The organism is Ruegeria sp. YTSA226 (assembly GCF_059609905.1).
Genome location: NZ_JBXWMQ010000003.1, coordinates 113,672 through 227,151 on the forward strand (window position 1 = coordinate 113,672; position 113,480 = coordinate 227,151).

General features: G+C 57.8%; 109 protein-coding genes and 1 tRNA gene (2 of these 110 running past the window's edge). 56 read left to right on the plus strand and 54 right to left on the minus strand.

Translation table 11 applies throughout. The features are described 5' to 3' along the window. A protein-coding gene (cpaB, locus tag AC2FFF_RS05530; protein ID WP_142635731.1) for a Flp pilus assembly protein CpaB crosses the window boundary here: on the minus strand, positions 1-98 show its start. 730 nt of this gene lie to the left of the window's left edge; only the first 98 of its 828 coding nucleotides appear in the window; the start codon lies at positions 96-98; its stop codon lies off the left edge, out of view. 163 nt (positions 99-261) lie between these two features. Then, entirely contained in the window at positions 262-450 is a 189-nt protein-coding gene (locus AC2FFF_RS05535) for a Flp family type IVb pilin (protein WP_281972471.1), read from the minus strand. Positions 451-831: 381 nt separating this feature from the next. Here AC2FFF_RS05535 and AC2FFF_RS05540 point away from each other — a divergent pair, with 381 nt between their 5' ends. Beyond that, positions 832-1,830 (plus strand): LacI family DNA-binding transcriptional regulator, encoded by a 999-nt coding sequence (locus AC2FFF_RS05540; protein WP_281972472.1) that lies wholly within the window; start codon positions 832-834, stop codon positions 1,828-1,830. Here AC2FFF_RS05540 and AC2FFF_RS05545 read toward each other — a convergent pair whose 3' ends face one another. After that, positions 1,831-2,964, minus strand: a complete 1,134-nt coding sequence (locus tag AC2FFF_RS05545) for a Gfo/Idh/MocA family protein (protein WP_271948257.1) — start codon at positions 2,962-2,964, stop codon at positions 1,831-1,833. Positions 2,965-3,001: 37 nt separating this feature from the next. Then, complete coding sequence (locus AC2FFF_RS05550; RefSeq protein WP_496710383.1) at positions 3,002-4,105, minus strand: Gfo/Idh/MocA family protein; 1,104 nt, start codon at positions 4,103-4,105, stop codon at positions 3,002-3,004. A 126-nt stretch (positions 4,106-4,231) separates the two neighbouring features. On the opposite strand from AC2FFF_RS05550, the gene iolC reads away from it, so the two are divergent. From iolC to AC2FFF_RS05565, 3 genes are read left to right on the plus strand one after another with little or no spacing between them, the layout of a single operon-like run. Then, positions 4,232-5,200, plus strand: a complete 969-nt coding sequence (gene iolC, locus AC2FFF_RS05555) for a 5-dehydro-2-deoxygluconokinase (protein WP_142635968.1) — start codon at positions 4,232-4,234, stop codon at positions 5,198-5,200. Between the two features lie 9 nt (positions 5,201-5,209). After that, positions 5,210-6,046, plus strand: a complete 837-nt coding sequence (locus AC2FFF_RS05560; protein WP_142635722.1) for a 5-deoxy-glucuronate isomerase — start codon at positions 5,210-5,212, stop codon at positions 6,044-6,046. Beyond that, positions 6,043-6,882, plus strand: a complete 840-nt coding sequence (locus tag AC2FFF_RS05565; protein WP_281995348.1) for a class II fructose-bisphosphate aldolase — start codon at positions 6,043-6,045, stop codon at positions 6,880-6,882. Before AC2FFF_RS05560 ends, AC2FFF_RS05565 begins: the two co-directional genes overlap by 4 nt. A gap of 49 nt (positions 6,883-6,931) precedes the next feature. Here AC2FFF_RS05565 and AC2FFF_RS05570 read toward each other — a convergent pair whose 3' ends face one another. The 9 genes from AC2FFF_RS05570 to iolG all read right to left on the minus strand — a co-directional run bounded on the left by AC2FFF_RS05570 (position 6,932) and on the right by iolG (position 16,624). Further along, a complete protein-coding gene (locus AC2FFF_RS05570) occupies positions 6,932-7,690 on the minus strand; it encodes an SDR family NAD(P)-dependent oxidoreductase (protein WP_142635718.1) in 759 nt (252 codons plus the stop codon). After that, complete coding sequence (iolB, locus tag AC2FFF_RS05575) at positions 7,687-8,493, minus strand: 5-deoxy-glucuronate isomerase (protein WP_281972475.1); 807 nt, start codon at positions 8,491-8,493, stop codon at positions 7,687-7,689. Before iolB ends, AC2FFF_RS05570 begins: the two co-directional genes overlap by 4 nt. Before the next feature lie 39 nt (positions 8,494-8,532). After that, positions 8,533-9,714 (minus strand): phytanoyl-CoA dioxygenase family protein, encoded by a 1,182-nt coding sequence (locus AC2FFF_RS05580; RefSeq protein ID WP_281972476.1) that lies wholly within the window; start codon positions 9,712-9,714, stop codon positions 8,533-8,535. A 48-nt stretch (positions 9,715-9,762) separates the two neighbouring features. Continuing rightward, complete coding sequence (iolE, locus tag AC2FFF_RS05585; protein WP_142635712.1) at positions 9,763-10,662, minus strand: myo-inosose-2 dehydratase; 900 nt, start codon at positions 10,660-10,662, stop codon at positions 9,763-9,765. After that, on the minus strand, positions 10,659-12,491 hold the full coding sequence (gene iolD, locus AC2FFF_RS05590) for a 3D-(3,5/4)-trihydroxycyclohexane-1,2-dione acylhydrolase (decyclizing) (protein ID WP_496882900.1): 1,833 nt from the start codon (positions 12,489-12,491) through the stop codon (positions 10,659-10,661). Before iolD ends, iolE begins: the two co-directional genes overlap by 4 nt. Positions 12,492-12,574: 83 nt before the next feature. After that, positions 12,575-13,396 carry an ATP-binding cassette domain-containing protein gene (locus AC2FFF_RS05595; protein WP_142635708.1) on the minus strand — a complete coding sequence of 274 codons (822 nt, stop codon included), beginning with the start codon at positions 13,394-13,396 and terminating at the stop codon, positions 12,575-12,577. A gap of 1 nt (position 13,397) precedes the next feature. After that, entirely contained in the window at positions 13,398-14,504 is a 1,107-nt protein-coding gene (locus tag AC2FFF_RS05600) for an ABC transporter permease (protein ID WP_142635706.1), read from the minus strand. Between the two features lie 68 nt (positions 14,505-14,572). Further along, entirely contained in the window at positions 14,573-15,493 is a 921-nt protein-coding gene (locus AC2FFF_RS05605; RefSeq protein WP_142635704.1) for a sugar ABC transporter substrate-binding protein, read from the minus strand. 117 nt (positions 15,494-15,610) lie between these two features. Beyond that, entirely contained in the window at positions 15,611-16,624 is a 1,014-nt protein-coding gene (iolG, locus tag AC2FFF_RS05610) for an inositol 2-dehydrogenase (RefSeq protein ID WP_281972478.1), read from the minus strand. Positions 16,625-16,989: 365 nt separating this feature from the next. Between iolG and AC2FFF_RS05615 the strand changes: the two genes are divergently transcribed. Genes AC2FFF_RS05615 through AC2FFF_RS05640 form a run of 6 tightly spaced genes read left to right on the plus strand, consistent with a single transcriptional unit; the run spans position 16,990 to position 27,688 of the window. Beyond that, a complete protein-coding gene (locus AC2FFF_RS05615; RefSeq protein ID WP_281972479.1) occupies positions 16,990-18,417 on the plus strand; it encodes a tyrosinase family protein in 1,428 nt (475 codons plus the stop codon). A gap of 6 nt (positions 18,418-18,423) precedes the next feature. Next, entirely contained in the window at positions 18,424-19,125 is a 702-nt protein-coding gene (locus AC2FFF_RS05620; RefSeq protein WP_281972480.1) for a copper chaperone, read from the plus strand. Further along, positions 19,112-20,719, plus strand: coding sequence for a S8 family peptidase (locus tag AC2FFF_RS05625; protein WP_281972481.1), 1,608 nt, complete (start codon positions 19,112-19,114; stop codon positions 20,717-20,719). Before AC2FFF_RS05620 ends, AC2FFF_RS05625 begins: the two co-directional genes overlap by 14 nt. A 7-nt stretch (positions 20,720-20,726) precedes the next feature. Continuing rightward, on the plus strand, positions 20,727-22,535 hold the full coding sequence (locus AC2FFF_RS05630) for a S1 family peptidase (protein WP_281972482.1): 1,809 nt from the start codon (positions 20,727-20,729) through the stop codon (positions 22,533-22,535). After that, a complete protein-coding gene (locus AC2FFF_RS05635; protein WP_281972483.1) occupies positions 22,532-25,654 on the plus strand; it encodes an ATP-binding protein in 3,123 nt (1,040 codons plus the stop codon). Before AC2FFF_RS05630 ends, AC2FFF_RS05635 begins: the two co-directional genes overlap by 4 nt. 51 nt (positions 25,655-25,705) lie before the next feature. Continuing rightward, entirely contained in the window at positions 25,706-27,688 is a 1,983-nt protein-coding gene (locus AC2FFF_RS05640) for a DNA/RNA non-specific endonuclease (protein ID WP_281995356.1), read from the plus strand. A 37-nt stretch (positions 27,689-27,725) separates the two neighbouring features. On the opposite strand, the gene AC2FFF_RS05645 is transcribed toward AC2FFF_RS05640, so the two are convergent. From AC2FFF_RS05645 to hutC, 5 genes are all read right to left on the minus strand, one after another. Next, positions 27,726-27,803 (minus strand) — tRNA-Arg (locus AC2FFF_RS05645). 188 nt (positions 27,804-27,991) lie between these two features. Then, positions 27,992-28,240, minus strand: coding sequence for a hypothetical protein (locus AC2FFF_RS05650; RefSeq protein WP_496750580.1), 249 nt, complete (start codon positions 28,238-28,240; stop codon positions 27,992-27,994). Between the two features lie 187 nt (positions 28,241-28,427). Beyond that, positions 28,428-29,804, minus strand: coding sequence for a formimidoylglutamate deiminase (locus tag AC2FFF_RS05655; protein ID WP_281972486.1), 1,377 nt, complete (start codon positions 29,802-29,804; stop codon positions 28,428-28,430). A gap of 44 nt (positions 29,805-29,848) precedes the next feature. After that, on the minus strand, positions 29,849-30,652 hold the full coding sequence (hutG, locus tag AC2FFF_RS05660; RefSeq protein WP_142635683.1) for an N-formylglutamate deformylase: 804 nt from the start codon (positions 30,650-30,652) through the stop codon (positions 29,849-29,851). A gap of 96 nt (positions 30,653-30,748) precedes the next feature. Next, entirely contained in the window at positions 30,749-31,453 is a 705-nt protein-coding gene (gene hutC / locus AC2FFF_RS05665) for a histidine utilization transcriptional repressor HutC (protein ID WP_281972487.1), read from the minus strand. 216 nt (positions 31,454-31,669) lie between these two features. Between hutC and hutI the strand changes: the two genes are divergently transcribed. The 3 genes from hutI to hutU all read left to right on the plus strand — a co-directional run bounded on the left by hutI (position 31,670) and on the right by hutU (position 36,189). Continuing rightward, the gene (hutI, locus tag AC2FFF_RS05670) at positions 31,670-32,878 is read left to right on the plus strand and encodes an imidazolonepropionase (protein ID WP_281972488.1); all 1,209 of its coding nucleotides are present in this window, start codon (positions 31,670-31,672) and stop codon (positions 32,876-32,878) included. Further along, complete coding sequence (gene hutH, locus AC2FFF_RS05675; RefSeq protein ID WP_271948295.1) at positions 32,875-34,410, plus strand: histidine ammonia-lyase; 1,536 nt, start codon at positions 32,875-32,877, stop codon at positions 34,408-34,410. The genes hutI and hutH overlap by 4 nt, the downstream gene beginning before the upstream one ends. Positions 34,411-34,515: 105 nt before the next feature. After that, complete coding sequence (hutU, locus tag AC2FFF_RS05680; protein WP_281972489.1) at positions 34,516-36,189, plus strand: urocanate hydratase; 1,674 nt, start codon at positions 34,516-34,518, stop codon at positions 36,187-36,189. A 101-nt stretch (positions 36,190-36,290) separates the two neighbouring features. Here hutU and glyA read toward each other — a convergent pair whose 3' ends face one another. After that, positions 36,291-37,598, minus strand: coding sequence for a serine hydroxymethyltransferase (gene glyA / locus AC2FFF_RS05685; protein WP_281972490.1), 1,308 nt, complete (start codon positions 37,596-37,598; stop codon positions 36,291-36,293). A 103-nt stretch (positions 37,599-37,701) separates the two neighbouring features. On the opposite strand from glyA, the gene AC2FFF_RS05690 reads away from it, so the two are divergent. Next, the gene (locus AC2FFF_RS05690; RefSeq protein ID WP_281972491.1) at positions 37,702-38,610 is read left to right on the plus strand and encodes a LysR family transcriptional regulator; all 909 of its coding nucleotides are present in this window, start codon (positions 37,702-37,704) and stop codon (positions 38,608-38,610) included. Here AC2FFF_RS05690 and AC2FFF_RS05695 read toward each other — a convergent pair. Then, positions 38,579-39,055: a GNAT family N-acetyltransferase gene (locus tag AC2FFF_RS05695; protein ID WP_142635670.1), complete on the minus strand. Its 477-nt coding sequence runs from the start codon at positions 39,053-39,055 to the stop codon at positions 38,579-38,581. The two genes, AC2FFF_RS05690 and AC2FFF_RS05695, sit on opposite strands and share 32 nt — an antisense overlap. Then, the gene (locus AC2FFF_RS05700) at positions 39,056-39,367 is read right to left on the minus strand and encodes an ETC complex I subunit (RefSeq protein WP_142635668.1); all 312 of its coding nucleotides are present in this window, start codon (positions 39,365-39,367) and stop codon (positions 39,056-39,058) included. A 158-nt stretch (positions 39,368-39,525) separates the two neighbouring features. Here AC2FFF_RS05700 and AC2FFF_RS05705 point away from each other — a divergent pair, with 158 nt between their 5' ends. From AC2FFF_RS05705 to AC2FFF_RS05715, 3 genes are all read left to right on the plus strand, one after another. Next, positions 39,526-40,005, plus strand: a complete 480-nt coding sequence (locus AC2FFF_RS05705) for an SRPBCC family protein (protein ID WP_281972492.1) — start codon at positions 39,526-39,528, stop codon at positions 40,003-40,005. Positions 40,006-40,086: 81 nt separating this feature from the next. Continuing rightward, positions 40,087-42,273 (plus strand): excinuclease ABC subunit UvrB, encoded by a 2,187-nt coding sequence (uvrB, locus tag AC2FFF_RS05710; protein ID WP_281972493.1) that lies wholly within the window; start codon positions 40,087-40,089, stop codon positions 42,271-42,273. 80 nt (positions 42,274-42,353) lie between these two features. Next, on the plus strand, positions 42,354-42,872 hold the full coding sequence (locus AC2FFF_RS05715; protein ID WP_271948309.1) for a hypothetical protein: 519 nt from the start codon (positions 42,354-42,356) through the stop codon (positions 42,870-42,872). A 528-nt stretch (positions 42,873-43,400) separates the two neighbouring features. On the opposite strand, the gene AC2FFF_RS05720 is transcribed toward AC2FFF_RS05715, so the two are convergent. Beyond that, positions 43,401-43,691 (minus strand): antibiotic biosynthesis monooxygenase family protein, encoded by a 291-nt coding sequence (locus AC2FFF_RS05720; protein WP_281972494.1) that lies wholly within the window; start codon positions 43,689-43,691, stop codon positions 43,401-43,403. A gap of 275 nt (positions 43,692-43,966) precedes the next feature. Further along, the gene (locus tag AC2FFF_RS05725; RefSeq protein ID WP_281972495.1) at positions 43,967-44,413 is read right to left on the minus strand and encodes a MarR family winged helix-turn-helix transcriptional regulator; all 447 of its coding nucleotides are present in this window, start codon (positions 44,411-44,413) and stop codon (positions 43,967-43,969) included. A gap of 110 nt (positions 44,414-44,523) precedes the next feature. Here AC2FFF_RS05725 and AC2FFF_RS05730 point away from each other — a divergent pair, with 110 nt between their 5' ends. Next, positions 44,524-44,748 (plus strand): hexameric tyrosine-coordinated heme protein, encoded by a 225-nt coding sequence (locus tag AC2FFF_RS05730; RefSeq protein ID WP_142635660.1) that lies wholly within the window; start codon positions 44,524-44,526, stop codon positions 44,746-44,748. Between the two features lie 43 nt (positions 44,749-44,791). Here the strand turns inward: AC2FFF_RS05730 and AC2FFF_RS05735 are convergent, their stop codons facing one another. The 4 genes from AC2FFF_RS05735 to AC2FFF_RS05750 all read right to left on the minus strand — a co-directional run bounded on the left by AC2FFF_RS05735 (position 44,792) and on the right by AC2FFF_RS05750 (position 46,543). Next, positions 44,792-45,145, minus strand: coding sequence for an MmcQ/YjbR family DNA-binding protein (locus tag AC2FFF_RS05735; protein WP_142635658.1), 354 nt, complete (start codon positions 45,143-45,145; stop codon positions 44,792-44,794). A 38-nt stretch (positions 45,146-45,183) separates the two neighbouring features. Then, positions 45,184-45,585: an excalibur calcium-binding domain-containing protein gene (locus AC2FFF_RS05740; protein ID WP_246097187.1), complete on the minus strand. Its 402-nt coding sequence runs from the start codon at positions 45,583-45,585 to the stop codon at positions 45,184-45,186. 158 nt (positions 45,586-45,743) lie between these two features. Further along, positions 45,744-46,151 (minus strand): universal stress protein, encoded by a 408-nt coding sequence (locus AC2FFF_RS05745; RefSeq protein WP_281972496.1) that lies wholly within the window; start codon positions 46,149-46,151, stop codon positions 45,744-45,746. Between the two features lie 71 nt (positions 46,152-46,222). Further along, a complete protein-coding gene (locus AC2FFF_RS05750) occupies positions 46,223-46,543 on the minus strand; it encodes an antibiotic biosynthesis monooxygenase family protein (RefSeq protein WP_142635654.1) in 321 nt (106 codons plus the stop codon). Between the two features lie 123 nt (positions 46,544-46,666). Between AC2FFF_RS05750 and AC2FFF_RS05755 the strand changes: the two genes are divergently transcribed. Next, positions 46,667-47,350 (plus strand): hypothetical protein, encoded by a 684-nt coding sequence (locus AC2FFF_RS05755; protein ID WP_246097186.1) that lies wholly within the window; start codon positions 46,667-46,669, stop codon positions 47,348-47,350. A 43-nt stretch (positions 47,351-47,393) separates the two neighbouring features. Here AC2FFF_RS05755 and AC2FFF_RS05760 read toward each other — a convergent pair whose 3' ends face one another. From AC2FFF_RS05760 to phhA, 5 genes are all read right to left on the minus strand, one after another. Then, the gene (locus AC2FFF_RS05760; RefSeq protein ID WP_281972497.1) at positions 47,394-49,682 is read right to left on the minus strand and encodes a glycosyl hydrolase family 28-related protein; all 2,289 of its coding nucleotides are present in this window, start codon (positions 49,680-49,682) and stop codon (positions 47,394-47,396) included. Positions 49,683-49,823: 141 nt separating this feature from the next. Continuing rightward, positions 49,824-50,225, minus strand: a complete 402-nt coding sequence (locus tag AC2FFF_RS05765; RefSeq protein ID WP_271948323.1) for a DUF4864 domain-containing protein — start codon at positions 50,223-50,225, stop codon at positions 49,824-49,826. A gap of 48 nt (positions 50,226-50,273) precedes the next feature. Next, positions 50,274-51,848 carry a lysine--tRNA ligase gene (locus tag AC2FFF_RS05770; RefSeq protein WP_281972498.1) on the minus strand — a complete coding sequence of 525 codons (1,575 nt, stop codon included), beginning with the start codon at positions 51,846-51,848 and terminating at the stop codon, positions 50,274-50,276. Between the two features lie 122 nt (positions 51,849-51,970). Continuing rightward, positions 51,971-52,324, minus strand: coding sequence for a 4a-hydroxytetrahydrobiopterin dehydratase (locus AC2FFF_RS05775; RefSeq protein WP_271948327.1), 354 nt, complete (start codon positions 52,322-52,324; stop codon positions 51,971-51,973). Between the two features lie 7 nt (positions 52,325-52,331). Next, positions 52,332-53,132 carry a phenylalanine 4-monooxygenase gene (gene phhA, locus AC2FFF_RS05780; RefSeq protein ID WP_271948329.1) on the minus strand — a complete coding sequence of 267 codons (801 nt, stop codon included), beginning with the start codon at positions 53,130-53,132 and terminating at the stop codon, positions 52,332-52,334. 115 nt (positions 53,133-53,247) lie between these two features. Between phhA and AC2FFF_RS05785 the strand changes: the two genes are divergently transcribed. Together AC2FFF_RS05785 and AC2FFF_RS05790 are read left to right on the plus strand one after the other, a co-directional pair. Continuing rightward, positions 53,248-53,706: an Lrp/AsnC family transcriptional regulator gene (locus AC2FFF_RS05785; RefSeq protein WP_142635958.1), complete on the plus strand. Its 459-nt coding sequence runs from the start codon at positions 53,248-53,250 to the stop codon at positions 53,704-53,706. 81 nt (positions 53,707-53,787) lie between these two features. Continuing rightward, positions 53,788-54,210: a tellurite resistance TerB family protein gene (locus tag AC2FFF_RS05790; RefSeq protein ID WP_142635642.1), complete on the plus strand. Its 423-nt coding sequence runs from the start codon at positions 53,788-53,790 to the stop codon at positions 54,208-54,210. Between the two features lie 2 nt (positions 54,211-54,212). Here AC2FFF_RS05790 and dacB read toward each other — a convergent pair whose 3' ends face one another. The 4 genes from dacB to AC2FFF_RS05810 all read right to left on the minus strand — a co-directional run bounded on the left by dacB (position 54,213) and on the right by AC2FFF_RS05810 (position 57,874). Further along, positions 54,213-55,694, minus strand: coding sequence for a D-alanyl-D-alanine carboxypeptidase/D-alanyl-D-alanine endopeptidase (gene dacB / locus AC2FFF_RS05795; protein ID WP_281972499.1), 1,482 nt, complete (start codon positions 55,692-55,694; stop codon positions 54,213-54,215). 66 nt (positions 55,695-55,760) lie between these two features. After that, the gene (locus AC2FFF_RS05800; protein ID WP_281972500.1) at positions 55,761-56,381 is read right to left on the minus strand and encodes a nicotinate-nucleotide adenylyltransferase; all 621 of its coding nucleotides are present in this window, start codon (positions 56,379-56,381) and stop codon (positions 55,761-55,763) included. Positions 56,382-56,413: 32 nt separating this feature from the next. Beyond that, positions 56,414-56,881, minus strand: a complete 468-nt coding sequence (locus AC2FFF_RS05805) for an MOSC domain-containing protein (protein ID WP_281972501.1) — start codon at positions 56,879-56,881, stop codon at positions 56,414-56,416. A 75-nt stretch (positions 56,882-56,956) separates the two neighbouring features. Further along, on the minus strand, positions 56,957-57,874 hold the full coding sequence (locus AC2FFF_RS05810) for a hypothetical protein (protein ID WP_281972502.1): 918 nt from the start codon (positions 57,872-57,874) through the stop codon (positions 56,957-56,959). A 174-nt stretch (positions 57,875-58,048) separates the two neighbouring features. On the opposite strand from AC2FFF_RS05810, the gene ettA reads away from it, so the two are divergent. The 4 genes from ettA to AC2FFF_RS05830 all read left to right on the plus strand — a co-directional run bounded on the left by ettA (position 58,049) and on the right by AC2FFF_RS05830 (position 61,702). Then, a complete protein-coding gene (gene ettA, locus AC2FFF_RS05815; protein ID WP_281972503.1) occupies positions 58,049-59,704 on the plus strand; it encodes an energy-dependent translational throttle protein EttA in 1,656 nt (551 codons plus the stop codon). After that, on the plus strand, positions 59,701-60,447 hold the full coding sequence (locus tag AC2FFF_RS05820; protein WP_142635632.1) for a hypothetical protein: 747 nt from the start codon (positions 59,701-59,703) through the stop codon (positions 60,445-60,447). Before ettA ends, AC2FFF_RS05820 begins: the two co-directional genes overlap by 4 nt. A 311-nt stretch (positions 60,448-60,758) precedes the next feature. Next, positions 60,759-60,965, plus strand: a complete 207-nt coding sequence (locus AC2FFF_RS05825) for a cold-shock protein (protein ID WP_142635630.1) — start codon at positions 60,759-60,761, stop codon at positions 60,963-60,965. Between the two features lie 179 nt (positions 60,966-61,144). Then, positions 61,145-61,702: a L,D-transpeptidase gene (locus AC2FFF_RS05830; RefSeq protein WP_142635628.1), complete on the plus strand. Its 558-nt coding sequence runs from the start codon at positions 61,145-61,147 to the stop codon at positions 61,700-61,702. On the opposite strand, the gene AC2FFF_RS05835 is transcribed toward AC2FFF_RS05830, so the two are convergent. Further along, the gene (locus tag AC2FFF_RS05835) at positions 61,703-62,362 is read right to left on the minus strand and encodes an arylesterase (RefSeq protein ID WP_425595584.1); all 660 of its coding nucleotides are present in this window, start codon (positions 62,360-62,362) and stop codon (positions 61,703-61,705) included. Positions 62,363-62,388: 26 nt separating this feature from the next. Here AC2FFF_RS05835 and AC2FFF_RS05840 point away from each other — a divergent pair, with 26 nt between their 5' ends. Both AC2FFF_RS05840 and AC2FFF_RS05845 read left to right on the plus strand, forming a co-directional pair. Beyond that, positions 62,389-63,084: an ABC transporter ATP-binding protein gene (locus AC2FFF_RS05840; RefSeq protein ID WP_281972504.1), complete on the plus strand. Its 696-nt coding sequence runs from the start codon at positions 62,389-62,391 to the stop codon at positions 63,082-63,084. Next, a complete protein-coding gene (locus tag AC2FFF_RS05845; RefSeq protein WP_281972505.1) occupies positions 63,081-65,609 on the plus strand; it encodes an ABC transporter permease in 2,529 nt (842 codons plus the stop codon). Before AC2FFF_RS05840 ends, AC2FFF_RS05845 begins: the two co-directional genes overlap by 4 nt. A gap of 2 nt (positions 65,610-65,611) precedes the next feature. On the opposite strand, the gene AC2FFF_RS05850 is transcribed toward AC2FFF_RS05845, so the two are convergent. After that, positions 65,612-66,058: an RrF2 family transcriptional regulator gene (locus tag AC2FFF_RS05850; protein ID WP_142635622.1), complete on the minus strand. Its 447-nt coding sequence runs from the start codon at positions 66,056-66,058 to the stop codon at positions 65,612-65,614. A gap of 93 nt (positions 66,059-66,151) precedes the next feature. Here AC2FFF_RS05850 and AC2FFF_RS05855 point away from each other — a divergent pair, with 93 nt between their 5' ends. Then, a complete protein-coding gene (locus AC2FFF_RS05855; protein WP_282021614.1) occupies positions 66,152-66,721 on the plus strand; it encodes a gamma-glutamylcyclotransferase family protein in 570 nt (189 codons plus the stop codon). 51 nt (positions 66,722-66,772) lie between these two features. Here AC2FFF_RS05855 and gltX read toward each other — a convergent pair whose 3' ends face one another. After that, complete coding sequence (gene gltX, locus AC2FFF_RS05860; protein WP_281972507.1) at positions 66,773-68,098, minus strand: glutamate--tRNA ligase; 1,326 nt, start codon at positions 68,096-68,098, stop codon at positions 66,773-66,775. Positions 68,099-68,238: 140 nt separating this feature from the next. Here gltX and AC2FFF_RS05865 point away from each other — a divergent pair, with 140 nt between their 5' ends. Continuing rightward, a complete protein-coding gene (locus AC2FFF_RS05865) occupies positions 68,239-69,171 on the plus strand; it encodes an MBL fold metallo-hydrolase (protein WP_281972508.1) in 933 nt (310 codons plus the stop codon). 3 nt (positions 69,172-69,174) lie between these two features. On the opposite strand, the gene AC2FFF_RS05870 is transcribed toward AC2FFF_RS05865, so the two are convergent. The 3 genes from AC2FFF_RS05870 to AC2FFF_RS05880 all read right to left on the minus strand — a co-directional run bounded on the left by AC2FFF_RS05870 (position 69,175) and on the right by AC2FFF_RS05880 (position 72,856). Continuing rightward, positions 69,175-70,503, minus strand: coding sequence for an NAD(P)/FAD-dependent oxidoreductase (locus AC2FFF_RS05870; protein ID WP_281972509.1), 1,329 nt, complete (start codon positions 70,501-70,503; stop codon positions 69,175-69,177). 154 nt (positions 70,504-70,657) lie between these two features. Beyond that, positions 70,658-70,909, minus strand: a complete 252-nt coding sequence (locus AC2FFF_RS05875) for a hypothetical protein (RefSeq protein WP_281972510.1) — start codon at positions 70,907-70,909, stop codon at positions 70,658-70,660. 288 nt (positions 70,910-71,197) lie between these two features. After that, on the minus strand, positions 71,198-72,856 hold the full coding sequence (locus tag AC2FFF_RS05880; RefSeq protein WP_281972511.1) for an NAD+ synthase: 1,659 nt from the start codon (positions 72,854-72,856) through the stop codon (positions 71,198-71,200). A gap of 146 nt (positions 72,857-73,002) precedes the next feature. Between AC2FFF_RS05880 and AC2FFF_RS05885 the strand changes: the two genes are divergently transcribed. Further along, positions 73,003-74,472, plus strand: coding sequence for an MORN repeat-containing protein (locus AC2FFF_RS05885; protein WP_142635608.1), 1,470 nt, complete (start codon positions 73,003-73,005; stop codon positions 74,470-74,472). 6 nt (positions 74,473-74,478) lie between these two features. On the opposite strand, the gene AC2FFF_RS05890 is transcribed toward AC2FFF_RS05885, so the two are convergent. Next, positions 74,479-75,144, minus strand: a complete 666-nt coding sequence (locus tag AC2FFF_RS05890) for an SDR family NAD(P)-dependent oxidoreductase (RefSeq protein ID WP_281972512.1) — start codon at positions 75,142-75,144, stop codon at positions 74,479-74,481. Between the two features lie 283 nt (positions 75,145-75,427). On the opposite strand from AC2FFF_RS05890, the gene AC2FFF_RS05895 reads away from it, so the two are divergent. Beyond that, positions 75,428-76,999: a 2-isopropylmalate synthase gene (locus AC2FFF_RS05895; protein WP_281972513.1), complete on the plus strand. Its 1,572-nt coding sequence runs from the start codon at positions 75,428-75,430 to the stop codon at positions 76,997-76,999. Between the two features lie 182 nt (positions 77,000-77,181). Here the strand turns inward: AC2FFF_RS05895 and rlmJ are convergent, their stop codons facing one another. Beyond that, complete coding sequence (gene rlmJ / locus AC2FFF_RS05900) at positions 77,182-77,967, minus strand: 23S rRNA (adenine(2030)-N(6))-methyltransferase RlmJ (protein WP_281972514.1); 786 nt, start codon at positions 77,965-77,967, stop codon at positions 77,182-77,184. Positions 77,968-78,121: 154 nt separating this feature from the next. Here rlmJ and AC2FFF_RS05905 point away from each other — a divergent pair, with 154 nt between their 5' ends. The 6 genes from AC2FFF_RS05905 to AC2FFF_RS05930 are packed head-to-tail and all read left to right on the plus strand — an operon-like array spanning position 78,122 to position 84,685. Next, positions 78,122-79,168 carry a rod shape-determining protein gene (locus AC2FFF_RS05905; protein ID WP_142635599.1) on the plus strand — a complete coding sequence of 349 codons (1,047 nt, stop codon included), beginning with the start codon at positions 78,122-78,124 and terminating at the stop codon, positions 79,166-79,168. A 55-nt stretch (positions 79,169-79,223) separates the two neighbouring features. Next, positions 79,224-80,126, plus strand: a complete 903-nt coding sequence (gene mreC, locus AC2FFF_RS05910) for a rod shape-determining protein MreC (RefSeq protein WP_281972515.1) — start codon at positions 79,224-79,226, stop codon at positions 80,124-80,126. Further along, positions 80,119-80,652: a rod shape-determining protein MreD gene (locus AC2FFF_RS05915; protein ID WP_281995377.1), complete on the plus strand. Its 534-nt coding sequence runs from the start codon at positions 80,119-80,121 to the stop codon at positions 80,650-80,652. The genes mreC and AC2FFF_RS05915 overlap by 8 nt, the downstream gene beginning before the upstream one ends. Next, a complete protein-coding gene (mrdA, locus tag AC2FFF_RS05920; RefSeq protein WP_281972517.1) occupies positions 80,652-82,601 on the plus strand; it encodes a penicillin-binding protein 2 in 1,950 nt (649 codons plus the stop codon). Before AC2FFF_RS05915 ends, mrdA begins: the two co-directional genes overlap by 1 nt. After that, positions 82,598-83,737 (plus strand): rod shape-determining protein RodA, encoded by a 1,140-nt coding sequence (gene rodA, locus AC2FFF_RS05925; RefSeq protein ID WP_142635590.1) that lies wholly within the window; start codon positions 82,598-82,600, stop codon positions 83,735-83,737. Before mrdA ends, rodA begins: the two co-directional genes overlap by 4 nt. Positions 83,738-83,752: 15 nt before the next feature. Further along, the gene (locus tag AC2FFF_RS05930; RefSeq protein WP_281972518.1) at positions 83,753-84,685 is read left to right on the plus strand and encodes a 2-hydroxyacid dehydrogenase; all 933 of its coding nucleotides are present in this window, start codon (positions 83,753-83,755) and stop codon (positions 84,683-84,685) included. Here AC2FFF_RS05930 and AC2FFF_RS05935 read toward each other — a convergent pair. The 6 genes from AC2FFF_RS05935 to AC2FFF_RS05960 form a co-directional block, all read right to left on the minus strand. Then, positions 84,682-86,697, minus strand: a complete 2,016-nt coding sequence (locus tag AC2FFF_RS05935; protein ID WP_496882886.1) for a M3 family metallopeptidase — start codon at positions 86,695-86,697, stop codon at positions 84,682-84,684. The two genes, AC2FFF_RS05930 and AC2FFF_RS05935, sit on opposite strands and share 4 nt — an antisense overlap. Positions 86,698-86,755: 58 nt before the next feature. Then, a complete protein-coding gene (locus AC2FFF_RS05940) occupies positions 86,756-87,799 on the minus strand; it encodes a HesA/MoeB/ThiF family protein (protein ID WP_281972520.1) in 1,044 nt (347 codons plus the stop codon). Then, the gene (gene dut, locus AC2FFF_RS05945) at positions 87,799-88,254 is read right to left on the minus strand and encodes a dUTP diphosphatase (RefSeq protein WP_271948363.1); all 456 of its coding nucleotides are present in this window, start codon (positions 88,252-88,254) and stop codon (positions 87,799-87,801) included. Before dut ends, AC2FFF_RS05940 begins: the two co-directional genes overlap by 1 nt. A 15-nt stretch (positions 88,255-88,269) precedes the next feature. Continuing rightward, a complete protein-coding gene (gene coaBC / locus AC2FFF_RS05950) occupies positions 88,270-89,466 on the minus strand; it encodes a bifunctional phosphopantothenoylcysteine decarboxylase/phosphopantothenate--cysteine ligase CoaBC (RefSeq protein WP_496882887.1) in 1,197 nt (398 codons plus the stop codon). Positions 89,467-89,529: 63 nt separating this feature from the next. Continuing rightward, positions 89,530-90,345 carry a ChaN family lipoprotein gene (locus tag AC2FFF_RS05955; RefSeq protein WP_281972521.1) on the minus strand — a complete coding sequence of 272 codons (816 nt, stop codon included), beginning with the start codon at positions 90,343-90,345 and terminating at the stop codon, positions 89,530-89,532. Beyond that, positions 90,342-91,220: an RNA polymerase factor sigma-32 gene (locus AC2FFF_RS05960; protein WP_281972522.1), complete on the minus strand. Its 879-nt coding sequence runs from the start codon at positions 91,218-91,220 to the stop codon at positions 90,342-90,344. The genes AC2FFF_RS05955 and AC2FFF_RS05960 overlap by 4 nt, the downstream gene beginning before the upstream one ends. A gap of 100 nt (positions 91,221-91,320) precedes the next feature. Between AC2FFF_RS05960 and cobU the strand changes: the two genes are divergently transcribed. From cobU to AC2FFF_RS05980, 4 genes are read left to right on the plus strand one after another with little or no spacing between them, the layout of a single operon-like run. After that, positions 91,321-91,842 (plus strand): bifunctional adenosylcobinamide kinase/adenosylcobinamide-phosphate guanylyltransferase, encoded by a 522-nt coding sequence (gene cobU, locus AC2FFF_RS05965; RefSeq protein ID WP_281972523.1) that lies wholly within the window; start codon positions 91,321-91,323, stop codon positions 91,840-91,842. After that, complete coding sequence (locus AC2FFF_RS05970) at positions 91,839-92,417, plus strand: histidine phosphatase family protein (RefSeq protein ID WP_281972524.1); 579 nt, start codon at positions 91,839-91,841, stop codon at positions 92,415-92,417. The genes cobU and AC2FFF_RS05970 overlap by 4 nt, the downstream gene beginning before the upstream one ends. A 58-nt stretch (positions 92,418-92,475) precedes the next feature. Then, a complete protein-coding gene (locus tag AC2FFF_RS05975; protein WP_142635570.1) occupies positions 92,476-93,360 on the plus strand; it encodes a glutathione S-transferase in 885 nt (294 codons plus the stop codon). A gap of 45 nt (positions 93,361-93,405) precedes the next feature. Beyond that, positions 93,406-94,917 carry a YifB family Mg chelatase-like AAA ATPase gene (locus tag AC2FFF_RS05980; protein WP_281972525.1) on the plus strand — a complete coding sequence of 504 codons (1,512 nt, stop codon included), beginning with the start codon at positions 93,406-93,408 and terminating at the stop codon, positions 94,915-94,917. On the opposite strand, the gene gshB is transcribed toward AC2FFF_RS05980, so the two are convergent. From gshB to rsmI, 3 genes are read right to left on the minus strand one after another with little or no spacing between them, the layout of a single operon-like run. After that, entirely contained in the window at positions 94,914-95,846 is a 933-nt protein-coding gene (gene gshB / locus AC2FFF_RS05985) for a glutathione synthase (RefSeq protein ID WP_281972526.1), read from the minus strand. The genes AC2FFF_RS05980 and gshB overlap by 4 nt on opposite strands. 60 nt (positions 95,847-95,906) lie before the next feature. Next, entirely contained in the window at positions 95,907-96,281 is a 375-nt protein-coding gene (locus AC2FFF_RS05990; RefSeq protein ID WP_142635564.1) for a YraN family protein, read from the minus strand. A 1-nt stretch (position 96,282) separates the two neighbouring features. Further along, positions 96,283-97,140, minus strand: coding sequence for a 16S rRNA (cytidine(1402)-2'-O)-methyltransferase (rsmI, locus tag AC2FFF_RS05995; protein WP_281972527.1), 858 nt, complete (start codon positions 97,138-97,140; stop codon positions 96,283-96,285). Positions 97,141-97,227: 87 nt separating this feature from the next. Here rsmI and AC2FFF_RS06000 point away from each other — a divergent pair, with 87 nt between their 5' ends. Genes AC2FFF_RS06000 through murJ form a run of 3 tightly spaced genes read left to right on the plus strand, consistent with a single transcriptional unit; the run spans position 97,228 to position 102,717 of the window. Continuing rightward, a complete protein-coding gene (locus AC2FFF_RS06000) occupies positions 97,228-98,400 on the plus strand; it encodes a penicillin-binding protein activator (RefSeq protein WP_281972528.1) in 1,173 nt (390 codons plus the stop codon). Beyond that, positions 98,360-101,179 (plus strand): [protein-PII] uridylyltransferase, encoded by a 2,820-nt coding sequence (locus tag AC2FFF_RS06005; RefSeq protein WP_496707887.1) that lies wholly within the window; start codon positions 98,360-98,362, stop codon positions 101,177-101,179. The genes AC2FFF_RS06000 and AC2FFF_RS06005 overlap by 41 nt, the downstream gene beginning before the upstream one ends. Continuing rightward, positions 101,176-102,717, plus strand: coding sequence for a murein biosynthesis integral membrane protein MurJ (murJ, locus tag AC2FFF_RS06010; RefSeq protein WP_271948384.1), 1,542 nt, complete (start codon positions 101,176-101,178; stop codon positions 102,715-102,717). The genes AC2FFF_RS06005 and murJ overlap by 4 nt, the downstream gene beginning before the upstream one ends. Here the strand turns inward: murJ and AC2FFF_RS06015 are convergent, their stop codons facing one another. Next, positions 102,718-103,404: a rhomboid family intramembrane serine protease gene (locus tag AC2FFF_RS06015; RefSeq protein WP_142635554.1), complete on the minus strand. Its 687-nt coding sequence runs from the start codon at positions 103,402-103,404 to the stop codon at positions 102,718-102,720. Positions 103,405-103,490: 86 nt separating this feature from the next. On the opposite strand from AC2FFF_RS06015, the gene trpS reads away from it, so the two are divergent. The 12 genes from trpS to AC2FFF_RS06075 form a co-directional block, all read left to right on the plus strand. Beyond that, positions 103,491-104,519 (plus strand): tryptophan--tRNA ligase, encoded by a 1,029-nt coding sequence (trpS, locus tag AC2FFF_RS06020; RefSeq protein WP_281972530.1) that lies wholly within the window; start codon positions 103,491-103,493, stop codon positions 104,517-104,519. 60 nt (positions 104,520-104,579) lie between these two features. After that, on the plus strand, positions 104,580-105,443 hold the full coding sequence (locus tag AC2FFF_RS06025) for a branched-chain amino acid aminotransferase (RefSeq protein ID WP_281995208.1): 864 nt from the start codon (positions 104,580-104,582) through the stop codon (positions 105,441-105,443). A gap of 60 nt (positions 105,444-105,503) precedes the next feature. Then, positions 105,504-105,959, plus strand: coding sequence for a universal stress protein (locus AC2FFF_RS06030; protein WP_142635548.1), 456 nt, complete (start codon positions 105,504-105,506; stop codon positions 105,957-105,959). A 10-nt stretch (positions 105,960-105,969) separates the two neighbouring features. Continuing rightward, a complete protein-coding gene (locus AC2FFF_RS06035; RefSeq protein ID WP_142635546.1) occupies positions 105,970-106,563 on the plus strand; it encodes a 2-hydroxychromene-2-carboxylate isomerase in 594 nt (197 codons plus the stop codon). A gap of 69 nt (positions 106,564-106,632) precedes the next feature. Then, positions 106,633-107,196 carry a NifU family protein gene (locus AC2FFF_RS06040; RefSeq protein WP_142635545.1) on the plus strand — a complete coding sequence of 188 codons (564 nt, stop codon included), beginning with the start codon at positions 106,633-106,635 and terminating at the stop codon, positions 107,194-107,196. Then, positions 107,186-107,773 carry a tRNA (adenosine(37)-N6)-threonylcarbamoyltransferase complex dimerization subunit type 1 TsaB gene (gene tsaB / locus AC2FFF_RS06045; RefSeq protein WP_496882888.1) on the plus strand — a complete coding sequence of 196 codons (588 nt, stop codon included), beginning with the start codon at positions 107,186-107,188 and terminating at the stop codon, positions 107,771-107,773. Before AC2FFF_RS06040 ends, tsaB begins: the two co-directional genes overlap by 11 nt. Next, positions 107,770-108,183, plus strand: coding sequence for a GNAT family N-acetyltransferase (locus tag AC2FFF_RS06050; RefSeq protein ID WP_142635541.1), 414 nt, complete (start codon positions 107,770-107,772; stop codon positions 108,181-108,183). The genes tsaB and AC2FFF_RS06050 overlap by 4 nt, the downstream gene beginning before the upstream one ends. A gap of 159 nt (positions 108,184-108,342) precedes the next feature. Further along, the gene (locus AC2FFF_RS06055; protein WP_142635539.1) at positions 108,343-109,341 is read left to right on the plus strand and encodes a BMP family lipoprotein; all 999 of its coding nucleotides are present in this window, start codon (positions 108,343-108,345) and stop codon (positions 109,339-109,341) included. A 92-nt stretch (positions 109,342-109,433) separates the two neighbouring features. Continuing rightward, positions 109,434-110,963, plus strand: a complete 1,530-nt coding sequence (locus AC2FFF_RS06060; RefSeq protein ID WP_281972532.1) for an ABC transporter ATP-binding protein — start codon at positions 109,434-109,436, stop codon at positions 110,961-110,963. Position 110,964: 1 nt separating this feature from the next. Further along, positions 110,965-112,056 carry an ABC transporter permease gene (locus AC2FFF_RS06065; RefSeq protein WP_142635535.1) on the plus strand — a complete coding sequence of 364 codons (1,092 nt, stop codon included), beginning with the start codon at positions 110,965-110,967 and terminating at the stop codon, positions 112,054-112,056. Between the two features lie 3 nt (positions 112,057-112,059). Then, positions 112,060-113,028 carry an ABC transporter permease gene (locus AC2FFF_RS06070; RefSeq protein ID WP_281972533.1) on the plus strand — a complete coding sequence of 323 codons (969 nt, stop codon included), beginning with the start codon at positions 112,060-112,062 and terminating at the stop codon, positions 113,026-113,028. A gap of 356 nt (positions 113,029-113,384) precedes the next feature. Continuing rightward, a protein-coding gene (locus tag AC2FFF_RS06075; protein ID WP_142635531.1) for a sulfite exporter TauE/SafE family protein crosses the window boundary here: on the plus strand, positions 113,385-113,480 show its beginning. The gene runs 825 nt beyond the window's last position; the window shows 96 of its 921 coding nt (coding positions 1-96); it begins with the start codon at positions 113,385-113,387; the stop codon falls past the right edge of the window.

The window sequence follows — 113,480 nt, forward strand, 5'->3', positions numbered from 1 at the left end:
GCTGACTGATTCCGTCGGATCTGATCCTGCGCCAGAATGACTGCGCCACCCGCCAAACCTATTCCCAGGAAAGTCATCAAAAATGATTTAATACGCATGGTATCCTCCAATTCCCGGGAAAACTCAGGATAATTACTTAATTGGGCCTGAATGGCCAAACAGACCGCTTATGCAAATCAAAGGTGGTCTGGTAGGAAACTGACGCCCCACGCTTGCGAATGGGAAGTCAGGTTTTTTTCACTTAGGAAATTGGCGCGCAGCTTAAGGCGTTGTCCGCTGGGCTGCCGAGTTTGCATCACTAAAGTTGCTGCTGGTCGTGCCAGCCAAATTGGTCAGAATTGTCCCGCCGACGACAATCGCAACAAACAGCGCGATGCCATATTCAACCAGGGTGGCGCCACTCTCGTCTTTGCGTAGCTTCAGAAATACTTTGCGAATTCCATTCAACATTACTTGAACTCCAGACTGTTTTACCAAAGTGCGAAATCCCGCACTGACACGAGGAACACACCCCCGTTAACTAAATCGTTACTGATGAGGCGGTGCCGAAACCTCCCCACAAACGAAAAGAAATTCCCGCTTAGGGCGAATTTTCGATCATTTTGGGCGGAAATGTGTCAAATCGCGGACCGATTTACGGTGCGCGACGGCAGATTTACCTGATCTCCCGTCAGAAAGAATCGATTGGTGAGAAGCTGCTCGGGGTCAATAAACCGGGCCCCGCGTCAAACGAGCAATCATTTGCAACCGATTGCAGCCACCAGACTAACTGGCTTAGTATCACGACATGAAAATGTCTGTCATCCCACCTTTCTTCTGCAGGTACGAAACATGAGCGTCACCCTAAAAGACGTCGCAGCTCTGGCCGGGGTGTCGCGCTCTGCCGTGTCGCGCACCTTTACCGAGGGTGCCTCGGTTTCGGCAAAAACCCGAAGCAAGGTGGAAAAGGCCGCGGCGGAACTGGGTTACAGCCCAAACGCCCTGGCCTCGTCCCTGACCACGGGGCGGACAAAACTGATTGGGTTGATCTCGAACAACTTTCACAACCCGATTTTCCTTGAAGTCTTCGATCAATTCACGCGCGCCTTGCAGGAACGCGGTTTGCGCCCGTTGATCGTGAACCTGACCGATGAGACCGAGCCTGCCAATTCCGTTCGGATGCTGCGCCAGTATTCTGTTGACGCTGCCATCGTGGCCTCTTCGACCCTGCCGCCAAGTTTCGCCAAGGCGTTTCACGATGCCGGTGTTCCGGTTGTGCATACGTTCGGGCGCTCGGCGACCTCACCAGAGGTACATGTCGTCGGGATCGACAATGTCGAATGTGGTCGCATGGCAGCCCGCGAGCTGCAGGCGCGGGGCTATCGGCGTGTTGGATATCTGGGCGGGCCAAAGGATGCGACCTCGGCCATGGATCGCTATCAGGGCTTTATGGAAGAGGCCGAAAAGCACCCTGGTCTTGAGGTCACATACTCTTTCGCCGGGGCCTATTCATTTGAGGCGGGGCGCGCGGAAATGCTGGATCTGCTAAAGGGTCAACCAGCCGAAAGCTATTTCTGCGGCGATGACATTCTGTCCGTCGGTGCGCTGTCCGCCCTGTCGGATCACGGGCTTAAACCGGGCAAGGATATCGGGATCATCGGCCTGAATGACATGGAGATGTCGCGTTGGGAAAGCGTAAATCTGACAACCATCCACCAACCGATCAAGCAAATCATCACCTCGTCTGTGGATCTGGTGGAAGAAATGCTGAAAGACCCCGAGCGTTATCCCGAGGCCCGCATTTTCCCCTGCCGCGTAGTCGAAAGGGGCACGCTGCGCCCCCGCGCCTAGTCAGCGGAACATAGGGGGGCGCGCATCCTTCCAGGCTCCGTCTTCATTGCCCGACGCAACGGCAGCATGGACCGCTGCGATAGACCGCACCCCATCCGCTGCGCCTGGCAACCCGTCGCGGGTTTCGCCACGAATGGCATCGGCCAGATCGCAATAGATGTTGGCCACAGCCAAGGGAAACCCTTCAGGATGTGCGATGGCCACCCGCGACAGGCGCTGGGCGTCCTCGTACAAGCCACCTTCGCCCTTTTCAATGATCTGTGTGCGGCCGCCGACCGGTGTATAGAGCAACTGGTTGGGCTGTTCCGAGGTCCAGCGCAGACCGCCGGTTTCACCGAAGACCTGAATGTCGAACCCATGTTGGCGCCCGATCGCAACGGACGAAGTCCACAAGCGCCCGACGGTGCCACGCTCTGTCCGGAAGTTGACCATGGCATCATCCTCCAGCACGCGGCTTGAGATGGTCGAGGCCATGTCGGCGGACAGCGACGTGACCTCATCATCGCAAATGAAGCTGGCCATATGCAGCGCGTGTATACCGCAATCCGCGAACTGCCCCGAGACACCGGCCATCGCCGGATCATACCGCCAGCGCACGCGTGGATTGTCGGCGTCAGTGGCATCCCCGTGGTGGCCGTGGCTGAAATTCGTCACGACCAGACGCACCTTGCCGATATCCCCGACCCTCACCATTGCACGTGCCTGGCGCACCATCGGATAAGCCGAATAGCAATAATTCACGGCGCATAGCTTGCCCGATGCTTCGGCGATGCGCACGATCTCTTCGCCTTCGTCCACGGTCATCGTCATCGGCTTTTCGCACAGAACGTTAAAACCCGCCTCGAGATAGGCCTTGGCAATTTCAAAATGGGTCGAGTTCGGTGTCGCGATGGTAACCAGATCGATGCGGTCGCTACGGTCTTTTTCACCGGCTAGCATCTCTTGCCAGTTGCCATAGGCGCGATCAGTTGCAACGCCCAAACGCTGTGCATATTCACGTCCCACGTCGGGGCGGTGGTCCAACGCTCCGGCAGCGAACTCAAACAGCCCATCGGCCTGTGCGCCAAGGCGGTGCGCAGGGCCAATCTGGCTGCCTTCACCGCCACCGATCATGCCCCATTTCAGCTTTGTCATGGTCTTAGTCTCTCTTTGGAAATTGGGTGGTGAGCTTTCAGAAATCGCTGATATCTGTCCATTGCCGCCCGTCTGACGATGCCAATGCAGCCGCCAGAACGCGGTTCACCTCGTGCCCATCGCGGAAGGTGGGCCAGGTATTCTGTCCGGAATGGATGGCCTGCAGGAAATCCTTGGCCTCGATAATGATCTGATCCTGATAACCTGTGCCGTGCCCCGGACCCTGGCAAAAAGGTTCGTAATCCGGATGTGCGGGGCCGGTCAGGATCTTGGTGAACCCGCGCGTGGCCTCGGGGCCTTCGCGGCGATACAGCCACAGGGCGTTCTGATCCTCTTGATCGAACCGGATCGCACCTTTGGTACCCGAGATCTCATAGGCGTAACCCATCTTGCGACCCGTTGCGACGCGGCTGAAATAAAGGTTTCCCATGACCCCGTTTTCAAAACGGCACATCATCTGCGCGTGATCATCATTGGTAACTTCGCCGCCGGGGCGATGCCGGTGCACCGTCTCCACATCGGCCATAACCTGAGTGATCGGCCCGATCAGCGCCAACGCACCATTCACCATATGCGGAGCAAGATCGCCGATGGTTCCATTGGCCATTCCCGTTGTGCGCCAGGTTGCCGGGGCCTCGGGGTCGGCATAGAAATCCTCAGTATGTTCGCCACGGAACCATGTGACCTGACCGATTTCCCCTTCAGCAATAAGCTGACGCGCATATTGGCTGGCGGGGGTGCGGATATAGTTGAACCCAACCATGTTGATTGCACCTGTGGCCTCGGCTGCCGCCACCATCGCGCGGCTGTCGTCCAAGGACGCCCCCAAGGGTTTTTCGCACAGCACCGGTTTACCAAGAGCAAACGCCGCCTCAGCGATTTGACGGTGTGTCGACTGAGGTGAGGCGATCACAATGGCCTCGACCTTTGGATCCTCGACCAACATGCGCCAGTCATCGGCGGCGCGCTGGAACCCGTAGGCGGCGCGATAGACTTCCGCGCTTGCAGATGTCGAGGCACAGATCACCTCAAGTCGCGGCCGCAGCGCGGTGTCGAACACCGCACCTACCGCTGACATCGCGACGGAGTGGGCCTTGCCCATATAGCCGCCGCCAACAATTCCAATTCCAATTTCAGGCATCTGCCGCGGCCTCGCACATATCATTTGCAACCGGTTGCAAAATCAGTATCGTGTGAATCGATTCAACGCAAGGATCAACACACCTTGCCGACCCTTTTCGCCGGAGGAAATGACTTGACCGCTTTGATGGACGGTATCAAAGGAAACCGCTTTGGCGTCTTGGGTCGTGCGGGCATGGACCTGTTTGCCGATCCCATCGGCGAGAAAAGTGAGGATGCCGACGCGTTCCGGGCCGATCTGGGCGGTTCATCGGCAAATATATGCGTGGGTCTGGTCAAGCTGGGCAGTCGAGCGTCGCTGATCACCTCGGTATCTGACGACGCGGTCGCGCGGTTCTGCCTGAATCGGCTGGCGCATTACGGCGTCGATACGTCCAACATACGGGTTGTAAGGGGCGAATACCGCATGTCGCTGGCAATCTACGAAAGCCGGACAGAAGATTTCCAGAATGTCATCTACCGCAATGGCGCAGTCGATTTCCAAGTCACCGAAGAGGATATGGACCAGGTCGATTTCAACTCCTTCTCGGCTGTGATCTCGGCCGGAACCGTCTTTGCGGCCGAGCCTTCGCGCAGCGCCACATTCCGGGCCATCGACACGGCCCGTAAGGCCGGTGTGCCCGTAATATTTGACATAGACTATCGCCCTTACAGTTGGCCCTCAACCGAAGTCGCGTCCGAGGTCCTGTCCCGCGCCGGTGACGCCAGTGATCTGATCGTAGGCAATGACGAAGAATTCGGTTTCATGGCGGGCGGGATAAACAAAGGGTTTGCCAAGGCGCAGGAACTGGCGGCCAAACCAGGCCGCGTGGTGATCTATAAAATGGGTGAAAAAGGCGCCATCACGCTGATGGACGGGCAGGAATTTCAGACAGGCATCTATCCGGTGACTGCCGTCAAGCCGAATGGCGCAGGTGACAGTTTCATGGCCGGGTTACTGGCCTCGGTTGCAGCGGGGTACTCGCTGAAGGACGCGGTGATGCGCGGTTCGGCCTGCGCCTCGATCGTCGTGTCTCAACCCGGCTGCGCGCCTGCAATGCCGACCACCGAACAGCTGGACACGTTTCTGGCCACCCATCCCGGCCCCACGGCATAGGAGATCCCAATGCATATCGCCCCCTATGAGAACCAGAACAAACCCATCGTGGATGCCGATGACCCAATGGTGCCCCTGAACTATTTCAACATCGTCAAACTGAAACAGGGCGAGGCGTTCGAATATCAAGTGCCGGGGTATGAGACCTGCATCGTCCCGGCCACAGGTACGGTCGATGTGGATGTCGAAGGCGTGCAATTTGCCATGCTGGGCAACCGAGGAGAGGATGTCTGGGATGGAGAGCCAGAGGGCGTTTATGCACCCGTTGGCGCCAAGGTACAGATCGTCTGCGCCTCGGACCACACCGAAGTCTTCATCGCGGGCGCCAGATACGACAAGGTGCTGGACCCGTTCGATGTCCGCCAGCACGATCTGGTGCAATACGGCAGCGACGACACCAAAACCCACCGCAAGATCAAGCACATCCTGGGCCAGAAACAGCATGACAAGGTGGGCCGTCTGCTGGTGAGTGAGCTGTTCACCGTGGGTCAGGGCGGCTGGTCGGGATTTCCCAGCCACAAACACGATACCAACCGCCTGCCGGATGAGACCCGCCATGACGAGACCTATAATTTCCGTTTCAAACCCAACTGGGGCTCTGGCCTGCAGATGCTGCAGCGCGAGGATAACGAACCGGGCGACGCCTATCATATCATGGACGGATCGACCGTCTGTATCGACAAGGGTTATCACCCCTGCTGCGTCCTGCCGGGGTATGAGATGTATTATTTCACGATCCTCGGCGGCCTGACCCAACGCTCGCTAGTCCAGTATTTCCAACCCACCCATGCCTATCAGATCGAAACCATACCGGGCATCAAAGACATGATTGCAAAATTCAAATGACCCTCGCCACACTGAAAGACGTTCTGCAACCTGCCTATGATCAGGGCTATGCCGTCGGTGGTCTGGTGACCCTGGGCTGGGAAGACATGCGCGCCTATGTGGCCGCAGCCGAAGCCGAAAACGCGCCCGTGATCCTGCAGGCCGGTCCCAGTTGTCGCGAGCACACACCCCTGCCCATTCTGGGAAAGATGTTCCGCTATCTGGCCGAAAACGCCTCTGTCCCCGTCGTCGCCCACCTGGACCATGGGTACACGTTCGAGGACTGCAAAATCGCGTTGGACAGCGGCTTTACCTCGCTGATGTTCGACGGGTCGCGCAAGCCACTGCAGCAAAACATCGATGAGACCGCGGCCATTGCCGAAATGGCCCATGCAGCAGGGATTTCATGCGAGGGGGAGATCGGCTTTGTGGGGTATTCCGGTGGCGAAGGCTCAAATGGCACCGACCCCGAGGAAGCCGCGAAGTTTGCACGCGAAAGCGGCGTCGACGCGATGGCGATTTCGGTTGGCAATGTTCACTTGCAGCAAAACAAAGAAGGTGGCCTGGATGAGGCGCGTATCGCCGAAATCGATGCCGTGACCGAAGTGCCTTTGGTCATTCATGGCGGGTCCGGTGTGCCGGTAGAGCAGCGTATGAAGCTGGCGCGCGAGACCTCGATCTGCAAGTTCAACATAGGAACCGAGCTGCGTATGGCATTCGGAAATGCCATGCGTGAAGCCGTCAATCGTGATCCTGAACGGTTTGACCGCGTCACGATCCTGAAGGAAACGCACGACCCGGTTGAGGCTGCTGCCCGCACCGTGATCCGTGCCTTTGGCGCCCCGCCGCAGCGCTAGGTCGTCATGCTACCAGTCGACCGGGAGCGCATCGCCAAGCGGCATCACCTCAGATCGAGCCGCCTTCGACCATGAAGTTCCCCGCGCTGCACATGGCCGCGTCGTCCGAGGCCAGAAACAGGACCATGCGCGCCACATAGACCGGCTCAATCGGGTCCGGCAGACATTGACGATCCACCTGCTTGGCCAGCGCCTCGGGTGTCACCCATAACTCTTTTTGCCTCTCCGTCATGATCCAGCCCGGAACTACCGTGTTCACCCTGATGCGATGGTCGCCCAGCTCGCGCGCCATGGTGCGGGTCAGGCCATGAACGGCAGATTTGGCGGTGGCATAGGCCGGGAACCCCGCCCCGCATTCCCACCAGGAATTCGAGCCTAGGTTGACGATGGCCCCCTTGCCCTTAGCGATCATGCCCGGGGCCACCGACTGGATGGCAAAGAACATATGGCGGATATTGGTTGCCATTCGGTCATCCCAATACTCCGGCGTTACCTCGCGCCAGTCGTGGCGTTCGTCATGGGCAGCGTTGTTGACCAGAACATCCGCCTCGCCCAGCGCGGCGACAAGCCGCTCGAAGGCGGCCTGCAATGCCTCAATGTCGCGCAAATCGCATTGGGCAAAGGCATGCTGCCCATCCAGTTCTGCCAGCAGCGCTTGGCCCGCATCTGCGTTCAGATCAACAAACCCGACCCTGGCCCCCTGGGCGGCAAAGGCGCGAACCGTTTCGGCGCCGATCCCACCGGCCCCGCCGGTGATAAAAACTGTTTTTCCCGCAAGACCGGGATAATTCGCAAAATTCGCGCTCATGCGTCACGCTCCATGATCCATTCAACTTCGGGGGCGGCAACAAAGCGCCATTTCCGCAATGGGCCGGCCATGACGTTCAGGTAGTACATCTCAAACCCATAGGGCGCACCGCAGGGATGATGCCCGCGCGGGACGATCACGACATCGCCATCCGACACAGCCATAGCCTCGTCCAGATCGCCATCATCGGTATAGACTCTTTGAATGCCGAACCCGTTCGAGGGGTTCAGACGGTGGTAATAGGTCTCTTCCAGATAGGTTATGCGAGGAAAGTCATCCTCATCATGGCGATGGCTGGGGTAGGAGGACCAGTGGCCATTGGGCGTGAAGACCTCGGTCACCAGCAGGCTGTCAGCGACGTCTTCGGCCTCCATCGCGATATTGTTGATATAGCGGGTATTCACACCCTTCCCGCGTTCGGTCAGTGTGATGCCACCCGGCCCGATCCGTCGCGCCGGGTGGCCACCTGTGCCGGGGGCCGAACACACGGCCACAACACAATCGGTTTCCGCCACGGCCTGCCAATCGGTTCCGTTGGGCAGGTACAGACAATGCGGCGGCGTCTTTTCAAAGACATCCATGCGGTCACCCAGCACACCCCAATCCTGCCCGGCCCCGGTGATATGCGCCTTGCCCTCGACCATGACCAGTATGACCTCATTGTCACCGGTTTCTTCGGTCGCCCTGTCGCCTGCGCGTAGGTGGTAAAGACCGAACCCGACATAGCGCCATCCCGCAGAGGCAGGGGTGATGTCATGCACCTTGCCATAGGGGCCGCGTGGTTTCCTGAGCAGGTTGGCCATGGGGCCTCCTTTCTGGGCGCACCGGCCCGGTTCGTAACGTCAGGCGGATTGTCGGGTTTTCAACGCCGAAAGTGCCGAGGTCAGTTGCTCTGGCGTCCATTCTTCGGCGACCGCACGCCGCAAGATATCCGCCTGGCTTTCCGGAGCATTGCCGCCAATCGGGGGATCTGTGTCCAGATTTGTCGGAAACGGATAGCCTTCGGCCGTCGCCGCGATGGCCGCGTCCAGCTCGGACCCAGTCAGCTCGCCGCTTTGCTTCAGGGCCACCAGTGACGGCAGCATGGCCAGCGCCATGGACCGGCGGTCGATGGCCTCCATCGCACGACCAAAAGCGGATGAGATCTGCAACAAGTTCGCCATACGGTCGATATCCGTGCTGCGGTTCTCGCCGGCCGAGTGAAACAGTGCGGGGTTGAAGAACACCGCGTCGCCTTTGTTCAACGGCACCTGAATATAGCTCTTCTCAAAGTAGTCCCTGTGCGCGGGGTCGTGAAAGCCAATATATCCGGCTGGATATAGCTGTGAAAACGGCAACAGTTTGGTGGGCCCGCTTTCCACCGGCATGTCACAATGGGCCACTGCCCCCTGCAAGGTCAGCGCCGCCGTCAGCAGATGTGCATGCACCGGATACCGGGCAGCGCTTTCAGCGGTCTGAAAGCCCAGATGGTAGTCCCTATGCGCCTGCTGTGCCTTGCCGCCGGGGCGGACCTGATTGACCTGAGCCGTGACCTGATAGTTCGGCCCCAGCCATGCCTCGCAGACGGTGGCAACAGCAGCGTTGCCGAAGTATTTTGAGAAACCTTCCGGATCGCGCAGGCAGTGCTTTTGCAGCGCATTCCAGATCCGGTCATTCGCTCCCGAGGCGGCAAAATGATCACCCTCGCCTTCGCCGCTTTGGCGTTCCTCGTCGATGATCTGCCGAAAAACCTCGGTCGCCCGGTCGATCACCGACAGATCCTGATAGGCCCATTTCAGCGCGATCACCCCGGCGGATTGGTTCAGCACATGGCCCCATTCCGCCATCAAAGCGCGCCGTTGCCCTGTATCTTCCAGCGCGGGACGCAGGGCATTCATGTCATAGACGGGGACGTTCTTTTCGATCATCGCGGCCTGCGGAACCATGTCCGAGGTCAGTTTCCGAGAGGTCAACACCTTGAATTCGTCCAGATCACAGGATTCCCGGTCAAAATACCCGACATATCCAATTCTTTGACTTACCATGATTTTCTCCTTCTTCATGGCCTTGGTGTTGCCCCTTGGGGCGGTTTGTTAGTTGGTGATCTCCAATCTTGCCTGAGCGCAGACATCGACAATGTGGTCGTAACCCATCTTGGAATACTCTTGGGGTGGGGCCTTGGCGGGGTCCTGTTCGGCCTCGACCACGATCCAGCCGCTATAACCCATAGATTTCAACGCATTCGCCACGGCTTGAAAATCAATGCAACCATCGCCAGGCACGGTGAACGCGCCCGCGACGACAGCATCCAGGAAACTGCGGTTATTCTCGCGCACATCCTGGACAACGGCCGGGCGGATGTCCTTGAAATGCACATGGCGCACCCGGTCGCCCCACCGATTGAGCGTCGCCATTACATTGCCCCCACCAAACAGCAAGTGGCCGGTATCAAAGCACAAGCCAACCTCGGGGCCCGACCCTTCCATCAACCAGTTCACATCCTCTTCGCTTTCGATAATCGTGCCCATGTGGTGGTGATAGGCCATCGGCATGCCCTGATCAGCCATCCATTTGGCCAGCTCGGTGATTTTGGCGGCATAGGCCAACACCTCATCCCGGGACAGTTTCACCCGGTCATTAACCGCGACCCCGATCTGCCCCTGCACGGTGTTCGAACATTCGGCATAGACGATGCACGGGCTGTCGAGCGCTACGAATTGTTCGACCTGCGCGCGCACGGCCTCGCGCTCGGTGGCAAAATCGTTAACCAGAGAAGCCCCAGAACACCAACCGCCACACAGGACGATATCATTGGTGTCGAGATAGGCGCGCAGACCTTCGGTATCGCCGGGCATCCGCTGACCGCGTTCGACGCCGGTATAGCCGATCTCGCGCGCCTCTTTCAGGGCCTGTTCCATCGTGTAAGCCGCGGTCAGGTCCGGCAGATCATCGTTCTGCCAGGCAATCGGAGAGATGCCGATCTTCACGCTCATTTCGTGTTTCTTTCTTTGATGGCAACCTCATAGGCAGCGCGCTTTTCATTCACTTCCGGGCGGATGCTGACCTCGGGCACGGCCACTTCCCACCAGGTGCCGCCATATTCGGTCGACGGGTACGGATCGGTGTCTATGACGACCACATAGGGGCCGGTGACTTCGCCACGTTTGGCCAATGCCTGCTCCAGCTCAACGATCGAGCCCACCTTGACCGAGGTCGCCCCCATCGCCGCCGCATGCGCAGCGAAGTCTATGGCCGAGGGCGTTTCGTGCACCGCATGATCCAGCAGATTGTTAAACTCGGCCCCGCCGGTGCCCATTTGCAGGCGGTTGATGCAGCCAAACCCACGATTGTCGGTCACGACGACAGTAAAGGAGATGCCCATCATCGCTGCCGTCGCCATTTCGGAGTTCGCCATCATATAGGTGCCGTCACCGGTAAAGCAGATGACGTCGCGATCAGGCTGGGCCATCTTGATGCCCATTGCACCGGCGATTTCATAGCCCATGCAACTGAATCCGTATTCCATGTGATAGGCACCTGGGCGGGGTGCTTTCCACAGCTTGTGCAGCTCACCTGGCATCGTGCCCGCGGCGCACATGACTACCGTGTTATTGTCCGAGGCGCGTTGCACTGCACCCACCACCTGCATATCCGTAGGCAACGCGTTTCCATCACCGGGCGCGTCGGTCAGTGCATCCACCTTGCCAAACCAATCTGCCTTCAGCGTGTCCGCCACCGGGTCGGCCCGGAAGCCGTGCAAGGCTTCGCCAAGTTCTTCTAACCCGACACGCGCATCGCTTTGCAGCGGCAATGCGCCGTGTTTTTCGACGTCATAGGCGGCTGTGTTCAGGCAGATCATCTCGCGGTTCGGATTGGAAAACAGCCCCCAGGACCCGGTGGTAAAGTCCTGCAACCGCGTCCCAACAGCAAGCACCAGATCGGCCTCGGCGCAGGTGGCGTTGGCCGGTTCACCACCGGTTACACCAACCGGGCCAAGGTTCAACGGATGATCCCAGGCCAGCGCCGATTTCCCGGCCTGCGTCTCGGTGATCGGGATATTGTGGGATTCCACAAAGCTCTGCAGCACATCCGTCGCTCCGGAGTAATGCACGCCACCTCCGGAAACGATAACGGGACGTTTGGCTGATCTGATCGCAGCCACCGCACGGGCCAACTCCGCCTCATCCGGGCGAATGCGGCGCTGATACCAGACCCTCGGCTCGAAGAAACTCTCGGGATAGTCATAGGCTTCGGCCTGAACATCCTGGCAAAAGGCCAACGTCACAGGCCCGCAATCGGCCGGATCGGTCATGGTGCGAAAGGCACGAGGCAAGGCCGTCAACAGATGTTCAGGCCGCGAGATGCGATCATAGTACCGGCTGACCGGGCGAAAACAGTCATTGGCACTAACCGTACCATCACCAAAGCTTTCGATCTGTTGCAACACAGGGTCAGGCCCGCGGGTGGCAAACACATCGCCGGGGATAATCAGAACCGGCAACCTATTCACATGCGCCAACGCCGCCGCGGTGACCATATTGGTCGCCCCCGGTCCAATGGATGAGGTCACCGCCATCGCCCGCATCCGCCGCGTCTGCTTGGCATAGGCAATCGCGCAATGTGCCATTGTCTGTTCATTTTGCCCGCGATAGGTTGGCAGGCTGTCTTTCGCGCCGTGCAGCGCTTCGCCCAGCCCGGCCACATTGCCATGGCCAAAAATGGCCCAGACACCGGCGATAAAGGGCTCGCCCGCTTCGTTCATCTGCGCGCCCAGATAGCGCACCAAAGCTTGCGCTGCGGTCAGTCGGACTGTGTTGCCCATAGTGATACCTTTCAACACAAGGCCATCTCGGCCATTCCTGCAATTTCGAAATTAGCGGGCCTGTGGCCCAGACGGGGGAACGGTTAAACCGTTCCGCCCAAAGAGCCTTCCAGCTGGGCCATTTCCTGACCTCCGGCCATCAGGTCCTGCAATTCCTCGGGTGTGATCTCTCCACGTGTGGCCGTGCCCAGCGTCTTGCCACGATTGAGCACGGTAAAGCGATCACCCACTGCCAGCGCATGGCGCACGTTATGGCTGATAAACACCACACCCACGCCCTGATTACGCACCTTGTCGATGGTTGCCAAAACATTCGATGTCTGACGTACCCCAAGTGCCGAGGTCGGCTCATCAAGGATCAAAACCTTGGCCCCGAAGTAAACCGCCCGGGCAATGGCAACCGTCTGACGCTCGCCCCCTGACAGGGTTCCAACGGCCTGATCCGGCCCGCGCAGATTGATACCCATCTTGCGCATCTCGGCCATACAGACCTCATTGGCCTGGTCGATATCGAACCGTTTCAGCAATCCCTTGCCCTTAGTCGGTTCGCGACCCATGAAGAAATTCCGCGTCACACTCATCAGCGGGATCATCGCCAGATCCTGAAACACGGTCGCAATGCCCGCCTCCATCGCATCGCGTGGCGTGTCAAACTGCAGCGGTTTGCCTTCGAAAAAGATCTCGCCCTTGGTGGGTTTGTGAACTCCGGACATGGTCTTGATGAAGGTCGACTTTCCGGCACCGTTGTCGCCCAGCAGGCAGTGGCATTCGCCAGGCCTGACGTCAAAGCTGACGCCTGCCAGGGCAATAATGTTACCAAAGTGCTTTTCGATATTCTTCATTTGCACGATCGGCGCGACATCCTTTACCGCATCCCCGTGATGGAACTTGCTGTCTTCAGTCATATCAGCGCTCCCCGGTTACGCGTTTGCGGATGGCGTTGTTGAACAATACCGCGATCAGAAGCATTGCGCCCAGGAACACCTGGAACCAGTCCTGATCGAAATCCGTGTAAGTCAGCCCGATGACCACCATGCCAAAGATGATCGCGCCAAAGAACGCCCCGATGGCCGATCCATAGCCGCCGGTCAGCAGACAGCCCCCGATCACCGCCGCAATGATGGCCTCAAACTCTTTCTGGAAGCCACGGCGCGCATCGGTCGATCCTGCGTCGATCACGGTGATGATTGCAACCAGCGCCGCGCAGCAGGCGGTTAGCATGAACAAAGACACTTTGATACGGCTCACCGGCACACCAGAATTCGACGCCGCATTACTGTCGCCACCGGCGGCAAAAATCCAGTTTCCAGCTGGGGTCCGCAGCAAAACATAGGTCGCCGCTAGGGCCAGAACGATAAACCACAAAATCTCGACCGGAATGCCCGGTACTTTCGGCGCCCCGTTTTTGAATGTGTCGATCAATCCGTTTGCAGCCAGCCAGGCAAACAAACCGGCAAAAGCTTCGCCCGAGAAGAACGGGGCCAGCCAGTCGTTTTCGACTACATCGCGCACGCCACGCAGCTGGGTTGACCCCCCAGTGGCTGCTTTGAGACCCACCAGTGAGAGACCGCGCAGAATGAAAAGGAAGGCCAGAGTTACAATAAAAGAAGGCAAACCCGACCGTATGACGATATTGCCGTTCACCGCCCCAACAAAGGCCGCAAAAACAAATGTCATTGGGATCGCAATGATCAGAGGTAACTGCCAAGTCACCACGCAGACACCAAAGAACAGGCCTGCAAAGGCAACCATCGAACCGATCGACAGGTCAAACTCACCCCCGATCATCAGCAGCGCCGCTCCGATAGCCAGGATACCCAACTGTGCCGCGGGCGTCATGAAGTTCATAACTCCAGCCAGCGTGAACATGGAATCGTCTGCCGTGAGCGCGAAGAAAATGACCACCAGGACCACACCGGCCATGGCACCAAGCTCTGGACGTTTCATCAGCTTGGTCAGAAACGGTTCTTTCTTTACGCGTTCGTCCGTAGTGACGGGCGCTGACTCACTCATGTTTCCCTCCCAATTCGGTTGAAACGGCGCACCTGGCGCCGTTTCTGTTTTTCACTGTCCCAAACGGATCAGCGGATACCCTGAGCCGACAGGTCGATAACCTGGGCTGCCTTGTCCTGTGTGATCAGGTTCGGACCCGATGGCACGTTGCCACCTGGCATCAGACCGTATTTGGCATGCAGGCCCATGAAGTTCACAGACAGATAGCCCTGCAGATACTGCTGCTGGTCAATGGCAAATGCCGCATCTCCATCGGCGATGGACTGCAGGAAGTTCGCAGACAGGTCGAACGAGGCCACGTTCACATCACGGCCCGATGCCTTCACAGCCGCTACCGTGGGTTCACCAGCCGAACTTGCACCCAGCGCCATGACTGTGTCGACAGCGTCATTCGCGGCCAGAGCGGCCGAGACCTTCGCTTCGATTTCCGAAGGATCGTTCGAGGTCGGCAGAACTTCGACGCTGCCACCAAAGCCTTCGGCAAAACCGGCGCAACGCAGGTCAAGCGCCACGTTTCCGACTTCGTGGTTCACACAGATCGCATTCGCGCCGCCCATCGAAGCCAGCTTTTCGCCTGCGGCCTTGCCCGCATCAAACTCGTCCTGACCGACATGCAGCAATGCGCCCAGCTGTTTGGACACGTCCGAACCCGAGTTGATCGAGATCACCGGAATTCCGGCAGCAACAGCACGTTCGATTGACGGGCCAAGCGCATCGGCATCCGGGATCGAGACAATCAACCCGTCCGGTTCCTGGTTCACGGCGGCGTCGATCAGCTGTGACATCGCAACCATGTCAAAGGTCTCGGGTGCGCGGTATTCCACGTTCACGCCAACATCCTTGCCCGCTTGCTCAACGCCGTTTTTCACGACGTTCCAGAAGGCGTCATTGGCCTGACCATGAGACACAACGACGATCTCCTGCGCGAATGCAGGCGTGGCCATCGCCAGTGCACCAGCTGCCAGTGCGCCTTTAAAGAAATTATTCATATGGTTTCTCCTCCCGTTTGAACAGTGTGTTGGGGTCTTGGCCCCAATCTTCCGACTAAACCGAATCTTCTTCGCCCCGATCCGGGGCGAAGCTGCCCCAAGTTTCCGCATATCCGATCATTTTGCAACCGGTTTCAAAACTTTGGCCAAAACCATCGGCTGTCCGGACTGCGCAGAACGGGTTGCGGCCTCGGCCATAGCAAGCGCGGCGACACCGTCGTCCAGAGTTACAGGCACCCCTGATCCAGAATTTACTGACCTAACGAATGCATCCCATTCTGCGCGATAGGCAGACATGTAGCGTTCAAGGAAAAAGTAAGTCGGCTTGGCACCGGTCACGCCATTCGAAGTTGACTTAACCACTGAGTTTTCAAGGATATTTTGCGCCTGAAGCATCCCTTCTGATCCCAGCAGTTCAACCCTCTGATCATACCCATAAGCCGCACGCCGAGAGTTTTTGATCACAGCGATCCGGCCATCTGCATAAGTCATTGTCACGACCGCCGTGTCCACATCACCTGCGGCACCGATTTCGGGGTCAACAACCGATGTGCCCACTGCCGAGATTACTTCCGGCAGGTCACCCATCAGGAAGTTCGCCATGTCGAAATCATGAATCATCATGTCCCGAAACAGCCCTCCTGATACTTTGACATAGCTCACCGGTGGCGGCGCTGGGTCGAAAGATGTAATGGACAACAACTCGGCCTTGCCGACCTCACCAGCCTCAAACGCAGCCTTCAAAGCAGCAAAATTCGGGTCGAATCGACGATTGAAACCGACCATGACAGGTTGGCCGGTGGCTTTTGCAACGGATTGACAGGCAAAAGCCCGCTCAAGGCTCAAATCAACCGGCTTCTCGCACAATACCGCTTTCCCGGCTTGGGTGGCCGCTTCGATCAGGTCGGAATGCGTATCCGTCGGCGTGGCGATCAGCACTGCATTTATCGAAGGATCGGAAATAATCTCTTGTGACTGTCGCGCATTGGCCCCGAATTCCTCAGCCAAACGCGCCGAAGCTTCGGGCAGTGCATCAGACACTGCGCTCAGTTCACTGTAAGGATGCGCCGCAATAGCCTGCGCGTGAACACGCCCAATGCGCCCAGCCCCCAGCAATCCTACTTTTAGCATCCCGCGCCCCCGAATCCCTTTTTTCGACACCACAATGATTCTCTTTGCAACCGGTTGCAAGAATTATTTCACAGCTACTCGAATTCACCCTTGTTTTCGGGTACTCGGCAAGTGTGCCCACTGCAGCTGCGGCCGTCCAATTCACAAATAAACAGTAACTGGCGCCTCTGACTTAGAATGCAAGCGAAAGGCCGCGCGTCACTCTGAAATCACCTTATCTGGGAAACGCACATCGGCACTGTCAACACCTGTCTAGGCCTACCCTGCTATGGCTTGGATTCATTTTGGTTAACATAAAACCACGCAAGTGTTACACTCGGCGCATTATTAGATTCCAAGATTTATTTGCAGTTTGAGGTATTGTTATGGCCACAAGAATCCGCAAAAACGTTTGGACCCTGCCAGCCAACGACGAAACTCTGATCTGGTATGAGCGTGCTGTCGAAGCTCTCTGGGACCGAGATCTGGAAGACCCGACATCGTGGTTTTTCATGGGCGCAGTTCATGGGCAGCCGCAGAATTTTCCGAACATTCCCGGTTCCGGACAATTCTGGAACCAATGCCAGCACCAAAGCTGGTTCTTCCTGCCCTGGCACCGCGGATATATCACCGCATTTGAGGCCGTCGTCGGCAAAGCCGTCGCCGATCTGGGCGGGCCGCAAGATTGGGCGCTGCCTTATTGGGACTATTCCCAACCCCTGTCAGAAAACCCGAATGCGCGCCGCCTTCCTGTGGCGTTCCGTGAGCCGACCAAGTCAGACGGCACGCGCAACTTCCTGTTTTCCCGCCGACGTGTAGTGGTGAATGGAGATTTCGGATTTCCGGACGACGTGGTGTCGCTGGATGCGTTGGATCATGAAGATTTCACCAATGATACGCCCGGCTTCTCATCAGGGTTTGGTGGCCCGCAAACCGGGTTTCACCCCGGCGGTGGGGACAATGGCGCATTGGAAAGCACGCCCCATAACGATATACACGTTTGGATTGGGGGCTCTGGCGGTTTTATGGCAAATCCGGCCACTGCGGCCTTTGATCCGATTTTCTGGCTGCACCATTGCAACATTGATCGGCTATGGGAAGTCTGGCGCAACGCCGACCCGAGCCATGTCGCCCCACCCTCGCCACTGTGGCGCACAGGCCAAACATTCTCGATGCATGATGGCGATGGCGCGGCATTCACCTTCAACAGCGAAGAAATGCTGGACAGCACAAGCGTCCTGCACGGGTTTCAATATGACGGCGTTCCACCAGCAGTAGAACCCGCCATTCCAGCAGAGGAGTTCGTCATGGCAGGCAAGGAACCCGAGCTTGCCGGCGCAAGCGAAGCTCCGGTCAAGTTGCGTGGTGCAATGACCACTGCCGGCGTAAAGCTCGACACTTCAGTCGCGTTGATTTCCGGCGCCGAGGCCCCCGGCACCACCCGGCGCGTTCACCTGCATCTTGAGGGGATCAAGGGCCGTGGCATGCCCGGATCTTACCGCGTCATGCTGGATCTTCCGGATGACGCTTTGCCGCCAGCAATTATCGGCACCTTGTCGCCGTTTGGCCTTGAACAGGCAAGCAACCCGGACGGCCCACATGGCGGCAACGGCCTTGCAGTGACTTACGAGATCACAAAGCTGGCCTTTGCACTGGGGCTGAGCCAAGGCGACGCCAACAGGTTGCAAATCCGGTTTCAACGGATGTTTGATGACAGCGAGGCCTTTGGCCAAGTACCAGGGTTGGAACAGATCGCCCCAACAGAACAGCAGCCAGACATTGAGATCGGCCGCATAAACCTTTATTTCGACTGATCGCCCATGGCGTCGGCTACCGGAATAGATCGCCCTCGCCTGTTTGGACGGGCCGATATCGAAATACGCACGACACTTGGCGTGGCCGCGCTTGCATGGCTTTGGCTTGCTTTGGTGCCCGCGCCCTCATTGCATTGGCCGGCGATGGTTCTGGCGATGATGCTTCCAACGCTTGTTCCGCAGATCGCACATGTCCGCGAGCGCAGCTTCGCAGATCGAAGATCACGCGCGGCACTTCTGTTTGTTCTGCCATATCTGTTGGCCTGGCTGGTCGCAGGCGCGCTTGCTGCGTTTCTTCTGGCGCCGGTTCTGCACCAAACCGTGTTTGCACCGTTGGCTTGCCTGTGCGCCGCAGCATGGCAGTTCAGCCCGCAAAAACGCAGCGCATTAAGGAAATGCCACAGCCGTCCGGTCCTGGCCGCCTTTGGTCCAAGTGCCGACCGCGATGTGCTGATCTTTGGGCTGACCTATGCGCGCGATTGCATCACCTCTTGCTTGCCGATGATGCTTGTCATGCTGGGGACCCACGACTTTGCCGTCATGATCTTTTTGACAGTGATCATCCTGTCGGAGCGCGCCGTTCTTCGCCCCGACCCCCGCGCCAGCGCATTCACCCTGTTGCTGACCGCGCTGGCGCTTACGGCGTTGGCCCATGCGCCCCACCATCTTTTGCTTTTGTATAAGGATATTTGCCATGCAGGAATATGACGCCCTAACAAGGTCCGATGTCTCGCTCGACGGCGATCCGCTAGTCATTGAAGTGGTCTCGGATACACCGCAATCGTTGTCGGCTATTCAAGAACGTGTGGGTAGTGCACTTCCTGATGTTGCCACCAGTACCCAAGCGGTCTTCGACGCAGATGCGGATCGATTTTTCTTTGTTGAATTCCCCGAGATCGATCCAAAAGGCCAAGAGCGTGAGGTTTTTGCATTTGGCCGTGCCCTCCGTATGGCGCTGGACGTAGCCGAGGCCAACCCGGTCTTGCCAGACAGCCTGTACGGGGCTGCACATGTGGGTACGGAAAGCTTTCTCAGTTTCTGCGAAACCAAGCGCGACAACTCTCGGCCCTATGGCTGGCACCACAAACGGATCAAGACACCGCTGGCCTGGCAGCACACCCGGGGTCAGGGCAGCAAGGTCGCGGTGATCGACACGGGCTATTCCGACCATAGCGAACTGGCGGGCGTGATTGAAACCAACGGCATGTGGAATTTTGTCGAAGGGAACGGGGATGCGCGTGACCGGTTTTCAGGCGGCGTCCTTAAACATCCTGGTCATGGCACGCTTGTCACCTCGGTCGTCGGATCGCGGGGCGGGGCCGATATGAATGGCGATACCACCTCGCCGGGGGCGATAACCGGTACGGCCCCTGCGGCCAAGGTTCTGCCAATCCGGGCGATCAAATCGGTGATCGACATGACACAGCTGCGTATTCCTGCGGCAATCTCTCATGCGGTCAACCAAAACGCCGATGTCATCGTGATGGCGCTTGGCGGGCCGGTGCGGGTCTCTTCAACCGAACAGGCGCTGCGCAATGCGGTACAGGCCGGACTGGTCATCGTCTGCGCCGCGGGCAACTGTTATCCGAACGTGGTCTTTCCCGCCGCCTATGCATCACTGGAAATCTGCACAGCGGTCGCTGCACTGCAGCCCGACAGACGCCCCTGGCGCAAAACTGGGCGTGGCCCCGAGGTCAGCTTTTCGGCCTATGGCGAAAACGTTTGGGGCGCGGCCAAGAACAAGGCGACCGACCCAAACTCGGGTATCCGCGCCAGCCAGGGCACCACGCTTGCCACCTCGATGACAGGCGGTGTCGCTGCACTTTGGGTCGCGCATCACGGCGGTCGGGCGGCGCTGTTGCAAAAGGCCCAGAATGCAGGAACAACCGTTCAGGCGATGTGGTTGCACTGTGCCAAACACGGGATGAACAAGCCAGCCGTCTGGAACGGGGCCACCGATCTTGGCGCGGGCATCATCAACGCTCAGGCGGTCCTGGACGCGCCGCTACCCACAGGCGCCGAAAGCCCGGCGGCACCCGATCCGAATGCGACCCCAACATTGAACATTCTGGTCTCGCATCTTGCGGGAACAGACAGCACCGCCGCCGGAGAGGTTACCCCTGACATGGCCGATTACGCCAATGAGATCATCTGGCTCAGCTATCGCCGTGGGGCCCGCAAACGCATCGCCGAAAGCGATGGTGGGGCCGAGGCCATGGTTGGCGAAGACGCCCCGACCTCGGGGCTGGACACCGCATTGTCGGACAAACCGGCCCTCAGCGCCTATTTGGGCATGGGATAAGCCACGGATGGTGAATGCAGCGCATATCCGGATTGCAATCCGAAAGCATGAACCGATTGTGCGTCATGCTTTGACTGCGCTGTTTCCCGACCCTGATGACCCGGTGAATTATGAAGCCGTCGAGGAAAGTGTAGACGAAGATATCGGCGAAACGCTTGCCGATGTCTTGCTGGAAATTCTGGTCGACGCTGCGAAGGTCAAACAGTTCCTCAATTTTCTGCGCGCGCGCGGCGCCGACCCTGTGCCGCGCGACCGTAACCTGATTTTTGCCGAAAACATCGCTCGGTTTGACGGCACCCTGATCGGCACACCGGCGAATAATTCGTTCGACTTTGCCGCATTGGGCGATTTTGCCCCGCGCGCGGAAAGCTTTCGCTGTCAGATCTGGATCAAAAACACATTCGAAGGATCCGGCGCGTTTGTGGCCCCAAACCTGGTGCTGACCGCAGCCCATGTTCTGGACCCGCTAAACGCCGTGCCCGCCGGGGTCGACCCTCGGCTTGAAATACTGGCCTCGGACGAAAAGCGGTACCGGGCAAAATGCGTAAAGCTCTGGCCCTATCACGACAGTGAAAAGGCCGGGAACCTGCCGCCGGGCGATGAGGTGGATATCGCGCTGCTGCGGATATTCCTGCCGCTGGGGCATACCTATGGCAGTGTCGATGTGACCGGCGATCCCCCCGATTTTGAGGGTGCAGACCTGTTCACATTGGTCCACTACCCCGAAGGTGTCACCAAGGGGTTCATGCCCGGCAAAGTGCACCGAGAACCTGGCGCCAAGCGGTTCCCTCATGACATCGACACATCCGGCGGGTCATCGGGTGGCCCAGGTTTTGACAGCCAGTTCAGGTTTCTGGGCATCCACCAGGGCAAATGGGAGACGACCAAACGGCTTGTCCCTTTCGAGCAGTTCCACGATGACCCCGACTTCCAAGATCTGATCAGCAAAAACTCGAACCAGCGGGACATGTGGTCGCTGAGCCGCGACATTGACGGAACCATCATCATCGGCCGCAACCAATTCGTAACCGGGCTTGCCCATATGCTGGATCATCCCAAATCCAAACTGCGTGGGATCTGGATCAGGCGCGAGGATACGACGTCTATTCGCGGTCTCGGTTTCAGCTATGACATGCTGGAATCCTATCTGCTGATGCAAGAAGCACCTAACGCCGCGCCGCAACATCGTTGCATCCGTTTGGGGCCGACCCTGAATACGGACGATTTACTTGCAGATCTGGCCGAGAAGGCCAACGGGACCGTCGCCTCGCCAGACGCTGCTGCTGGAACAACCGCCGCCCAGACCACCGATGTTGCATTCGAGGGCAGCCGCGCGGAGACCCTGATTGCGGACATGGACCTGGCCGCCCAAACCGCAGGGCAAACATGGTGGATCTATTTCGACAACCCGCCCGAAGGGCTCTCACCACGTGCCCAGGTACAGTTCGAGCACATCGCCAAATGCTTGCCCACATCCGAGAACCTGCGCCTGATCCTCGCAGGCTATGAGACCTATCGCCTGTCGCCCCTGCGTTTTGCCAATGTCGGCGCGGTCGACGGCGCGCAGCGCAGCGGCCTATTGGTGGAAGAGCTGGGACCATTCACACGTAGCGATGTTGAGGCTACAATTAACAGCATGATCACTTCGCTTGACCCGGCAAAAGAGCTGACACCGGCTGCTCGACGGGCAATGGTGGACTCTGCTCTGGCCGGGTTGAGCCCTGACAACACAGGTGAATTCGATGGTGAACATCTGGAAACCGTTGTCACCCGTGTTCGCCAAGAGGCCAAACGCTTTCTGGAGATAGAAGAATGAACCAGGCGCAGGAAGAACTTCGTTCGCGCCTGCTGCGCGCCGCCGCCCTTCGAGGGGCATTTGAACCACGGCAGCTTATGCGCGAGGTGCTGAGCGAAGATGAGTACCGCAACCGGGTGCTACGGGCCCGGCTGATGTCATCCCTGCGCGAGTTGAGCCATGTTGATAAGTCGGGCAGCTCTACGAAATGGATACTGCGCCTGACTGCACGACATCGCGAATTATCCGGGATCGAAGAGTTCGACTCGGCGGCAACGCAGACCGAGATCGTGCAGGCTCTGTCGGGACGAGAAGGTTTCGCACCGAGCGCTCTGGATCACCTTATCGAGGCGGAAACAGATGAACAAAACCTGTCGCAGCACCTTGTCACGTTAGAGCGTGCAGGCCAAAAAGCGCCGGGATATGACCGCCTGTTCAGGCTGCGCAGCCGATTGAACCTGCTCAGACGCGAGCGCCGATCAAAAGAGCGCCTGGGTGAGAAATTCGTGGGGCGAGTCAGCGAAATCGACATGATTCAACGCTGGATCGACCATCCGTTGCGCCATGCCCCTTTGAAAACCCTGCATATCGAAGGTCAGTACGGAATCGGAAAATCCTACCTTCTGGAACGCATCATCCAGATTACAAGCGAACGCGAAGACGTCATCCTGATCCGGCTGGATTTCGATCAGCCCTCATTGCAGACCGGTCCAATCTTTGAAGAGATCTCGCGTCAGATCGGTACCGCAATACCCCAAGCGGCCCCCGAACTCCGCAATTTGCGGCTGCGATATTCCGAACAGGTCACCCGAGAGATCTACGAAAGCTCGGACCTTACACCGCGTCAGTTGATCCGGGCGATGATCAATGCGGTGGCTGATGCCGGTCTGCGCCTGGTTATCCTGCTGGATACGCTTGAAGTTCTGGATGGTCAGGGCGCTACTTTCGTGAACAACCTGATGAGCGATCTGGACCGTTTTGTGGAAAAGGAACAGATCGAAGTATCGATCATCTCTGCCGGTCGCGGGCCGATTTTCGGCGATGATCACCCAAGACGGGGCGAATACATCAAGCTCGACCAGATCGAGGACGAGTTGGTCAATCAAACGCTGGATGAGGCCGGAATCCCCGAGGAATTCCGCGATCAGATCATTTTGCGCTGTCAGGGCAACCCGTTGAAATTGCGGCTGTTGATTGACGAGGTGCAGACCGAGGGCCGATTGGCCGAAGTCTCCGAAGACGAGAATGACCCGATTGCTGCAGGCATCGTAAACCGGGCCGTCACATCGCGCCTGCCCGTGCATCTGCGCGGCATTGCCAATTACGGCATGGTTCTTAGCGAGATAAACGCCGACAATCTGAACGGCATCGTCGCACCGGCGCTTGGGCTGGGCGACCTCAGCGACGAAGCAGGCACAATCGTCGCGGATCTTGGTCTGCAATCCTGGCTGATGGACGCCGCCACCGAAGGTCAACTGACCCATAAGGCCGATATGCGGCGGGACCTGTTGGAACCGACCTACAGCCAAAGCCCCATCGAAACCGCGCAGGTCAACCGCGCGGCCTGTGCGTATTACGCCGACCGCGATCCGCTGCTGTTCCTGTACCATTCGCTTCAGCTTATGCGCGTCGGAGAAGCCGCGCCAAGCATCGACCCCTCATTGGCCGAACGCTTCCCCGAACATCTTCTGACCGAGCTGCCAATCGACGCGCAGGACCTGATCCGTCAGGCACGCGGCCAGCGTTCGGCCCCGGTGCAAAAGACCGAGCAGCGGGAATACAGCGCAGCCGGGCTGGACAGCGGTTCCGATCTGCCCCCATCGAAACTGGTACAAATTTCCCCAAAAGCGGCCACTGCACGGGCGCAGATTATCAAAAGCCGCGGATATGTCGCCTCACCGGATGAGCGCGCTGTCAATGACCTGCGCGCGATGTTGGAACAGGGCCAGCGTCGCGAAGCGACCCATATCATCCGCGAGGGGCTGCGGGGCGCCTATGATCCGGCAAGCGAGGTTGGTATCCTGATCCTGTGCCACAACTGGCAAAGCGGTCATTGGTCCATGGCACGTGATCTGTTCAACCTTCTGCCCGAAGACACAGTGCTAAGGCAAATGCACGAGCGGCCCGAGCTGGAAGGCCGCATCCTGCTGGAGGTATTGGGGGAGTTCCGGTTCAGACAGTTGATCGAGAACCTGCACGACAAGGAATTCCACGAAGTCGCGTTACGCGTTGTGAACCGATCATCCCGGATTGGAATGCAGTCCGCAGCGCTGGAATTCGCGCTTATCGCAATGGGCATGAGCTTTGAGGGGGATCATGAGGTTCTGGGCCTGATCGCCCCCTATCTGGATCACGGCCCGCGTGAACTAACCTATGAAAGACTGCGCTTCGCGGGGGGTATCCGTCAGGAATTCGGGTTGGAGTATTTGGAACCAGACATGCCCAACCCAGACTTACCGACGGATGATTACGGGCTCGCCCTGGCCCCGTTGAACCCCTATTTCGACCGGATGCTGGCACTTGTCGACGAGTTTCAGGTGAGCGGCCGGGGTCGTGTTCTGAGCGATTTGTCCAACCTTGCCACCGGCCTGTATGAGGCGGCTGACATCTTTGCCCCAGGCCTGCAGGGGATCGATGACGCAATGGCCCAGATGTCCGACCGGCCCACCGACGTGCTGTCATTGCTGCGCGCCATGGGCCTTACCGCTGATTGGGCCGAGGGGTACAGTTTTTACCACCCGATCCCTGACTTGCCAACGCTCGCACGCGCGGCAAGACGTTGGCAACAAGTCATCGGCGGCTATTGGGCCTTCCCCTCACCACCGCCACCAGAATGGAATTCCACACGGAAATGGAGCGACCTGACGTCAAGTCGAACCGTCGACCTTTTGGAACGCGGCAGTCATGGTCTGGCAGACCGAGTTCTAAACTTCTGGGCGGATCCTTTGAACGAAGGGCGCGGTAAGTCCACTCAAACCCTGCAACGCCGCCTTGCACCAGTTGCTCGGGGGCTCACCCATGGTTCAGGAACAGAGGAAATCCTTGGTTGGCTTACCAAAAGCCGGGCGCCCGTGGTGTTTCATCCGGCACTGACCATGTTTGCCGAAACAGGGCGGGGGCCAAAATACCTCGATCTCTAGAGGCATATCGACTGAGTTTGAAAACTTCATATTAGCTGAGGAACTAATGCCATGAGCGATTTCGAAAAGGAAACATTCAGCCGGCTAGAAGGCCTTGGAAATGCCGGAACAATCGACAAGGCGCGTGAGGCTCTGGATACCAGTCCGGGCATTCTTGGTGAAATGGGCCTGACACCGGATCGTGCCCGTGAATTGATGGGCGCGCAGATGAATAAGCTGGAAAGCTTTGGCTCTACGCCCTCGCAACTTGAAGCCATCGTGCGCGCGGTCGGACGCCCGCCCCTGATCGTGCGCGGCGGTAAGGTTGAAGGCAAACAAACACTTTCGTCCGACTTTCCGCCAGATATCGATATTCGTATCGGCAAGGCCGAAGACAATATCGCCTCGGTCGGGCGGATCGAGTTTATCAATCATGACTTTAGCTGGGGTGGCACTGGCTGGGTGATCGAAAAGAAGGACGACCATCTGCTGATCATCACCAATCGCCATGTTGCCAAGCTGGTCGCGCGGCGCAGTTTCCTGGGCGATGGTGTCTTCATGTTTGCCCCCGGCAATGCCCGCTATGGCGCCCGGATAGATTTCCTGGAAGAGGTCGGCTCGACACCCGACCCCGACCGGCTTTTCGACATTCGCAAGTTCACCTATATCGCCGAAGATGCGGCCGCAGATATCGCGCTTGGAAAGATCGACCTGCCCGCAGATACGGCCAATTTCACGCCTACGCCGATCCCGCGCGCCGATACGGATGCCCAGCACGGCGAATGCGTCGCGGTGATCGGGTATCCCGCCAAGGATTCCCTGCGCAATGACCCCACGCAGATGTCCAACTATTTCAACGACCTGTATGACGTGAAACGCTTTTCGCCCGGATTTCTCATCGAAGATGGCGGCGTGACGATCCTGCGCCATGACTGCACGACTTTGGGCGGCAACTCGGGCTCGCCTGTGATCTCGTTGGACAGCGGCAAAGCGGTTGGTCTGCATTATGCAGGTACCTTCGGCGTCGGAAACTCGGCGGTCAGGATCAGCACGGTCAACGCATTGTTGGACGGGGCGGTGCCGACCTCGATCCCCGGAACTGAAATCGTCCGGCCAGAACGACCTGACGGAAACCATGACGCAGACCATTTTGAACCGCGCGACGGGTACAACCCGGACTTCCTTCAAGTGGCAGAGGTCCCTCTGCCGATGGTACCGAATGCGTTTGGACTTGCCACTCCGTCGGATGCGACCCCGGAACGCCCCAACGAATTGCGCTATCAGAATTTCGGCATTCTCTATTCTGCGACTTTCAAAACACCGATCATTGCCGCGCTGAATATCGATGGTGCCAAAACCCGACCGCAAAAACGAGGTAGCGACAAGTGGTTCGCTGACCTGCGCATCCCGGCAAATGTCCAACTCGGCAAAGAGGATTATGATCACGCGGATATTGACCGGGGCCACCTGGTTCGCCGTGCGGCGACAAATTGGGGTGTCGATGATGCACAGGCCAAACAGGCCAATGATGACAGCTTTCACTATACCGCTGCTGCCCCACAGCACCGGGCCTTTAACCGGAGCCACGCGCAATGGTTGGGTCTTGAGAACTTTATCATGACAAATGTGCGCACACATGGATTCAAGGCCTGTGTGTTCACCGGACCAATCCTGACCGGTGACGAGCCGATGTTGAAAGATACCGGATCGCCGGTACCCCTGAAGTTCTTCAAGCTCGTGACCATGCTGGCCGAAGAGGATGGCAGCGAAGGCATTCTTCGCCTTCATTCCACCGCCTATGTGCTCAGCCAGGTTGAGGTCATCCAACAGATGCTCTCGAACCAGGGGAGCGTGGAATCTGTCGGTGGATTTGAGTTTGGTGCCTATAAGACATTCCAGATCCGCGTCCGGGATTTGGAAAAATTAACCGGGCTGAACTTTGGCCCCCTTAGCGATGCCGACCCATTGGCGCAGCGTCTGACCGATGCAGAAAGCCTGGCGGGACAACCACGTCCGATCGTCACAGTCGAGAGCTTTGCCAACGTCGTAATCTGAGGGTGGCGGATGTATACTCAATTAGGAATTGTGCATTTGGCGAGCCGTGGAGGACTCGAACCCCCGACCTGAGAATTAGAAGTTCCCTGCTCTAATCCAGCTGAGCTAACGGCCCGCTCATATTCTGGCTGTATCAGCCAAATCCCTCGCCTTGTCAACTTGATGGAGAGATGAGGTTTTGGGGCAAAAAACCTCTCTGATTTCAGCATTATCTCTGACCGGAGCAAGCTTATACAGGTACCTTGATTGCTGGGTGGACTGCACCTCGAAGCCATGCCTCAAAAGGCCCTAACCGAGTCGAACTTACCAGACTAATTCAAGCCGCATATGCAGCCTGTCACGATGACGGAATACATCGGCAAACTGGGATGCCGCCACCTGCATCACTGCAATTTGATATTGTGCCGCGCAGTGGCAAACCTGTTTGATCAGATCTTCTGCAGATCCCAGCTGATTGCGGTGGCCGGAATTGTTAATAGCACCGCACACATGCCCAGACCCGTCATGGGGGGTACGGTGATCCAGTTCCGTTTCGCTCAGATCCGCCAGCATCACGCGCGCCATTGATGTGACAAGGTACGGAAGGCGCGAACCAACTGGAATGTTCGAAACCAATGGGCTGGGTGACAGAAAATTCCTCGGCGATCTCGGACAATGTATTCAGCCTGACCAGCACCAAGTGCCCCAAGGTTCTTAAGCTCGCGCAGTAATGAGTTCCGTTGGTTCTATTCACCCTTCATCATAGTTTTTGCGCCAACCGACGTATGGTGGAAATATATCCGGCGTCGATGGACTCGTGATCGGGGTGCTGACCATCTTCAATGACCTTTTGACCAGCAACATAGACGGCAATGATTTCTGCCTGCTGACCCGAGAACATGTGGAAATCCAGCAAGGCTCCGGGCGACACCGCCGCCATCAGACCATTCCTATCGTAAGACAGTTCTACAAAATCGGCACGGCACCCTTCTGCGATACGGCCGATATTGCGCCCGGCTGCACGCGCTCCTCCCTGGGCGGCGGTCTGCCAGAGATAACCGCCAACATTGGGCATGTCCTTGGAGCACATAACATTGCGCTGCCGGTGCAGCAGGCGCTGACTATATTCCAGTGTGCGCAGTTCCTGAACTGCCTGGGTACAGATGTTGCTGTCCGAGCCGATACCAAAATGGCCATTTGCTGCCACGAAATCGACCGCCCGGAAAATCCCGTCTCCAAGATTTGATTCCGTCAGCGGGCACAGACCTACGGTCGCGCCCGAAGCGGCAATGGCCGCAACCTCGGCGTCATCCAGATGGGTGGCATGGATCAGGCACCACGCGGCGTCAATCTGGACCTGGTCCATCAGCGCCGAAACAGAGCGTTTGCCACTATGGGCGATACTGTCTTCCACCTCTTTAGTCTGTTCGGCCACATGGATATGAACTGGACACCCCGGCAACTGGTCTTGCCGAAGCTCCATAAGCCATGACATTTCATCCTCGGTTACGGCGCGCAGGGAATGCGGCGCGATTCCGAGGTTAAGCTTTTCATGCTGCTGCTTCAGGGTTTCGATCAGCAAAGCGTATTGATCACGTGCATTGGTGAAACGCCTCTGAGCATCTTGCGGAGACACGCCACCGAAATTTGCGTGTGCATAAAACACCGGAAGATGCGTCAGGCTGAGGCTCGTTCGATCTGCAGCAGAGACAATAGCAGAAGACAGCTCCTCAGGTCGGGCGTAGTACGCTCCATCCTCTTCGTTGTGCAGATAATGAAACTCGACAATCTCGGTATAGCCGCCTTTGAGCAATTCCATATACAGCTTGGCAGTGATTGCCTGCAGGTCCTCGGGCGATACGTTATGAGCGAAATAATACATCATTTCGCGCCAGGACCAGAAGCTGTCGACCGGATTCCGGCGCACTTCTGATAACCCCGCCATCGCGTATTGAAAGGAATGACTGTGCAGGTTGGGCATGCCTGGCACAACCGGGCTTTCAATCACCGGATAGGCGTTGGGATTGTCGTCCGCGACCAGTGCTCCGAACTCACCAGATTCCGTAACGGTTACGGAGATATTGCTAAGCCAGCCCTGGTCCGTCAGTGCCTGTTTGAAATGAAATCCAGTTGTCATCCACTTTCCTTTACTTGGATGCCGTATCGGCGAGTCTGTTTGGGTCATCCACGGGTGGTGTTAACCTCATCCAGCAACGCGGTAACAAGGTTCTTGATCGCGGCGCCAAGCATCTCTGCCTTAGGGGGCACAAGGTCCCAAGGGGCGTGCTCGATCATATAGGTGGACTGTGCAATTTCGAGTTGCAGCGCATGAATGTTCTGGTCGGGTTGGCCATAGTGCCGGGTAATATAGCCTCCCTTAAAGCGGCCGTTTTTGACAAAGCTGTATTGGCCGGACCCCAGCGATCTTTCGGCGCAGGCCTCAAAGCGCGCGGCTGTGCTGGCCCCGCTATTTGTGCCCAGATTCAAATCCGGCAGCACCCCATCAAACAGCCTTGGCACCTCGGAACGGATGGAATGCAGATCCAACAGTATGCAGGTGCCAAACTGCGCCCTGATCCGCAGAATCTCAGCCTTGAGCGCCTGATGATACGGTGCCCAATAGGATTGGATGCGCGCCTTTGTCTCTTGCCCATCTGGCTCTTGCCCTTCCAGATAAAGCGGCTGACCGTCAAAATCGATTTGCGATATCAGGCCGGTTGTCGGACCGGAATAAAGCGGCGCGTCATCAGCTGAACGGTTCAGGTCCACCACATAGCGCGAATACTGCGCCGCCATGACACCCACACCCAATTCGGCACAAGGCAGCGCCAGCTTGTCCATGTGCCAATCCGTATCCTTCAGCTCCAGCGCGGCGGGTCGCAAACGGCGTTCTACCTCCGGATGCAGCAAGGTTCCGGCATGTGGGACATTCAGCAAAATCGGCGTTGAACCCGCCTTAAACGTCATCAGATTCTGAACAGCCATCGCGTTCCCTTTGTTTGATGTTCTGTCAGCCCATAATTCGGCGGACCGACGAAAACCGACATTTTTTACCGCCCCAAAAGCTGGACTCCGGTCAGATCAGAGATGCGTCGTCATCCGGTATCCCGGCGCAAAGTAAAGCTTGGCATATGTCACCGGCGCGCGACGCAGCCAGGTAATGCGTTCGGCAGTAAAGATCGGGTCGCCAGGTGGCGTGTCCAGGAACTTGGAGATTTCACCATCAGCCTTGGTCGCCATGAAACTAAGCTCCAGATTGCTGAATGGCACCCTGTTAACCAACCAGTCATTCGGCCCCGATTGTTCGAAACTTTCCTCCAACACTTCAGGTACAACGTCGGCAACAATCCATCGCACCTCAAGCTGAAACGCTACGTTGTCGGCATAATGCATACATCGCAGGTGCAAGACGTCCTGCTCTTTTTTCAGGTCGAGGCGTGATACCAGCCAGGACGGTGCGGGTTGCACCTCTCGGTCCACCAAAGAGTACCGATAGGCCGCACCGGTGGCCGTTATCTCGTCACGCACCAAAGGGATCGCAAATTGCGCCTTTCTGATGGGAGAATTCAGAACCCGCGTGCCGGCCTTGCGTTTTCTTTCCAGGTATCCTTCTTCGGCAAGCTCTCTCAACGCCCGGTTGACCGTTGTTCGTGTACTTGAGAATTCAGCGGCCAAATCCACCTCGTTTGGCAAAATGGAATCCGGGCTCCAGATACCGGTTTGGATTCGATCCAAAACCACCTGCTTGATGTCCCGAAAGCTCATGTTCCCCTGAGGCCTTGCCATAAAATTCCCCAACTCAAAAACCGGCCTTAATTGGCTTATACATACACATAAGACATCTGCAATGAAGCATGTAACGCTGCCCCGCACCTATGACCTCTACCTAATTTGACTCCAAGAAGGCGGCTTCGGCGCGATGCCTTTCATTATTTTGTGTACACATTATTCAGTAATCAGTATACCTATTTCAGAAGCATTGCAACTTGGGATCAGATTCTCATGACTGGTAAAACAACCCTTCGTGGAGCGAAAATTGCAACACAAGCCAGCCAGCAGGGCCCTTATGGGCTAATCGAGGATGGCATCATCGTAATATCAGGTGAGTTTATCGAATGGGTCGGACCCAGACGCGATCTGCCCGATGAATATACCGAGCTTGAGGCCGAGGATCTGAACGGACGCCTTGTGACGCCCGGTTTGATCGACTGCCACACCCATGTTGTATTTGGCGGCGACCGCGCCCAAGAGTTTGAAATGCGCCTGAATGGTGCAAGCTATGAACAGGTTGCGCGCGCCGGAGGCGGTATTAACGCAACCGTTCAAGCGACACGGGCCGCCAGCCTGGAAGAGCTGATAGAAAGTGCATTGCCCCGCGTCGACGCGATGATCCAAGAGGGCATGACCACTATCGAAATCAAGTCCGGCTATGGGCTAGAACAACAGACAGAGCTGAACATGCTGCGCGCCGCGCGCGAAATTGGAAAACGTCGCCCGGTTTCTGTTCAAACCACATATCTGGGCGCCCACGCGACTCCGCCAGAGTACAAGGGGCGCGATGACGCCTATATCGACGAGGTCGTCATTCCGACCTTGCGGGCCGCCCATGTAGAAGGGCTGGTCGATGCGGTTGACGGATTCTGCGAAGGGATCGCCTTTCAGCCCAAACAGATCGCCCGTGTCTTTGACGCCGCCGCAGCGCTTGGCCTTCCGGTTAAACTGCATGCCGAGCAGCTTTCTAATCTGGGCGGGGCGCAGCTTGCCGCCTCCTATGGCGCATTGTCTGCGGATCATATCGAGTATCTTGACGAAGACGGCGTGATCACCATGGCCCAGGCGGGAACAGCGGGCGTAATCCTGCCCGGTGCGTTCTATACTCTGCGTGAAACGCGTCAGCCTCCGATTGAGCTGCTGCGCAAACACGATGTCCCAATGGCACTGGCAACCGATTGCAATCCGGGATCATCCCCCCTGACATCTCTTCTTCTGACCATGAATATGGGCTGCACCCTGTTCCGCATGACGCCAGAGGAAACACTTGCGGGCGTAACCTGTAACGCAGCGCGTGCCCTTGGTTTGAGTGATCGCGGTATGATCGCCGCGGGTCAGCGGGCCGATCTGGCGGTCTGGAATGTGGGCCGTCCGGCCGAGCTTTCTTATCGTATCGGGTTCAACCCGCTTCACAAACGCATCTTTGGAGGTCAAGCGTGACAACTCTCACTCTGGCGCCCGGGCAGGCTACTCTGCCTCAGCTTGAAACCATCTATTGGGATGAAGCCTCGGTCATACTTGATCCGACGTGTCGTCCTGCGGTCGAGGCGGCCGCGAAACGGATCGCTATCGCCGCTGCGGGTGATGTACCGGTTTATGGCGTCAACACGGGTTTTGGCAAATTGGCCAGCCTCAAGATCAAATCTGAAGACACCGCCACTTTGCAGCGAAACCTGATCCTCAGCCATTGCTGCGGCGTAGGAAACGCGATGCCCCGCCGGATGGTTCGGCTTATGATGTCTCTTAAGCTATTGAGTTTTGGCCGTGGCGCATCTGGCGTCCGCTGGCAACTGGTCGAACTTATGCAAGGCATGCTGGAAAAAGGCGTCACCCCTGTTGTTCCGAATCAGGGATCGGTTGGCGCGTCAGGCGACCTGGCACCTCTTTCACATATGACCGCAGTAGTGATCGGTGAGGGAGAGGCGGAATATAAAGGCGAAATTCTTCCGGGTGCCGAGGCGCTTGCAAAGGCTGGCCTGTCCCCGATCGAGCTTGGCCCCAAGGAAGGTTTGGCCTTTATCAATGGCACTCAGTTTTCAACGGCCTATGCGCTTGCCGGTCTGTTCGAAGTCTGGCGTGCTGTGCGCAATGCGCTGGTCATCTCGGCCATGTCCACCGATGCCATCATGGGATCAACCGCTCCGCTGCAGCCCGAAATCCATGCGCTACGAGGACATCGTGGCCAGATCGAAGCGGCAGGTTCGATGCGTGAGATACTGGCGCAATCCGAAATTCGAGAAAGCCACCGGGATGATGATACACGTGTTCAGGATCCCTATTGCATCCGCTGTCAGCCGCAGGTGACTGGTGCGGCGATGGATGTCCTGCGACAGGCCGCACAGACCCTTTTGATCGAAGCGAATGCTGCAACAGACAACCCACTTGTGCTGACCGAGGCGGATATGATCGTGTCCGGTGGTAATTTTCACGCGGAACCCGTAGGGTTCGCTGCTGACATGATTGCGCTGGCATTGTCCGAGATTGGCGCGATCAGTCAACGGCGTATTGCTCTGATGGTCGATCCAACGCTCAGCTTCGATCTTCCGCCCTTCCTGACACCTGAACCCGGATTGAATTCCGGCCTGATGATTGCAGAGGTGACGACAGCCGCTTTGATGAGCGAGAACAAGCATCTGGCCAACCCTTGTGTCACCGATTCAACACCCACCTCCGCCAATCAGGAAGATCACGTCTCGATGGCAGCACATGGTGCGCGGCGGCTGGCCCGCATGGTCGAAAATCTCAACCACATCCTTGGGGTCGAGCTGCTCTGCGCCGCGCGTGGCATCGAATTCCGTGCGCCCCTCCAGACGAGCCCGTTGCTGCAACAGGCCATCGCACGGCTGCGCGAGGATGTTTCGAGCCTGCAAGAGGATCGCTATATGGCGCCCGACCTGAAAGCGGCAAAGGAATTAGTCGCGTCGGGCGCGTTGCTGAATGCGCTGAACGCCTCTTTGCCGGGCCTTAACTGATGGCGGTCTTTGCCATGATGGCGCGCGACCGCAGCCGAAACACATGATTGAAAACTTCAATGCCCTTGCCCTGTCGGGCTCTATCCAATCTGAAGGGAATGATCGATGAGCGATCCTCGTAAGAATAGCCGGGACATCTATCCGCCAACCGGGACCGAACTGAATGCCAAAAGCTGGTTGACCGAAGCACCACTGCGGATGCTGATGAACAACCTGCATCCTGACGTGGCAGAAAACCCGCACGAGCTGGTAGTATATGGCGGCATTGGCCGGGCCGCGCGAACCTGGAAGGATTTCGACCTGATCGTCGACAGCCTGAAAGACCTGGAAGCGGACGAAACCCTGGTCGTGCAGTCGGGAAAGCCCGTCGCCATCGTCAAAACCCACAAGGACGCACCGCGCGTGCTGATTGCCAACTCGAACCTGGTGCCGCATTGGGCGAATTGGGATCACTTCAACGAGTTGGATAAGAAAGGTCTGGCGATGTATGGCCAGATGACTGCGGGTTCCTGGATTTACATCGGGTCGCAGGGCATCGTCCAAGGCACCTATGAGACCTTCATGGAAGCAGGACGCCAGCACTATGGTGGCAGTCTGAAAGGCCGTTGGATCCTGACCGGGGGTCTGGGTGGTATGGGCGGTGCTCAGCCACTGGCTGCTGTGATGGCGGGTGCCTGCTGTCTGGCCGTGGAGTGCGACGAGAAATCCGCCGATTTCCGACTGCGCACGCGCTATGTCGACGAGAAAACCCACAGCCTGGACGAGGCGCTGGATATGATCGAGCGTTGGACCAAAGCGGGCGAAGCCAAATCCGTGGCGCTGATCGGCAATGCCGCCGATATCTTCCCCGAGATCCACAAGCGCGGCGTCAAGCCCGACATCGTCACCGATCAGACTAGCGCGCATGACCCGATCAACGGATACCTGCCGCAGGGCTGGACCGTGGCCGAGTGGCGCGCCAAGGCTGAAACCGCCCCGAAAGAGGTCGAAAAGGCAGCCCGCACCTCGATGAAAGTACAGGTCGCGGCGATGGTCGCCTTTCACAATGACGGTGTTCCAACCATCGACTATGGCAACAACATCCGGCAAATGGCGCTTGAGGAAGGTCTGGAAGACGCCTTCGCCTTCCCGGGCTTTGTGCCTGCCTATATCCGTCCGCTATTCTGCCGTGGCATTGGCCCGTTCCGCTGGGCGGCCTTGTCGGGGGACCCCGAGGACATCTACAAGACCGATCAAAAGGTCAAAGAACTGCTGCCCGATAACACGCATCTGCACAACTGGCTGGATATGGCGCGCGAACGGATCGCATTCCAAGGCCTTCCTGCGCGTATCTGCTGGGTTGGTCTGGGTGACCGACATCGCCTGGGTCTGGCGTTTAACGAGATGGTTAGAACGGGCGAGCTAAGCGCGCCGGTGGTCATTGGTCGTGACCATCTGGATTCCGGTTCAGTCGCCTCGCCCAACCGCGAGACCGAAGCGATGAAGGACGGGTCTGACGCGGTCTCGGACTGGCCTCTGCTAAATGCACTGGTCAACACCGCCTCGGGCGCGACTTGGGTATCTCTGCACCATGGCGGCGGCGTTGGCATGGGCTTTTCCCAGCATGCGGGTGTGGTGATCTGCGCCGACGGCACCGATGATGCTGCCAAACGCCTGGAGCGCGTTTTGTGGAACGACCCTGCCTCGGGCGTGTGGCGTCACGCCGATGCTGGTTATGACCTGGCCAAGGATTGCGCTCGTGAACACGGGCTGCGCCTGCCTGGAATTCTGGGAAACTAAGCCTGGATCAACCGGAACAGATCCCGGCCATTCATTTGTGAAGGCCGGGATTGAACGATCACAAAACATCGTGCGCGCCGGTTGCTTTCGGAAACGGTGATCTAATGGACAAAGCAGAGCGTGTTGAACGCGCGTCTCCAGGCTGAAACCTCGGAGGCAATCGGCGCGCCTTGCAGACCTTGTTTGATCAACCCCGCCAGACGATCCGCATCGCCTGCGGTCATCCCCCAGCGGACAAGCTCGGGCGTGCCAATCCGCAGACCGTTCATATCACCTTCAACCACCGCCACAGGCAGACCGATGCCACAGGCAAGGAACCCACTTTGGCGCAAGGTTTTTGAGGCCGCTTGCCCGCCCCCAAAGGGCTCGGCCAGAACGGCAAACTGGTGAGAGTTGGTAAAGCCCTCGGCCCCAGCGAACACAGGCACATTTTGTGCATCCATAGCCGCAGCCAATGCCTGCGCCATAGCGATCATCTCTTTCGCATAGGCCGCGCCAAAGTCTTTCCAGTCCAGCATCGTGACCGCAAGCGCGGCAGTTTTCGCCGCATCAAAATTGGCCGTCATGCCGGGAAAGGCGATAGCGTCCAGCGTTTTGGCGATTTCTGCATCATTCGAAACGATCAGCCCACCTGCAGGGCCACCAAGGCTTTTATAGGTGCTCATCGTCATGAAATGCGCGCCCTCGGCCAGCGGGTTGGACCAGGCGCGCCCGGCAATAATGCCGCATTGATGGGCCGCATCGAACATGACCTTGGCCCCGACCTCATCGGCGATGGACCGCACTTCGGACACGGGATGCTCGAACAGGTTCAGGCTGCCACCAATCGTAATCAACTTGGGCCGCTCGGCCCGTGCCAGCGCCCGCAGTTGGTCCAGATCAACGGTATAGCCATCGGCATTCACCGGGGCCTCTATCGTGCGCAAGCCGTATAAGCCGGCGCAGCCATCGACATGATGCGTCACATGCCCGCCTAGAGATGCGGGCGGCGCAATGATTGTGTCGCCCGGTTTGCAGGTGGCCATAAAGCCATAGAGGTTGGCAATCGCACCAGAAGGCACACGAACCTCGGCGAATTTGGCATCGAACACATCCGCGCAAAGCTGGGCCGCGATCACTTCGATTTCCTCGATCGCTTCCAGTCCCATTTCGTATTTGTCACCGGGATACCCCAAAGAGGGGCGCGACCCGATGCCAGAGGATAATAGCGCTTCGGCTTTCGGGTTCATCACATTGGTCGCAGGGTTGAGGTTAAAGCACTCTTCCTCATGGATCACTCGGTTCTGCTCGGCCAGCTGTTCGATTCGGGCCAGCAGATCGGCAGACGTTGCGGACGCCGTCGTCGCCGCTATGTCCTGAATCAGGGTTTCGCTGGTGCTCGGCACCCAATCTCGTTGTGCAAGCGTCATTGGACGTCCTCCGTTTTGCAGCATGGTGGCAGCCATTCCGTGACAGCGCAAAGCAGATTTGCTATTTCTTGGCGTAGAAAAACTAAGGCTTGAAATGAGTGTCATGCCCAAACGCCCGAAAGGGCCCCCGCTGAATGCAATGCGCGCCTTTGAAGCTGCCGCACGTCATGTCAGCTTTGTCGCCGCCGCTGAGGAATTGAGCGTCACGCCCGGAGCGATTTCGCAGCACATCAAGACATTGGAGGGCTGGGCAGGTACCGCGTTGTTTCGGCGCAACGCGCAGGGGGTGGAACTGACCAAGGCCGGGGCTTCGCTGGTGGCTGAATTCTCTGCGGCGTTCGACGGGTTGGCCGAGGCGGCGCGTGCCCTCCGCAACCTCAAACCCAACGCCGATTTTCATATCGCCGCCTTGCCATCTGTTGCGCAGCTTTGGCTACCAAAACGGCTAAGCCGGGTCAGGGCGCAGTTTCCGCATATCAATTTTTCGGTGACCGCGATGGAAAACCCACCCAGTCTTGATCGGGAATTGTTCGATCTGGCCATATTCATTGGCGAACCCGATGCTGAGCCCGAGCAGATTTGCATCTGCCCCGATCTCATCTCTCCGGTCGGCGCGCCTAGCCAGATTGAACGTATGAACCACTTTGGCGACACCGTCCTTCTGCATGACCAGACCTGGAACGACGATTGGACAATCTGGTCACAGAACACGGGAATTGAACTGCAGGATGCGCAGACCGGGCCGCAGTTCTCTCTGTACAGCCTGGCCGTGGAAGAAGCGAAGGCAGGTGCGGGTATCCTGATGGGGCATCTATGTTTGCTTGAGGATGCCCTGGCAAGCGGCGCTCTTAAGTCTGCAAGCGAATACACCTGCCCAACGGGCCGCTTTCTGTTCGTCCAGATACCTGGCGCAACGCGGCAACGGCTCGAAACGCAACAGGTCGTGGCATTGCTGAACGAAGATAGTGCCAACAACCGGCCTATTCTGCGGGCTTTAGATCCAATCGCATGAAGGCGCTGTTGGGGTCGGCCTCATAGCCGTAGATCGGGCCGCAATAGGAATAGCCCAGCGCTTCATACAGCCTGCGCGCGGCGTCGTAGTAGGACAGATGATCGGCGCCCGTCTCAAGAACCAGCGCCGAGGTCCCTTCGACCCGTGCGTGATCAGCAAGATGGGTCATCATCACTCGCGCCAGACCGCGGCCACGTGCGGTGGCAAGGATATGCACGGATTTGACTTCGGCGGTCCCATCCGGCAGCGCCTTGAGCGCGCCGCAGCCCAGCACCTTGTTACCCTCATACAAAGCCCAGAACCGCATTCCGGGCCCGGCCAAGGCACTGGCATCCATCGTGTGATTGCTCTCGGCTGGCCCGGCGGTTTCGCTATGGGCAAAATGCGCCTCGACCACCGGGCGCAATGCGTCGGAGGTTGGGTCAGCCTCGCGAATGTCGATCATTTAATGCGTCCAGGGTGCGCGCCGATCGGTGGCAAAATTCTCGCCATAACCGCGCGCGCGCAGGTTCGGCTTGCGTTTATGCGGTTCACTGACCTGTGCGTCGATACCGTTGTCCTTGGCGTAATCCAGCGCCTCTTCCTTGGTGTCGAAATTCAGACGCACCTGGGTCTGGGTGTCACTGGAAGACGTCCAGCCCATCAACGGATCAACCTCGCGCGTGGATGCTGGGGCATATTCCAACACCCAATGCCGGGTCTTGGCCGTACCCGATGTCATCGCATTCCGCGAAGGCTGGTAGATCCGTGCGCGCATGTCGCCTCTCCGTACTCACTTGGCTGAAGTTGTTTATGCGTCAGAGCGAGGCCTGGGACAAGGTGGCAAATGTCGCGGAGGACAAGGATGTTCTGATGACGAAAACTGTCATTAGGGGAATGGTATAATCATTCAAACGCCACAACAAGGACAGCAAGATGATCCACCACGAACGCAGCCTCGACATTGATACCCGACCCGAAGATATCTGGGCCATTTTGAGCCGGTTCATGCATATCGACGATTTCGCCCCGCAGGTGACATCAGTAGATGCGCTAACACAAGGTGCGGATGGGGTGGGATCGAAACGACGATGCCATTTTGAAAATGGGACGTCTCTGGTCGAAGAAGTCACGGATTGGCAAATCAACCGGGGCTACCGTGTCCGCTTGTCTGAGATGTCTGCAATGCCTCTGACCCAAGCACATGCAGCAATCGCCGTTGAACCCCTTGCCAACAACCAATCCAGAGTAGTCTGGAGCATAGATTATCAAATGAAGTTTGGCCCATTGGGATGGCTGATAGGGCAGACTGTGCTGAAAGCGATGATGGGGCGTGTCCTGGGTGACAACCTGAAAGCGCTTGAAGAAAAGGTGCGTTCGGATCAAATTCCGGATCATCGGTTTGCGTATTACTGAAACTGCCGTTTCTAGATCGGATCAGGTCTTGCAGTTGGACAAAATAAGAACAAATGTAGGGGCCTGACCCGGAGCCTGCCCATGCCTTACGCCCATTCCGACAAGACTCAGCTGACTGCTGATGACGTCCGCGCCCGCCTGAAACTGGAAGGCGGTAAAGAATTCGTCATGCATACCGAGTTCTCACCGGCAGGCGACCAGCCCACCGCGATCAAAGAGCTGACCAACGGTATCTTCGACGGCGAAAGAGAACAGGTCCTGCTGGGCGCGACCGGGACGGGCAAGACCTTCACAATGGCCAAAGTGATCGAGGAAACCCAGCGACCCGCCATCATCCTTGCGCCCAACAAGACACTGGCGGCGCAGCTCTATGGTGAGTTCAAAGGTTTCTTCCCGGAAAACTCGGTCGAGTATTTCGTGTCTTACTACGACTACTACCAACCCGAGGCCTATGTCGCGCGCAGCGACACCTATATCGAGAAAGAATCCCAGATCAACGAACAGATCGACCGGATGCGCCACTCGGCCACGCGCGCGCTGTTGGAACGCGATGACGTAATCATCGTCGCCTCAGTGTCGTGCATCTACGGTATCGGCTCGGTCGAAACCTATGGGGCGATGACGCAGGACCTGAAGGTCGGCGGTGAATACAACCAGCGCCAGATCATGGCCGATCTGGTCGCCCAGCAATACCGCCGAAATGATCAGGCCTTCCAGCGGGGCTCGTTCCGGGTGCGGGGTGACAGCCTGGAAATCTGGCCCGCCCACCTTGAAGATCGCGCTTGGAAATTCTCGTTCTTCGGTGAGGAATTGGAAACCATCACCGAGTTCGACCCGCTGACCGGTGAACGCGCCGCGAATATGGAACAGGTGCGGGTTTACGCCAACTCGCACTACGTGACGCCGAAGCCAACAATGAACCAAGCGATCATCGGCATTAAAAAGGAACTACGTATCCGGCTGGACCAGCTGGTCGGCGAGGGCAAGCTGCTGGAAGCCCAACGGCTGGAACAGCGCACCAACTTCGATCTGGAAATGCTTGAGGCCACTGGCGTCTGCAACGGGATCGAAAACTACTCACGCTATTTGACCGGCCGCGCACCGGGTGAGCCGCCGCCAACCCTATTCGAGTTCATCCCCGACAATGCCATCGTGTTTGCTGACGAATCCCATGTCAGCGTGCCGCAGATCGGCGGCATGTACCGGGGCGACTATCGACGCAAATTCACGCTGGCCGAACACGGGTTCCGCCTGCCCTCCTGCATGGACAACCGCCCCCTCAAGTTTGAGGAATGGGACGCCATGCGCCCGCAATCCGTCTTTGTCTCGGCAACCCCGGCCAAGTGGGAGATTGAACAGACCGGCGGTGTCTTCACCGAACAGGTGATCCGCCCCACCGGGCTCTTGGACCCCGAGGTCGAAATCCGCCCTGTCGGCATGCAGGTCGACGATCTGCTGGACGAGGTGCGCAAGGTCGCCGCCGACGGTTATCGCACGCTGGTCACAACGTTGACCAAACGCATGGCCGAGGATTTGACCGAATACATGCACGAACAGGGCATCAGGGTCCGTTACATGCACTCGGATATCGACACACTGGAACGCATCGAGATTCTGCGCGACCTGCGTCTGGGCGCGTTCGACGTGCTGATCGGTATCAACCTGCTGCGCGAGGGGCTCGACATCCCTGAATGTGGGCTGGTCGCCATTCTGGACGCCGACAAAGAAGGCTTCCTGCGATCCGAAACCTCACTGGTCCAGACCATTGGCCGCGCCGCGCGCAACGCCGACGGGCGGGTGATCATGTATGCCGACAAGATCACCGGTTCCATGGAGCGCGCCCTGAACGAGACCAACCGCCGCCGCGCCAAGCAGATGGCCTATAACGAGGAACACGGCATCACACCCGCAACGGTGAAGAAAAATGTCGAGGACGTTCTGGCCGGTCTCTACAAAGGCGACGTCGACATGAACCGCGTCACCGCCACCATCGACAAACCGATGCACGGCGCGAATCTTGAGGCGCATCTGGACGGGCTGCGCGACAAGATGCGCAAAGCTGCCGAGAATCTGGAATTCGAAGAGGCCGCCAATATTAGGGACGAGATCAAACGCCTGGAAGCAGTCGATCTGGCCATCGCCGACGACCCCATGGCGCGCCAATGGGCGGTCGAGAAAGCCTCGGAAGACGCGGTGAAATCGCGTGGACGGTCAACGGCTGGCAAGCCGGGGCAAAGGGGTGGGAATGTGAAGCGGAGGAAGCGGTAGGCATGCCCGCAACTGAAAGTTGCAATACGACAAAAACCGATAGATGATCGTCGCCAATTGAACTTCTGGAGATCATTGATTTGCCGATTGTTATTCTCATCCTGACCGCTATTGGCGGCGCAATATGGTGGTGGATTCGCAACAACCCGAGAGAAGCGCTCAACACGGCGCAAGACGTTGCGACAACCATCAGGAATGCGCCCAGAAGACTGGCTTTTCGAAGTGTCGCCAACGCCCATCCTGTCGAGGGGATCGACGATGATCGCATTGCAATCTGTGCAATATCGCAGGCTTTTATTGAGCTGGATGACCTGCCCACTTCTGAGCAACGTCAACAGCTCCACGTTCTTTTGCGCACGAAACTGCGCTGTTCTGAGGAAGAAGCAAAGGAAATGGAAGTTCTTGGCCGCTGGTTGATGACACAGTGCAACGGCCCCAGCGATGCGGTACCAAGACTGGGGCGTCGTCTGAGAAAAATTGGCTCTGGGCAATCTTGGGACCGTTTGCAGGAAGTGTTGACGCCGTTGGCCGGAGACCAGCTTTCCCGATCTCAGATAGGGGCAATCGAGGACCTCAAACTTGCTCTTAAAGTAAGCTGATCGTTGAGTCCGCCTTCGATCATATGTCGTCTCCGGGGCAGAGTTGGCCCCTGTTTGCGCGACTATGAAGGGGTCCGCTTCGGTAGCGTCTTCACCAACGGCACCAAAGGGAAGCTTCTCTTTCTGCTTTTTTCATTGCTACTCACATTCTTTGAACCCGGTTATTGGGCCCATCCGCGCGCTCCATATGTTTTGGTAGGTTTTCTCCTACTGCTTTTTGCACGCGAGCTGTTGAGCCTGATCGCTATTGCTTTCGCCCGGGTCATTTACCGCTCGCAAAGCTAGTTTTGAGCGAGCGCGTGATGGAATTTACAGACACTTCAAACTTGCAGCCCAGCGCGCACTCCTCCACGTTTGAAATCACAAATTGTGAGGCCAAACGGTTGCCATGACGAACTCGTGTACCCTGCCCGGCACGCATTAGGTCCAATGCGCCTTTCACCGGGTGAAGGGCACGCGCTTTGCGCTGGCCGAAGGTCGGGCACGTGCCCTCGGACAAAAGGGGCGGGGATGTCCCCGCCCAAACCGTTACCCCTTATCCCAGTGCGCGACCACGTCATAGCCGACGGGGGTCGGCGGGCTTTCCATGAACTCGGCGAAATGGCCCCACAGCTCGGCCACTTTGGGTGCGTTTGAGTTCGAGGTCGCCTCGCTTTCAACGACCGAGATCACATAGCCAGACCCGTCCTCGTTCATCACATTGGTAAAGCTGTGCATGCCGGGCATGCCCATGATTTCTGATTTCAATGCGTTCATTTTCGCCGTCGCCGCCTCACGCGTGCCGGGCTTCATCTTGAATTGAGTAATACGTGCAAACATGATCTTCCTCCCTCGTCCGGCGATATCGCCATGTGGCGCGGTCGGAACGACCCCGCCGCACGCAACCTAGCACGGCAGCCCGAAATCTCACATTGATACGCGTGATTTGTGGCCATTTTCAACCATACGCCTCACTGTATTTGGGCCACTGACACGCCAGAGTTGCTGCCCAGTGCGGAAGGCTCGACATCTGAATTCACATATTGTGATTCCACAGCCGCAGCCAGATCGAACCCGAACTACCAAAGCGCTGTTCACCGTGTTTGCGGCCTGTGCTAATTGCCGGCCTGTGACAAGCTGGCTTTCAGCTTCTCCAGCGTATTCAAAAGGCGGTCTAGGTCAGGTTCGTCCAGCCCGGTATCGGCGATCATGCAGGCGGTGATCTCATGCGCCACAGACCGCAAGGCCGATCCCGCCCCGGTCAGAGAAACAACAACCTGGCGTTCGTCCTCTTTGCTACGGGTTCGGTCGACAAGCCCGTCGGCCTCAAGGCGTTTCAGCAGCGGAGTCAGCGTGCTGGTTTCCATCGACAACGCGTTGGCCAACTCACTGACATTTCGCCGGTCTCTCTGCCACAGCAGAGTCAGGGTGATGTATTGCGGATAGGTCAGCCCTAGCGGGCCGAGGTGTCTCTTATAAGCGCGGTTGATCACATGCCATGACGTATAGACCGCATGGCAAAACATCTCGTCGGTCTTCGGTTGGGTCGGAGAATCTGTCACGGCAGCACCTTCGCTCGCTTATATCGTGCACGATATAATTCATTGACCCACGCTCACAAGGCAGTTTATATCGTGCTCGATATTATTGTGCACGATATAGGAGGCAACACATGTCCTGGCTACCAACGCTCATCACCGAGACACCCGAGGAGGGATTTGACCTGGCAATCAAACTATCACGGATGGCGGTTAAGAAGACGCAGCCCAATGACGAGATTCGTCAGCGCCTGAGGCCGATCTACGAAAACGATGCGGACAGCCTGACTATGGTGTCGCATGTCGTGGCGACAAATTACCAGACCGTGGCGGCAGCGAACAACTATTGGCGCAAGTGAGTAAAGGTGAAATGGGCTGGGTGGCGGATGGGATGACCTATTCCTATACGCCCAGTTCCGCCCGCATCTTCTTGGTCAGCTTGGCCACGACCAGATCATAGGACGTCACGATATGCTCGCGCAGCGACGTGTCGCTCATCCCGCGGTCCTCATAGACCTGCAGCCATTTCATCCCGCGCGAGGCCAGATATGGCGCAGGGCGAATTCCGGGTTCGTCGCTCAACACCTCAAAGGCCAGTTCAGTGGCTTTGAAGGTGAAGGCGTCCTGACCGTCGTTCCAGCCGCAGATCGCAAACACCTTGCCCCCCACTTTCCACACGTCTGCGTTGCCCCATTGAACCACATGAGAGCTGGCCTTCAGGCCCGCGCAGAAACTGTTGAACTCTGCTCGCGTCATCGGCTTTGCCTCTTTGTTCCGAAGTCCTTACCCACCTGTCAAGGCCTCACGAATTTGGCATTGCCAACGCGTTTTTGAGGGGCAGCGCTTTGTTCTGCATTCGGGGCAATCACTCCACAGGCCACACCATCCTGATCGGGATCGTTTTGCAGGTGATAGCCCGGCTCGCCCTCCAGAAACGGACCAGGAAGAACCGAGAGCGCAGCACCACATCCGGCAAGGGCAACAAGATGTAAAACCGCCTCATCACGCTCGAATTCTGAAGTGCGCAACCAGACGCTCAGGGCAATGATGCCTGTCGTCAGCGGCAACATGAGGACCATCAGCAGAATCCGCACCGGTGACAATGCGCGCCGGCGCAGAGCTTCGGCGCGTTGAACACGTTTGGCCGATTTCGGATCCGTGAACAGCGCCTTGGGAGTGGTCTTTTCTGGCTGCATTCCCGATCAATACACCAGTATCCGTGGGATGCCGATACCTAAGGGACAAACATATCTGTGAAACTCTGTCACGATGCAGGACGCTCTACGAACCTGGGCCAAGCAAACAAGACAGACCGGCCAATTTCTTGGCTGCTCGCTTGTGATCTGGCAGAGACCTAACGCACCACGTGCACTGAGCATGCAGCGTGGCGGACAACATGGGTAGCGGTGGAGCCCAAAAGCAAATCCTGCATACCTGGTCGATGAGACGCGATGATGATCAGATCCGGCTTATTCACGTCGGCCCAGTCAAGGATCGTCCGACCGGAATGCCCCTCGACAACGACTCCGCGGGCGCCCGAAATATTTTCCGCCAGCGCATCCAACTCGGCCTGAACGGCCTTGCGCGCATCGTCCAGATACCCGACCGGCATATAAGCGCTGGCATAGGCCGGTATATGTTCGACCACGTGCAGCAGCGTGACCTGTGACTCGGGTGCCGCCAACAGTTGCGCCAGTTTCAATGCGGACGGCATATCACGCGCGTCGTCGAATGATATTGGTACAAGAATATTGTGATACATGGCACGCGCCTCCTTGGTTGCTCAAGTATACTGGTCGATTACCAGACGCGTGACCTTGATCCAGGTCAGGATCAGTTGAAGGTTTCCGCAACATCGTACATGACGGGTTCAAAACTCTTGCACAACTCGTTGATTTTACGGTTTCTATCACGCATTTCTGACGTACGCAGCATGGCCAGAAAATCCTCGCGACGCTCCCATTGCGAATAATTGGCAATCCGGGTCTGGGCGTCGTTCACGTGCAATCCCGCTGCAACAAATCCAGGTTGCTTTGAGATGAAGCTGGCATAGGCATCCGTCAACGCCTCAAGCAGATCCTGGCAGGTGCCAGGCGTCATTTCAAATGTTGTGATTACGGTCTGCACAGTAGCGTTTTTGGAAATCTTTGGCATCTTGAAACTCCCTTGTCTGTCTCAAACCTAACACAGGATTCTGAAAGGTCTTGTGTTTCCTTTTGGCCTAGGCGCGCTCTTTTCAATTCGAAAAATAAACAAAACACTAACACTCCGTTAACCATGCTGACGGAAGCTGCAAGCATGTATCGCATTGCCCTGATATTGCACCTGTTGCTGATGGCCTCTCCTGCCTGGTCAGGTGCATGGCTGCGAGAAAAGGATGCAGCATTCACAGCCGCCTCACTGACAGCTTTTCGACTCCCTGAGGATGGGTACGACTATAAAACCTCTCTCTATGCGGAATGGGGATACAGCCAGAACCTGACGGTCGGCTTTGATTTCGAACAAAACCAAGACCTCTATGGCCATGCACTCATCTTTGCCCGTGTCCCAGTAGCGGATTTGGGCCAATGGGGTCGGTTCGCTGCTGAATTTGGTGCCGGTGCATATCACAAACATGAACGGGCCTGGGCACAGTACAAAGTGACGCTGTCTTACGGCAAAGGATTCCAGAGCGCCTTGGGAAGCGGTTGGATCGCGATTGATGCCGCCATCGAAAACCGAACACATGATGACATCTATCGAAAGCTCGACCTGACAACAGGGCTTTCATCGGACAGGTTGATCAATCCCCTAATCCAAATCGAAACGGCCTACAGGTCTGGGCACTCGATATATTGGAAGGCACGCCCCTCGGTCATGATCCGAACCAAAGACAGTTCTACTACCTGGGTTCTGGGGGTGGAAAGAAATGATGCCCGCAAAAACACGGGCATCAAACTGGCTTTGTGGAACGAATTCTAAGTCCAATCCGTTCCTACATTAATTCCGGCAGACGCCCGCACCGTCAGCGCTCCATCCTCAGGATTGCTGAAACCTCGCCCTTCAGACCCTCAGGCCAGCGTAACTGGATATCAGATCCATCCACCCCGTGCTCCAGCAGGACATAGGGGTGCGAATATTTTGTTGACCCAAGCGCTGTCTTCAAAGGTCCCAGAACGGTAACCGAGTCACAACTGCGCGCCTTGCCACCAAAGGGCAACCGATCCTCAGAAGACACCGTCCACGCCGTTGCAGCTGTGTTCTGTGCGTGCCGTACCCTCAGTGGATTTGCGGTTTTAGCAGTGACACCATGGAACGTATTGTTTTCAAACGTCACGTTCAAATGGGCTGTGTTGTTCAGACCAGCGAATGTCGTGTCCACGCGTTCGGCCCGGTCGATCCCTCCGTTGATGGACCGGAATTTGTTTCCCGTCACGACGACGCCGTTCAGGAAATGCCCGGCGCCATAGGGACGAATGACAATGCTGCTGAACCAGGGCGCGACCTCGTTCGAGTAGAAGATATTGTCGGTAATGCTCATGGCGCTGAATGAGAAGCCAGCGGTGTAAACTGGGTCTGAATCCCGCTCATTTGTCCATTCGACAAAACAGTTATCGACATAGTTCTCGGCGATGGTCGAGCTGTTGTAAGTTCCGATCATGACCAAACCGGCCGAGCTCACCCCCTGAGCGATGCTGTCTCCCTGGAAAAAATGGTTACCCAAGACCATGTTGTTGGTCCCTGCCAGCACCGCAAAATGCAGGAAACGAACCGCGCGATTGTGGCGCAACTTGATGTCATTGGCCGTTGAGTTCAACGCAATCGACTTGCGATCCGAGACGTCAAAGGACTCTTCAGAAGACAGGAACTGACAATTATCGACCAACATGCCCTGACACCCTGTACCGATCGAGGTGATACCGCGATCCAAAGGTCGGCTGATAAAACAGTTCGTTATGGCAAATGTGCTGCCTGACGGCGCAAGGCGGATTGCGCTACAGCGGCCATTGCATTGAAACTCGATCTCTTCCATTCCGAACTTGCGCAACGTGCTGAAACCGCTGAAATCAAGCAGATATTTGAAAGACAAAAAGGTAAATGTCTGCGTCCCGGATGCGTTATAGATCGGCGCGTTCAAAGTGATCTCTCCCGCCCCCTCATCCTTGGACCGGACATAGATCTCGCGGCCAACGCCGCTGCCCTGCACCAGCGCGCCGACAGGAATGTTGGCAACATTCGCAACATTGGTCAAACGCGTTGGGTCCGATGGGCTGTAGGTTGCCAGAGATGTGAATGTCTCGGTGCCCCAGGCCGAACTGCTTTGAACATCGAACTGGCCATTGCGGATGATCCGGCGTGTCGAAAACCCTGTTTGTTTGTTCGGAACCGCCGCTGCCATGTCAATCGGCTCACTCACCGAAATCTTGCGCCCGCCCAGATCCAGCGATTCATGATCCGAGTTGTTCAGCAAAGCCTGAAAGGCCTTTTTGAATGCCAGGTCCTCGGCGCCGAAGGCCGTGATATAGGCCGGCAGGTTAAAGTTCTTCGTCAGCAAGAGCATCTTGTCATCGGGCATTGTGACCATGCCCTCAAATTCAATCTCAGACGAGATCGTCGTGTTTTCCGTCAACAGGTAGGTGCCATCCGAGACAAAGACACGTCGTCCATTCGCTGCCTGATCAGCGGCGACAAACGCTGCTGTGTCATCCGCTACACCATCACCGACCGCCCCGAAATCACGGATATCGACCAGAGAGATCATGTCGCGCAGGAACACATTGGTGACATCCGTAATCTCGATATCGTCGATCCGGACCACAGCGCCGTTGGTGCCTTCAATATCCAGCCCGAAATGCCCGTACAGGGTGGAAACACCCCAAGGCATATCCACACCCGTCCGTTGCCCCGCGCCCACAATCGCAGTGATTTCATGCACGGTGCCGTACCCGGACAGCTGTGTTTCCGGGCCCTGTTCGACCACGCCCGGCACCTGAACATCACCTGCCCCGCCCGCCCAGGCGGCGATACGAACTTCGGGCAAGGGGCCGCTAATCGCTTTTACCCGAGCTTTGATCTGCAAGTAGCATCCCGGCAGCAGCGGTGTCTGGCCCATATAGCGCAGCTGTTGTGTTGCGTTTACCTTCAGGATTTCCAGACATCCGCCAAAATCCGCATCGGCCGGGACATATACGCCGTTCCCCGATCCGTCATAGGTTGGCGAACCCGGAGTACCATCGCCGCTCGACCACACGTTCAGACCGGATGCGAAAACAGGCGGCATGAATACGATGCCGTCAGTGATTGCCTTATTCATAGAAATCCCTTTCCCAATCGCGCTGCGGTCAGTCGCCGTGCGCATAAACCCAGTGCCCAGGGCCACGCACCCCGAACGCAAAAGTCTGAGTATCGAAAAGGAATTAACCGCCGTTCATATCACCGTGACGGTGGTGTTGCGTTACGCCGCCGGATCCGAATTGCCCAAAAGCTGCACGCCATTGATTTTCCAGCCCTCTTCCTGAGGGATCATCTCATAGTCCAGAATGTGAACCTGCCCGTCGCCATCCGTGATCATCACCTTCTGCCACAACGCCCCTGAAATTTCGCGAAGTTCCAGAAACCGCACATCCGCAGGTCGCCAGACCATTGGATAGCCACGCCGGACCATGACCCCGAAATTCTCGGGCGTTCCGAACAGGCGCTGGATGGTGGGGCTGGCAAAGGTAAAGGCGGTTGCGAAATCATCCGCCTTGAATGCCTGTATCTGCCCCGCGATATTCGCCTCGATCTCGGCGTTTTGGGCAAAGGCTCCTGATGCCAGTCCGGCACTCAAAGATACAGCAAGCAATAAACGACGCATGGGGCCACCTCCTGATCGAAGGATAGCCCCACACGCGATCAGGTCAAATCAGACCAGCTCTCCAGCCAGCGCCTTGTCTATCAGCGCAATGGTTTCCGGCACGCCGTAAAGCGCGATAAACCCGCCAAATCGCGGCCCCTGGGATGCGCCCAACAACACCTCGTAGAGCGCGGTGAACCAGCCCCGCATAGGGTCAAACCGCTCGCGCCCGACAGAGTAGACCACCGATTGCAGCGCCTCATCCTCGATCGGTCCGTCATATGCCGCCAGCTCTGCTTTCAACGCCTCCAGCGCTTCGCGCTCTTGATCCGTCGGCGCCCGGTGCTGGCGGGTGGGCTTGACGAAATCGTTAAAGTAGCGGACCGCAAAGCCCGCCGCCTGATCCAGATCAGGATGCGTCTCAGCCGTGGCCTCAGGCGCATAGCGGCGGATGAACCCCCACAGCGCCTCTTTGTCTTCAGCCCCCGAAACCGACGCCAGATTCAACAGCATCGCAAACGGCACCATCAGGGTCGATTCAGGAACCTCCCCGCCGTGGATATGCCACACCGGATTGTTCAACTGCGCCTTCAGCTCCTGCCCCGGATAGGCCCGCAGTTGCTGATGATATTCATCATAGGCCTTGGGGATCACATCAAAATGCATCCGCTTGGCGGTCTTAGGCTTTTGATACATAAAATACGCAAGACTCTCAGTCGGTGCATAGGTCAGCCATTCGTCGATCGAGACGCCATTGCCCGAAGATTTCGAAATCTTCTGACCGTTCTCATCCAAAAACAGCTCATAACTGAAATGCTCTGGCGCACGGCCACCCAACGCCCGGCAGATCGCGTCATAGATCTTTTCGTTGGTGGCATGTTCCTTGCCGTACATTTCAAAATCGACGCCCAGAGCGGCCCAGCGCGCACCGAAATCCGGCTTCCACTGCAGCTTTACGTTGCCCCCCGTGACTGGCAGCGTCCATTCCTTGCCGTCGTCGTCATCAAAGGTGACGGTATAGGTCTCGGCGCAGACCTTTTTCATCGGCACGTACAGAACCCGACCTGTTTCGGGGTGGATCGGCAGGAAGATCGAATAGGTCTGCTGCCGCTCTTCTCGCAGGCTTTTCAACATGATGGCCATTACGGCATCATAGTTGTCGACCGCCCGCTTCAGAATCTCGTCAAACTGACCCGAGCGATAAAAGTCGCGCGCCGAATAGAAATCATACTCGAACCCAAAAGTGTCGAGGAACCGGCGCAACATTGCGTTGTTGTATTCGCCAAAGCTTGGGTATTCGCCGAACGGATCAGGGACCGAAGTCAGAGGACGCTGCAAATGCTCTTCAAGCGCTTCGGGATTCGGCACGTTGCCGGGCACTTTGCGCATACCGTCCAAATCGTCCGAGAAACAGATCAGCTTGGTCGGAATATCCGACAGCGCCTCAAACGCACGCTTGACCATGGTGGTCCGCGCCACCTCGCCAAATGTCCCGATATGCGGCAAGCCGGACGGGCCATAGCCCGTCTCGAACAACACATACCCCTTGTCCGGAGCCCCTTTCTGATAGCGTTTGAGCAACCGGCGCGCCTCTTCAAAAGGCCAAGCCTTGGACGACATCGCGGTTTCACGCAGTTCAGACATTTTCTTTAAGCTCCATCGGGAAAACAGCGTCGGCTTTCGTTTGCCGCCGACCGACCCCTCCTATTGTGCCGGTGCAGCATGAGTCAATAAAGCAAGCTGTTTTTCCTGTCTGGAAACTGGCCTCAGACGACTAACTGATCCAACTTGGCCGCCCAGATGAAATCATTCTCACTAAGGCCGTCAATTTCGTGGGTCGTCAGCTGAACATCCACATATCCCCATCCAAATCTGATGTCGGGATGATGCCCTTGCTGATCGGCCAGCCAGGCGCAAAGGTTTGCCAGATAGGTCGCCTTGGCAAAGCCTTTGAATTTGAAATGACGGCTGAGAGTTTTTGCATCCGCATCCAGCGACCAGTCCGGGGTCAACTGAGCCAGATGCGCGCTTGCCGCATCACGGTTCAAAGCTGGAATGCCGCCGGAACAAGGGGCACAGGTCCGATCCGATAGGGTGCAGGTTTGTTCTGATGTGGTCATGTCCAGCTTACTCCGCCGCTGTTGCCTTTTCGGGAAACTTATTCGGCAACAGGCCCAGTGATTGCGCCTTATGCACATCCGCCAGCAAATCCCGATCGGCGGCAGCAAACAGTTCCTCGGGGTCGTCCAGCACGAAATAGCCCATCTGGTGCATATCAATCCGGTAGGGCGTGCGCAGGATCGTCAGAACGTCAAAGGGATCCCGGTCGGGTATTTCGCTTTCCACCGCGTAGACAAGTTCGGTCGGGGATGAGGCAAGCCCCGATCCCAACGCCTTGATCGCGCCGTCTTGCCTCCGCAGGCCAAATTCGATCGAAAACCAATACAGCCGGATCAGCCAAGCATAGTCCTTTTCACCGGCCTGCACCCCCGCCAATCCGATAGCGTGACTGAAAGCGGCAAATCGCGGATCGCTCAACAACGGAGTATGGCCGAAAATTTCATGAAAGATGTCCGGTTCCTCGATATAATCGAAATCCTCGCGGGACCGGATAAACGAGGCGGCCGGGAAAACCCGGTCGGCCAACATGCCAAAGAAGGTCTTGAACCCGATCAGCGCGGGTACAGGCTGCACTTTCCAGCCTGTCATATCCAGAAGTCTCTCAGAAATATCAGCGCATGATGGAACACGGGTTTTCGGAAGCTCCAGCCGGTCCAGCCCCTCAAGATAATCACGCGCCATATAGCGCTGTATGTTCTCTTGCTGAGCGGCATAAAGATCAGCCCAGACAGCATCCTCTTCGTCGGTATATGTGATGTGACCATCGGCATTGGCCACCTTGGCGACGTATTTTGTCGACTTTGGCATGGAAGCTCCTCCTGAAAAGAGCATAGCCAGCCATCGTGAAAAATTTCATTTGAATGTTTTTCAGGATCATACAATATGAACGAAACATTTCACAAACTCAAAAGATATGACGCAAATGCTTCAAAACGCGGATATCGCCATCCTGCAAGAGCTTCAGACCGATGGCCGTCTGTCTATGCAAGAGCTCGCGGATCGTACCGGCCTGTCTGCCTCGCAATGTTGGCGGCGGGTTCGCGATCTCGAAGCTGCCGGGGTTGTGGCAGGCTATACCGCTCGTGTGCCCGCCAAATCCGTCGGCCTGAACGCAATAGCCTATGTTCATGTTGCGCTGCGCGATCATCAGGAAGACAGCATCACTTCGTTTTTGCGGCTGGTTGAGACCGAGGCTCAGATTGTCGAGTGCGCCTCAATCACCGGGGATCATGACTTCATTCTGAAAGTCTATTCGAAAACACCCGAAGATCTTGAGGCGTTCATCATGCAAAGGCTGTTGAAATCGGGGTTAGTCCGCGACACTCGCAGCAATTTTGTACTGCGGCAGACGAAAACACGTGGCCCTTTGCCCATTCTTTGATCTATCGCTCCAAAATCCGTTGAACCTATTCCCTGCCCCACCTATCGTGCGGGATCAGAACAGTTCAATCAGGACACCCCTATGACCAACCAAGTGCCACACCCGATGTCTCCTCAAGATTGCCTCGTGGCGATTATGGTTGCGATCTCTGCATCAGATGAGACCATCCGCACCGCCGAGCTGGTCAAAATCGAGGGCGCGGTCAACATGCTGCCTGTCTTTGCAGAATATGACATCGACCGGATGTATCGCGTTTCCCAGATCGTCTTCGATCTGTTTGAACAAGAAGATGGTCTGGATGCCCTGTTTGGACTGATTCGCGACAACCTGCCCGAACGCCTGAACGAAACCTCCTATGCGCTTGCATGTGATGTTGCGGCTGCAGATGGTACGCTGGCAGAATCCGAATTGCGGCTGCTCGAGGAAATCCGTTACGAGTTGGACATCGACCGTTTGCATGCCGCTGCCATCGAGCGCGGCGCACGGGCACGGCACACGACCTGACATCAGCTGCTGCCGGCCAGCTTCCCCCACCTTTCGATCAGTGCGCGCTGCAATTTGCGCGACCTGTTATTCCAGCTCCGCCCGCCTTCGGGCCGTTCACGATACGCTCGGGGGATCGTTGCGCGATGTTCTATGTCGGCCGTGAATATCGCAAAGGCCAGCTCTGCCCCATCCGGTGAGGTTATGAACCCACCCAGGCCCGAGACAAAGTTCAGGGTTCCGGTTTTCGCATTCACTCTGATCGGATGATCCTTGACCGGCCGCCCCTGACTGTCGGCAAGGGTAAATTTCTTCAGCAAAGGCCGGAGGTCTCCGGCTTTCTGCGCCGCCAGCAGCGCGACCACCAAGTCCTCGGGCGCTACGCGTGAATCGCCCCCAAGCCCTGAATGATCGACCATCGCAACCCCGGTCACACCATAGGTCTCTGTGGCCCATCTGTTCATCTCGGCGGCTGACTCCGCCAAAGTCTGCGGTCGCGTACCACGCGCCCTCGAGGCAGCGAGCCCCACCATCTCGGCAGTGAGATTGGTCGAGTATTTCAGCATGCCCTGCAATATGCTCTCGAGCGGGTCGCTTTGATGAATGACCAAAGGGGTTCCATTCGGCATCTGCCGCGTGACCTGCGTCCGCCCCAGCACAATTCCGTTGGATCGGGCCAATGTTCTGAAAACGTCACCTGCATAAAGCGCGGGCTTGCGGACAGGCAGCCACCGCGCCCCATCGCTACCCAACGCGCCTTTGGCAACAGTCCACCGGTCCTGACGGGCGCTGGCTTCGTAGGTATAGATCGGCAGATTGCGGCCCTCGACCTTCATGGACGCCACTTCCACTGCAGGCGTATAGCGCGTGCTTCGGGCATCCATGGTCACGTCATAGCTGGCGCCCTGCTTTTTCCACTCGAAATGCACGCGATTGAAATTCAGAGAAATGCCGCTGATCGCAGGGCTGTACCCCAAATGATCTGGCTGCCCCGGATCAATGCTGAACACGTAAGGCAACGCGCCATCATAAACTTTGAACGCGCCGCGAACCTCGGTGATTCCGGCCTCGCGCAAGTTTGCCGCCATCGTGGCCAGCGCATCCGTATCCAGCAAAGGATCACCACCGCCAACAAGAACAAGATCGCCGTTCAAAATGCCGTTTTCTATGGGCCCCTCAGCGACCAACGCAGTTTCGAACCTGTAGTCAGCACCCAACACATTCAGCGCGTAAAGCGCGGTCAGGGCCTTGCCAACACTTGCCGGTGGCAAACCCCGGTCGCCACCATAGGCTTCAAGCACCGTGCCTGTATCAGCGTCGGCTACAGCAAAGGCGACTTCGCCGCGCAGGTTCGCGGCTTCGACCAAGCGCACAACACCTACGATCGGCTCATCACGAATCTGAGGCCTCAATGATGTAAGCGGTGCCTCAGCCATAACGGCTACAGGCATCAGGGCCGCGCCCAGCCCAGCAATAAATCCTCGTCGCGAATAACGATCATTCATGGGTTAATTAAAATCCCAGAGATCACAGGCAAACAACCTGAGATCCGAATTATGGGCCCACAGGGGCTATTCAGGCAACACCTTGTTGCCCCAAACCCCCTGAATGCGCAACTGGGTCGAACTGACATCCAGCATCGGCACATTCACAAAACACCACGCCGGGGCCTGTGCCCGGCCGAGTAAATGCCGCGCCTGCCCGTCGATGCGGTATTTGGCATAGCGACGCGCCGCCGGGGACATACGTGCAGAGATGCGGTCTCCGGGACGGGCAACAACGCCAACCGGTACGGTTTCAACAATCGACTGCCAATCCTTCCACTTATGGAATTGCGCCAGGTTATCCGCGCCCATCAGCCAGACAAACCTGACCTGCGGATAAAGCTTCTGTAGGGCGGCGACAGTATCCGCCGTGGCGCGTGTGCCGGTCTGGGCCTCGATATCCGTCACCTCGACACGTGGATGCTGCATCACAGCTTGCGCTGCCTTCACCCGCCGCGCCAATGGCGCAGGCCCGCGCTCTTTCAACGGATTGCCCGGAGAGACCAGCCACCACACCCGATCCAGCCCAAAGGCCTTCATTGCCTCGAGTGTCACATGCACATGGCCCTTATGCGGCGGATCAAATGACCCCCCGAACAACCCCACGACCTGCCCGGGCCGTACATATGGGATAGAGCTACGCTGCATCTCTTGCTGATGTTCAGAACTCGGCGGGGTTGTCAATCAACAGGTTGCACAGCGCTGCCCAAACGAACCCGCCCGGGCCGCACGACCTCGGCGCACCAGCCCCCATGCCCGCGCACGGCGGAATAGCCGCCTTTGCCAAAGGCCTCCTCCATCCGGCTGCACGGCGCGCAGATGACGGTAAAACGCAGGATGGCCTCGCCCAGCTGCACCTCTCGCCCCTTGAGCGCTGACAGATTGACCCCCGAAACCACCAGATTGCGCCGCAGGATTTCGGGTGCAACCGGCCCCCGCCCGAGATAAGAGCCTATCGCCGACAGATGCTCTTGCTGGATCAAGGTCACTGCCCGCTTTCCCGGGCGGCTATGATCACCCTGCAGCCCCTCGCCTATAATCATGGCTTCGTCGACCGAGACCATGTCCACCCTCCGCGCCGACCGCAGACCAATCCACGCAATCCTCCCCGACTGCGCCCAGCCCGCTATGAGATTTTTCAGGGACATGGAGGGGCTTTCTTATTTGAATTGCTTCACAATAAGACACTTAATTCGGCGGCCTTCCTGGGTTCAATAGATCGGTTACGTTAGGCTCAATCTGCAGATTGACCGCGTATCGACAGGTGATTTCACGTAGCTTGTGTTAGAACCCCCAATCAAAGCGACGAGAAAGCGACAAATGAGCGCTTGTAGCTCAAGCGTTAGATTCTGATTGGAATTGATACCATGCAAACCGAACCCGAGCGGCTGATCCATATATAGGGCTTCGTGCACCGCATCATTTCGGATTGCGGCAATCTCTGCGCCCCCTGAGTTACTCGAATCTGCCCATTCCGGAACATTCATGTCAAATAACTGACATAGCCACTCAGCACGTTTCGCATGCGCTATTCTGGCATTCGGTGGCTGTATTTCGGTGGCGAGTGCATAACAAGCGTCAAGAGCGGCATATAGATACAGAAACCGTTCAAATTGCAGCGCGGGTGGATACTGTGCCAAGAAAAGGGCGTGAACGGCGGCTTCAAAGCGATGAGACTGGCGAGGGTTTCTCCGGTTGTCAGTCCAGAAACGTTCGGTGAGATCAATACTCTGTGACAAATCATCGGAGAATGGAGTGAAGTCTACTAATTTCCCGGGCTTAACCGGAGTCGCATCTAGGAATCCAGCCTCTGTAGCAGTCAGACGCAGGCCGGTAAAAAGGGACAGGCTCCAAAGATGAAATACAAGATGATCCTCGTCGTCTGCCCTACGATGACTGATCGTGTGTGTTTTGGGCAACCTGAAGACACGGGCGGAATAGGGTTTGTCACGCACTGCGCCAGTTATAAAATCCCTAGCCCTTTGTGGTGGTGCGTAAACCCAATCGCTTTCGATCACCTCGACACTCCGGAAATCTGCAACAATAGACTCATGATCTGGTGCTGTTCTTATGTTTAGATCGCCAGCGTCTATTTCCAACTGATTTGGATGAAAACCGAAGCTAAGAGATAGCTCTGCCATAAAAATTCTCCTAGTGATCAAATACCTCAAGCATAGGCACCTTCTAACCAAACACTCAAGATCGCAACTCGGACATCTAACCGAATTGTTGTCTTACCATACGCTTATTGCCCCCACCCCACGCATCCGCTATCACACCGTCCAACCAAATTCCTCCGACCCAAAGGACGCGACATGGCCGCCTATCAATATGTCTACCACATGCAGGGTGTCTCCAAGACCTATCCCGGTGGCAAGAAGTGCTTTGAAAACATCCACCTGAGCTTTCTGCCCGGCGTGAAAATCGGTGTCGTCGGTGTCAACGGCGCGGGCAAATCGACCCTGATGAAGATCATGGCCGGCCTCGACAAGGATTTCACGGGTGAGGCTTGGGCGGCCGAAGGCGCCAAAGTCGGTTACCTACCGCAGGAACCGAAGCTGGACGAAAGCCTCAGCGTGCGCGAAAACGTCATGCTAGGCGTGGCCGAGAAAAAGGCGATCCTCGACCGCTATAACGAACTGGCGATGAACTACTCAGACGAAACCGCGGATGAGATGGCCAAGCTGCAGGACGAGATCGACAGCCAGAACCTCTGGGATCTCGACAGCCAGATCGACGTTTCGATGGAGGCGCTGCGCTGCCCGCCAGACGATGCCAATATCGCCAACCTCTCAGGCGGTGAAAAACGCCGCGTCGCGCTGTGCAAATTGCTGCTCGAAGCGCCCGACATGCTACTGCTCGACGAGCCGACCAACCACCTGGATGCCGAAACAATCGCCTGGCTGCAACAGCACCTGATCGATTACAAAGGCACCATCCTGATCGTCACTCACGACCGCTATTTCCTCGACAGCATCACGGGCTGGATCCTCGAACTCGACCGAGGTCGTGGTCTGCCGTATGAGGGCAACTATTCCGCGTGGCTGGAACAAAAGGCCAAGAGGCTGGAGCAGGAAGCCCGCGAGGACAAGTCTAAGCAGAAGACCCTGCAACGCGAGTTGGACTGGATGCGCCAAGGCCAGAAGGCCCGTCAGGCCAAATCCAAAGCCCGGATCAACGCCTATAATGATTTGGCGGAACAGTCCGAGCGCGAAAAGCTGACCCGCGCACAGATCGTCATCCCCAACGGCCAGCGCCTTGGCGGTAAGGTGATCGAGGTCGAAGGCCTGTCCAAACACATGGGCGATAAGCAACTGATCGAAGGGCTGGACTTTACCCTGCCCCCCGGCGGAATTGTCGGCGTCATCGGGCCCAACGGCGCCGGTAAATCTACCCTGTTCAAGATGCTTACTAGTCAAGAGCAGCCCGACGCAGGCACCATCACGCTTGGCGACACGGTTGAACTGTCCTATGTCGACCAGTCCCGCGACGACCTCAAGGACAACGACACCGTATGGGAGGCGATCACCGGCGGGGCCGAGATCATCCAACTGGGTGACGCACAGGTCAATTCCCGCGCCTATTGCTCCTCCTTCAACTTCAAGGGCGGCGACCAGCAGAAAAAGGTCTCCTTGCTGTCAGGGGGCGAGCGCAACCGAGTCCACATGGCCCGCCTGCTGAAAGAGGGCGGCAACGTCCTGCTGCTCGATGAACCGACCAACGATTTGGACGTCGAAACCCTGCGCGCCCTGGAAGACGCGCTGGTCGATTTCGCCGGCTGCGCCGTGGTCATCAGCCACGACCGCTTCTTCCTCGACCGGATCTGCACGCATATCCTGGCGTTTGAGGGTGACGCCCATGTCGAATGGTTCGAGGGCAACTTCGAGGATTACGAAGAGGACAAGAAACGCCGACTGGGACCAGACGCGCTGGAGCCGAAGCGGTTGAAGCATAAGAAGTTTGCGCGATGAGACGGAAGCTCAAAAGACGGTTGGAAAAATGGCAACGTAGCGCGCTGAAAATCAGCGCACCGCTGCGCAAGCGCATCCGGCAAATGTACAAGACAGATTACTGTGTGATCGTCGCAAGCAATGGCCGGTCGGGCAGCACCATGACCTACCATGCGCTGCGCGATGCACTGGAAAGGCTGGACCCAAACCTCTCGGGTCAGGCCAGTTTCGTGTCTCGGTTGGACGACGCCACCTTCCAGGCGCCGTTTCTTTACAAGACGCATGATTTTCCGCAGGTTTTGTCAAACTGGTCAAAAGATACCCGAGTCGTCTTTTGCTTTGGCTCGACAAAGGACTCTACCTTTTCAGTCTACACAGCGATGGAAGGCTATGGCCCTGAGTGGATAAAAAAGCACTTCTACAATCTGCATGCGACGGGCACATATGACGAGCTTTTCGAACGTGATGTGCTGCAACAGGCACGGCAGATCAAGGAATGGGTCACTTATGACGACATCCCGGTATTGTGCGTTCACTACGATGCGTTGTGGGAATATCAGGACGAAATCTCTGAATTTACCGGATTGAAATTTGTACCGGCTCCGCGGCGTGAACGGGCTGAAAAAGATATTCCGGAAGATCTGCGAAAGGCCGCGAGCCAAATCTACGATCCGATTGACGAAGTGATTTCCCAGCTTCCCAGATGTTTTGTGGCCTCGCCCGAAATGAACGAGATCGTGGGCAAATTGCCGCTCGCAAAGTGATCCTCGGACGGTCTGGCGCGTGACGTTCTTCCGGGCGCTCGCGAATCCAAAAAAATTCAGCTAACCACATACATTGTATAGATTGTTTCAGGATATTCTGATGCGTAGATTCTGATGCCTGGCGCTAGTTTCAGTTGTTCAGGATTGCAAATCCGGCTTGTCACATCTCGTCTGAACTGGCATACTCAGAGTGCTACCGTTTTTCTATTTCGACCCACTGTCTCCTTCTACGGCGTTCAGTCTATCGATACAGACGACGACGCCAGGCTGTCGCAACTCCGTGGGCAGCACTAGATAAGGAGAACACGGATATGCCTTCAGGCACCGTAAAATGGTTCAACACCACCAAAGGCTACGGCTTTATTGCACCCGAAGATGGCGGCAAAGACATCTTCGTTCACATCTCGGCCGTCGAACGCTCGGGCCTGACCGGTCTGGCCGACAACCAGAAAGTCACGTACGAGCTGCGCTCGGGTCGTGACGGTCGCGAAAGCGCCGACGACATCCAGCTGGCGTAAGCCGCTGTAAGGGCAGGGTTTTCCTCTGCCCTTTTCTATTTGTGCCTGAGCGACCACCTGTATAAGTGTGTCCCGGCGATTACATCACAATTCAGTTACTCTTACCCGACGATTGACCGGATCGGATATCATCCGGACACTATGGTCATGATTTTTCTGTTGTATTGAAGAGAGCTGATATGTTGACACGCCGTACATTCCTGACTGCAACAGCAGCAGCAAGCCTTGTTTCGACCGCCGCGTCGGCAAAGAAAGCCGTCGAATACGACCCCACTCCTCAATTTGTTCGAATCAAAAAGCAATTCCTGCCAGGCCAGCTTCTGGTGGTTCCACGCTCGTTCTATCTGTACTTCGTAACAGAACCTCGCAAGGCAATCCGTTACGGGTGCGGGGTGGGCAAAGCCGGGCTGGAGTTCACCGGAACAGCGACCATAGACGTCAAAAAGGAGTGGCCCACCTGGCGCCCCACCAATGAAATGATCGAGCGTGAGCCAATTACATATGCTCGTTTCAAGGATAACGACTATGTGCAGCCTGGCGGTGACGGCAATCCGTTAGGTGCACGGGCGCTTTATCTGTTCCAGAACGGCGTTGACACTTATTTCCGAATTCACGGGACCACTCAGCCGCAGACCATAGGCCGTGCAGCCTCGAACGGATGTATACGCATGCTGAACACGCATGTCATCGACCTGTACCAGCGGGTGCCGATTGGAACAGTTGTGACGGTCGTCTGATCAATCTTCTGCTGATTTCACAAGTTCCAAAACCTTTGGTCCAAGGTCTTCAACGATGAGGGCCACACCACTGGCGTTGGGATGGATGCCATCTGCCTGCATGTGTTCCCGTACTTCTTCGGGGTTTCCTGCCGCAGTCAAACCTGTGAAAAAACTTGGCGCATATCCAGTCTGATATCGATCCGCCAGATCGGGGTAGATCGCATCAAATGCGGCTTTGTAATCTGGGCCATAATTCCCCGGCGCCTGCATTCCGACCAACAACACGGCGACCTCAGCGCCATCTGCTGCTTTCAGGATCGTCTCAAGATTTGCGCGTGCAACTGCCGGATCAAGCCCTCGCAACAGATCGTTCCCGCCCAATGCAACGATCATCCCATCCACGTCGGGCGTCAGTGTCCAGTCCACACGTGCCGCCCCTCCGGCGGTGGTGTCCCCGGATACACCCGCATTGATCAGGCGCACATCCGCTCCGTGATCTTTCAACCAACGATCCAGCTGCGGGACAAATCCGTCTTGCTCGGGCAGGCCGTACCCTTGAGTCAAAGAATCCCCGAGAGCGGCAATCACTACGGTTTCTGCTGTGGCCGCAAAGCCGCAACACGTGATAAGCACCGGCATCAAAGCCTTGCGCAACATCTCAACTGCTCCATATCCCATTTGATTACCTCGGTTCGGACCAACCCATGATCGCAACTGTTCTATCGCTTGAAAATGCCGCTTTATCGCTGGATGGCAATGCCGGTCAGGTAGATATCCTGCACGACATCACGCTTTCCGTACACAAGGGCGAGACACTGGGTCTGATTGGGCCGTCCGGGTCAGGAAAATCGTCGTTACTAATGCTGATGGGCGGGCTGGAACAGGCGACGGGCGGCCAGGTAACCGCACTCGGGCAAAATCTGACCCGCATGAACGAAGACGAGCTCGCGCGGTTCCGACGCAACAGCATGGGCATTGTATTTCAGAATTTCCACCTGATCCCCACGATGACTGCCCTTGAGAACGTGGCCACACCGCTGGAGTTGGCCGGCCACAAAGATGCCTTTCAACGGGCCGAAGCCGAATTGGAGTCCGTAGGGCTGACGCATCGACGCGACCATTATCCGGCGCAGCTCTCCGGTGGAGAGCAGCAGCGCGTCGCGCTCGCCCGTGCCTCTGCCCCGCGACCACAGATCCTGCTGGCGGATGAGCCTACCGGCAATCTGGACGAAACAAACGGAGCCGCCATCATTGATCTGCTGCTTGGCCTGCGCGACAGGCATGGTGCTACTTTGGTTCTGGTGACCCATAGCCACAGCCTTGCGCGCAGATGTGACCGTGTTGTCCGGCTGCGCGATGGAAGGATTGCCGATGACACAAGGCAAGAGGCCGCCGAATGAGCCTGCGGATGGCCGGGCGGCTAGCGCGGCGAGAACTGCGCGGAGGTCTGCGCGGTTTTCGGGTGTTTCTGGCTTGTCTTGCGCTTGGGGTCGCAGCCATTGCTGCTGTGGGTTCGGTCCGCCACGCCATCCAAACCGGACTGACGCAAGAAGGCGCGGCTCTGCTGGGCGGGGATGCACAGCTGGAATTCACCTATCGCTTTGCGGAGGAGGCTGAGCGTGCATGGATGAACGACGCGGCCTTGGCCATCTCCGAAATCGTCGATTTTCGGTCAATGGCAGTCACGCAGCAGAATAGTGACCCACAGCGGGCGCTTACGCAGGTTAAATCCGTTGACGACTCCTATCCATTGTTGGGCAAGCCAATACTAGAGCCCCAGATGCCCCTGCGTGACGCCTTTACAGGCCAGCAAGGGGCGCCCGGTGCCGTAATGGCTCCCGCTCTGATCGACCGGCTTCAGCTATCGGTTGGGGATCGGTTTTCACTTGGAACTCAGGAATTTGTCCTGATGGCAGCCCTGATCCACGAACCGGACGGGGCGGCAGACGGGTTTGGATTGGGTCCGCGCACGCTGATCCGCACACAGGACTTGCTGAATTCCGGATTATTGGCACCGGGTACTCTGTTTTCCACCAAATACCGTCTAGATCTGCCGCCGGGGTCTGATCTTACAGCTCTTTCGGCGCAGGCAAGCGAAGCCCTTGAAGGCAGCGGAATGCGGTGGACCGATGCACGGAACGGTGCCCCCGGCATTTCAGAATTTGTTGCCCGGCTCAGCGCTTTTCTGGTTCTGGTTGGACTATCCGGGCTGGCTGTTGGCGGCATCGGCGTATCTGCAGCGGTGCGCGCCTATCTGGCGCAAAAGACTGAAACCATTGCTACCTTGCGTACTTTGGGTGCCGATCGGGCGACCGTGTTTCAGACTTATCTGATCCAGATCGGTATTCTCTCTGGCATCGGCATTTTTCTGGGCATCATATTGGGTGGATCGGTGCCTCTGCTGCTTGCGCCGCTGATCGAAACTCGCCTGCCTGTGCCCGCAGTGTTCTCGTTCTATCCGCAGCCTCTGGCTGAAGCCGCACTTTACGGCGTGCTCACCGCCTTTTTATTCACACTCTGGCCCCTTGCCCGTACTGAAGAAGTCCGCGCTGCGACCCTGTTTCGCGATGCGCTGTCTTCGACGCGCTTCCTGCCCCGTGCAAAATACATCCTAGCGACAGGCATCGGGCTTGCGGCGCTGATCGGCGCAGCTGCCTTTTTCAGCGGATCGGCGCGCCTGACCCTTTGGACCAGCGGCGGGTTGGCCGGAGCGTTGGTTCTGCTTTCGGTGGCGGCGCTGGCAATCCGCAAACTGGCACGCTTGACCACAAAACCCGCCCGAGGGAATCCGCCCCTGCGATGGGCCCTGTCAGCCATTTCCGACCCACGCGAAGGGGCCGCATCGGTTGTCCTGTCGCTGGGGTTGGGCCTGTCGGTACTGGCCGCAGTCGGGCAAATCGACGGCACCCTGCGAAACGCGATTTCAGGAAACCTGCCCGATGTCGCCCCTTCTTATTTCTTCGTCGATATCCAGAAAGAGCAGATGCCTAGCTTTACCGAACGGCTGGAAAACGACCCTGCCGTAAGCCGGATCCAAAGCGCGCCCATGCTGCGCGGAATCATCACGCAGATTAACGGGCAGCCCGCGATTGAGGTCGCCGGGGACCACTGGGTACTGGAAGGCGACCGCGGGGTCACCTATTCCGACGCCCCGCCCTCGAACGCACGGGTCACCGCCGGGGAATGGTGGTCCGAAGACTATTCCGGAACGCCTCAGGTCAGCTTCGCCGCTGAAGAGGCCGAAGAGATGGGCCTGAAGCTGGGTGACCAACTGACCGTCAACATATTGGGGCGCGACATCACCGCAGAGCTCACCTCTCTGCGCGAGGTGGATTTCTCGACCGCCGGGATGGGTTTCATCATGTCCATGAACCCGTCGGCCCTGGCCGGCGCCCCGCATAGCTTCATTGCCACCGTCTATGCCGAAGAGCAGGCCGAAGCCGCGATCCTTCGTGATCTGGCGGGTAAATTCCCCAATATCACCGCAATCCGTGTCCGCGATGCGATTGACCGGGTCTCGGGTCTGCTGGCCGGGTTGGCCGCTGCGACGTCTTATGGGGCTGGTGTATCGCTGCTAACCGGCTTTCTGGTCCTGATCGGCGCCGCGGCAGCGGGTGAACCAGCCCGGCGGTACGAGGCCGCAGTCCTGAAGACCATCGGTGCCGACCGACGGCGCATATTGATCAGCTTTGCCCTTCGGGCTGTTCTGCTGGGGTCTGCCGCTGGAATTGTAGCTCTGATGGTGGGCATCCTCGGCGGCTGGGCTGTTGCGACATATATTTTCGACACCAGCTTTGACGTCATCTGGCCATCTGCCATCGGCATCGTATTGGCCGGGATCATCGTCACGCTGGGCGCGGGGTTGATCTTTGCCTTGAAACCCCTTGCCGTTCGCCCGGCGCGCATCTTGCGCGCCAGCGACTGAGTTTATCGGACGCAGGCGACGGGCTGCAAAATCGTCAGCAGATTTGCATTGTCACACACCAGCGAATCCAGCGTGATTTCGTCCAGCGAGGCATAAAAGACCTCGGCCGCGTCCCGCAGCGCAAGGCGCAGCCGGCAGGCGTTGGTGAGCGGGCATGTATTGTCGGCATCCGCAAAGCACTCGGCAATCGGCAAGTCGCCCTCGATATGTCGAAAAACCGAACCGATCCGTATCTGATCAGCAGATCTAGCGAGTACCATACCACCATTGCGACCGCGATGAGTGCTCAGATAATCTAACTGGCTGAGTTGGTTGATCACCTGCGCCAAGTGGTTTTCCGAGATATTGCAGGCCTTTGCGATCTCGGATTTGGTCACCAACCTGTCTGGATTTGCTGCACAATACATCAGTAGGCGCACAGCAATATTTGTCCGCTTGGTTATCCGCATGTTTGCCTCCCTAAGTTCAACATGCTGCCTTATTGCATGTTGGGCAAAAAAGCGGTTTGACATACATCAATTCCCGGTCAGAAGTGATCCCGCATGGCAGACCCCTATTTCTTTGGCTACGGCAGCCTCGTGAACCTCGCGACCCACGATTTCCCCGACCCGCATCCCGCGCAGTTGAAGGGATGGCGGCGGGCCTGGCGGCATACCGATTTGCGCCCGGTCGCTTTCCTGACCGCCATTCCGGATCCCACTTCTGAAATCGACGGCATGATTGCCCATGTCCCGAGAAATGACTGGGACGCGCTGGATCAACGTGAGTGGGCCTACGACCGCGTTCCAGCGACTAAGGCCGTCACCCATTCTCTGCCACACGAGGTTGAGATCGCTGTTTATGCCGTACCTGATGACCGTCAATCCGCGGCCAGCCGGCGCCACCCCCTGCTGATGAGCTATATCGACGTGGTTGTGCAAGGCTATTTGCGTGCGTTCGGGTCCGAGGGCGCCGATCGCTTTTTTGCCACCACTGATGGCTGGGACGCCCCGATCCTGAATGACCGGGCAGAGCCGCGGTATCCGCGCCACCAGGCATTGAAACCGGATGAGACTTGTTTTGTGGATGATCGGCTGAAGCGAATAGCAGCCCAGATCGTAAAGACCTTATAGAAAAAGGCGCGGCCAGCAGACCACGCCTTATCACAATCTAACGCACTAAGATCAGCCGCGCGCGCGGATCACCTGCAGAAGGGGCAACAGGGTGGCCATCTCGGGGCCGCGCTCCATTCCTGTCAGTGCCTTGCGCAAAGGCATGAACAGACTCTTGCCCTTGCGGCCTGTCGCGTCTTTCACCGCGCTGGTCCACTGCCCCCAGGTCGCGCCGTCGAACGGGCCTTCTGGCAACAACGCCACGGCCTCGGTGATGAACTCTCGGTCTTCATCGGCAATCAGTGGTTCGGCACCGTTACGGCACAGCTCCCACCACCCTTTCAGGTCTGCCAGAGTGGTGATGTTCTCGCGGGCCATGGCCCAGAATGGTTCGGCCAGTTCGGCCGGTACGCCCGCATCTGCCACAGCATCCGCAACGTCGGCCAATGACAAAGATTGCAGGTGTTTTGCCGTCAACGGAAACAAGTCCTGAACGTCAAACTTGGTCGGTGCGGCACCAAAACGACCAATGTCAAATCCATCGATCAGCTCGGCCATCTCTGTCCGCAACTCAACCGGGTCGGATGAGCCCAGACGCGCCATCAAGCTGAGCAATGCTAACGGCTGTACGCCCTGCTCGCGCAGATCACGCAGAGCCAGCGTGCCCAGTCGCTTAGACAGCGCCTCGCCCTGGGGGCCGGTCAGCAGAGAATGATGTGCAAAACGCGGGCAAGTACCGCCCAGCGCTTGGATGATCTGAATCTGCGTCGCGGTATTGGTCACATGGTCCGAGCCACGCACCACGTCGGTCACACCCATTTCGGTATCATCGACCACCGACGCAATCGTGTACAGAACCTGACCGTCGCCCCGGATCAGAACCGGGTCAGAGACCGAGGCCGCATCAATCGAAATATCGCCCAGAATGCCGTCGGTCCACTCGATCCGTTCATGATCCAGCCTAAAGCGCCAGACACCGTTGCCACGTTCTGCCCGCAGCGCGTCTTTCTTGGCGTCGTTAAGGTTCAATGCTGCGCGGTCATAGACCGGCGGTTTGCCCATATTCAGCTGCTTCTTGCGCTTGAGGTCCAGCTCGGTCGGGGTTTCGAAAGCCTCATAGAAACGACCCATCTCGCGCAGCTTGTCGGCTGCCTCGGCATAGCGGTCCAGACGCTCGGACTGTCGTTCGACCCGGTCCCAATGCAGGCCCAACCACTCGAGGTCCTGCTTGATGGCATCGACATATTCTTCCTTCGACCGCTCGGGGTCTGTGTCGTCGATACGCAGGATGAACGTGCCGCCAGCCTTGCGGGCAATCAGGTAGTTCATCAGCGCTGTGCGCAGGTTGCCCACATGGATGTAACCGGTGGGTGACGGGGCGAAACGGGTGGTTGTCATAGGAGTCTCCTGTTGGCGCGGCTCTTCTCACAGGATGGGCAAATTGTCCAGCCACCGCACCGGTTCACGCCAACGTCAGGTGGCAATCCTCGGGCGATACCCTATCTTCAAAGTGCTGGCACACACAGGGAGATCTCAAAATGACCGTTACACTAACTCGTAGGGCCGCACTGGGCGCGGCGGCAGCATTGCCTTTTGCATCAGCTGCTACCCCCATCCTGGCTGCAGCAAGCGATACCAAAGCGAATTCAACCATCGCGAAATCGTTCCAGCTGGGCGATTTCACCGTAACAACTCTGCTGGATGGCAGCCTGCCGCGCGATGGCGCCAAAGAGATTTTCGGCGGCGGCGCCACGGATGAGGAATTTGCAAACGTATCGGCCCAGAATTTTATTCCTGCCGATAAAGCCCAGTTCTTTTTCACACCAACGCTTGTCAATACCGGATCTGAACTTGTGCTGTTTGATACTGGCCTTGGGCAAGGCGGCATTCAGGCGGCATTGGCAGATGCAGGCGTGAACCCGGATCAAATCGACGTCGTCGTCATCACCCATATGCACCCTGACCATATTGGCGGCATGACCACAAATGACGCGCCAACCTTCCCGAATGCGCGCTATGTCACCGCATCATCCGAGTATGACTTTTGGGCCGCGCGGGATTCCGGCAATCGGGTCGGCGATCTGGTCGCCGCCAAAGTGACCCCAATGGCCGAAAAGATGACCTTTGTCGGCGATGGCGGCGAGGTTCTGTCCGGAATAACCGCCGTTTCAGCGCATGGGCATACCCCCGGACACACGGTCTTTCATCTGGAAAGCAACGGTCAACGTCTGGTGCTGACGGCCGATCTGGCCAATCACTATGTGTGGTCTTTTGCTCGTCCCGAGTGGGAGGTAAAGTTCGACATGGACAAAGCCGCAGCCACCGCTTCACGCCGCAATGTGCTGGGGATGCTGGCGGCAGACAAAGTTCCGATGATCGGATATCACATGCCCTTCCCTGCAGCCGGTTACGTCGAGGCGCGCGGCGATGGGTTCCGATTTGTCCCGGTCAGCTATCAGATGATGGGTTAACGTCTAGTACCCCGGGTCCGGCCGGATTTTCGACCCGTCCGCAAAGCGGGACAGGCGGAAAACGGCCGGATTAACACAGGGGACATTGCCCGAGACCAGATCAGCCATCAGCCGCCCGGCACCGGGTCCGATTCCGAACCCATGACCCGAGAAACCCGTAGCAATGAACAGGCCGGGCCTGTGGTCCACGTGCGAGATGATCGGGATCGCATCCGGCGTTACATCAATCATCCCTGCCCAACTCTGAACGATTTCAGCCTGCTTTAGCGCGGGAATACCACTGATTGCGCTTTTCCAAGCCCGCCGCAACACCCGGCGCGATGGTTCGGGATCCAGAGTGCGGCAAAGTTCGAACGGTGTCACATCCGTGGGCAACCACCTCCGATCTTGTCGCGCCTCTTCGGCCCACCGCTTCGACACCCGAAACCGCAGCGACCGCCACTCCTGGCGAAACGCAGGAAGAAATTGCCACGCCAGACGAAGGCTATCCGGCACGATATCAACGGTGTTTTCGTGCCCGGAGGCAATCGTATACCCTCCGTCGTCCCGCTTGCGTATTGCAAAATCGTCCGACCACAAAGCAGCCTCAGGACCGGAAACCGGAGAGGTTCGGAATACGGTGTTCAGCACCTTCAGTTGTGGAAAATCAACTCCAGCATTCCCTGCAAACAAGCGCGACCACGCACCGCCCGCCAGTACGACATTGCCGCAGGCCACGCGACCGCGTTCTGTGAAGACACCGACGACACGGTCCGCCTCTGTATCCAGACAGCGCACTGCACAGTTGGTCATCAACAGGGCCCCCCGGTCACGCGCAGCTTCGGCGATTGCGGGTGCAGCCCATTGCGGTTCCGCCCTACCGTCTTGCGGCATAAACAATGCGCAATCCAACCCCGTCTGATGGTCTGGCATAAGTTCCGCCAACAGAGCCCCGGACACCATCCTTGCCCCAGTATTCAACCCCTCCACATGGCGAAGCCAGCGTTCAAGATTGCTCTGTTCCCGCTTGCCTGAGGCGCCGAACAGGATACCGGCCTGTGTGAAACCTGTCTTGCGCCCGGTGCGTTGATCGAGCTGCGCCCAGATACGCTGTGATTCCTGCATCAGCGGGATTTCCCGAGGATCGCGCATACCCAAACGCACCCATCCCCAGTTCCGTGAACTCTGCTCAGAGGCAATTTGTCCCTTTTCGCACAGAAGGACAGACATTCCCCGCTCTGACAGTTCGAGGGCGGTTGATGCCCCAATAATTCCTCCACCAATGACAACAACATCAACGGCTTTTGGCAGCTTTAGATCGGGTTCAACAGCATTAGGCTTGGGGCCAGGCATCAACCGCTCATAATTCATTGCACGGACCGCAATGAAGGCGCGGGATCAGGACAGACGCAACAGAAGAAACTTCGCTTCAATGACTATTGCTCAGGCCTGTGACCATTCGGCCAACGTGGCAAGCCAGCGCATCTAATTCAGGATTTTGAAAACTTCAGGCCGCGCCGCACAATTCAGCCAGTTTCTGACGCAAAGAGGTAGCGATACTGCCTTCCGGCACCTTGGCTTCTGTTTCCAGAAACTGCGCGCCGGGGCCCACCGTCGTGGATTCCTCTTTGGGCACCTCTTCATTCAACAAATTGGCAATGGCAGCATCTACCTTTGCCTCATCCAGAGACCGACCTTCGGATTGCATAGACCGCCATTTTGGCGGTGAATGAAGCGGTTTATCGTATTCATCGTACATAATGGCACCAAATCGTTAACTCAGACATCCAATTTCGGACGCGTCGCTAAAGACCGAAGGGAAAGCTCATAAACACCTATTTCCCACAATGCGTCGCATCCGCCCCACATGGGGCAACAATCAAGCTAAAATGTGGCAAAAAAAAGACCGAGCATCAAGTGGGGCTCGGATACGCCCAAGAAAATCTAAGCCGCTGCACTCAAAAACAAAAACAGTTCCAGTAGAAAGCGACTATTGCCTAAAAATTGGAAACAGTTTTCGCGTCAGAATGGTGATTCCTGTAAGGCGTCAGGTCCTGTCGCGCCAACGATTCACGATAGGATACCTACGATCCAGCCAGAATGCCCGCTTGGTCAAACGTGTCCCCGGGGCGGACTGAAACCGTTTGTATTCGCTGATATAGACCAAATGTTCGATCCGGCGCGCAACGGCTTCTTCGAACCCGGCGGCCACGCAATCCGCGATCGACCCATCCTGATCAACCAATATATCCAGAATGGCGTCCAGAACCGGATAATCCGGCAGGCTGTCACTGTCCTTCTGGTCTTCGCGCAACTCGGCACTAGGAGGTTTGTCGATGACCGAGGGTCGGATGACCTCACCCTCGGGGCCTTTCATCCAGCCGCGATGATTGGCATTGCGCCAGCGGCAGGTCTCGAACACGCGGGTTTTGTACAGGTCTTTGATTGGATTATAACCACCGTTCATATCCCCATAGATCGTGGCATATCCAACGGCGACTTCGGATTTGTTACCTGTGGTCAGCAGCATCTCGCCGAACTTGTTCGACAGGGCCATCAGCAACAGCCCCCGTAGGCGGGACTGGATGTTTTCTTCGGTCAGATCTTCGTCTCGCCCGGCAAACAATGGAGCAAGCGTATCCGTGATCGCCGCGCGCCCCTGTGCAATAGGGACGAAATCATAGTGAACACCCAACGACTTAGCCACCGCTTCGGCATCATCCAAAGAATCCTGGCTGGTATATTCCGACGGCAACATCACGCAGCGAACATTTTCAGCGCCAATCGCATCAACCGCTATTGCCGCGACAAGGGCTGAATCAACGCCGCCAGACAGACCCAGAACAACCTTTTTGAACCCGGTTTTGGCCATGTAATCACGCAGAGACTGGACCATCGCGCGATAGTCCTGCTCCCAAGCATCTGGCTGCGGCACAATCTCTTCCGGAATTATGCGCCAACCTGCGTCGCCGCGTTCAAGATCCACATGCGCTATCGCTTCGTCGAACACAGGCATACGGAATGCCAGTTCTCCGCCTGGATTCAACCCGAAGGTCGCCCCGTCAAAGACCTGATCGTCCTGCCCCCCGACCATGTTCAGGTAAATCAGCGGCAATCCGGTCTCAACCACGCGCGCCACCATATGGTTCAGGCGCACATCATATTTGTTTCGGAAATAAGGCGAGCCGTTGGGGATCAACAGAAATTCGGCTCCTGTCTCCTCCAGCGTCTCGGCAACATCCGGATGCCAGCTGTCTTCGCAGATTGGGCTGCCGATCCGAGAGTTGCCAACCGAATAGGGACCGCCCAGCGGGCCGGAATCATACAGGCGTACTTCGTCAAAGACTGTCTCATTCGGCAGGTGATGTTTCAGCACTTTACTGCTGATCCTGCCGTTCTTGAGGATGAGATAGGCGTTATACAGCCGGTCATCTTCGAACCACGGCCCGCCGATCGCAATCGCAGGTCCATCGGCGCAACGTTCCGCAAGCGCCTTAACAGCTTTCATTGCGGCTTTGTGGAACGCGGGCTTGATCACAAGGTCCTGCGTATTATAGCCGGTGATGAACATCTCGGGGAAAGCAACAAGTTGGGCACCGGCCTCGCGCGCCTGCTCCCACGCAGAAAAAGCCTTGGCCGCATTGCCTTCCAAATCCCCGACAATGGGATTGAGTTGCGCCAGAGTGATACGGAAACGGTCGGCCATACTGCCCTCTTGCCCTCGTCTGTCCTATTGCCATTTACCAGATCGCACCGCGAGTGAAAGACCAATAAGGCAAAAGCCGTTGCCCTGCCTGCGTCGGTATCCTAGTTTTGCGCAAAAGCACGATGCTCGCGCAGACAGGACCAAACATGAACGTTTTTCGCACTTCAATCGCCGCAGTTGCATTGACCCTGTCAGCGCTGACCGCCTTCGCGCAGAACGATCAGGTAGTCGTGGCCGATGACGAAGTGGGCGGCGTATACGAAGGCACGTTCCTAAATGGCCTGCGGCACGGAACCGGCACCTACCAGTTGCCGGATGGTTTCGAATACGAAGGCGAATGGATCGAAGGCGAAATTCAGGGCCAGGGTATTGCGCGCTATGCTAACGGGTCGATCTATCAGGGCGCCTTTGCCAACGGTCAACCCGAAGGGTTCGGAACGATCATCTATGCTGATGGTGGCAGCTATGAAGGGGAATGGGCCGATGGCTCGTTCAACGGCCAAGGAGTCGCCGTCTATGCCAACGGAGCGAAATACGAAGGTGGGTTCAAGAATGCCCGGCACCACGGCAAAGGCACTCTGACCGACCCGACCGGAGAGGTGTACGAGGGCGACTGGGTCGACGGGGTCAAGCAGGGCAAAGGCAAGATCACCTCAGCCAAAGGCAACGTGTATGAGGGCGACATCAAAGACGGCAAGCGTCATGGCACAGGCAGCCTGACGCGGCCGGAAGGTATGAGTTATACGGGTGACTGGTCCGAAAATCGCATGACCGGAAAAGGCCGTCTACTGCAAGCCAATGGCGATTTGTATGAAGGCGACTTTTTTGATGGGCGCCGACAAGGCAAGGGCAAGGCAACCTATGCCAGTGGCGCCATTTACGAAGGTGACTATCACGATGATCGCCGCCACGGCAAAGGCCGTTTTTTGGGCACGGACGGGTTTGACTATACTGGTGAATGGAAAGACGGCCAGATTGAGGGCCTCGGAGAGCTGACCTATCCTGACGGTTCGACCTATGTCGGTGATTTCAGTGCAGACCTGCCCCATGGCAAAGGAATGCACACCTATCCCGATGGCCTGATTTACGACGGCGACTGGATCGCCGGCGTCTTCGAGGGTCAGGGCAAGGCCACTTACCCGAACGGCGCCATCTACGATGGGCAGTTCAAGAACGGTCTGAACCACGGCACCGGTGTTCTGACATTTGCAAACGGGTACAAATATGAAGGCGATTGGGTCGACGGTGCGCGCCAGGGCGAGGGCACAGCCAGCTTCCCGGACGGAACGACCTACAAGGGCGATTTCAAAGATGGGCAGCGCCACGGGCAAGGATCGATAACCACACCGCGCGGCTTCACCTATACAGGCGGTTGGGTCGAGGGGAAGATCAGCGGCACCGGAACCGCCACCTATGCGACTGGTGACGTGTACGAAGGTGGGTTTTTGGACAACAAACGCCACGGTGACGGCACGATGCGCTATGCTGACGGCAAAGAAGAAACCGGCGTCTGGGAAAACGGTGTTCTGCCGGGTGAAAACACCAGCGAGCCGCAGGAGAGTGCTCCGGCAGACGACAGCGCGACAACGGCAACCAGCCCTGCCTCTGACGGTTAGCGGGTCTCACCACGGCACAGGTTTTCCAGCCCAGTCGAAGAACCCGCCAGTGTCTGCGGGCACAAGCGCCCTGGCGACGCTCAGCAGGTTTCGCGCGGCTTCATCCGATTCAACGGCCGGGTGTCGCCCGACATATTTGCGCGTGAATTCTGTACGCACTGTGCCCGGATGCAGGGCCACACAGATCGCCTGTTTGTGGGTGCGGGCCAGCTCAATCGCGGATGTGCGCACAATCTGGTTGGCCGCAGCTTTTGAGGCCCGATAGCTGATCCATCCACCCAGCTGATTATCTCCGATTGATCCGACGCGGGCGGACAACACCGCCACGACAGATCGCCTGCCCCGTGGTAGCAGCCGCGCAGCGTGTGACAGCACAAGGGCCGGACCAACCGCATTCAGGGCAAACTGGTCCATCATTGCTTGCGCTGAAATTGATCTGATGGACTTCTCTGGCTGTGCACCATTGATTTCCAAAGCACCCGTCGCAATGAAGATCATGTCAAACGGGCATTGCAATGCTTCCAGAGCCGGGCCGACAGCTTCGACATTCGTGAGGTCGAAACCATCAGCAGAACGCGACAAGGTGGTTACGTCTACGGATTGCATGGTCAACAGCCTTTGCAGCGCGGCACCGATACCACCCGAGGCACCTATGATGAGAGCTTTCTCCATTCCGGATCAACTAGCGGTCTTCATTCGGCAATCAACCGTCACGGTTCGTGCAGGTTTTGACGTCTGCATGAAATTCCTACTTTTCATTCCCCGCATGCGCTGTATAAGCTCAACCCCATGATCAACCGCGCAGATATCCTTGTTGCCGACACCGCCCCCTGCGGTGCGTCTCTGCGTGGCCTACTGATCCTAATCCGCCTCTGAGCGTGCCACCCGGCGCGCCCGCTCAGAGGAGGACGCCCGCGCGCCATAGGCTTTAGGACAGAAGAAGAAAGAGAATCCCATGACCAATGTGACCGACCAAGACCGCGTCTTGATCTTTGACACCACTTTGCGCGACGGCGAGCAGAGCCCCGGCGCGACCATGACCCATGCCGAAAAGCTGGAAATCGCGGAACTGCTGGACGAGATGGGTGTCGACATCATCGAGGCCGGTTTCCCGATCGCATCAGAAGGCGACTTCAAAGCCGTCAGCGAGATTGCCGAGCGATCACAAAACAGCCGCATCTGTGGGTTGGCCCGTGCGAATTTCGCTGATATCGACCGCTGCTGGGAGGCGATCAAACACGCTGGCAAGAACCGCATCCACACTTTCATCGGCACTTCTCCACTGCACCGTGCCATTCCGAACCTGACCATGGACGAGATGGCCGACAAGATCCACGAAACCGTCAGCCACGCCCGCAACCTGTGCGAAAATGTACAGTGGTCGCCGATGGATGCGACCCGGACCGAGTGGGATTATCTGTGCCGTGTGATCGAGATCGCGATCAAGGCCGGTGCCACGACGATCAACATCCCCGACACTGTCGGTTACACGGCACCTGTCGAATCCGCTGACCTGATCAAGCGCCTGATCGAAACGGTTCCGGGCGCGGATGAGGTGGTGTTTGCCACCCATTGCCACAACGATCTTGGCATGGCGACGGCGAACTCACTGGCGGCTGTCGCTGGTGGTGCGCGTCAAATCGAGTGCACCATCAATGGCCTTGGCGAGCGTGCGGGCAATACTGCGCTGGAAGAAGTTGTGATGGCGCTGCGCACCCGCAATGACATCATGCCGTGGCATACCGGCATCGACACCACCAAGATCATGCATATCTCGCGCCGGGTTGCGACGGTTGCGGGCTTCCCGGTTCAGTTCAACAAAGCCATTGTCGGCAAGAATGCCTTTGCGCATGAAAGCGGAATCCATCAGGACGGCATGCTGAAGAACCGAGAGAATTTCGAGATCATGCGCCCTGAAGATATCGGCCTGTCGGGCACCTCTCTGCCGCTTGGCAAACACTCGGGCCGGGCTGCGTTGCGCGACAAGCTGGAAACGCTCGGTTATGAGGTCGGTGACAATCAGCTCAAGGACATCTTCGTGCGGTTCAAGGATCTGGCCGACCGCAAGAAAGAGGTTTTTGACGACGACCTGATCGCGTTGATGAGCCAGGATGATGAGGCCGACGATCACCTGCAGTTGGTTTCGATGAAAGTCACCTGCGGCACCGGCGGTCAGGCGGAATCGACGGTCGAGCTGGAAGTGGATGGCAAGGACATTGTCGCCACCGAACATGGCGACGGTCCGGTCGATGCCACCTTCAAAGCCGTTCGCCGAATCTATCCCAACACCGCCCGCCTGCAACTGTATCAGGTCCATGCTGTGACCGAGGGTACTGATGCGCAGGCAACCGTATCGGTTCGGCTGGAAGAGGACGGCATGATCGCCACCGGTCAGTCAGCGAATACCGATACGGTCGTGGCATCCGCCAAGGCCTATATCCACGCACTGAACCGCCTGATCATGCGCCGTGAAAAGGCCGGGCCAGGTGCAGACACGCGTGAAATCAGCTATAAGGACCTGACCTGACCGCCAGATGAAACTCCCAAGGGCTCCCGCACCCGCAGGTGCCCGGCTACGCCGGACGCCCTTGCGGCTTTGGGCCCGGCAGCGCGCCTGCGGCGCGCTGCCGGGCCCAACACGTTTGACGGCATCTTTAAGATGCTGGCAAATGGGGCGGGAGAACCCTATGGTCCGAAATCAGACTGGCGTCACAGCCCTTTGAACAGCTCTGACAGACGGTCCATTTCATCTTGGATGCCAAAGGGCGCGTTCAGCAGGAACATCCCTGATCCGACCATTCGGTGACCTTCCCGCGCAGGTGCAAACTGGACTTCATGACAGATCGCCTTGGGAAAGCCCTGAGCCTTCAACGCGGCAATCATCGGGGCCTGGCGTTGATCGGTCAGGATCGGATACCACAGCGCGATGACGCCCACATTCCATTTACGGTGCAGTTTTGAGATCACGCCCGGCAGCCGGTCATAATCCGCCTTCACCTCATAGCTGGGATCAATCATCAGCATCCCGCGCCGCGGCGTTGGCGGCAGCAACGACTGCGCCAGCTCAAACCCGTCCTGTTTGTACTCCTTTGCCCCAAAGGAGGACATGGTCATCGACAATGCCGCGTATTCCTGCGGGTGCAGCTCTGCGAAATGCAGGCTGTCCTGATCCCTCAGCAGGTTGGCCGCGATCAGCGGCGAACCGGCATAGCTGTTTTCTCCGTGCCGTTCATGAACCTTGGCCAGCGCCTGCGACAAAGGATGATCAGATGGAAACCACCCTTCGCGCTGCGCTCGCTTGATACCTACGGCGGCCTCGCCTGTGCGCACGGCTTCTGCTGCGTCTAACTGGTACAGGCCACGCCCGGAATGGGTTTCCAGATAGGTTATCGGCTTATCTTTTCGCGTCAGATAGTCCAGTACCCATGCCAAAAGAGCGTGCTTTTGAACATCAGCCAGATTCCCGGCGTGGTAAATGTGTTGATAAGAGAGCATGTTGCCTTCTAAAGTCCCTCTCAATAAGGCGGAAAGGTGCTGAGTTACGCGGAATCAGCCCTTTTACCGGGCGAGATGGCACCCTATAAGACATCCGTCCCGGAACCGTCGAGTCGCGGGCAGTAGAAATTCTGACGAACGGGATCAGTACAACATGGGCATCTTTGGCAATCTGGGCGGCTTGTTCTCAGCGGACATGGCGATCGACCTTGGAACAGCAAATACGCTTGTTTATGTCAAAGGGCGCGGTGTGATCCTGTCGGAACCTTCAGTTGTGGCCTACCACGTCAAGGATGGGGTTAAGAAAGTTCTCGCCGTCGGTGAGGATGCCAAGCTGATGCTGGGCCGAACCCCTGGTTCGATCGAAGCGATCCGCCCCATGCGCGAAGGCGTGATTGCGGATTTTGACACCGCTGAAGAAATGATCAAGCACTTTATTCGTAAGGTGCATAAACGCTCCACATTCTCAAAGCCCAAAATCATTGTCTGCGTCCCCCATGGTGCTACGCCTGTTGAAAAACGGGCCATTCGCCAATCGGTTATGTCCGCAGGCGCTCGCCGGGCGGGCCTGATCGCCGAACCCATCGCTGCGGCTATTGGTGCAGGAATGCCCATCACTGACCCGACCGGCAACATGGTCGTGGATATCGGCGGCGGCACCACCGAGGTTGCCGTTCTGTCGCTGGGCGACATTGTCTATGCCCGTTCGGTCCGCGTTGGCGGAGACCGAATGGATGAGGCGATTATCTCATACTTGCGCCGCCAGCAGAACCTGTTGGTGGGTGAATCCACCGCCGAGCGGATCAAGACCACGATCGGAACCGCCCGTATGCCTGATGATGGGCGCGGCCAGTCGATGCATATCCGTGGCCGCGATCTGTTGAATGGCGTGCCCAAAGAAATCGAAATCAGCCAGGCGCAGGTCGCCGAGGCCCTGTCGGAACCGGTTCAGGCAATCTGCGAAGCCGTTATGACCGCACTTGAAACCACGCCGCCTGATCTGGCCGCAGATATCGTGGACCGCGGCGTCATGCTGACCGGTGGCGGTGCTTTGTTGGGCGATTTGGATTTGGCACTGCGGGAACAGACAGGTCTGGCCGTGTCAATTGCTGATGAAAGCCTAAACTGTGTGGCTTTGGGCACCGGCAAGGCACTGGAATACGAAAAACAGCTGCGCCACGCGATTGACTACGAAAGCTAAGGCGCGCACCCTCTAAAGGGTACATTCGGGCGCGAGCAGCACGGGAAGGAGTCCTGTGGCAAAGGACCGATCACAGCGCGATGAATACACCACCCCGCTCCGTCGTTTGTTGCTGGGGATCGTGGTTCTGTGCCTTCTGGGCATCTTTCTGGTCTGGCGCATTGACAGCCCTCGCGTCGAACGGTTTCGGGCGCAAGTTGTCGACAACGTGGTGCCCTCGATGGATTGGGCGATGGTTCCGGTTACCGCTGCGGTCAATCTGGCACGGGATTTTCAGAGCTATCAACGCCTGAGCGAGCAGAACCAGGAATTGCGCAGCGAGTTGCGTCTGATGCGCGCCTGGAAAGAGGCCGCACTACAACTTGAGCAGGAAAATGCCCGGCTTCTGGATCTAAACAATGTGCGTCTCGATCCGCGCCTGACCTATATTACCGGGGTTGTCATGGCCGATAGCGGTTCTCCGTTCCGGCAGTCGGTTCTGTTGAACGTGGGCGAGCGTGACGGAATTATGGATGGATGGGCCACCATGGACGGGATTGGCGTTGTCGGCCGTATCTCGGGAGTTGGTCCAGATACCGCACGGGTGATCCTGATGACCGACGCGTCCAGCGCGATACCTGCCACGATTCAACCGTCGGGGCAGACCGCTCTGATTGCCGGGGACAACACCGCCGCGCCTGTGGTTGAGTTTCTGGAGAACCGCGAACTGGTGCGCCCGGGCGACAGGGTTGTGACCTCGGGGGATGGCGGCGTTTTCCCTGGCGGCCTGCTGATCGGTCAGATTACCGCTGATCCGGGTGGCCGCCTGCGGGTGCGGCTGTCTGCAGATTTTGAACGGCTCAAATTTCTAAGAGTGCTACGCTATCAGTCTGCGCCACTTATTCAGGACCCTGGAGGAATTGTCGGCCCACGCCAACCCGAGGCGGCACTGACACCGACGGAGACTGGCGATGGATAGTGCCGCGTCCAATCTGTGGCTCAAACGTGGCCTGTATCTGCTGTTGGCGCTGCTGGTCTTGTTCCTGCACCTGCTGCCACTGGACACGCAGCCGGATCGCTGGCCGTTTCCGGATTTCCTGATCGCGTTGACCTATGCCTGGGTTCTGCGGCGCCCCGAATATGTGCCAACCCTGCTGGTCGCCCTGATCATGCTGGCAGCCGACCTTCTGTTTCAACGTCCCCCCGGCTTGCTGGCCGCGCTTGTTGTGTTGGGTACTGCCTATCTTCGGTCCGCAACTCCCGGGTTGCGCGACGCGGGCTTTTTGGGCGAATGGACCACCGTTGCCGTCGTGATCACAGCTGTTTTTTTCCTGAATCGCGTCATTCTTGCTATTCTGTCCGTGCAACAAGCGGCATTGGGGATGGTCGTGGTGCAAGTGGTTCTGACAATCGGGATCTACCCATTGATCGTTCTGCTCAGTCAGAACGGTTTTGGTGTGCGTCGTGTCGCACCTTCTGACCCTGGCCTGTCGGGAGGGCGGTAATGAAACAGCGCAAACTTAAGTCACAGGGCCTCGCCTATAAACGTTTGCCACGCCGTGCGCTGATCCTTGGAGGCCTGCAAGCCGCTTTTATCGGAGGTCTGGCCGCCCGGATGCGGTTTATGCAGGTAGATCAGGCTGACGAATACCGCCTGTTGGCCGAGGAAAACCGGATTAACATCCGCCTGATCCCGCCCACACGTGGTCGAATATACGATCGCAACGGGCAGATCATCGGGCAAAACTCTCCGTCCTACCGTATCGTCATGGTGCGCGAAGATGCGGGCGATGTTGAAGCCGTCATCTCCAAGCTTTCTGAACTGATCCCACTGACCGAGGATGAGATCGAACGCGCCATGACCGAAATGCGAAGATCGGCCCCGTTCCTGCCGGTCACTCTGGCCGATCAAGTCACGTGGGAAGATATCTCGAAAGTTGCCGTCAACGCCCCCGCCCTGCCCGGTGTCACACCCGAGGTCGGGATGACCCGGCAATATCCCAGATATGAGGATTTCGCGCATATCGTCGGCTATGTCGGACCGGTCAGCGATTACGACCTCAGTCAGATAGAAGATCCGGAACCCGTTCTGCGCATTCCCCGTTTTCAGATCGGCAAGGTCGGGCTTGAGGCCAAACAGGAAATCAGCCTGCGCGGCAAAGCAGGCGCCAAACGCGTCGAAGTGAACGCCACCGGCCGCGTGATGCGTGAACTTGACCGTCAAGAAGGTTTGGCCGGGGCCGATTTGCAACTGTCGGTCGATGCCGATCTTCAACAATACGCTCAGGCCCGTTTGGCTGGTGAAAGCGCCGCAGCAGTGGTGATCGACTGTGAGACCGGTGATATCCGCGCCATCAGTTCCGCACCCAGCTTTGATCCCAACCTTTTTGTGCGCGGAATCTCGGTTGCCGATTACCGGGCTCTGACACAAGACAACTATCGCCCGTTGGCCAACAAGACAGTACAGGGCACCTATCCACCCGGCTCGACCTTTAAGATGATCACTGCCATGGCCGCGCTTGAGGCTGGGGTCATCGGTCCTGGAAACACTGTTTACTGCCCCGGCCACTTGAAAGTCGGCAGTCGCCGGTTCCATTGTTGGAAACGCGGCGGGCATGGTACAGTTGATCTTGGTCTGTCTCTGAAACGCAGCTGCGATGTGTATTATTACGACGTTGCCCTGCGCACAGGCATCGACAATATCTCCGACATGGCTCGTATCTTTGGGCTGGGCGTGAAACACGATATCCCGATGTCCGCAGTGGCTGCAGGGCTTGCCCCCAATCAGGCTTGGAAAGAGCGTGTCCACGGCGAAGAATGGCTGGTAGGTGACACTGCCAATGCCTCAATCGGTCAGGGCTTTATGCTGGCCTCACCGCTGCAACTAGCCGTCATGACAGCCCGGATTGCAACTGGGCGTGCGGTCTCGCCACGCCTTGTGCGTTCGGTCAATGGGGTTGAACAACCCTCGGGCGCGGGGGAACCGCTCGCGGTCAATCGGACTAATCTGGAATATGTCCGCAAGGCAATGTTTTCGGTCTCGAACGACCGGCGCGGCACGGCTTATCGCAGCCGTATCATCTCGGATGAGTTCCGTATGGCGGGCAAGACCGGCACCAGCCAAGTCCGCAATATCACCAAGGCAGAACGTGCGGCTGGCGTTATCCGCAACGAAGACTTGCCGTGGGAACGCCGTGACCACGCGCTGTTCGTCAGCTTTGCCCCCTATGACAACCCGAAATACGCCGTAGCCGTCGTGGTGGAACATGGCGGCGGGGGGTCGAAGGCCGCGGCACCGGTTGCACGGGATATCATGCTGCAGGCGCTGTACAACGGTACGCCACCACTCGAAGCCTATCCGGCCGCCGATCGTGAGCGTATCAAGGAACAGCAAAAACGGCTGGAGGGCGACCGCCGCCCCAAAGCGCGTCCGCCCCAGAAGGACCGCGCATGAGCTATCTTGAATATGCCGTCAAATCCACGCCATCGGGGTTCCGCAAGTTCCTGTATATGAACTGGCCCCTGACCCTGCTGCTGATCAGCGTGGCCAGCGCAGGGTTCCTGATGCTGTACTCGGTGGCGGGTGGATCATGGACCCCTTGGGCCGAACCTCAGATGGAACGCTTTGGGTTGGGCCTGACCGCGATGTTCATTGTGGCACTGGTCCCGATCTGGTTCTGGCGAAATATGTCGGTTCTGGCTTATCTGGCCTCGATCGCTCTACTTGTGGTGGTCGAGTTGTTCGGAACAGTTGGCATGGGCGCGCAACGCTGGATCGACCTGGGGTTCATGCGCCTGCAGCCATCAGAGGTGATGAAAGTAGCACTGGTGATGGTGCTTGCGGCCTATTACGACTGGCTCCCATCGCATAAAACGTCACACCCCCTTTGGGTTCTGATCCCTGTCATCCTGATCCTGATCCCCACCTTTATGGTGTTGCGTCAGCCAGATCTTGGCACCTCGATCCTGCTGCTGGCGGCGGGGGGAGGCCTGATGTTTCTTGCCGGCGTTCACTGGGCCTATTTCGCTGCGGTTATCGCCGCGGGTGTCGGTCTGATCGCCACGGTCTTCAACAGCCGCGGAACCGAGTGGCAGTTGCTCAAGGATTACCAGTTCCGCCGCATCGACACCTTCCTTGATCCCTCCACCGATCCGCTGGGCGCGGGGTATCACATCACCCAATCCAAGATCGCGCTGGGGTCCGGAGGCTGGAACGGGCGCGGGTTCATGCAGGGCACACAATCGCGCCTGAACTTCCTGCCCGAGAAACACACAGATTTCATCTTTACGACGCTGGCCGAAGAATTCGGATTTGTCGGCGGCATCACCCTGCTGGTTCTCTATGGGCTGATCCTGATCTTCTGCCTGGTTACGGCCCTGACAACCAAGGACAGGTTTTCCTCTTTGGTCACGCTGGGTATCGCACTGAACTTCTTCCTATTCTTTGCCGTGAACATGTCGATGGTCATGGGCTTGGCCCCAGTCGTAGGAGTTCCCCTGCCGATGGTCAGCTATGGCGGTTCGGCCATGCTGGTTTTGATGGCAGCTTTCGGCATCGTCCAAAGTGCCCATATTCACCGCCCCCGCTGATCCGAAAGGCCCGTTATGACCGCAAACATCCTGTTCTCGGCACGCCCCGAACTATGGCCCGTGTATCAACCCTTGATGACACAGTACCTGACTAATGCCGGGGTCGTGTTTCAGCTAGGCACCACGTTTGAACCAGATCAGGTGGATTACGTCGTCTATGCGCCCAATAGCGGCTTACGGGATTTTGCACCTTACACCCGCCTCAAGGCCGTGCTCAGCCTATGGGCTGGGATCGAAAGCATCGTCGAGAATGACACTCTGACTGTGCCGCTGGCGCGAATGGTGGACCACGGGTTGACGCAGGGAATGACCGAATGGGTCGTCGGTCACGTGCTGCGCTATCATCTGGGTATGGACCGGCACATCACGGTTCAGGATGGGGTTTGGGCCCCAGATCCACCACCGCTGGCCTCGGACAGAACCGTCTGCATCCTGGGCCTTGGCGCATTGGGAGAGGCCGCAGCCCGCGCGCTGTCGACACTGAATTTCAACGTTACCGGCTGGAGCCGCTCGGCCAAGGCCATCCCCGGGGTCACCTGCTTTCACGGTGAGGATGGGTTGCGTGCGGCACTGACACAGGCCGAGATCGCGGTTTTATTGCTGCCCGATACGCCTGCCACGAAAAACACACTGAACGCCGAAACCCTGGCGCTGATGCCCAAGGGTGCGCATATCATCAACCCGGGCCGAGGACCGCTGATCGACGATCAAGCCTTGCTGGCAGCTCTGGATACGGGCCAGATCGGTCACGCAACGCTGGATGTTTTCCGGGTCGAGCCGCTGCCTGCGAGCCACCCGTATTGGACGCATCCAAACGTCACGGTGACGCCTCACATTGCCTCTGAAACCCGCCCAGTTACATCGGCGCAGGTGATCTGTGAAAATATTCGCAGAGGTGAGGCGGGCGAGCCTTTCCTGCACCTCGTTGACCGCGAATTGGGATATTAGGCTGCGATAAGGCCGCGCCCCTTCAGCAGGGCCTCAACCCCCGGCAAACGACCGCGGAAGGCCAGATATAGTTCTTCGGCTTCGCGGGAACCGCCGGTGGACAGGATATTTTCCTCCAGCGCTTTTGCGCGTTCGGAATCAAAGGCGCCCCCCGCCTCTTCGAACGCGGCGAAGGCGTCTGAATCCATGACCTCGGACCACATATAGCTGTAATAGCCAGCGCTATAGCCGTCACCAGCAAACACATGCGCAAAATGCGGCGTGGCATGGCGCATCCCGATTGCCGCGGGCATTCCCAGATCCGCCAGAACTTTTGCCTGTCTCGCCATCGGCTCGTCGGGCGCTGCGCCCTCATGAAAGGCCAGATCAACCAGCGCCGAGGCCACATATTCTACAGTCTGGAACCCCTGATCGAAATTGGCGGCCTTGAGCACTTTCTTTAGCATCTCCTGCGGCATCGGCGCGCCGGTTTCGGCATGAGTGGCGAATTCGGCCAGAACCTCTGGGACTTCAAGCCAGTGTTCGTATAGCTGGCTGGGCAGCTCGACAAAGTCGCGCGCAACGGAGGTGCCCGAGATGCTTTCATAGGTCACGTTCGACAGCATCTGGTGCAACGCATGGCCGAATTCATGGAACAAAGTCCGAGCGTCGTCATAAGACAGCAGCGCCGGATCACCCTTGGCGAAATTACAGACGTTGATCACGACCGGAGCCTGCACCTTGGGAAACTTTGCCTGCCCGCGCATCGCGCTGCACCAAGCGCCTGACCGTTTGGAGCCGCGTGCAAAGTAATCCCCGATGAACACCGCGATATGTTGCCCGTTCCGTGTCACCTCCCAGGCCCGGCAGTCCGGATGGTACAGCGGTATGTCCAACTGCTTGAATTCCAGCCCGAACAAACGGTTCGCGCAGGCAAAAGAGGCCTCGATCATGCGATCCAACTGCAGGTACGGTTTCAGCGCAGCCTCATCCAGATCGTGTTCAGCCTTGCGGCGTTTCTCGGCGTAGTAACGCCAGTCCCACGCCTCCAAAGGCCCATTCACCCCATCATTCCGCATCATCTGCGTCAGGATTTCGGCATCAGCATTGGCGCGCGTTTTGGCAGGCTCCCAAACCTGCATCAGCAGATCACGGACGCGGTCGGGCGTGCGGGCCATTTCGGTTTCCAGTTTGAAATCGGCAAAGCTTTCATAGCCCAGCAGCTTTGCACGTTCCTGACGCAACTGCAGGATTTGGGCGGCAATTTCCCGGTTGTCAGTCTCGCCGCCATTTGCCCCGCGCGCGGTCCAGGCGCGATAGGCTTTCTGGCGCAAATCCCGGCGCGGTGAAAACTGCAGAAACGGTACGATCAGTGACCGGGACAGGGTGACAACCGGTCCTTTTGCACCCTTTTCCTCACCCGCTGCCCGGGCAGAATTGACCACAAAACCAGGAAGCCCCTGTAGGTCATCTTCGGACAATTCCATGAACCAATCGCGCTCATCGGCAAGAAGGTTCTGGGTGAAGGACGTCCCCAGCGAGGCAAGCCGCGCTTTGATCTCTTGCATCCGCGTGTCTTCGTTTCCCTCAAGCGCTGCACCAGCGCGCACAAACCCGCGATGCGACAGCATCAGAACGCGTGCCTGCTCATCCGTCAGGCCCAGTTCATCCTTGCGCGCCCACAGGTCGGCGACCCGCTGAAACAACGCCTTGTTGGACGAAATCCCCGAGAAATGCGCGGCCAGCTTGGGTGAAAATTCGCGCTGCAACTCCTCACGCAAGGGATTGCTGTCTGCGCCCGCGACCGTGAAGAATACCGACAGAACCTTGTCCATCATCTCTCCTGCAGCTTCCAGCGCTTCGACCGTGTTGGCAAAAGTCGGGGCCTCCGGGTTAGAGGCAATCGCGCCAATCTCAGCGTTATGGGCCTGCATGGCCGCGTCCAGGGCCGGGGCGAAATCCGTGTCGGAAATCTTGTCGAACGGCGCAATTTCGAACGCGCTGGTCCAGGCGGACAGAATCGGGTTGTTCATTGAAGTCTCCTTTGTCCCCTACCTAAGAACGACGGCGCGTTCGATCCAGAGCAGGGGGTTATCCTTTGCCACAAACGGGGCAATCTGCACGGCGAGGCAGTGTAATCTTGCGGCTTTCGCCATAGAGAGCGTCGTAAATCAGCATCTCACCCCTCAGTGCCAGACCTGCCCCGGTGATCACCTTGATCGCCTCAACAGCCATCATCGAACCGACGACGCCAGGCAAGGGGCCGATCACCCCAGCCTCGGCGCACGACGGGGCCAGACCTGGAGCCGGAGCCTCGGGGAAAATGCACTGATAACAAGGCGCATCGTTGGCCGGGTCGAAAACGCTGAGCTGGCCTTCCCACTGCGACAGCGCACCCGAAATCAGCGGCTTGCCCAACGCGACCGCCGTGCGATTTGCCAAATAGCGCGTGTCGAAATTATCAGTTCCGTCCAGGATGACGTCAAAATCGGAAAATAACTCGGTGGCGACCTCTTCGGTCAGTCGGCGGTGATAGGGCAGAACAACCACGTTCGGGTTTTGCGCCAGCATGGCCTGCTGGGCCGAAAAAACCTTGGGCATGCCGATATCCGCATCCTGGTGGATCACCTGACGCTGAAGATTGGCGTTCTCAACCTCATCATCATCAATAACCCCTATCGTGCCGACCCCGGCCGCAGCCAGATACTGCAAAGCGGGCGCCCCAAGCCCCCCGGCGCCGATCACAAGCACGCGGGCCTGCTTCATCTTTTTCTGCCCTGGCCCACCAATTTCGCGCAACACGATATGGCGGGCATAGCGGTCAAGCTCGGTCTCGGAGAATTTGTCTGAGGGCATGGCTGGCTCCTTGTTCGAGGCCGGCGCCGCGCGTTTTCGCAGCGCTTTCAGTCCCTTTCCATAGATCAGAACCAGAACCGCCGTACCAACCAAAATCAACCAGGTCGCAGCAGAACCACCCGTGGCCTGACGCAGGGGGTTACCAAGGGGCAAAACCAGCTGTGCCGAGATTACCCCCAGCAACAACACCCCAACCGAAATCATCCGTGCATTGCGTGACACGCCAGCCAGATAGCCGAGCCCCCAAAGCGCTGCGGCGATGATCAGGACAAGTAACATCAGCCGCGCCCGGTCGAACCGAACCCGCCTGCACCGCGGTCAGTATCGCTGAGTGTATCCGTGGCCTCGAATGACGCCTGCACCACCGGGGCGACGACCAGTTGGGCGATACGTTCCCCATGGGTGATTTCAAAGCTCTCCTGCCCAGCGTTCAACAGGATCACCCCCAGAGGGCCGCGATAGTCGCTGTCGATCGTACCCGGCGTATTGGGCAGCGTGATCCCGTATTTCAGCGCAAGGCCCGAGCGGGGCCGGACCTGCACCTCATACCCTTTTGGGATTTCAATCCGCAGTCCGGTGGGAACCAGAGCCCGCTGACCGGGCAGCAGCGTGATCGGCGTCTTGTCCGGGAAGTTTGCACGCACATCCGCGCCTGCCGCTCCGGTGGTTTCATAAGATGGCAAGGGCACCGAAGGGTCGGCCCCGTCCTCACGGATCACACGAATTGCTACCATCGGATATCCTCTTGTCTAACCGGCCAGCGCGTCGGAAATCTTGTGTGCCAGTCTTTCTGCCACTGCGTCTTTGCCCATACGTGGCCATTCCTCAGCCCCATCATCGGAGATCAGGATCACCGCGTTTTCTGCGCCCCCCATGATCCCGGTCCCCGGGCTGACATCATTCGCAATGATCCAGTCGCACCCTTTGCGGTCGCGTTTGGCGGTCGCATGTTCGATCACATTGTCCGTTTCCGCGGCAAAGCCAACAACTAGCGCGGGGCGTCCATCGTCCAGCTTGGCGACCCGCTTCAGAATGTCCGGGTTTTCAGCAAAATCCAGCGCCGGAAGACCGTCGCGTGTCTTTTTCAGCTTGCGGTCCGACGCGCTGGCCACCCGCCAATCCGCCACGGCGGCGGCAAATACCCCGGCATCGACAGGCAAGGCTGAATCCACCGCGTCTGACATCTGCTGGGCTGTTTCAACCCGCACAACCTCGACCCCATCGGGTGTAGGAACCTCGGCAGGTCCGGTTACAAACACAACCTCTGCACCCAACGCAGACAGAGCACGTGCAATCGCTGTGCCCTGCGCCCCGGATGAGCGGTTCGCGATATAGCGCACCGGGTCAATCGGCTCGTGCGTGGGACCCGAGGTCACAAGAATGCGTTTACCGCTGAGCGGTCCGCTGCCCAGCGATGCCTCAATCGCGGCGACGATCTCAAGCGGTTCCGACATGCGGCCCGGACCATATTCGCCACAGGCCATGTCGCCTTCGTTCGGCCCGACAAAACGAATGCCGTCCGCCTGCAACTGTTCAAAATTACGACGCGTCGCCGGGTGATCCCACATACGGACATTCATCGCAGGCGCACACAGAACCGGTGTGTCAGTCGCCATCAATAGGGTCGAGGCCAGATCATTCGCCAACCCACCTGCCATTTTGCCCATTAAATCCGCAGTCGCCGGAGCGACCACGACAAGATCCGCAGATCGGGACAGCTGGATATGCCCCATCTCGGCCTCATCGGTCAGATCGAACAGATCGCGATAGGCCTTCTCGCCGGCCAGCGCGGCAACAGACAGAGGTGTCACGAATTCTTCTGCTGCGCGGGTCAGGACCGGCGTAACGGCGGCGCCGCGTTCCTTCAGTCGCCGGATCAGATCCAGTGACTTATAGGCAGCAATACCGCCACCAATGATCAGCAGAATCCGTTTCGATGCCAGCATGTTGTGCCCTTCCCGTCTCGGTCGGCCCCGACATTAGGCAAGCGCGCCCGACAGTTCCAGCGGTTAATTCTGCGGTTGAAAGGCCAGGCAGGGGTCTTCTCGGTCCACGGTGGGGCTGTCGATGACTGCATCATAGTCCCCTTGGATCGTACCGTCTTCAGACTGACCCAGGACATACACTATAAGACCCGGACGCAGACGCGACAGGAATGTCGGAATACCGCGGTCCTTTCGCGCGTGGCCATTTCCGGTGATAACGGCAACCGGGCCACCAGTTTCGTCAACGGCACGCAATATGGCCCGTGCCAGCACCGCATCGCGCAACCTTTGGATCGCAACCAGCTGCGGCAGAGCGCTTTCCGGCAGCGCATCGCAATGCGCCGCCATCTGGTCAGCCTCGCGCGCCGCCTGTTCCGCCTTTGACAGAGGTATGGTCAACCCAAATCGCGCTGCGTCAGCGCCCAGCGCAGTTGCAGCGCCACGTTCCATCGCTGTACGCGCTGCCTTACGCGGGACCATTGCGCCATAGACCGGCGCATCCGTGGCCTGAAAGATCGGGTAATACAGGCTGAGAGGGGGCCAGCCGGATTCCGCCCAACGCAGGATGCGTGACAGTTCTTCGGGATCGGACGCCGCTTTTTGCGCCAGGCGCTGTGCGCCTTCCTCGGTGACCATTTCCCAGACCACGGCGGAGGGGTCGATCAATGTAATTGCCTGTTCCTGAACCAGATGATGGCGAGGATTGTCATGGGTTTCGCCCAACAAAACAACGTCTGCCATTCGCATCGCGGCCGCAACATCGTCAGGGATCAGGTCATCGGCATGACCGGACCCAGCCATAACCATCAGTGTACACATCAGAATCGCAATCTGTTTCATGCGATGAAGTGTTGCACCTCGCGCGATTGAGCTTCAAGGTTCTTACGCATTTTTACAAAAGCCGCGGCTTCAAGCTGACGCACCCTCTCTTTCGACAGGCCCAGTTCCTGACCCAGGCTTTCCAGTGTGCGCACCGGTTCACGCAGCTTGCGTTCGCGCACGATGAAGCGCTCTCGGTCGTTGAGGGCTTGCATCGCCATCACCAACCATTCGCGCAACTGTTCGGTGTCGTGCTTGTTTTCAACGGTTTCAGCAGCCTGTGCCCGGTCATCCTCTAACGCGTCGATCCATTCGCGCCCGTCTTCATCCGTGGATTGCACAGCGTTCAACGAGAAATCCGACCCTGCCAGCCGGCCTTGCATCATCTCAACGTCACGCAACGGAACACCGATCTCGGCTGCTATCATCTGGTGCAACTGGTGACGGTCCAGCGCCATCCCATCAGTGGCCGCTTCGCGTTCAAGCCGGGCCTGGACGCGACGCATGTTGAAAAACAGAGATTTCTGGGCAGAGGTGGACCCGGTCCGAACCATTGACCAGTTTCGCATTACATAGTCCTGGATACTCGCCTTGATCCACCAGACAGCATAGGTCGAGAACCGAACCCCGCGATCCGGGTCAAATTTGTCAGCGGCCTTCATCAGACCCAATCCGGCCTCTTGGATCAGATCGTTCATCGGCGCGCCATAGCGTTTGAACTTGGCCGCCATCGAAATTGCCAACCGCATATAAGCCGTGATCAACCGGTGCAGCGCCTTTTCATCGCGCTGGTCACGCCAGGCATAGGCCAGCTTCAATTCGGTCTCGGCGTCCAGTAACTCGGCCTTCATCGCCCTGCGCGACATCGAGAAATCGTTTGCGCTGTCCAGTGCCATGGAAATCTCCCTTTTTCGCTGGCGCGGCCCGGGCTTGCCTTGCCGACCCATGGTCGATACGCAGAACAACACCAGGTGGATCACTTAAAAGGTAATGATCGTGGGTTCGGATTTAACCTTTGTGCTGGGCGGAGCAGCCTCAGGCAAGTCGGCATTCGCCGAGCAACTTGTTGTTTTATCAGGGAAAAGCCGCGTTTATCTGGCCACATCACAAGTGTTTGATGATGAGATGCGCGATAAGGTTAAGCGCCATGTTTCACAGCGCGGCAGCGGTTGGGAAACGATCGAGACCCCCCTGGACCTTGGCGCAACGCTGGCCGAGCTGACCCCGGATCAGATCTGTCTGATAGATTGTGCTACCATGTGGCTAACCAATCACCTGCTGGCGGAACACGACCTGCAGCAGGCCCAGACAGCACTGCTTGATGCGTTACGAGACTGTCCTGCCCCGGTCGTCATCGTCTCGAACGAGGTTGGCCACGGGATCGTCCCGGGCAACGCCCTGTCTCGCCAATTCCGCGAGGCGCAAGGCCGCCTGAACATCGCGCTCGCCGCGCAGGCTGATCTGGTGGTTCAGGTCACTGCCGGGCTTCCTGTGGTATTGAAAGGGCAACTGCCATGACGCGTCTGCATCTAGTCAGGCACGGTCCGACCCATGCCAAAACCATGGTCGGCTGGTCCGATCTGCCTGCTGACCTAAGCGACCACGCCGCCATTGGCCGGCTAAAAAGCTACTTGCCGGCCAACGGGTTGTTGATCTCATCCGACCTGTGCCGTGCCGTTGACACGGCTTCGGCGGTACAGGGCACCCGGCACCGCCTGCCCCACCACCCCGACCTGCGAGAGATCAATTTTGGCAGTTGGGAATTGCGCGGGTTCGAGGAAATCGAGGCCGAAGACCCCGAACTAACCTTCGCCTACTGGGACAATCCCGGTGAAGTTCGCCCGCCAAACGGCGAAAGCTGGAATGAAGTCCGAGCCCGCGTCAACGCGGTTATTGACAGGTTGATTGGCGATCACACCGGCCAGGACCTGATCATTGTTGCCCATTTCGGCGTCATCCTGACACAGGTCCAGCGTGCCATGGATGTGGACGCGCAAGAGGCTTTCGGCCACCGGATCGACAATCTTTCCGTGACTGAGATTACTCATCACGGCGACGGTTGGTCGGTCGGTCGGATCAATCACTGCCCGTGATCAGGCCGCGCACAAATCTCTGTTTTACGGATTGAATAGCCTGAGTCATCCTAGACCCATGACCTATGATTTGTTTATCGGAGACCGCCTGTTTTCCAGTTGGTCCTTGCGTGGTTGGTTGATGCTGGAAAAGTTCGACCTGCCCTATCGAAACCACATGATCGGCCTTTATTCAGGCACTATGGCCGAGGATATGAAACCCCTGTTCCCGGCGCGTCTGGTGCCTGCTCTGCGCCTGCCAGACGGAACTGTGGTTGGTGAAAGCCTTGCCATGGCCGAGACCTTGGCTGAGCGCCACCCACAGGTCGGATTGTGGCCCTCTGACGCGGCTGCCCGCGCCACTGCACGGTGGCTTTGCACCGAGATGGTGGCCGGGTTTTCAGCCCTCCGCGGGGAATGCGCGATGCAGCTGCTTCATAGTTGGAAGGGTTTCGAACCGGCGGCCGAAACGCTTGCTGACCTGCGCCGGATCGAAACCCTTTGGGATCATGCGCGCCAAGTGTCTGGGGCGAACACCGGCCCTTTGTTCGGTACATATTCTTTGGTGGATGTGTTTTACACGCCCGTTGCCGCGCGGATCATCGGTTATGGGCTGCCTGTTTCGGACGCCAACCGGGACTATTGCCTGACCCTCCTGTCGGATCCGGTTGTCAGGCAGTGGCGTGCGATGGGTCTGACAGTCCAGTACGACCCTTTCCCGTATTCGCTGGACCTTCAATCGGATCCCTGGCCAATCGGCGGGGCATCGTCTGCTGTGGCCGCCCAGAGCGGCCCCTCGGTCAACCAGACCTGCCCCTATTCCGGAGAGCCCGTCACAGATTTTCTGGACCTGGACGGTCAGCGCTGGGGATTCTGCAATCGGTTCTGCCGCGACAAAACCCTCGCCGATCCGGAAGCATGGCCGAAATTCACTCAAATGGTCAGCGCCGTTAACGATTCCTAAACCGGCGGCGTGCCAGTAACGACCTGTTAACCAAGCAGGTCGTTCATGGTCGCTCGTTCTCATACAGTCGCCTTTCAAGGTGTCGACGCCCGCCCGGTCGAGGTGCAATGCGCGGTTTCACCGGGGTTGCCTGCCTTTTCCATCGTCGGCCTGCCTGACAAAGCAGTTTCAGAGGCCCGCGATCGCGTCCGAAGCGCGCTAAGCTCGATGGCCATTGCCCTGCCGTCAAAGCGTATCACTATCAACCTATCCCCCGCTGACCTGCCCAAAGAAGGCAGCCATTTCGACCTGCCCATTGCGGTGGCTCTGCTGTCAGCCCTGGAAATCATTCCCAAGGACGCGGCTGAAGGGGCCGTTTCACTGGGGGAATTGTCACTGGACGGGTCTCTTGTGCCTGTTGTCGGGGCGCTTCCTGCCGCGATGACCGCCGCGGCCGAGGACCGAACCCTGCTGTGCCCTCGGGCCTCCAGCGCCGAGGCGGCTTGGGTTGACGCTACTCAGGTGATCGGCGCTGAATCTTTGGGCGATGTTGTCCGCCACTTCTCGGGCCAAGCCCCTTTGCCCGCTGCCCTGCCCGGCGAGGTCAACCTTTCCCCCAGCACCCGCGACCTGCGCGATGTAAAAGGGCAGGAGCGGGCGAAACGCGCGTTGGAGATTGCCGCCGCAGGGCGGCACCACCTGATGATGATCGGCACGCCGGGGTCCGGGAAATCCATGCTGGCCGCGCGCCTGCCGGGGATATTGCCGCCGCTGACACCGACCGAGGCGCTTGAAACCTCGATGATCCAATCCCTGAGCGGCCTGCTTGACGAAGGCGGCATCAGCCGCACCAGACCGTTTCGCGAGCCGCATCATACGGCATCGATGGCGGCCATTGTTGGTGGAGGGAAAGGAGCCAAACCAGGAGAAATCTCATTGGCCCATAACGGGGTTTTGTTCATGGATGAATTTCCCGAATTCCCACGAACCGTTCTGGAAACCCTGCGCCAACCCATCGAAACCGGAGAGGTCATGATTGCACGTGCCAATGCGCATGTGAAATACCCCTGCCGCTTTATGCTGGTTACCGCCGCCAACCCCTGCAAATGCGGCTACTTGACAGATCCGGCGCGGGCCTGCTCGCGTGCGCCGGTCTGCGGCGAGGATTATCTGGGGCGCATTTCAGGCCCGCTGATAGATCGGTTCGACCTGAGGATCGAGGTGCCTCCGGTCGGGTTCACCGACCTTGACCTGCCTCCATCCGGGGACAGTTCGGCCACGGTTGCCGCGCGTGTCGAGCAGGCGCGTGCGGTTCAAGCGCAAAGATACAATGGAACGTCCGCGCGCCAGAATGCGGATGTTGAGGGCAATGTGCTGGAAGAAATCGCCGCGCCGGATGCCGAAGGAAAAGAGCTGCTGTTGAAAGCGGCCGAGAAATTTGGTTTGTCAGCGCGCGCCTTTCACCGCATCTTGCGGGTCGCGCGCACCATCGCCGATCTGGACGGCGCATCAGATGTCCGAAGACCCCATGTGGCCGAGGCGCTGAGCTTTCGCATCAGCGCCAATATTGCATCTTAAAGCCTGGCTTCGATGGCCTGCCAAATCTTTTCCGCGATGTTCACGCCATCAAACCGTTCCAATTCCTGAATTCCGGTTGGCGAAGTCACGTTAATCTCGGTCAGGTAATCGCCGATTACATCGATACCAACAAAAACCTGCCCTTTTTCCTTCAACAAAGGTCCAATGGCTGCGCAAATCTCAAGATCGCGATCCGTCAGACCAACCTTTTCGGGCCGTCCCCCCACATGCATGTTGGATCGTGTTTCACCTTTGGCGGGAACACGGTTGATTGCACCCACAGCCTGACCGTCCACCAGAATGACCCGTTTGTCGCCATTGCTGACATCGGGCAGGAATTTCTGAACGATCAGAGGTTCGCGCGAAAACCCGGTGAACAACTCGTGCAAAGATGTCAGGTTCCGGTCGTTGCCATCCAACCGGAACACCCCCGCACCGCCATTTCCATAAAGCGGTTTCAGGATAATATCGCCGTGCTTTTCTTTGAACGCCTTAATCGTCTGCAGATCGCGGGCGATGGTTGTCGGTGGCGTCAGATCAGGGAAATCCAGCACCAGGAGTTTTTCGGGATAGTTCCGAACCCAGAATGGATCATTTACCACCAGCGCCTGTCCCTTAAGCCGGTCCAGCAGGTGGGTAGAAGTGATATAGTGCATGTCAAACGGGGGATCCTGACGCAGCCAGACCACGTCGAACTCGGCCAGATCAACCTCGCGCTCGGGCCCCAATTCTGCCGGGTTTCCGGCCACGCGCTGCACCGTCATATCATGGCCGCGGGCCGTGATCCGGCCCTCCTGATAAGCCAGTTTGTCAGGGCTGTAGAAGAACAGCGTATGCCCGCGCACCTGTGCCTCTTCGGCCAGACGGAATGAGCTGTCGGCATTGATATCCACGGCCCCGATCGGGTCCATCTGAAAGGCAATTTTCATGGCGTGTCCCTCAGTTTCACGCCAGATACATGGCCCAGCCAGGCCGGGGGTTCAATGGGGTCAGACCTGATCAAAGGCGTTTTCGATGATTTGCACCGCGCCGAACGCATCCACCAAAGCCGCATCAAACCGAACATTTGTCAGCTGGCCGTTGGGTTCCCCTTCCAGAAATTGGGCAGCCGAGGCACAGATACGGTCCATCTGGCGCCGTTTGATCCGGGCAGCAGCCATCTCAAAGCTTGTGCTTTTCTTGACCTCGACGAAAACCAATCCATCGCCGTTGCGGACGATCAGATCAATCTCGCCCCCTGCCCCGCGCCAACGGCGATGTGCTATGGAATATCCCCGCCGCTCGTAATCTGCCGCAACCTGCTGTTCCGCCGCCTGACCCGCATGATAAGAAACCGAACTTCGGACAGTGCTGCGTGAGGTCATCTTACCCTTTCCCGAGATTCAGCGCCTTCTGATAGATCGGTCGACGCGGCAGTTTATACATCTGCGACACCAAATCCGCCGCATCGCGTACTGAATGAGTTTCCAGGGCGCGTATCAAAGCCTCTTCTATGTCTGAATCGTTAACAGTTTCCGAAGCCCCACGGTCTACCAGCAGAACAATTTCGCCTTTGACCGTCTGACTCGCCAATTCTTCTGCCAGCTCTGCCAGCGACCCGCGCCGAACTTCTTCGAATTTCTTGGTTAATTCGCGGCACATCGCGGCCTGCCTGTTTTCCCCTAGAACCTCGGCCAGATCCGACAGACAGGACGCCACACGTTTCGGAGATTCATAAAATACCAACGTCCCAGGCACATCTCGCAGCGTCTCGATCCGCGTCCGGCGCGCGCCTGAGGCATTGGGCAAAAACCCCGCAAAGAAAAAGGCATCCGTCGGCAAACCGGCCAGCGTCAGCGCCATCAGCGCGGCGGACGGCCCCGGCGCGCAGGTGACAGTGTGCCCCGCCTCGGCCGCCTGTCGTCCCAGATCGTATCCCGGGTCCGCGATCAGCGGCATCCCGGCCTCGGACGCATAAGCCACTGATTTCCCCTCTTTCAGCGCGTCCAGGATTTTGCCGCGGGCGCCTGCACCGCTGTGATCGTGATAGGCAAGAATGCGGCGGCCCTCGAGCGGAACGCCGTGAATCTCCATCAACCGGCGCAGGCTGCGCGTGTCTTCGGCGGCAATCATGTCCGCCGACGCCAACACGTCTAGCGCCCTGAGCGTAATGTCGCGCGCCGCCCCGATCGGAGTGGCAACAAAATACAGGCCCGTGCCCAATTTGACTTTTTGAAAATTCAAAGCTGGACCCTCACAGCGTGACGTCTATTATCGCGGCGCAAATAATGGCAGCATCCCAAGCCGCCGGATCAGGGAGTTTTCATTTAGATGTTTACCGTTTGCAAGCCCGTTCGCAAGTTGGCGCGTGCAGCCGCCGTCTTGGCCACCGCGACCATTCTGGCGGCGTGTGACGTCAGCAGTATCGGCGGAGGCCCGTCGATCAACACCTCAAAACCTGTACCGGTTGCTTTGCTGGTTCCGGCCGGATCTGGAAATTCCGGGGATGCTGAACTGGCGCGTAGCCTTGAAAACGCAGCCCGCCTGGCGATGTCCGATCTGCAGAATGTACAGATTGATTTGCGGGTCTACGACACCCGGGGCAATTCGGGTACCGCCGCAACAGTCGCGCAGCAAGCCGTGGCAGACGGCGCAAAGATAATCATTGGTCCGGTCTACGCCCAGGCGGCAAACTCAGCTGGTCTTGCGGTACTGAACAACAAGGTCAACCTGCTGTCGTTTTCGAACAATACCAGCATCGCAGGCGGCAATGTCTTCGTGCTCGGCCCCACTTTTGAAAACACCGCCAACCGGTTGGTCAACTATGCCGGTTCGCGCGGCAAGACCGGAACGGTCATCGTGCATAGCAACGATGCCGCCGGGCGGCTTGGACAATCGGCTATTGCAACCGCGCTGAGCAGCAGCCGAGTGGGTAATGCAGGCACGGTCGGCTATGACCGCTCTCAGCAGGGGGTCATCAACTCGGTACCGACAATCAAGGCTACTGTGGCGTCCTCGGGGGCGGATTCGATCTTTCTGACTTCGACCACTGCAGGGGCGTTGCCGCTGTATTCCCAGCTTCTACCAGAAGCGGGCGTCTCCCCGGCAACCACGCAATATATGGGTCTGACCCGCTGGGACATCCCGGCCCAGACACTGGAACTGCCAGGCGTTCAGGGTGGCTGGTTCGCATTGCCGGACCCATCCAAGGCACAGGCTTATCGTCAGCGGTACAACAACACATATGGCGAGGCACCACATCCGATCAGTGGCCTAGCCTATGATGGCATAGCCGCGATTGCTGCCTTGGTCAGCCAGGGCAAGTCCGACGCTCTTACCGCATCTGCCCTAACTCAGAACGCCGGTTTTCAGGGCGTTGGCGGTATCTTCCGTCTGCGACCCAACGGTACGAATGAACGTGGTCTGGCCATTGCCACGATCCAGAACAAACAGGTGGTTGTGATTGACCCTGCCCCCCAAAGCTTCTCTGGCGCCGGATTCTGATCGGCTGGCTCTGACACTCATCCCAAGGGGTGACCTGATTTGCCAGCCCGAAGAAATCTTTGACAGCGCAGCCGTTATGGCACAGCTGTCAGAGGCCTTCGACAAGACATCTGATAACGCCGAAAGGCGCGGCGAAACCGTGCGGATTTTGCGCAACGTCCAGAAATCCGGTCGTCAGTCAATCGCCGATGCCTTTGTCCGCGATCCATTTGACGCGCGGAGGCTGACCCATTCCTATACCTACCTGACCGACGGGCTGGTCTGCACCGCGATGCAAGTGGCCAGTCGCGAGCTTCACCCGCTGGCCACGCCGACACAGGGTGAAAAAATGGCCGTGCTGGCAGTGGGCGGCTATGGGCGTGGGGAAATGGCCCCGTCCTCGGATGTCGATCTGCTGTTTCTGACCCCCTACAAGATCACTGCCTGGGCCGAGAGTGTGATCGAATCCATGTTGTATATCCTGTGGGATCTGCGGCTGAAGGTCGGACATTCTTCGCGCACCATCAAGGATTGCCTGCGCCTGGGATCCGAGGATTTCACCATTCGCACCGCGATGTTGGAACAGCGCTATTTGGCTGGCGACGCCGATCTGGCAAATGAGTTGGAAACGCGCCTGAAAGACGATCTGTTCAAAGGCACTGAGCGCCAGTTCATCGAGTCCAAGCTGCAGGAACGCGACGCGCGCCATCTGAAACAGGGCGAGCGGTATATGGTCGAGCCCAACGTAAAAGAGGGCAAAGGCGGATTGCGCGACCTGCAATCGCTCTACTGGATTGCCAAATATATCTACGGCGTTCAGGACGTGGCCGAGTTGGTACCGCTGGGTCTGTTCACCCCCGAGGAATTCAGCACTTTTGTGGAAGCCGAGGATTTCCTGTGGGCCGTTCGCTCGCATTTGCATCTGGTGACCGGGCGCGCAACCGAACAACTGTCCTTTGACATGCAGGTCGAGGTCGCTTCCCGTATGGGATACGAAGACCGGGCGGGTCGACGGGCGGTCGAAGTGTTTATGCAGCGCTATTTCCGCGAGGCCACGAAGGTTGGCGAGCTGACGCGCATCTTCCTGACCAAACTCGAGGCGACGCATATGAAAAGCGCGCCTCTGCTAGAGCGTATTTTCCGCCGCCGCCCCAGGATCAAAGCCGGATATAAAGTCGTCCATGGACGTCTGGATGTAGCCGACCCGAACAAGTTTCTGGCGGACAAGCTGAACCTTCTGCGCCTGTTCGAGGAAGGTCTGCGCACCGGCATGCTGATCCACCCGGACGCGATGCGGCTGGTCAGCGCCAACCTGAACCTGATTGATGACGACATGCGCGAAGACAAAGAGGCGCGGCGCATCTTTCTCGACCTGATGCTGAAACACGGCAACCCGGAACGCGCCCTGCGCCGCATGAACGAACTGGGGGTGCTGTCGGCCTTTCTGCCCGAGTTCGAACACATCGTGGCGATGATGCAGTTCAACATGTACCACAGCTATACGGTGGATGAGCACACCATTCAGTGCATCGTCAATCTGGCCCAGATTGAACGCGGAGAGTTGGGGGAATCCCTGCCGTTGGCGTCTTCAATCCTGGAGGGCGGGGTCAATCGCAAGGTTCTGTATGTTGCCCTGCTGATCCATGACATTGCTAAGGGGCGACCCGAGGATCATTCGATTTTGGGCGCACAGATGGCCCGAAAGATTGCACCTCGGCTGGGTCTGAACAAATCGGATTCAGAAACCGTGGAATGGTTGGTGCGGTATCACTTGTTGATGTCGGACATGGCGCAGAAACGCGATATTTCCGACCCGCGCACGGTGCGCGACTTTGCCAAGGCCGTGAAAACGGTCAAAAGGTTGGACCTACTGACCGTGTTGACCGTCTGTGACATTCGCGGCGTTGGACCCAACACCTGGAACAACTGGAAAGCCACCCTGCTACGCGCGCTGCATGCAGAAACCAAGCGCGCGCTTGAGACCGGGATGGAAGACCTCAACCGTGCCAATCGCGGTGCCGGTGCCAAAAAGGCGTTGCGGGCCGAGCTGGCGGAATGGACCAAAGCCGCCCTCAAAACCGAGACGGGTCGGCACTATGACCCCTATTGGCAGGGCCTGAACCTTTCGACCCATGTAGAATTTGCCGAGATGCTGAAAGAGCTGGACCGCAGCGGTGATGCTGGCGCGATGGAAATCCGTCTGCACCCGGATGAAGACCGCGATGCGACGCGGGCCTGCTTTGCCATGGGTGATCACCCCGGCATTTTTGCCCGTATCGCAGGCGCTTTGGCGCTGGTCGGGGCTAATGTGGTTGATGCGCGCAGTTACACCACCAAAGACGGCTATGTCACCGATGCGTTCTGGATTCAGGACGCCGATGGACACCCGTTCGAGGCCAGCCGCTTGCCGCGCCTGACACAGATGATCCACAAGACCCTGAAAGGCGAGGTCGTGGCGCGGGATGCCCTTAAATCACGCGACAAGATCAAGAAACGCGAACGGGCCTTTAACGTGCCGACCCATATCATCTTCGACAATGACGGGTCCGAGATCTACACGATCATCGAGGTCGATACCCGGGACAGGCCCGGCCTGCTCTATGATCTGACACGAACGCTTGCTGCCGCCAATGTCTATATCGCCAATGCGGTGATCGCGACTTATGGCGAACAAGTGGTGGACACCTTTTACGTCAAGGATATGTTTGGGTTGAAATATCACTCGGAAAGCAAGCAGCGCGGGCTTGAGACCAAGCTGCGCAAGGCCATCTCCGAAGGCGCCGAGCGCGCGGTCTCATGAAGCAGATCCGGCTGTTTTCAGGCCTGTTCACTGTCGGGTTCTGGACCCTGGCCAGCCGTATTCTGGGCTTTCTGCGGGAAATCCTGCTGACCGCCTACATCGGGCCCGGGCCAGTAATGGATGCATTCGTCGCCGCCTTTCGCCTGCCCAACATGTTCCGCCGCTTCTTTGCCGAAGGTGCGTTTAACGCAGCCTTTGTGCCGATGTTTTCCAAACGGCTCGAAGGCGGGGAAAACGCGCAAGGCTTTGCACAGGACGCGTTCAACCTGCTGGCCGTGGCGGTGCTGGCGCTGGTCGGGCTGGCGATGGTTTTCATGCCTGGTCTGGTCTGGCTGACGGCCGAGGGCTTTTACGGTGACGACCGCTTCGACCTTGCCGTGGATTATGGATATGTGGTCTTTCCCTACATCTTTTTCATGTCGCTAGCGGCGCTGTTCTCGGGCGTGCTGAACGCAACCGGCCGTTTCGCGGCTGCCGCCGCCGCGCCGATTTTACTGAACATCTTTGCCTGCATAGCACTGATCGCCGGCGCTATATCAGGCGGAGAGGTCATCCGTTGGCTGATCGCCGTCATCCCCATCGCTGGTGTTGCGCAGCTAGCGCTGGTCTGGGTTGCAACCGAACGTGCGGGCATCCGTATCCGCCCGGGCCTGCCGAAACTCAGCCCTGAAATGCGCAACATGGTCCGCATTGCGGTTCCGGCCGCCTTGGCCATGGGGGTTACACAGGTCAATCTGGTGGTGGGCCAGCTGGTTGCTTCGAAAACCGAAAAGGCCGTCAGCTGGTTGTTTGCAGCGGATCGCTTGTACCAGTTGCCATTGGGCGTCGTGGGCATCGCCGTCGGCATCGTCCTGTTACCCGATCTATCTCGCCGCCTGCGCGCTGGGGACAAATCGGGCGCCCGCGATGCGTTTTCTCGCGCAGGTGAGTTTACGTTGCTGTTGACCATCCCGTCGACCGTTGCCTTTGTGCTCATCCCCACCCAGCTGGTCTCGGTTCTGTTCGAGCGCGGACAGTTCACCCCCGAAGACACCGCCGCCACCGCACTTGCCGTGGCGATCTATGGCATCGGCCTGCCCGCGTTCATGCTGCAGAAATTGTTGCAGCCTTTGTATTTCGCGCGTGAAGATACACGCTCGCCCTTTCACTATGCAGTGTTTGCGATGGTCGTGAACGCTGCACTGGCTTTCGGGCTGTATCCGTTGGTGGGATGGTTCGCACCTGCGATTGCCGCCTCGGTGGCCGGATGGGCCATGGTTGGACTGCTGGCCTTGGGCGCGCGAAAAATGGGGGAAGAAGCGCAGTTTGACGACCGGTTCAAGAACAGGGCATGGCGGATCATTGCGGCGTCCCTGGGGATGGGAGCTGTCCTGTATGCCGCTATTGAGCTGTTTGGCTGGGCCTTTGCCCTGGAAGGCTGGCGTTACCTGGCACTGCTCGGTTTGATCATCGTTGCTGCAGTCACGTATTTCCTGCTCGGCCACCTGATTGGTGCATTCAAACTTTCCGAGTTCAGAAAGGCTCTGCGTCGATCCTGATCAGTCGCGTCGGATGCGCCCGACAATCCGCGCCCACCCCCCCGGAGCAACCAGGAACGACAGGGCAAAACCAGTGGCAAAACCGCCCAGATCAGCCACCCAGTCCAGCGTTCCGCCAAACAGCAGGCCGAACAACAACTGAATGCCCATCAAAACTGCGATCAGGCTGAAGGCGCGGGATTGGTTTGCGCCCACCAGCGACAGCTTGCGCCATAATATCCACGTAAACGCTCCGATCAGCCCATAGACCGGAGGGAACCCACCCACCAGCGGAAAGCGCGGATCCAGCAACAGTGCATAAGCCAGCGCACCACCCACGCCCGACAGCACAAAGATCACCAGCATCTGAACGCTGCCAAAAACCTCGGCCACCATTTTACCCATGGCCAGCACAAAGACGCAGACAAAGATGGCCTGTGTGAACGTACCGGATACAAACGGATAGGTGACAAAGCGGATCAGATGCTCGAACGGCCAGCGCCCGTTTTCCACCATCCAGTCGAAGATATCCGGCGAAAACGAATAGTGCTGCAAAGCGTCCAAGCGCCAGCCTACAGCAGTTGGCCCCCCAATGATCCCGCGCGTACCTAGAGTAAATGCCAGTTCAACCCCCATGATGAACACACACAAAGCCACCACCACGGGCGGCAGAGGGTTCACGGCGGGTGTATAATGCTCACTGCTCATTGGGCGGGCCTTTCGCGGCTGTTGACGTCCCTTTGCCTCATGGGTAAGCGACGGGGGCTGATTTTTCCAGACGGGAGTTCCCTTCGATGACCGATTCCAAGTTCACGCCGCGCGTGTTTTCCGGTGCACAGCCATCCGGTAACCTGCACCTTGGCAACTATTTGGGCGCATTGCGGAACTGGGTTCGGATGCAAGGGTCCGACTATCAGACAATCTACTGTATGGTCGATTTGCACGCGATCACCGTTTGGCAGGACCCCAAAGAGTTGCAGCACGCAACGCGTGAGCTGTGCGCGGGGTATATCGCATCAGGATTAGATCCCGAAAAATCGATCCTGTTTAACCAAAGCCAGGTTCCTGAGCACGCGCAACTAGCATGGATTTTTAACTGCGTTGCCCGGCTTGGCTGGATGCAGCGCATGACACAGTTCAAAGATAAGGCTGGCAAGAACGCACAGAATGCATCGTTGGGCCTATTCGCCTATCCGGCGCTTATGGCCGCAGATATCCTTGTATATCACGCGACACATGTACCCGTCGGAGATGATCAAAAGCAACACCTGGAACTAACCCGAGATATCGCAACTAAGTTCAATCATGACTATGGCGTCGATTTTTTTCCGTTGACCGAACCCGTCATCAAAGGTGCGGGAACTCGGGTCATGAGCTTGCGCGATGGGTCAAAAAAGATGTCCAAATCCGACCCCTCTGACATGACCCGGATCAACATGACCGATGATGCCGAGACGATCGCCAAGAAAATCCGAAAGGCCAAGACCGACCCGGACGCTCTGCCTTCGGAAGTCGATGGCTTGGACAACCGCCCCGAGGCCCGCAATCTGGTGAATATCTACGCCGCCCTCAGCGATCAGACGGCGGATCAGGTTCTGGCCGACGTTGGCGGCAAGCAATTTGGCGAGTTCAAACCGATGCTGGCCGATCTGGCGGTTGCCAAACTGTCTCCGATCTCGACCGAAATGGCCCGCCTGATGGGTGAAGAGGCCGAGATTGATCGCATTCTGGCCAATGGCGCAGAAAAGGCGCGGGCGATTGCAGCCCCGATCCTGCAGCAGACCTATGACATCGTCGGCATGGTTGGTGCGAAACGGGGCTGATTGGCTCTGGACGTTGCCTTAACGCCTTCCTAGGTTTGCCTCAAAGCTTGGGAGGGCGTCATGGCAGTCGGCAAGAACATCCGCACCTATTTCAACGGGCAATGGCATGATGGGGATGCACCGATCATGCGCGCTGCGGATCATGGTGCGTGGCTGGGATCATCCGTCTTTGACGGCGCGCGGTTCTTCAACGGGCTGACCCCGGATCTGGAGGCCCATTGCGCCCGCGTGAACCGCTCTGCCGAGGCGCTGATGCTGACCCCGACCGTCACCAAAGACCAGATGGTCGAGATCGTGCTGGAAGGGCTTGAAGCCTATGCGCCCGACGCGGCCGTGTATATCCGCCCGATGTATTGGGGCATCGACGGAGATGCGACAGCGATCGTACCGCAGGAAAACAGCACCGGGTTTGCTGTCTGCCTGGAAGAGATTCCGATGGCGCCTGAGACCGCCTCGGACACGCTGGGACTGACCCGATTCCGCCGTCCGGTACTGGAATCAGCAGTGGTGAATGCCAAGGCCGGGTGTCTGTATCCCAACAATGCACGGATGCTGAACGAGGTACGTGCGAACGGGTTTTCGAATGCTTTGGTGGCTGACGCATTGGGCAACGTAGCCGAAACCGCAACCGCCAATATCTTTATGGTCCGCGACGGCGAGGTCTTTACCCCCGTCCCCAACGGCACCTTCCTTGCCGGCATCACCCGTGCACGACATATCAAAAACCTGCGGGCCGACGGCGTGGCTGTGCATGAGGCGGTTCTGAGTTTCGAGGATTTCTACCGGGCCGACGAGGTATTCATGACTGGCAACATGAGCAAGATCACCCCGGTGACCGCGCTGGAGGACACCCGGTTTCAGGTCGGGCCCGTCGCCCGGCGTGCACGCGACCTGTATTGGGACTGGGCCGCCAGTGGGCGTTAGGCTCTGGTTGCCAGCACGCACCTAGTCGGGCATGATCCCCGGAAATGAATGAGGACACCCATGCGCAAGTTCCTAGTGGTTCTGGATGACAGTCGCGAATGCCTGAATGCGATGCGATTCGCGGCTATGCGCGCGGCCCATACCGGCGGCGGCGTAACAATCCTGTCGGTAATCCCACCGGACGAATTCAACCATTGGATCGGCGTTGCCACCGTCATGCGTGAAGAAGCGCGCGAGCGTATCCATGCGCATTTTGAAGTTTTCGCAAAATGGATGCGCGACAAGCAAGACGTTGATCCTGAACTGGCCATCCGCGAAGGCGAGCCCGTTGCCCAGATCATCGAGCATGTGCAATCCGATCCTGATATCGGCGTTCTGGTTCTGGGTGCAGGCACTGACAAAAAGGGACCTGGCCCATTGGTGACTCAACTGACCAAAAACTCAGGCAGCCTGCCGATCCCAATCACTATTGTTCCTGGTGATCTGAGCAAAGAAAAACTCGAAGCGATTACCTGAGGCCACACCGATGCAACGCAGCATTCAATTCTGGTTCGAATTCGCCTCGACCTATTCTTATCTCAGCGCGATGCGTATCGAAGAGGCTGCCACCCGCCAGGGCGTCTCGGTCGAATGGCAGCCTTTTCTGCTGGGGCCAATCTTTGCCGCCCAAGGGTGGGACAATTCTCCGTTCAATCTGTACCCGGCAAAAGGCCTGTACATGTGGCGGGATATGGAACGCCTGACCGCCCAGCGCGGCTTGCCATTTGTCCGGCCCGATCCTTTTCCGCAGAACGGCTTGAAAGCGGCCAGGTTAACATTGGCGATTGAAGATCAGGGGCAAAAAGCTGCCTTTGTGCGCGCCGTCTATTCTGCCGAATTTGCCCAAGGGCAGAACATCGCGGATGAGGCTGTTTTGGCCGGATGCCTCAGCTCAGCCGGGCTTGCCGCTGATTTACTTTCCCAGACCCAGAATCCGGCGATCAAAGCAGCGCTTATCGCGCAGACAAAAACCGCTCAGGCCAAAGGGCTTTTTGGCGCGCCCAGCTTTCTGGTCGGTGACGAGCTGTTTTGGGGCGATGATCGGCTGGACGATGCGATAAGCTCAGCTGCAGAAATTTAGAATCGTTCCAATTCTTGACTTCCAGCTCGTGGACCCGCATATCAGAGACAACAGATACGGAGCCGCGCCATGTTCATCCAGACCGAATCCACACCGAACCCTGCAACCCTGAAATTCCTGCCCGGCCAGACCGTGCTGGAAGCGGGCACTGCAGATTTCCCATCGGCTGAGGCTGCGGAAAAGTCGCCGCTGGCCAACCGCATTTTCGCTGTGAGTGGCGTGACAGGGGTATTTTTCGGCAATGACTTCGTAACCGTGACCAAAGCGGACGACGTCCAGTGGGACCATATCAAACCGGCCATTCTGGGCGCGGTGATGGAGCATTATCAATCCGGCCAGCCGATCATGGGAGCGGATGCCAATACAGCCTCGGGCCATGCTGAACACAGCGGCGAAGACGCCGAGGTGGTCAACCAGATCAAAGACCTGCTGGACAGCCGTGTGCGCCCGGCAGTCGCGCAGGACGGGGGCGACATCACGTTTCACGGTTTTGACCGCGGCGTTGTCTACCTGCATATGCAAGGCGCCTGCGCAGGCTGCCCATCCTCGACGCTGACGTTGAAGATGGGAATCGAAAACCTGCTGCGTCACTACATTCCCGAAGTGACCGAGGTTCGCCCTGTTGCCGTCTGAACCACTCATTCTGGCGTTTGACACATCGGCCGCGCATTGCGCGGCCGCTTTGTTGCGCGGTGACCGGATTGTGGCGTCTTGTGTCGAGCCCATGTCGCGGGGACAAGCCGAACGTCTGATGCCGCTGCTCGAAGAGGTGCTGTCATCAGAACAATGCTCATGGCGCGACCTGTCAGCGATCGGCGTTGGAATAGGCCCCGGTAATTTCACCGGAATACGCATCTCGGTCTCGGCCGCGCGGGGTCTGGCCTTAGGTCTGGGTATACCGGCCATTGGTGTATCGGGCTTTGACGCGCTTGCTGTCCTGGACAGCGATGCGTTGCCCGCAATTCGCGCGCCCAGAGATCAGGTCTATGTTTCGCAGCCTGATATGGAACCGGCACTGATCCAGCTTGATCAGGCAAAATCGCTGGGCACACTGATGTTCAACGACAACTCCAAGGCTCAGGTCTGCGCTATTGCCCGAGTGGCTGCACAAAGAAGGCTGACCAAGACCGAGGCTCCCGCCCCTCTTTACATACGCCCAGCAGACGCGGCGCCCTCCAAGGATCAACCGCCGATGTTGCTGGACGGATGACTCCCGAAGAACTGGCAAATACTCACGCCGCAGCATTCACACAATCGCGCCCCTGGACCGCCACAGAGTTTGCAGAGCTGCTGCAGAATCGCTTTACCCATATCGTAGGTGATGCCCAGTCTTTTGCCCTTTTCCAGGCAATCGCAAACGAAGCCGAATTGCTGACGATTGCCACCCATCCCACAGTTCAGCGTCAGGGACTGGCTAGGAAACGTATGGTCGAATGGCACGCAGCTGCCAAAAAACTGGGCGCTATCCGGGCGATTCTGGATGTTTCCATCGCCAACCAGCCCGCGATTACACTTTACAAGCATTGCGGGTATCGTGTGTGCGGTACGCGCAAGAATTACTATACGGTTGAAAATAATCAGAAAATTGATGCCATCGTCATGGAATGCAATTTAACCTGAGACAGGCTGCGAATTTTCTTGGACCAAATGGTCAAAAATCTGTTGACCGCGGCGGTTGCAAACGGCCTTAATTCCCGCCATCACAACGGTTATGCTCGCTAACAGTGGGTAAACGGGGCTATCTTGGCTCCGACCGAAAAAAACAAACGGGAGTAACAAATGACCCTGATGAAATCCTTGATGGGCGCCGCAGCGGCGGTTGCACTGACAGCGGGTGCCGCACTGGCCGAACCGGCACTGATCTTTGATCTGGGCGGCAAGTTCGACAAATCGTTCAACGAAGCCGCGCATAACGGCGCCTCACGCTGGGCGGAAGAAACGGGCGGCACCTACCGCGAGATCGAAATGCAGTCCGAAGCGCAACGCGAACAGGCCCTGCGCCGCTTTGCCGAAGCAGGCTCAAACCCGATCATCACCATGGGTTTCGGTATGGCTGATCCGCTCAGCGCGGTTGTTGCCGACTATCCGGACACGAAATTTGTCGTTGTCGATGTAACCTGGCTGGACGCGCCTAACCTGCGTCAAGTTGGATTCGCTGAACACGAAGGGTCTTACCTCGTTGGTATGATGGCGGCGATGGCATCCGAATCCGGAACTGTTGGCTTCATCGGCGGCATGGATGTTCCGCTGATCCGTCACTTTGGCTGCGGCTATGCTCAGGGTGCCAAGGCGGTGAACCCAGATATCAACGTGGTTGCCAACATGACCGGCACAACGCCTGCGGCATGGAACGACCCGGTTAAGGGCTCGGAACTGACAAAGGCACAAATCAGTCAGGGTGCCGACGTGGTCTATGCCGCAGCTGGCGGCACCGGTGTTGGTGTTCTGCAAACCGCTGCTGACGAAGGCATCCTGTCAATCGGTGTCGACAGCAACCAGAACCACCTGCACCCAGGCAAAGTTCTGACCTCGATGCTGAAGCGCGTGGACGTCGCTGTTTATGAGGCGATGAGCGCAGGTGAGAACGTTGAGACCGGCGTATATATCATGGGTCTGGCCGAAGACGGCGTTGGCTATGCGATCGACGACAACAACGCTCCGCTGGTTTCGGATGATATGAAAGCAGCAGTCGACAAAGCCCGTCAGGACATCATCGACGGCAATGTTTCGGTTGTCAGCTATTACGAGAACGACAGCTGCCCCGCACTGCAGTTCTGATATCACGCGGGTCGGGGGTTTTGCCCCCGGCCCAGTTCCACTCTGCTGCGCCGGAAAGACCGCGCAGTCCTTTCGGCAACTGAGGACAAGACATGACCGTCCCCGCCATTGAGCTCAAAGGGATATCCAAATCCTTTGGGCCGGTTCAGGCCAACAAAGACATTTCCATCAGCGTCGCCCCCGGTACGATCCATGGGATCATCGGTGAAAACGGTGCGGGCAAATCCACGCTGATGAGCATTCTCTACGGCTTTTACAAAGCCGACAAAGGTGAAATCTGGATCAATGGTCAAAAGACCGAAATCCCTGACAGCCAGGCCGCGATCGCCTCGGGCATCGGGATGGTGTTTCAGCATTTCAAACTGGTCGAGAATTTTACCGTTCTGGAAAACATCGTGCTGGGCGCCGAGGATGGCGGGCTATTGGCCCCGTCCCTGACCAAGGCCCGCAAAGAGTTGAAAGAGCTGGAAGAAGAATACGAACTGTTCGTTGACCCCGACAAGCGTATCGACGAAATCGGTGTGGGGATGCAGCAAAGGGTTGAGATTCTTAAGGCGCTGTATCGCAAGGCCGAGATCCTGATTCTGGACGAACCAACCGGCGTGCTGACCCCATCCGAGGCGGATCAGCTGTTCCGCATCCTCGACCGGCTGCGGGCCGAGGGGAAGACGATCATCGTGATCACCCACAAACTGCGCGAGATCATGGAAAACACCGACACCGTGTCGGTCATGCGCCGCGGGCAAATGACGGCCACCGTGAAAACCGCCGAGACCAGCCCCGAAGAACTGGCCGAGCTGATGGTGGGCCGCAAGGTTCTGCTGCAGGTCGACAAGGTTCCGGCACAGCCCGGTAAGCCCATCCTCGAGATTGAAAACCTGCGTGTTTTCGACAGCGCGGGCGTCGAGCGTGTCAAAGGCATCGACTTGACCGTGCGCGCTGGTGAGATCGTGGGCATCGCAGGCGTCGCCGGCAATGGCCAATCCGAACTGCTAGAGGTTCTGGGCGGGATGCGCCCGGGCCAGGGCCAGATCAAACTGAACGGCACGCCGCTTGCGCTCAGCGGGGCGGGGTCAGATGGCCAGGCGCGGCGCGCGCAGCACATTGCGCATGTGCCCGAAGACCGCCAGCGCGAAGGCCTGATCATGGATTTCCACGCCTGGGAGAACGTGGCCTTCGGCTATCACCGTGACCCGGCCTATAAACGTGGCCTCTTCATGGATAACGCCGCCCTGCGCGCCGATACCGAAGCCAAGATCGAAAAATTCGATGTGCGCCCGCCGAACCCCTGGCTGTCGGCCAAAAGCTTTTCGGGCGGCAATCAGCAGAAGATCGTCGTCGCGCGTGAAATCGAACGTAACCCGGACCTGCTGTTGGTCGGTCAGCCGACCCGAGGCGTGGATATCGGGGCGATCGAATTCATTCACAAACAGATCGTCGATCTGCGCGACCAGGGCAAGGCGATCCTGCTGGTCTCGGTCGAGCTGGAAGAGATATTCTCGCTGTCGGATCGAATCGCTGTCATGTTTGACGGACATATCATGGGCGAACGCCTGCCCCATAAAACTGATGAAAAAGAACTTGGCCTGTTGATGGCCGGTGTTGCGGGAGAGGCAGCGTAACATGGAAAAAATGCCCAAATGGGCCGATGTCGTTCTGATCCCGGTGATCAGTCTGCTTCTGGCTGCAATCCTGTCGGCGCTGGTGATCCTCGCCATTGGCGAAAACCCGATCGAAGCGGTGAACCTGATGGTCACCGGCGCGCTGGGATCGACCTATGGCTGGGGCTATACGCTGTATTACGCCACGAATTTCATGTTCACCGGACTCGCTGTGGCGGTCGCCTTTCACGCACGGCTGTTCAATATCGGTGGCGAAGGTCAGGCGATGCTGGGCGGGCTTGGCGTGGCCGTGGTGTGCCTTTACATCGACTGGCCGCATTGGAGCATCGCCTTGCTGGCCGCCTGTGCCGCATCGATGGTGTTTGGGGCCGCTTGGGCGGCCATTCCGGCCTATCTGCAGGCCAAACGCGGCAGCCATATCGTGATCACCACGATCATGTTCAACTTCATCGCTGCTGCCTTGCTGAACTATATGCTGGTCAACGTCATGCGCCCGCAGGGCTCGCAAGACCCGGCAACTGCACGCTTCCCCGAGGCGGTGCATCTGCCGACGTTCCAGTCGATGTTCTCGACCGCTGAAAACGTCGTATTCCGTGGCGCACCTGCCAATATCTCATTCTTTGTTGCTGTCCTGGCCTGTGTGATCGTTTGGGCGCTGATCTGGCGCACCCGGCTGGGCTATGAGATCCGCGCCTATGGGCATTCGGAAACCGGTGCCGTCTATGCCGGTATTTCTCCGGTTCGGATCACCATCATCGCCATGCTGATCTCGGGCGCGCTGGCTGGTCTGATGGCCACGAACAACGTGATGGGTGAGGCAGAGCGGCTGGTTCTGAACTCGACCGAGGGCGCTGGCTTTATCGGTATCGCCGTGGCGCTGATGGGTCGATCCCATCCGTTTGGGGTGTTTCTGGCGGCGCTGCTGTTTGGTTTCCTCTATCAGGGCGGGGCCGAGCTGGCGTTGTGGACGTCTATCCCCCGAGAGCTGATCGTAGTCATACAGGCCCTAGTGATCCTGTTCACCGGCGCGCTTGACAACATGGTCCGCATGCCGCTTGAGAAACTGTTCTTGGCCATGCGGAAGGAGGGCTAAGCGATGGATACTTTCGTTACCCTCATCCAGGTCCTCGATTCGACCGTCCGCCTGGCTACGCCGCTGTTGCTGGCCTGTCTGGCCGGTCTGTACTCCGAACGCGCCGGTATTTTCGACATCGGGCTTGAGGGCAAGATGCTGATCGCGGCGTTCTTTTCTGCCGCCGTCGCCGCCGTGACCGGATCGGTCTGGCTGGGATTGCTGGCCGGGATCGCGGCCTCTCTTGTTCTGTCCGCCCTGCATGGGGTGGCCTCGATCACCTTTCGGGGCAACCAGCTGATTTCAGGCGTCGCCATCAACTTTCTGGCCTCGGGGCTGACGGTCCTGATCGCGCAAAGCTGGTTCAAACAGGGCGGGCGTACCCCCTCGCTGTTCGGCGGAGGGCGCTTTGAACCGATCACCTTCCCTTTTGCGGATGCGGTGAGTGATATCCCATTTCTTGGGCCAATCTATTCCGAGCTGCTGTCCGGCCATTCGATCCTTGTCTATGTGTCTTTCCTTCTGGTCCCGACAACCTGGTGGGTTTTGTACCGCACCCGCTTTGGCCTGCGCCTGCGCGCGGTGGGTGAAAACCCAGCCGCGGTGGATACGGCCGGGGTTTCTGTCGTTGGGCTGCGTTTTGCGGCCGTCGCGATCTGTGGCGTGCTTTGCGGCATTGCCGGTGCCTATCTGGCCACGGCCCTGCAAGCTGGATTCGTCAAGGAAATGACTGCCGGTCGCGGGTTCATCGCGCTGGCGGCACTGATCTTTGCAAAATGGCGGCCATGGCACGCGATGTGGGCTTGCCTGCTGTTCGGACTGTTGCAAGCGGTTGCGTTGCGGTTCCAAAATATTGACCTGGGTGGCGTGGTGATTCCTGTGCAGGTCATGGATGCGCTGCCATATATCCTGACCGTCGTCATTTTGGCCGGCTTTGTCGGCAAGGCCGTTCCACCGAAAGCCGGTGGCGAACCCTATGTAAAAGAGCGGTAATAGGTCCAGTTTGAAACACACGTCAGTCCTGTTCGCTGCATGGCGGCATGTAGAGTTGATTTTACATGCCGCAACGGCTCTAAAGGGGCATGGATGTGTTTCCAGTGACAGCTGATTTGAGAGAGTTTCTCGCCGGGGTGCCGGATGCTAGGTCTTGCGCTTGGTCTAAGGGGATACTCCCTGTCAAAACGCCTTTTGCGGATGCACAGTTTCAGACTGGTCCAAGCCGCCAGCCCTGCTTTACCCTGCCTCGCCAAGGGCGTGATTCTGCGCGTCAGATACGAACCCTTTCACAAATTCCAGAAGTCGAATGTGTCACATTGCGCGACGCAGCTGGCCCTAATTACTAGTACCTCATGCAAATTTACCTTCCTATCGCTGAAGTTTCCGTAAACGCCTTTCTGCTGCTGGGGTTGGGCGGCATGGTTGGCATCCTGTCAGGGATGTTCGGG

Bases quoted from the DNA above. Each gene is read 5' to 3' on its own strand.
- AC2FFF_RS05535 (WP_281972471.1), bottom strand. From the start codon at position 450: ATGTTGAATGGAATTCGCAAAGTATTTCTGAAGCTACGCAAAGACGAG.
- AC2FFF_RS05540 (WP_281972472.1), top strand. From the start codon at position 832: ATGAGCGTCACCCTAAAAGACGTCGCAGCTCTGGCCGGGGTGTCGCGC.
- AC2FFF_RS05545 (WP_271948257.1), bottom strand. From the start codon at position 2,964: ATGACAAAGCTGAAATGGGGCATGATCGGTGGCGGTGAAGGCAGCCAG.
- AC2FFF_RS05550 (WP_496710383.1), bottom strand. From the start codon at position 4,105: ATGCCTGAAATTGGAATTGGAATTGTTGGCGGCGGCTATATGGGCAAG.
- iolC (WP_142635968.1), top strand. From the start codon at position 4,232: ATGGACGGTATCAAAGGAAACCGCTTTGGCGTCTTGGGTCGTGCGGGC.
- AC2FFF_RS05560 (WP_142635722.1), top strand. From the start codon at position 5,210: ATGCATATCGCCCCCTATGAGAACCAGAACAAACCCATCGTGGATGCC.
- AC2FFF_RS05565 (WP_281995348.1), top strand. From the start codon at position 6,043: ATGACCCTCGCCACACTGAAAGACGTTCTGCAACCTGCCTATGATCAG.
- AC2FFF_RS05570 (WP_142635718.1), bottom strand. From the start codon at position 7,690: ATGAGCGCGAATTTTGCGAATTATCCCGGTCTTGCGGGAAAAACAGTT.
- iolB (WP_281972475.1), bottom strand. From the start codon at position 8,493: ATGGCCAACCTGCTCAGGAAACCACGCGGCCCCTATGGCAAGGTGCAT.
- AC2FFF_RS05580 (WP_281972476.1), bottom strand. From the start codon at position 9,714: ATGGTAAGTCAAAGAATTGGATATGTCGGGTATTTTGACCGGGAATCC.
- iolE (WP_142635712.1), bottom strand. From the start codon at position 10,662: ATGAGCGTGAAGATCGGCATCTCTCCGATTGCCTGGCAGAACGATGAT.
- iolD (WP_496882900.1), bottom strand. From the start codon at position 12,491: ATGGGCAACACAGTCCGACTGACCGCAGCGCAAGCTTTGGTGCGCTAT.
- AC2FFF_RS05595 (WP_142635708.1), bottom strand. From the start codon at position 13,396: ATGACTGAAGACAGCAAGTTCCATCACGGGGATGCGGTAAAGGATGTC.
- AC2FFF_RS05600 (WP_142635706.1), bottom strand. From the start codon at position 14,504: ATGAGTGAGTCAGCGCCCGTCACTACGGACGAACGCGTAAAGAAAGAA.
- AC2FFF_RS05605 (WP_142635704.1), bottom strand. From the start codon at position 15,493: ATGAATAATTTCTTTAAAGGCGCACTGGCAGCTGGTGCACTGGCGATG.
- iolG (WP_281972478.1), bottom strand. From the start codon at position 16,624: ATGCTAAAAGTAGGATTGCTGGGGGCTGGGCGCATTGGGCGTGTTCAC.
- AC2FFF_RS05615 (WP_281972479.1), top strand. From the start codon at position 16,990: ATGGCCACAAGAATCCGCAAAAACGTTTGGACCCTGCCAGCCAACGAC.
- AC2FFF_RS05620 (WP_281972480.1), top strand. From the start codon at position 18,424: ATGGCGTCGGCTACCGGAATAGATCGCCCTCGCCTGTTTGGACGGGCC.
- AC2FFF_RS05625 (WP_281972481.1), top strand. From the start codon at position 19,112: ATGCAGGAATATGACGCCCTAACAAGGTCCGATGTCTCGCTCGACGGC.
- AC2FFF_RS05630 (WP_281972482.1), top strand. From the start codon at position 20,727: ATGGTGAATGCAGCGCATATCCGGATTGCAATCCGAAAGCATGAACCG.
- AC2FFF_RS05635 (WP_281972483.1), top strand. From the start codon at position 22,532: ATGAACCAGGCGCAGGAAGAACTTCGTTCGCGCCTGCTGCGCGCCGCC.
- AC2FFF_RS05640 (WP_281995356.1), top strand. From the start codon at position 25,706: ATGAGCGATTTCGAAAAGGAAACATTCAGCCGGCTAGAAGGCCTTGGA.
- AC2FFF_RS05650 (WP_496750580.1), bottom strand. From the start codon at position 28,240: ATGCTGGCGGATCTGAGCGAAACGGAACTGGATCACCGTACCCCCCAT.
- AC2FFF_RS05655 (WP_281972486.1), bottom strand. From the start codon at position 29,804: ATGACAACTGGATTTCATTTCAAACAGGCACTGACGGACCAGGGCTGG.
- hutG (WP_142635683.1), bottom strand. From the start codon at position 30,652: ATGGCTGTTCAGAATCTGATGACGTTTAAGGCGGGTTCAACGCCGATT.
- hutC (WP_281972487.1), bottom strand. From the start codon at position 31,453: ATGGCAAGGCCTCAGGGGAACATGAGCTTTCGGGACATCAAGCAGGTG.
- hutI (WP_281972488.1), top strand. From the start codon at position 31,670: ATGACTGGTAAAACAACCCTTCGTGGAGCGAAAATTGCAACACAAGCC.
- hutU (WP_281972489.1), top strand. From the start codon at position 34,516: ATGAGCGATCCTCGTAAGAATAGCCGGGACATCTATCCGCCAACCGGG.
- glyA (WP_281972490.1), bottom strand. From the start codon at position 37,598: ATGACGCTTGCACAACGAGATTGGGTGCCGAGCACCAGCGAAACCCTG.
- AC2FFF_RS05690 (WP_281972491.1), top strand. From the start codon at position 37,702: ATGCCCAAACGCCCGAAAGGGCCCCCGCTGAATGCAATGCGCGCCTTT.
- AC2FFF_RS05695 (WP_142635670.1), bottom strand. From the start codon at position 39,055: ATGATCGACATTCGCGAGGCTGACCCAACCTCCGACGCATTGCGCCCG.
- AC2FFF_RS05700 (WP_142635668.1), bottom strand. From the start codon at position 39,367: ATGCGCGCACGGATCTACCAGCCTTCGCGGAATGCGATGACATCGGGT.
- AC2FFF_RS05705 (WP_281972492.1), top strand. From the start codon at position 39,526: ATGATCCACCACGAACGCAGCCTCGACATTGATACCCGACCCGAAGAT.
- uvrB (WP_281972493.1), top strand. From the start codon at position 40,087: ATGCCTTACGCCCATTCCGACAAGACTCAGCTGACTGCTGATGACGTC.
- AC2FFF_RS05720 (WP_281972494.1), bottom strand. From the start codon at position 43,691: ATGTTTGCACGTATTACTCAATTCAAGATGAAGCCCGGCACGCGTGAG.
- AC2FFF_RS05730 (WP_142635660.1), top strand. From the start codon at position 44,524: ATGTCCTGGCTACCAACGCTCATCACCGAGACACCCGAGGAGGGATTT.
- AC2FFF_RS05735 (WP_142635658.1), bottom strand. From the start codon at position 45,145: ATGACGCGAGCAGAGTTCAACAGTTTCTGCGCGGGCCTGAAGGCCAGC.
- AC2FFF_RS05740 (WP_246097187.1), bottom strand. From the start codon at position 45,585: ATGCAGCCAGAAAAGACCACTCCCAAGGCGCTGTTCACGGATCCGAAA.
- AC2FFF_RS05745 (WP_281972496.1), bottom strand. From the start codon at position 46,151: ATGTATCACAATATTCTTGTACCAATATCATTCGACGACGCGCGTGAT.
- AC2FFF_RS05750 (WP_142635654.1), bottom strand. From the start codon at position 46,543: ATGCCAAAGATTTCCAAAAACGCTACTGTGCAGACCGTAATCACAACA.
- AC2FFF_RS05755 (WP_246097186.1), top strand. From the start codon at position 46,667: ATGCTGACGGAAGCTGCAAGCATGTATCGCATTGCCCTGATATTGCAC.
- AC2FFF_RS05760 (WP_281972497.1), bottom strand. From the start codon at position 49,682: ATGAATAAGGCAATCACTGACGGCATCGTATTCATGCCGCCTGTTTTC.
- AC2FFF_RS05765 (WP_271948323.1), bottom strand. From the start codon at position 50,225: ATGCGTCGTTTATTGCTTGCTGTATCTTTGAGTGCCGGACTGGCATCA.
- AC2FFF_RS05770 (WP_281972498.1), bottom strand. From the start codon at position 51,848: ATGTCTGAACTGCGTGAAACCGCGATGTCGTCCAAGGCTTGGCCTTTT.
- AC2FFF_RS05775 (WP_271948327.1), bottom strand. From the start codon at position 52,324: ATGACCACATCAGAACAAACCTGCACCCTATCGGATCGGACCTGTGCC.
- phhA (WP_271948329.1), bottom strand. From the start codon at position 53,132: ATGCCAAAGTCGACAAAATACGTCGCCAAGGTGGCCAATGCCGATGGT.
- AC2FFF_RS05785 (WP_142635958.1), top strand. From the start codon at position 53,248: ATGCTTCAAAACGCGGATATCGCCATCCTGCAAGAGCTTCAGACCGAT.
- AC2FFF_RS05790 (WP_142635642.1), top strand. From the start codon at position 53,788: ATGACCAACCAAGTGCCACACCCGATGTCTCCTCAAGATTGCCTCGTG.
- dacB (WP_281972499.1), bottom strand. From the start codon at position 55,694: ATGAATGATCGTTATTCGCGACGAGGATTTATTGCTGGGCTGGGCGCG.
- AC2FFF_RS05800 (WP_281972500.1), bottom strand. From the start codon at position 56,381: ATGCAGCGTAGCTCTATCCCATATGTACGGCCCGGGCAGGTCGTGGGG.
- AC2FFF_RS05805 (WP_281972501.1), bottom strand. From the start codon at position 56,881: ATGTCCCTGAAAAATCTCATAGCGGGCTGGGCGCAGTCGGGGAGGATT.
- AC2FFF_RS05810 (WP_281972502.1), bottom strand. From the start codon at position 57,874: ATGGCAGAGCTATCTCTTAGCTTCGGTTTTCATCCAAATCAGTTGGAA.
- ettA (WP_281972503.1), top strand. From the start codon at position 58,049: ATGGCCGCCTATCAATATGTCTACCACATGCAGGGTGTCTCCAAGACC.
- AC2FFF_RS05820 (WP_142635632.1), top strand. From the start codon at position 59,701: ATGAGACGGAAGCTCAAAAGACGGTTGGAAAAATGGCAACGTAGCGCG.
- AC2FFF_RS05825 (WP_142635630.1), top strand. From the start codon at position 60,759: ATGCCTTCAGGCACCGTAAAATGGTTCAACACCACCAAAGGCTACGGC.
- AC2FFF_RS05830 (WP_142635628.1), top strand. From the start codon at position 61,145: ATGTTGACACGCCGTACATTCCTGACTGCAACAGCAGCAGCAAGCCTT.
- AC2FFF_RS05835 (WP_425595584.1), bottom strand. From the start codon at position 62,362: ATGGGATATGGAGCAGTTGAGATGTTGCGCAAGGCTTTGATGCCGGTG.
- AC2FFF_RS05840 (WP_281972504.1), top strand. From the start codon at position 62,389: ATGATCGCAACTGTTCTATCGCTTGAAAATGCCGCTTTATCGCTGGAT.
- AC2FFF_RS05845 (WP_281972505.1), top strand. From the start codon at position 63,081: ATGAGCCTGCGGATGGCCGGGCGGCTAGCGCGGCGAGAACTGCGCGGA.
- AC2FFF_RS05850 (WP_142635622.1), bottom strand. From the start codon at position 66,058: ATGCGGATAACCAAGCGGACAAATATTGCTGTGCGCCTACTGATGTAT.
- AC2FFF_RS05855 (WP_282021614.1), top strand. From the start codon at position 66,152: ATGGCAGACCCCTATTTCTTTGGCTACGGCAGCCTCGTGAACCTCGCG.
- gltX (WP_281972507.1), bottom strand. From the start codon at position 68,098: ATGACAACCACCCGTTTCGCCCCGTCACCCACCGGTTACATCCATGTG.
- AC2FFF_RS05865 (WP_281972508.1), top strand. From the start codon at position 68,239: ATGACCGTTACACTAACTCGTAGGGCCGCACTGGGCGCGGCGGCAGCA.
- AC2FFF_RS05870 (WP_281972509.1), bottom strand. From the start codon at position 70,503: ATGCCTGGCCCCAAGCCTAATGCTGTTGAACCCGATCTAAAGCTGCCA.
- AC2FFF_RS05875 (WP_281972510.1), bottom strand. From the start codon at position 70,909: ATGTACGATGAATACGATAAACCGCTTCATTCACCGCCAAAATGGCGG.
- AC2FFF_RS05880 (WP_281972511.1), bottom strand. From the start codon at position 72,856: ATGGCCGACCGTTTCCGTATCACTCTGGCGCAACTCAATCCCATTGTC.
- AC2FFF_RS05885 (WP_142635608.1), top strand. From the start codon at position 73,003: ATGAACGTTTTTCGCACTTCAATCGCCGCAGTTGCATTGACCCTGTCA.
- AC2FFF_RS05890 (WP_281972512.1), bottom strand. From the start codon at position 75,144: ATGGAGAAAGCTCTCATCATAGGTGCCTCGGGTGGTATCGGTGCCGCG.
- AC2FFF_RS05895 (WP_281972513.1), top strand. From the start codon at position 75,428: ATGACCAATGTGACCGACCAAGACCGCGTCTTGATCTTTGACACCACT.
- rlmJ (WP_281972514.1), bottom strand. From the start codon at position 77,967: ATGCTCTCTTATCAACACATTTACCACGCCGGGAATCTGGCTGATGTT.
- AC2FFF_RS05905 (WP_142635599.1), top strand. From the start codon at position 78,122: ATGGGCATCTTTGGCAATCTGGGCGGCTTGTTCTCAGCGGACATGGCG.
- AC2FFF_RS05915 (WP_281995377.1), top strand. From the start codon at position 80,119: ATGGATAGTGCCGCGTCCAATCTGTGGCTCAAACGTGGCCTGTATCTG.
- mrdA (WP_281972517.1), top strand. From the start codon at position 80,652: ATGAAACAGCGCAAACTTAAGTCACAGGGCCTCGCCTATAAACGTTTG.
- rodA (WP_142635590.1), top strand. From the start codon at position 82,598: ATGAGCTATCTTGAATATGCCGTCAAATCCACGCCATCGGGGTTCCGC.
- AC2FFF_RS05930 (WP_281972518.1), top strand. From the start codon at position 83,753: ATGACCGCAAACATCCTGTTCTCGGCACGCCCCGAACTATGGCCCGTG.
- AC2FFF_RS05935 (WP_496882886.1), bottom strand. From the start codon at position 86,697: ATGAACAACCCGATTCTGTCCGCCTGGACCAGCGCGTTCGAAATTGCG.
- AC2FFF_RS05940 (WP_281972520.1), bottom strand. From the start codon at position 87,799: ATGTTACTTGTCCTGATCATCGCCGCAGCGCTTTGGGGGCTCGGCTAT.
- dut (WP_271948363.1), bottom strand. From the start codon at position 88,254: ATGGTAGCAATTCGTGTGATCCGTGAGGACGGGGCCGACCCTTCGGTG.
- coaBC (WP_496882887.1), bottom strand. From the start codon at position 89,466: ATGCTGGCATCGAAACGGATTCTGCTGATCATTGGTGGCGGTATTGCT.
- AC2FFF_RS05955 (WP_281972521.1), bottom strand. From the start codon at position 90,345: ATGAAACAGATTGCGATTCTGATGTGTACACTGATGGTTATGGCTGGG.
- AC2FFF_RS05960 (WP_281972522.1), bottom strand. From the start codon at position 91,220: ATGGCACTGGACAGCGCAAACGATTTCTCGATGTCGCGCAGGGCGATG.
- AC2FFF_RS05970 (WP_281972524.1), top strand. From the start codon at position 91,839: ATGACGCGTCTGCATCTAGTCAGGCACGGTCCGACCCATGCCAAAACC.
- AC2FFF_RS05975 (WP_142635570.1), top strand. From the start codon at position 92,476: ATGACCTATGATTTGTTTATCGGAGACCGCCTGTTTTCCAGTTGGTCC.
- AC2FFF_RS05980 (WP_281972525.1), top strand. From the start codon at position 93,406: ATGGTCGCTCGTTCTCATACAGTCGCCTTTCAAGGTGTCGACGCCCGC.
- gshB (WP_281972526.1), bottom strand. From the start codon at position 95,846: ATGAAAATTGCCTTTCAGATGGACCCGATCGGGGCCGTGGATATCAAT.
- AC2FFF_RS05990 (WP_142635564.1), bottom strand. From the start codon at position 96,281: ATGACCTCACGCAGCACTGTCCGAAGTTCGGTTTCTTATCATGCGGGT.
- AC2FFF_RS06000 (WP_281972528.1), top strand. From the start codon at position 97,228: ATGTTTACCGTTTGCAAGCCCGTTCGCAAGTTGGCGCGTGCAGCCGCC.
- murJ (WP_271948384.1), top strand. From the start codon at position 101,176: ATGAAGCAGATCCGGCTGTTTTCAGGCCTGTTCACTGTCGGGTTCTGG.
- AC2FFF_RS06015 (WP_142635554.1), bottom strand. From the start codon at position 103,404: ATGAGCAGTGAGCATTATACACCCGCCGTGAACCCTCTGCCGCCCGTG.
- trpS (WP_281972530.1), top strand. From the start codon at position 103,491: ATGACCGATTCCAAGTTCACGCCGCGCGTGTTTTCCGGTGCACAGCCA.
- AC2FFF_RS06025 (WP_281995208.1), top strand. From the start codon at position 104,580: ATGGCAGTCGGCAAGAACATCCGCACCTATTTCAACGGGCAATGGCAT.
- AC2FFF_RS06030 (WP_142635548.1), top strand. From the start codon at position 105,504: ATGCGCAAGTTCCTAGTGGTTCTGGATGACAGTCGCGAATGCCTGAAT.
- AC2FFF_RS06035 (WP_142635546.1), top strand. From the start codon at position 105,970: ATGCAACGCAGCATTCAATTCTGGTTCGAATTCGCCTCGACCTATTCT.
- AC2FFF_RS06040 (WP_142635545.1), top strand. From the start codon at position 106,633: ATGTTCATCCAGACCGAATCCACACCGAACCCTGCAACCCTGAAATTC.
- AC2FFF_RS06050 (WP_142635541.1), top strand. From the start codon at position 107,770: ATGACTCCCGAAGAACTGGCAAATACTCACGCCGCAGCATTCACACAA.
- AC2FFF_RS06055 (WP_142635539.1), top strand. From the start codon at position 108,343: ATGACCCTGATGAAATCCTTGATGGGCGCCGCAGCGGCGGTTGCACTG.
- AC2FFF_RS06060 (WP_281972532.1), top strand. From the start codon at position 109,434: ATGACCGTCCCCGCCATTGAGCTCAAAGGGATATCCAAATCCTTTGGG.
- AC2FFF_RS06065 (WP_142635535.1), top strand. From the start codon at position 110,965: ATGGAAAAAATGCCCAAATGGGCCGATGTCGTTCTGATCCCGGTGATC.
- AC2FFF_RS06070 (WP_281972533.1), top strand. From the start codon at position 112,060: ATGGATACTTTCGTTACCCTCATCCAGGTCCTCGATTCGACCGTCCGC.